Annotated in this window: 97 protein-coding genes and 1 riboswitch (2 of these 98 running past the window's edge); of the genes, 39 read left to right on the forward strand and 58 right to left on the reverse strand. The window is 37.0% G+C overall.

Features of this window, described 5'->3' with window-relative positions; all coding sequences use genetic code 11:
- The 3 genes from panB to RM541_RS06370 form a co-directional block, all read left to right on the forward strand.
- Positions 1 to 757, forward strand: the 3' portion of a protein-coding gene (gene panB, locus RM541_RS06360; RefSeq protein ID WP_311495474.1) for a 3-methyl-2-oxobutanoate hydroxymethyltransferase. Its footprint begins 62 nt before the window's first position; the window shows 757 of its 819 coding nt (coding positions 63-819); the start codon falls outside the window, past its left edge; its stop codon occupies positions 755 to 757.
- Between the two features lie 88 nt (positions 758 to 845).
- A complete protein-coding gene (locus tag RM541_RS06365) occupies positions 846 to 1,364 on the forward strand; it encodes a putative periplasmic lipoprotein (RefSeq protein ID WP_311499385.1) in 519 nt (172 codons plus the stop codon).
- A gap of 35 nt (positions 1,365 to 1,399) precedes the next feature.
- A complete protein-coding gene (locus tag RM541_RS06370; RefSeq protein WP_311499386.1) occupies positions 1,400 to 2,104 on the forward strand; it encodes an RluA family pseudouridine synthase in 705 nt (234 codons plus the stop codon).
- Here RM541_RS06370 and RM541_RS06375 read toward each other — a convergent pair.
- The gene (locus RM541_RS06375; protein WP_311499387.1) at positions 2,101 to 2,973 is read right to left on the reverse strand and encodes a DMT family transporter; all 873 of its coding nucleotides are present in this window, start codon (positions 2,971 to 2,973) and stop codon (positions 2,101 to 2,103) included. The two genes, RM541_RS06370 and RM541_RS06375, sit on opposite strands and share 4 nt — an antisense overlap.
- A 9-nt stretch (positions 2,974 to 2,982) precedes the next feature.
- Complete coding sequence (locus RM541_RS06380; protein ID WP_311499388.1) at positions 2,983 to 4,527, reverse strand: hypothetical protein; 1,545 nt, start codon at positions 4,525 to 4,527, stop codon at positions 2,983 to 2,985.
- 147 nt (positions 4,528 to 4,674) lie between these two features.
- Between RM541_RS06380 and RM541_RS06385 the strand changes: the two genes are divergently transcribed.
- From RM541_RS06385 to leuB, 4 genes are all read left to right on the forward strand, one after another.
- The gene (locus RM541_RS06385; protein ID WP_311499389.1) at positions 4,675 to 5,844 is read left to right on the forward strand and encodes a 2-isopropylmalate synthase; all 1,170 of its coding nucleotides are present in this window, start codon (positions 4,675 to 4,677) and stop codon (positions 5,842 to 5,844) included.
- Complete coding sequence (leuC, locus tag RM541_RS06390; protein WP_311499390.1) at positions 5,844 to 7,226, forward strand: 3-isopropylmalate dehydratase large subunit; 1,383 nt, start codon at positions 5,844 to 5,846, stop codon at positions 7,224 to 7,226. Before RM541_RS06385 ends, leuC begins: the two co-directional genes overlap by 1 nt.
- Positions 7,226 to 7,837, forward strand: a complete 612-nt coding sequence (gene leuD, locus RM541_RS06395) for a 3-isopropylmalate dehydratase small subunit (RefSeq protein ID WP_311499391.1) — start codon at positions 7,226 to 7,228, stop codon at positions 7,835 to 7,837. The genes leuC and leuD overlap by 1 nt, the downstream gene beginning before the upstream one ends.
- A gap of 118 nt (positions 7,838 to 7,955) precedes the next feature.
- On the forward strand, positions 7,956 to 9,071 hold the full coding sequence (gene leuB / locus RM541_RS06400) for a 3-isopropylmalate dehydrogenase (RefSeq protein ID WP_311499392.1): 1,116 nt from the start codon (positions 7,956 to 7,958) through the stop codon (positions 9,069 to 9,071).
- 268 nt (positions 9,072 to 9,339) lie between these two features.
- Here leuB and argH read toward each other — a convergent pair whose 3' ends face one another.
- The 9 genes from argH to RM541_RS06445 form a co-directional block, all read right to left on the reverse strand.
- Entirely contained in the window at positions 9,340 to 10,623 is a 1,284-nt protein-coding gene (argH, locus tag RM541_RS06405; protein WP_311499393.1) for an argininosuccinate lyase, read from the reverse strand.
- Between the two features lie 56 nt (positions 10,624 to 10,679).
- A complete protein-coding gene (locus RM541_RS06410) occupies positions 10,680 to 11,750 on the reverse strand; it encodes a M20 family metallo-hydrolase (protein WP_311499394.1) in 1,071 nt (356 codons plus the stop codon).
- Positions 11,750 to 12,529 carry an acetylglutamate kinase gene (gene argB / locus RM541_RS06415; RefSeq protein ID WP_311499395.1) on the reverse strand — a complete coding sequence of 260 codons (780 nt, stop codon included), beginning with the start codon at positions 12,527 to 12,529 and terminating at the stop codon, positions 11,750 to 11,752. The genes RM541_RS06410 and argB overlap by 1 nt, the downstream gene beginning before the upstream one ends.
- Before the next feature lie 58 nt (positions 12,530 to 12,587).
- The gene (locus RM541_RS06420; RefSeq protein WP_311499396.1) at positions 12,588 to 13,535 is read right to left on the reverse strand and encodes an N-acetylornithine carbamoyltransferase; all 948 of its coding nucleotides are present in this window, start codon (positions 13,533 to 13,535) and stop codon (positions 12,588 to 12,590) included.
- Between the two features lie 139 nt (positions 13,536 to 13,674).
- Positions 13,675 to 14,802: an aspartate aminotransferase family protein gene (locus RM541_RS06425; RefSeq protein ID WP_311499397.1), complete on the reverse strand. Its 1,128-nt coding sequence runs from the start codon at positions 14,800 to 14,802 to the stop codon at positions 13,675 to 13,677.
- Between the two features lie 2 nt (positions 14,803 to 14,804).
- On the reverse strand, positions 14,805 to 15,599 hold the full coding sequence (gene proC, locus RM541_RS06430; protein ID WP_311499398.1) for a pyrroline-5-carboxylate reductase: 795 nt from the start codon (positions 15,597 to 15,599) through the stop codon (positions 14,805 to 14,807).
- Positions 15,600 to 15,813: 214 nt separating this feature from the next.
- The gene (argC, locus tag RM541_RS06435) at positions 15,814 to 16,779 is read right to left on the reverse strand and encodes an N-acetyl-gamma-glutamyl-phosphate reductase (protein WP_311499399.1); all 966 of its coding nucleotides are present in this window, start codon (positions 16,777 to 16,779) and stop codon (positions 15,814 to 15,816) included.
- Positions 16,776 to 17,963, reverse strand: a complete 1,188-nt coding sequence (gene argG, locus RM541_RS06440; protein WP_311499400.1) for an argininosuccinate synthase — start codon at positions 17,961 to 17,963, stop codon at positions 16,776 to 16,778. Before argG ends, argC begins: the two co-directional genes overlap by 4 nt.
- Positions 17,964 to 18,049: 86 nt before the next feature.
- Entirely contained in the window at positions 18,050 to 18,679 is a 630-nt protein-coding gene (locus RM541_RS06445) for a GNAT family N-acetyltransferase (protein ID WP_311499401.1), read from the reverse strand.
- Positions 18,680 to 18,797: 118 nt separating this feature from the next.
- Here RM541_RS06445 and RM541_RS06450 point away from each other — a divergent pair, with 118 nt between their 5' ends.
- Entirely contained in the window at positions 18,798 to 18,968 is a 171-nt protein-coding gene (locus RM541_RS06450) for a hypothetical protein (protein ID WP_311499402.1), read from the forward strand.
- A 45-nt stretch (positions 18,969 to 19,013) separates the two neighbouring features.
- Here the strand turns inward: RM541_RS06450 and ilvA are convergent, their stop codons facing one another.
- The 10 genes from ilvA to RM541_RS06500 form a co-directional block, all read right to left on the reverse strand.
- Positions 19,014 to 20,288: a threonine ammonia-lyase IlvA gene (ilvA, locus tag RM541_RS06455; RefSeq protein WP_311499403.1), complete on the reverse strand. Its 1,275-nt coding sequence runs from the start codon at positions 20,286 to 20,288 to the stop codon at positions 19,014 to 19,016.
- On the reverse strand, positions 20,288 to 21,763 hold the full coding sequence (gene ilvC / locus RM541_RS06460) for a ketol-acid reductoisomerase (protein WP_311499404.1): 1,476 nt from the start codon (positions 21,761 to 21,763) through the stop codon (positions 20,288 to 20,290). Before ilvC ends, ilvA begins: the two co-directional genes overlap by 1 nt.
- Complete coding sequence (gene ilvN / locus RM541_RS06465) at positions 21,760 to 22,299, reverse strand: acetolactate synthase small subunit (protein WP_311499405.1); 540 nt, start codon at positions 22,297 to 22,299, stop codon at positions 21,760 to 21,762. Before ilvN ends, ilvC begins: the two co-directional genes overlap by 4 nt.
- Positions 22,299 to 24,032, reverse strand: coding sequence for a biosynthetic-type acetolactate synthase large subunit (gene ilvB / locus RM541_RS06470; protein WP_311499406.1), 1,734 nt, complete (start codon positions 24,030 to 24,032; stop codon positions 22,299 to 22,301). The genes ilvN and ilvB overlap by 1 nt, the downstream gene beginning before the upstream one ends.
- An 11-nt stretch (positions 24,033 to 24,043) precedes the next feature.
- On the reverse strand, positions 24,044 to 25,717 hold the full coding sequence (ilvD, locus tag RM541_RS06475) for a dihydroxy-acid dehydratase (protein ID WP_311499407.1): 1,674 nt from the start codon (positions 25,715 to 25,717) through the stop codon (positions 24,044 to 24,046).
- Between the two features lie 837 nt (positions 25,718 to 26,554).
- Positions 26,555 to 28,594 carry an alpha-L-rhamnosidase-related protein gene (locus tag RM541_RS06480; RefSeq protein ID WP_311499574.1) on the reverse strand — a complete coding sequence of 680 codons (2,040 nt, stop codon included), beginning with the start codon at positions 28,592 to 28,594 and terminating at the stop codon, positions 26,555 to 26,557.
- Positions 28,595 to 29,634: 1,040 nt separating this feature from the next.
- On the reverse strand, positions 29,635 to 30,465 hold the full coding sequence (locus RM541_RS06485; RefSeq protein ID WP_311499408.1) for an aldo/keto reductase: 831 nt from the start codon (positions 30,463 to 30,465) through the stop codon (positions 29,635 to 29,637).
- Positions 30,466 to 30,499: 34 nt separating this feature from the next.
- Positions 30,500 to 31,609 carry an MBL fold metallo-hydrolase gene (locus tag RM541_RS06490; RefSeq protein ID WP_311499409.1) on the reverse strand — a complete coding sequence of 370 codons (1,110 nt, stop codon included), beginning with the start codon at positions 31,607 to 31,609 and terminating at the stop codon, positions 30,500 to 30,502.
- A gap of 781 nt (positions 31,610 to 32,390) precedes the next feature.
- Complete coding sequence (locus tag RM541_RS06495; RefSeq protein WP_311499410.1) at positions 32,391 to 32,777, reverse strand: VOC family protein; 387 nt, start codon at positions 32,775 to 32,777, stop codon at positions 32,391 to 32,393.
- 296 nt (positions 32,778 to 33,073) lie between these two features.
- Positions 33,074 to 34,678, reverse strand: coding sequence for a pectate lyase (locus tag RM541_RS06500; protein ID WP_311499411.1), 1,605 nt, complete (start codon positions 34,676 to 34,678; stop codon positions 33,074 to 33,076).
- Between the two features lie 1,647 nt (positions 34,679 to 36,325).
- Between RM541_RS06500 and RM541_RS06505 the strand changes: the two genes are divergently transcribed.
- The 8 genes from RM541_RS06505 (at position 36,326) to RM541_RS06540 (ending at position 42,014) form a co-directional block, all read left to right on the forward strand.
- Positions 36,326 to 37,066 (forward strand): LytR/AlgR family response regulator transcription factor, encoded by a 741-nt coding sequence (locus RM541_RS06505; RefSeq protein ID WP_311499412.1) that lies wholly within the window; start codon positions 36,326 to 36,328, stop codon positions 37,064 to 37,066.
- Between the two features lie 117 nt (positions 37,067 to 37,183).
- Positions 37,184 to 37,945, forward strand: coding sequence for a hypothetical protein (locus RM541_RS06510; protein ID WP_311499413.1), 762 nt, complete (start codon positions 37,184 to 37,186; stop codon positions 37,943 to 37,945).
- Positions 37,946 to 37,955: 10 nt separating this feature from the next.
- Positions 37,956 to 38,366 carry a hypothetical protein gene (locus RM541_RS06515; RefSeq protein ID WP_311499414.1) on the forward strand — a complete coding sequence of 137 codons (411 nt, stop codon included), beginning with the start codon at positions 37,956 to 37,958 and terminating at the stop codon, positions 38,364 to 38,366.
- A 16-nt stretch (positions 38,367 to 38,382) separates the two neighbouring features.
- The gene (locus tag RM541_RS06520; protein ID WP_311499415.1) at positions 38,383 to 38,907 is read left to right on the forward strand and encodes a nuclear transport factor 2 family protein; all 525 of its coding nucleotides are present in this window, start codon (positions 38,383 to 38,385) and stop codon (positions 38,905 to 38,907) included.
- A gap of 34 nt (positions 38,908 to 38,941) precedes the next feature.
- Positions 38,942 to 39,883, forward strand: a complete 942-nt coding sequence (locus RM541_RS06525) for an NAD-dependent epimerase/dehydratase family protein (RefSeq protein WP_311499416.1) — start codon at positions 38,942 to 38,944, stop codon at positions 39,881 to 39,883.
- 29 nt (positions 39,884 to 39,912) lie between these two features.
- A complete protein-coding gene (locus tag RM541_RS06530; protein ID WP_311499417.1) occupies positions 39,913 to 40,590 on the forward strand; it encodes a hypothetical protein in 678 nt (225 codons plus the stop codon).
- A gap of 140 nt (positions 40,591 to 40,730) precedes the next feature.
- Positions 40,731 to 41,135, forward strand: a complete 405-nt coding sequence (locus RM541_RS06535; RefSeq protein WP_311499418.1) for a RidA family protein — start codon at positions 40,731 to 40,733, stop codon at positions 41,133 to 41,135.
- A 39-nt stretch (positions 41,136 to 41,174) separates the two neighbouring features.
- The gene (locus RM541_RS06540) at positions 41,175 to 42,014 is read left to right on the forward strand and encodes a nuclear transport factor 2 family protein (protein WP_311499419.1); all 840 of its coding nucleotides are present in this window, start codon (positions 41,175 to 41,177) and stop codon (positions 42,012 to 42,014) included.
- Between the two features lie 51 nt (positions 42,015 to 42,065).
- On the opposite strand, the gene RM541_RS06545 is transcribed toward RM541_RS06540, so the two are convergent.
- Entirely contained in the window at positions 42,066 to 44,027 is a 1,962-nt protein-coding gene (locus RM541_RS06545; protein WP_311499420.1) for a tetratricopeptide repeat-containing sensor histidine kinase, read from the reverse strand.
- 546 nt (positions 44,028 to 44,573) lie between these two features.
- Between RM541_RS06545 and RM541_RS06550 the strand changes: the two genes are divergently transcribed.
- From RM541_RS06550 to RM541_RS06560, 3 genes are all read left to right on the forward strand, one after another.
- The gene (locus tag RM541_RS06550; protein WP_311499421.1) at positions 44,574 to 45,695 is read left to right on the forward strand and encodes a nickel-binding protein; all 1,122 of its coding nucleotides are present in this window, start codon (positions 44,574 to 44,576) and stop codon (positions 45,693 to 45,695) included.
- 146 nt (positions 45,696 to 45,841) lie between these two features.
- A complete protein-coding gene (locus tag RM541_RS06555; protein WP_311499422.1) occupies positions 45,842 to 46,228 on the forward strand; it encodes a cupin domain-containing protein in 387 nt (128 codons plus the stop codon).
- An 88-nt stretch (positions 46,229 to 46,316) separates the two neighbouring features.
- Complete coding sequence (locus RM541_RS06560; RefSeq protein ID WP_311499423.1) at positions 46,317 to 47,717, forward strand: FAD-binding oxidoreductase; 1,401 nt, start codon at positions 46,317 to 46,319, stop codon at positions 47,715 to 47,717.
- A 54-nt stretch (positions 47,718 to 47,771) separates the two neighbouring features.
- Here the strand turns inward: RM541_RS06560 and RM541_RS06565 are convergent, their stop codons facing one another.
- Entirely contained in the window at positions 47,772 to 48,737 is a 966-nt protein-coding gene (locus RM541_RS06565) for an ion channel (protein ID WP_311499424.1), read from the reverse strand.
- Between the two features lie 107 nt (positions 48,738 to 48,844).
- Complete coding sequence (locus tag RM541_RS06570; RefSeq protein ID WP_311499425.1) at positions 48,845 to 49,411, reverse strand: DUF4256 domain-containing protein; 567 nt, start codon at positions 49,409 to 49,411, stop codon at positions 48,845 to 48,847.
- 811 nt (positions 49,412 to 50,222) lie between these two features.
- Here RM541_RS06570 and RM541_RS06575 point away from each other — a divergent pair.
- From RM541_RS06575 to RM541_RS06605, 7 genes are all read left to right on the forward strand, one after another.
- The gene (locus tag RM541_RS06575) at positions 50,223 to 51,320 is read left to right on the forward strand and encodes a sensor histidine kinase (RefSeq protein ID WP_311499426.1); all 1,098 of its coding nucleotides are present in this window, start codon (positions 50,223 to 50,225) and stop codon (positions 51,318 to 51,320) included.
- Between the two features lie 3 nt (positions 51,321 to 51,323).
- Complete coding sequence (locus RM541_RS06580) at positions 51,324 to 52,640, forward strand: sigma-54-dependent transcriptional regulator (protein ID WP_311499427.1); 1,317 nt, start codon at positions 51,324 to 51,326, stop codon at positions 52,638 to 52,640.
- A gap of 180 nt (positions 52,641 to 52,820) precedes the next feature.
- The gene (locus tag RM541_RS06585) at positions 52,821 to 52,985 is read left to right on the forward strand and encodes a hypothetical protein (protein WP_311499428.1); all 165 of its coding nucleotides are present in this window, start codon (positions 52,821 to 52,823) and stop codon (positions 52,983 to 52,985) included.
- Positions 52,986 to 52,991: 6 nt separating this feature from the next.
- Positions 52,992 to 54,272, forward strand: coding sequence for a Glu/Leu/Phe/Val family dehydrogenase (locus RM541_RS06590; protein WP_311499429.1), 1,281 nt, complete (start codon positions 52,992 to 52,994; stop codon positions 54,270 to 54,272).
- Positions 54,273 to 54,292: 20 nt separating this feature from the next.
- Entirely contained in the window at positions 54,293 to 54,736 is a 444-nt protein-coding gene (locus RM541_RS06595) for a GreA/GreB family elongation factor (protein ID WP_311499430.1), read from the forward strand.
- Positions 54,696 to 55,127: a hypothetical protein gene (locus tag RM541_RS06600; protein ID WP_311499431.1), complete on the forward strand. Its 432-nt coding sequence runs from the start codon at positions 54,696 to 54,698 to the stop codon at positions 55,125 to 55,127. The genes RM541_RS06595 and RM541_RS06600 overlap by 41 nt, the downstream gene beginning before the upstream one ends.
- 364 nt (positions 55,128 to 55,491) lie before the next feature.
- Entirely contained in the window at positions 55,492 to 55,725 is a 234-nt protein-coding gene (locus RM541_RS06605; RefSeq protein WP_311499432.1) for a hypothetical protein, read from the forward strand.
- Between the two features lie 49 nt (positions 55,726 to 55,774).
- Here the strand turns inward: RM541_RS06605 and RM541_RS06610 are convergent, their stop codons facing one another.
- From RM541_RS06610 to RM541_RS06630, 5 genes are all read right to left on the reverse strand, one after another.
- On the reverse strand, positions 55,775 to 58,420 hold the full coding sequence (locus RM541_RS06610; protein WP_311499433.1) for a PAS domain S-box protein: 2,646 nt from the start codon (positions 58,418 to 58,420) through the stop codon (positions 55,775 to 55,777).
- Positions 58,421 to 58,723: 303 nt separating this feature from the next.
- Positions 58,724 to 58,915, forward strand: a riboswitch (cobalamin riboswitch).
- A 198-nt stretch (positions 58,916 to 59,113) separates the two neighbouring features.
- Positions 59,114 to 60,712: a PepSY-associated TM helix domain-containing protein gene (locus RM541_RS06615; protein ID WP_311499575.1), complete on the reverse strand. Its 1,599-nt coding sequence runs from the start codon at positions 60,710 to 60,712 to the stop codon at positions 59,114 to 59,116.
- Positions 60,713 to 60,715: 3 nt separating this feature from the next.
- The gene (locus RM541_RS06620; protein ID WP_311499434.1) at positions 60,716 to 61,015 is read right to left on the reverse strand and encodes a hypothetical protein; all 300 of its coding nucleotides are present in this window, start codon (positions 61,013 to 61,015) and stop codon (positions 60,716 to 60,718) included.
- The gene (locus tag RM541_RS06625) at positions 61,015 to 61,347 is read right to left on the reverse strand and encodes a hypothetical protein (protein ID WP_311499435.1); all 333 of its coding nucleotides are present in this window, start codon (positions 61,345 to 61,347) and stop codon (positions 61,015 to 61,017) included. The genes RM541_RS06620 and RM541_RS06625 overlap by 1 nt, the downstream gene beginning before the upstream one ends.
- 50 nt (positions 61,348 to 61,397) lie before the next feature.
- Complete coding sequence (locus tag RM541_RS06630) at positions 61,398 to 62,114, reverse strand: hypothetical protein (RefSeq protein ID WP_311499436.1); 717 nt, start codon at positions 62,112 to 62,114, stop codon at positions 61,398 to 61,400.
- Positions 62,115 to 62,448: 334 nt separating this feature from the next.
- Here RM541_RS06630 and RM541_RS06635 point away from each other — a divergent pair, with 334 nt between their 5' ends.
- The 5 genes from RM541_RS06635 to RM541_RS06655 all read left to right on the forward strand — a co-directional run bounded on the left by RM541_RS06635 (position 62,449) and on the right by RM541_RS06655 (position 69,738).
- On the forward strand, positions 62,449 to 62,715 hold the full coding sequence (locus RM541_RS06635; protein ID WP_311499437.1) for a hypothetical protein: 267 nt from the start codon (positions 62,449 to 62,451) through the stop codon (positions 62,713 to 62,715).
- A 509-nt stretch (positions 62,716 to 63,224) separates the two neighbouring features.
- The gene (locus RM541_RS06640) at positions 63,225 to 63,374 is read left to right on the forward strand and encodes a hypothetical protein (RefSeq protein WP_311499438.1); all 150 of its coding nucleotides are present in this window, start codon (positions 63,225 to 63,227) and stop codon (positions 63,372 to 63,374) included.
- A gap of 509 nt (positions 63,375 to 63,883) precedes the next feature.
- Positions 63,884 to 65,374 carry an efflux transporter outer membrane subunit gene (locus RM541_RS06645; RefSeq protein WP_311499439.1) on the forward strand — a complete coding sequence of 497 codons (1,491 nt, stop codon included), beginning with the start codon at positions 63,884 to 63,886 and terminating at the stop codon, positions 65,372 to 65,374.
- A gap of 18 nt (positions 65,375 to 65,392) precedes the next feature.
- Complete coding sequence (locus tag RM541_RS06650; protein ID WP_311499440.1) at positions 65,393 to 66,604, forward strand: efflux RND transporter periplasmic adaptor subunit; 1,212 nt, start codon at positions 65,393 to 65,395, stop codon at positions 66,602 to 66,604.
- Positions 66,605 to 66,609: 5 nt separating this feature from the next.
- Positions 66,610 to 69,738 (forward strand): efflux RND transporter permease subunit, encoded by a 3,129-nt coding sequence (locus RM541_RS06655; RefSeq protein WP_311499441.1) that lies wholly within the window; start codon positions 66,610 to 66,612, stop codon positions 69,736 to 69,738.
- A gap of 350 nt (positions 69,739 to 70,088) precedes the next feature.
- Here RM541_RS06655 and RM541_RS06660 read toward each other — a convergent pair whose 3' ends face one another.
- The 3 genes from RM541_RS06660 to RM541_RS06670 all read right to left on the reverse strand — a co-directional run bounded on the left by RM541_RS06660 (position 70,089) and on the right by RM541_RS06670 (position 72,756).
- Positions 70,089 to 71,189 (reverse strand): sensor histidine kinase, encoded by a 1,101-nt coding sequence (locus RM541_RS06660; RefSeq protein ID WP_311499442.1) that lies wholly within the window; start codon positions 71,187 to 71,189, stop codon positions 70,089 to 70,091.
- A 1-nt stretch (position 71,190) separates the two neighbouring features.
- Positions 71,191 to 71,955 carry a LytR/AlgR family response regulator transcription factor gene (locus RM541_RS06665; RefSeq protein ID WP_311499443.1) on the reverse strand — a complete coding sequence of 255 codons (765 nt, stop codon included), beginning with the start codon at positions 71,953 to 71,955 and terminating at the stop codon, positions 71,191 to 71,193.
- Positions 71,956 to 72,201: 246 nt separating this feature from the next.
- Positions 72,202 to 72,756 (reverse strand): hypothetical protein, encoded by a 555-nt coding sequence (locus RM541_RS06670; RefSeq protein ID WP_311499444.1) that lies wholly within the window; start codon positions 72,754 to 72,756, stop codon positions 72,202 to 72,204.
- A gap of 468 nt (positions 72,757 to 73,224) precedes the next feature.
- Here RM541_RS06670 and RM541_RS06675 point away from each other — a divergent pair, with 468 nt between their 5' ends.
- Entirely contained in the window at positions 73,225 to 74,442 is a 1,218-nt protein-coding gene (locus RM541_RS06675) for a DUF4126 domain-containing protein (RefSeq protein WP_311499445.1), read from the forward strand.
- Between the two features lie 295 nt (positions 74,443 to 74,737).
- On the opposite strand, the gene RM541_RS06680 is transcribed toward RM541_RS06675, so the two are convergent.
- Entirely contained in the window at positions 74,738 to 75,910 is a 1,173-nt protein-coding gene (locus tag RM541_RS06680; RefSeq protein ID WP_311499446.1) for a PQQ-dependent sugar dehydrogenase, read from the reverse strand.
- A 298-nt stretch (positions 75,911 to 76,208) separates the two neighbouring features.
- Between RM541_RS06680 and RM541_RS06685 the strand changes: the two genes are divergently transcribed.
- From RM541_RS06685 to RM541_RS06700, 4 genes are all read left to right on the forward strand, one after another.
- Positions 76,209 to 76,745 (forward strand): hypothetical protein, encoded by a 537-nt coding sequence (locus tag RM541_RS06685; RefSeq protein WP_311499447.1) that lies wholly within the window; start codon positions 76,209 to 76,211, stop codon positions 76,743 to 76,745.
- A gap of 726 nt (positions 76,746 to 77,471) precedes the next feature.
- Entirely contained in the window at positions 77,472 to 78,020 is a 549-nt protein-coding gene (locus RM541_RS06690; protein ID WP_311499448.1) for a T9SS type A sorting domain-containing protein, read from the forward strand.
- Positions 78,021 to 78,025: 5 nt separating this feature from the next.
- Positions 78,026 to 81,184, forward strand: a complete 3,159-nt coding sequence (locus tag RM541_RS06695) for a DUF8740 domain-containing protein (protein WP_311499449.1) — start codon at positions 78,026 to 78,028, stop codon at positions 81,182 to 81,184.
- Between the two features lies 1 nt (position 81,185).
- Entirely contained in the window at positions 81,186 to 84,041 is a 2,856-nt protein-coding gene (locus RM541_RS06700; RefSeq protein ID WP_311499450.1) for a hypothetical protein, read from the forward strand.
- A gap of 307 nt (positions 84,042 to 84,348) precedes the next feature.
- Here the strand turns inward: RM541_RS06700 and RM541_RS06705 are convergent, their stop codons facing one another.
- The 25 genes from RM541_RS06705 to RM541_RS06825 all read right to left on the reverse strand — a co-directional run bounded on the left by RM541_RS06705 (position 84,349) and on the right by RM541_RS06825 (position 113,616).
- Complete coding sequence (locus RM541_RS06705) at positions 84,349 to 85,206, reverse strand: IS3 family transposase (RefSeq protein WP_311499576.1); 858 nt, start codon at positions 85,204 to 85,206, stop codon at positions 84,349 to 84,351.
- Complete coding sequence (locus RM541_RS06710; RefSeq protein WP_311499451.1) at positions 85,203 to 85,478, reverse strand: transposase; 276 nt, start codon at positions 85,476 to 85,478, stop codon at positions 85,203 to 85,205. Before RM541_RS06710 ends, RM541_RS06705 begins: the two co-directional genes overlap by 4 nt.
- 1,058 nt (positions 85,479 to 86,536) lie before the next feature.
- Entirely contained in the window at positions 86,537 to 87,118 is a 582-nt protein-coding gene (locus tag RM541_RS06715) for an HAD family hydrolase (RefSeq protein WP_311499452.1), read from the reverse strand.
- 21 nt (positions 87,119 to 87,139) lie between these two features.
- Positions 87,140 to 88,588 (reverse strand): capsule assembly Wzi family protein, encoded by a 1,449-nt coding sequence (locus RM541_RS06720; RefSeq protein WP_311499453.1) that lies wholly within the window; start codon positions 88,586 to 88,588, stop codon positions 87,140 to 87,142.
- Between the two features lie 29 nt (positions 88,589 to 88,617).
- On the reverse strand, positions 88,618 to 89,436 hold the full coding sequence (locus RM541_RS06725; protein ID WP_311499454.1) for a glycosyltransferase family 2 protein: 819 nt from the start codon (positions 89,434 to 89,436) through the stop codon (positions 88,618 to 88,620).
- Positions 89,433 to 89,990, reverse strand: coding sequence for an LbetaH domain-containing protein (locus RM541_RS06730; protein ID WP_311499455.1), 558 nt, complete (start codon positions 89,988 to 89,990; stop codon positions 89,433 to 89,435). Before RM541_RS06730 ends, RM541_RS06725 begins: the two co-directional genes overlap by 4 nt.
- A complete protein-coding gene (locus RM541_RS06735) occupies positions 89,990 to 90,925 on the reverse strand; it encodes a hypothetical protein (protein ID WP_311499456.1) in 936 nt (311 codons plus the stop codon). The genes RM541_RS06730 and RM541_RS06735 overlap by 1 nt, the downstream gene beginning before the upstream one ends.
- Positions 90,915 to 92,120: a glycosyltransferase gene (locus tag RM541_RS06740; RefSeq protein WP_311499457.1), complete on the reverse strand. Its 1,206-nt coding sequence runs from the start codon at positions 92,118 to 92,120 to the stop codon at positions 90,915 to 90,917. The genes RM541_RS06735 and RM541_RS06740 overlap by 11 nt, the downstream gene beginning before the upstream one ends.
- Positions 92,120 to 93,307: a glycosyltransferase family 4 protein gene (locus RM541_RS06745; RefSeq protein WP_311499458.1), complete on the reverse strand. Its 1,188-nt coding sequence runs from the start codon at positions 93,305 to 93,307 to the stop codon at positions 92,120 to 92,122. Before RM541_RS06745 ends, RM541_RS06740 begins: the two co-directional genes overlap by 1 nt.
- Entirely contained in the window at positions 93,300 to 94,670 is a 1,371-nt protein-coding gene (locus tag RM541_RS06750; protein ID WP_311499459.1) for a hypothetical protein, read from the reverse strand. The genes RM541_RS06745 and RM541_RS06750 overlap by 8 nt, the downstream gene beginning before the upstream one ends.
- A gap of 9 nt (positions 94,671 to 94,679) precedes the next feature.
- Complete coding sequence (locus tag RM541_RS06755) at positions 94,680 to 95,918, reverse strand: glycosyltransferase family 4 protein (protein WP_311499460.1); 1,239 nt, start codon at positions 95,916 to 95,918, stop codon at positions 94,680 to 94,682.
- A 20-nt stretch (positions 95,919 to 95,938) separates the two neighbouring features.
- Entirely contained in the window at positions 95,939 to 97,060 is a 1,122-nt protein-coding gene (locus RM541_RS06760) for a glycosyltransferase family protein (protein ID WP_311499461.1), read from the reverse strand.
- A gap of 31 nt (positions 97,061 to 97,091) precedes the next feature.
- The gene (locus tag RM541_RS06765; protein WP_311499462.1) at positions 97,092 to 98,753 is read right to left on the reverse strand and encodes a carbamoyltransferase family protein; all 1,662 of its coding nucleotides are present in this window, start codon (positions 98,751 to 98,753) and stop codon (positions 97,092 to 97,094) included.
- Positions 98,754 to 98,980: 227 nt separating this feature from the next.
- The gene (locus tag RM541_RS06770) at positions 98,981 to 100,264 is read right to left on the reverse strand and encodes a lipopolysaccharide biosynthesis protein (protein WP_311499463.1); all 1,284 of its coding nucleotides are present in this window, start codon (positions 100,262 to 100,264) and stop codon (positions 98,981 to 98,983) included.
- Between the two features lie 33 nt (positions 100,265 to 100,297).
- On the reverse strand, positions 100,298 to 102,589 hold the full coding sequence (locus RM541_RS06775) for a GumC family protein (RefSeq protein ID WP_311499464.1): 2,292 nt from the start codon (positions 102,587 to 102,589) through the stop codon (positions 100,298 to 100,300).
- A gap of 11 nt (positions 102,590 to 102,600) precedes the next feature.
- On the reverse strand, positions 102,601 to 103,374 hold the full coding sequence (locus tag RM541_RS06780; protein WP_311499465.1) for a polysaccharide biosynthesis/export family protein: 774 nt from the start codon (positions 103,372 to 103,374) through the stop codon (positions 102,601 to 102,603).
- Positions 103,375 to 103,488: 114 nt separating this feature from the next.
- The gene (locus RM541_RS06785; protein WP_311499466.1) at positions 103,489 to 104,835 is read right to left on the reverse strand and encodes an undecaprenyl-phosphate glucose phosphotransferase; all 1,347 of its coding nucleotides are present in this window, start codon (positions 104,833 to 104,835) and stop codon (positions 103,489 to 103,491) included.
- A gap of 49 nt (positions 104,836 to 104,884) precedes the next feature.
- Positions 104,885 to 106,015 carry a GDP-L-fucose synthase family protein gene (locus tag RM541_RS06790; RefSeq protein ID WP_311499467.1) on the reverse strand — a complete coding sequence of 377 codons (1,131 nt, stop codon included), beginning with the start codon at positions 106,013 to 106,015 and terminating at the stop codon, positions 104,885 to 104,887.
- Positions 106,016 to 106,054: 39 nt separating this feature from the next.
- Positions 106,055 to 107,167: a GDP-mannose 4,6-dehydratase gene (gmd, locus tag RM541_RS06795; RefSeq protein ID WP_311499468.1), complete on the reverse strand. Its 1,113-nt coding sequence runs from the start codon at positions 107,165 to 107,167 to the stop codon at positions 106,055 to 106,057.
- A 23-nt stretch (positions 107,168 to 107,190) separates the two neighbouring features.
- Complete coding sequence (locus RM541_RS06800; protein ID WP_311499469.1) at positions 107,191 to 108,174, reverse strand: exostosin domain-containing protein; 984 nt, start codon at positions 108,172 to 108,174, stop codon at positions 107,191 to 107,193.
- 120 nt (positions 108,175 to 108,294) lie between these two features.
- Positions 108,295 to 109,071, reverse strand: a complete 777-nt coding sequence (locus tag RM541_RS06805) for a glycosyltransferase family 2 protein (RefSeq protein ID WP_311499470.1) — start codon at positions 109,069 to 109,071, stop codon at positions 108,295 to 108,297.
- Positions 109,072 to 109,119: 48 nt separating this feature from the next.
- A complete protein-coding gene (locus tag RM541_RS06810) occupies positions 109,120 to 110,070 on the reverse strand; it encodes a UDP-glucuronic acid decarboxylase family protein (RefSeq protein WP_311499471.1) in 951 nt (316 codons plus the stop codon).
- Between the two features lie 59 nt (positions 110,071 to 110,129).
- Positions 110,130 to 111,128 carry a mannose-1-phosphate guanylyltransferase gene (locus RM541_RS06815; RefSeq protein ID WP_311499472.1) on the reverse strand — a complete coding sequence of 333 codons (999 nt, stop codon included), beginning with the start codon at positions 111,126 to 111,128 and terminating at the stop codon, positions 110,130 to 110,132.
- A gap of 1,252 nt (positions 111,129 to 112,380) precedes the next feature.
- Complete coding sequence (locus RM541_RS06820; RefSeq protein WP_311499473.1) at positions 112,381 to 113,091, reverse strand: outer membrane beta-barrel protein; 711 nt, start codon at positions 113,089 to 113,091, stop codon at positions 112,381 to 112,383.
- Positions 113,092 to 113,298: 207 nt separating this feature from the next.
- Positions 113,299 to 113,616 (reverse strand): rhodanese-like domain-containing protein, encoded by a 318-nt coding sequence (locus RM541_RS06825; RefSeq protein WP_311499474.1) that lies wholly within the window; start codon positions 113,614 to 113,616, stop codon positions 113,299 to 113,301.
- A 171-nt stretch (positions 113,617 to 113,787) separates the two neighbouring features.
- Between RM541_RS06825 and RM541_RS06830 the strand changes: the two genes are divergently transcribed.
- From RM541_RS06830 to RM541_RS06840, 3 genes are all read left to right on the forward strand, one after another.
- Complete coding sequence (locus RM541_RS06830; RefSeq protein WP_311499475.1) at positions 113,788 to 114,237, forward strand: MarR family winged helix-turn-helix transcriptional regulator; 450 nt, start codon at positions 113,788 to 113,790, stop codon at positions 114,235 to 114,237.
- A gap of 35 nt (positions 114,238 to 114,272) precedes the next feature.
- Positions 114,273 to 114,905, forward strand: coding sequence for an NAD(P)H-dependent oxidoreductase (locus RM541_RS06835; protein ID WP_311499476.1), 633 nt, complete (start codon positions 114,273 to 114,275; stop codon positions 114,903 to 114,905).
- Positions 114,906 to 114,975: 70 nt separating this feature from the next.
- Positions 114,976 to 115,343 carry the 5' portion of a YceI family protein gene (locus RM541_RS06840; RefSeq protein WP_311499477.1) on the forward strand. The gene runs 133 nt beyond the window's last position, so 368 of the gene's 501 nt are visible here — the first part of the coding sequence; it begins with the start codon at positions 114,976 to 114,978; its stop codon lies beyond the right edge, outside the window.

Here is a 115,343-nt window from a genome sequence, read left to right on the forward strand (position 1 = left end):
TAACGGTGAAAAGATAGCTATGTTAACCGCTTACGATTACAGTATGGCCAAAATTGTAGACGGTGCAGGTGTGGATGTAATCCTCGTGGGTGACTCTGCCAGTAATGTTATGGCTGGTCATGAAACTACTTTACCAATTACACTGGATCAAATGATTTATCATGCTTCTGGCGTGGTGAGAGCGATCAGCAGGTCTTTAGTAGTCGTTGATTTACCTTTCGGAAGTTATCAAAGTGACCCTAAGGAAGCCTTGCGTTCTGCAATTCGTATAATGAAGGAAAGCGGTGCACATGCTGTAAAGCTTGAAGGTGGCAAGGAAGTTAAAGATTCAATTAAACGAATTCTTCACGCCGGAATTCCTGTGATGGGCCATCTGGGACTTACTCCACAGTCCATTTATAAATTTGGAACTTATACTGTTAGAGCTAAAGAAGAACAGGAGGCCGAAAAACTGAAAGCTGACGCATTGTTACTTGAAAGAATAGGGTGTTTTGCTGTTGTTCTGGAAAAAGTACCGGCGAAATTAGCCAAAGAAGTTGCAGAAAGCCTTACCATCCCAGTGATAGGGATTGGTGCGGGAAATGGTGTTGACGGACAGGTTTTGGTGGTTCATGATATGCTTGGGATGACTCACGAATTTAATCCGCGATTTCTTAGGAGATATGCCGACCTTCACTCTGAAATGACCAGTGCTTTTGAAAATTATACAAAGGATGTGAAAAACAAGAGTTTTCCTTCAGATGAGGAGCAGTATTAGTTCGGAGTTTGGAATTTGGAGTAAATAGATTTTTGTGAAGTCAAAAATAGAATGGCTGAAATTAAAAAAAAACATACAAATATCAGAAATGAAAAAAACCTTAATCTTCCTGTTATCTTTTGCTTTGGTAACCGGATGTTCTTCAGATGACGAACAAGTGGATAATGAAGAAGAAAACCAAAACGGATTTACTTTCAATAATTCATTCTTTTCAGCAGGAAATGTTTATGTAAATGATGAAAATATAGAAAATGACGAGCAAAGCGATATTGCCATTATAATGAGCAATGTAGATTTATTTACAGTAAATCAAAGCTCCAATGTAAATTTTGTTTATTTTGATTTTAAAGGTGTTGACATTCAGGAAGGGACAATCACCAACGTTACCGACTATAGAATTTTATACGATGCCTCTGTTAACGATTCCCGGGTTGAGAACGGAATGACTATTATAAATGATACCGAAGATGGATTAACTGCAAGTTCTACTACTATTGTTATTAATTCTGTCTCTTCAACTGACATTGATTTTGAATTTACCTTTATTAAGGAAAATGGAGATGTGATTAACGGTAACTATTCAGGTGGTTATACCGAACTCAATTAATCTTAAAAATTATTCTATAATCCAAAAACTTTTTTTTGAATTCAGATAAAATAATCTCTACAAAAAGTAATCTTCAGGTTTTATATGAAGACAACCACATTATTGTGGTTAATAAGCGGCCGGGAGACATTGTGCAGGGTGATAAAACCGGTGACAAACCGCTTAGTGAAGTTGTAAAATCTTATTTGAAGGAAAAGTACAACAAACCGGGCAATGTGTATCTGGGGGTGGTCCACCGCCTGGATCGTCCTACCAGCGGAATTGTTCTTTTTTCAAAAACTTCAAAAGCATTACCAAGGTTAAACAAACTTTTTCAGCAAAAGGACGCCAGGAAAACGTATTGGGCAGTAGTAAAAAATCCGCCGCCAAAAAATGAGGATACGCTGGTTCATTTCATGAAGCGGAATCCGAAACAAAATAAATCTTACGCTCACATAAAAGAAGTTCCGGACAGTAAAAAGGCTATTCTGGATTACAGAATTATAAAAGAACTGGACAATTATTACCTGCTGGAAATCGACTTACACACAGGGCGACATCATCAAATTAGAAGTCAGTTATCTTCCATTGGCTGTCCGGTAAAAGGAGATTTAAAATATGGCTTTGATCGTAGTACTAAAGATGCAAGTATCCATCTTCACGCCCGGGAATTGAAATTTACTCATCCGGTAAAAAAGGAAGAGGTACATATAATCGCGTCGCCTCCTTCAGACGCAATATGGGACGCCTGTAAAGATTAAGCTTCTCTTTTCATACTTCGGCTGATTTCTGCAAAGACTGCAAAAATGATAAGGCTACCTCCAATAATCGTATTTACAGCCGGATATTCGCCCAAGAATAATAGTCCGAGTAAAATTCCGTAAACCGGCTGCGCACTGCTGATAATACTTGCCGTGGTTACCGAAAAATTCCTAAAACTCATAAGTAGCAACGTGTGGCCAAAACAGGTTGTCACAATTGCCAAAACCAGGATTGGGGCTAGTTGCGAAGGCACTGCAGAAAGATCGAATAAGAAAAGGACTGGAGATAACATTATTGTAATAATGATCATTTGATACATCATCAAGACCGAACCATTATATTTCTCTACTTCCTGTTTCATCAATAAATTTCTTAGGGAATAAAAGAATGCTGACGTGACCCCGAAGGCGACAGCTAAAGTCTGATCATTTTCAAAACTGAATTCCGGAACCAGAAAGTATATTCCGAAGAGCACCAAACCTGCCAGCCCCAGGTGCATCTTGCTGAATTTGGTCTTAAGAAGTAATGGTTCCAGGATAGTAGTGATAACAGGATACGTATAAATAGACAACATCCCTATAGCAACACTGGAAAGGCTAAGCGAATAGAAATAGGTCACCCAATGAATTCCCATTAAGCACCCCCCTATGATCACCTTTAAAAGGTCTTTTTTATTGGAAACCTTTATTTGGAACTTCCTGAACCGGCAAAAAAGATACAGCACTATTCCTGCCAATATGGCCCGAAATGTTATCGTTACAAAGGGGTCCAAAGTTATGTATCTTCCCAATGTCCCGGAGGTGCTTATTAGCATCACCGCAAAATTGAGCTCGAGGATATGCCTTAAATGGCTACTTTTAATCGTCAAATTTTAATTTTACCTAATTACTTCCTGCGCTTTTTCGTTAATGATGTCACCTACCGGTCTGTTTTCAATTTTGCTTTCCAGCCATGAAATGATGTCCAGATAAAGAAAGGCCCTGCGTTCATAAGGATGGTCCTCATATTTTTTTAAGGTTGCATGTAATTGCCTGAATTCATTTTTAATTTCCAGAGGGGAAACATCTGGCAAATGTCTTAAAAATTTAATCATTTCCAATTGCACTTCGTGCAAATCATTCATCCGTATCAAAAATTTGTAGGTAGATTTAATCAGTCTTTCAAGGTGATAATCCAATCCTGCTTCATAATGTGCAACAAGATTAAGAATACGTGCAAAACACATAAGGTCTTCACGCATTTCCAGATCTTTATTACTAATGATTTTCTTAAGGAATTCTATACACTTTTTATTCTCCCCATTCCCAAAATAGAGGCATGCAATTTTATAATAAAACACCATTATATGATGCTCGTCTATCCTGCTTCGGTATTTCTTTATTTTCTTCTGGATTTTTTCTACCAATTCATTACCGTTAGAAAATTCACCTTTCATAAATCTAAGGTTCAGCTTATTGGAATAAAGATATAGAAAGGATAGTGCTGCAATATTATCATCATCAGGCACCCTTGGATCTTTAAGACTTGTTTCAAGATCTTTTAGCACTTTTTCAAACAAAGTAGCATGATTTAGATAAAAAAGCGCTTCCAATAAATAATGATTTCCTTTTAAATAGGAAACAGGATGTACGGCAATTAAGTGTTTATTGTCATTAAAAAGTTCTATCCACTTTGAAGCGTATCTAAAGCATGCTAAGAAATCCTGGGTGATAAAACTGTACCATAAATAAGCTTTATAAAGCCACAATTTTTCTCTGAATCCCAAATCGCTGAATTTGTACTCCGGAAGTCCTCGCTGGAAATCCTCTTTTACCTGTATGGCTTCTGCCTCGGTACGGGCATATCCCATTTTCAGGAAAATCGCATAAAGATGTAGCGATAAATTTGAAAGTTTGCTGGCAACAACGCTTAGTTCAGTAAGTTCTTCAGTTTGATTTATAAGCGTTTCTGCACGATTATGGATACTGCGGGTAATATACTGTGATTCAATTATTTTCTCCCAGTCCAGAATCTCGTAAGCGATGTTCTTTTCCTCATAATATAAAGCGGTAGATTTTACTTTATCAAGCAGCTTCAGGCTTTGCTTGTAAAGGCCCTTTCGGTATAGGATAATAGCAAAATCCAGTTGTTCCCTTATTTGAACCGGCATGCTCTGATGCGACGGATTCAATCTTAAACTGATAAGAATCTGACGGTACAAATGTGCTTTTACATTCGATAATTGCCGTTTACTAATCTTCGTATTCTTCAGGATAACATCTTCATCATACTTTTTCAGTTTCGACATTACCTTAAATAAATTTAGAAATTTACTATCGGTGTTTACTCCAATCCTACCAACATAGAGCGAAAATTGTCGTTTTTCTGAAGGGGAAAGCGATTGAATGAGAGAAAAAAGATTATCTGATAATTCGTTGGTCATTGTAACAAAAAGCTTTTTAACTAGCTGTGTATCAGCATAATTACGTTCTTATCTACGGTTTAATTATCGTAACGATAACTTATTGAAGGCCTTAAATTGTAGATGTAAGTAATACTTTAGTTAAAGATAAAGTAAAAAATATCGCTTATGAGTACTGAAAAGGTAGAAATTTTTGACACAACGTTACGGGATGGGGAACAAGTACCAGGCTGCAAATTAAACACAGCCCAAAAATTAAAAATTGCTGCACGACTCGATGACCTGGGAGTAGATGTTATTGAAGCAGGTTTTCCTGTTTCAAGCCCCGGTGATTTCCAATCGGTTTCTGAAATATCAAAGCTGGTGAAGAATGCCGCTGTTTGCGGATTAACACGTGCAGTTAAAAAGGATATTGAAGTTGCTGCTGAAGCACTTAAACATGCAAAGAAACCGAGAATTCATACGGGAATAGGAACTTCCGATTCTCACATTAAATATAAATTTAATTCTACACCAGAAAAAATAATCGAAAGGGCTAAAGATGCAGTTGCTTACGCAAAAACTTTCGTAGAAGATGTGGAATTTTATGCTGAAGATGCAGGTCGTACAGATAATGTGTTTCTTGCTAAAGTTTGCGAAGCAGCAGTTAAAGCCGGTGCGACCGTTTTAAATATTCCCGACACTACCGGATACTGTCTTCCGGAGGAGTACGGTAAGAAAATCAAATATTTAAAGGAAAATGTAAAAGGAATCGAAAATGTTCGTATTTCCTGCCACTGTCATAATGATCTTGGCCTTGCGACCGCAAATGCCCTTGCAGGTATTACCAATGGCGCAAGACAAATAGAATGTACTATTAATGGGATTGGTGAACGTGCAGGAAACACTGCTTTAGAAGAAATCGTCATGATTCTAAGACAACATCCGACATTAAATTTCCACACGGATATTAATCCAAAATTCCTTTTTGACACCAGCGTAATGGTATCCAGGGAAATGGGAATGTTCGTACAACCAAATAAAGCAATTGTTGGTGCTAATGCCTTTGCGCATAGCTCAGGAATTCACCAGGATGGAGTAATTAAGAACAGGGAAACCTATGAAATTATGGATCCGGCAGATGTAGGAGTAACAGAATCTGCGATTGTGCTAACCGCAAGAAGCGGAAGAGCAGCTTTGGCCTACCGCGCCAAAAAAATGGGGTACGAATTAACCAAACTTCAGTTGGATTGCGTTTATAATGAATTTTTAAACTACGCCGATTGTAGAAAAGAAGTTATCGATAATGACATTCATGAAATTGTAGCATTGTCGAGAAAACATATGGCTATTGCATAATGAAGAAAACACTTTTTGATAAAATTTGGGATTCCCATGTAGTGGAATCCATACCTGACGGACCGGATATTTTATATATCGATAAACACCTTATTCACGAGGTAACGAGTCCGCAGGCTTTTAACGAATTAAAGGAAAGGGACGTCCCGCTTTTTCGTTCCGAACAAACAGTTGCTACGGCAGATCATAACACACCTACAGAAAATCAACACCTTCCGGTTAAAGATCTTCTCTCCAGAAAACAATTAAAGGAGCTGACCCAGAACTGCGAAGAAAATAATATAACATTATACGGACTGGGCCATCCTTATAACGGGATTGTTCACGTTATGGCTCCGGAACTGGGGATTACCCAGCCGGGAATGACCATTGTTTGTGGGGACAGCCATACCTCTACCCACGGTGCTTTTGGCACTATTGCCTTCGGAATAGGTACTAGCCAGGTTGCACAGGTTTTTGCGAGCCAGTGTCTTTTAGTAGAAAAACCGAAAAAGCTAAGGGTTAATGTAAACGGGAAATTGAAAAATGGCGTTCTTCCAAAGGATGTCATTTTATATATCATTAGTAAATTAGGAACAAATTCCGGTACCGGATATTTTTGCGAATATGCAGGAGATGTGTTTGAAAACATGTCTATGGAAGGTCGTATGACTGTGTGTAATATGAGTATCGAAATGGGTGCCCGTGGCGGGCTTATTGCTCCGGATGATACTACTTTTGATTATGTTGAAGGAAAAGAATTTGCGCCAAAAGGAGAAGAATTCGAAAACCTGAAGGCTTACTGGAGAACGCTAAAAACAGAAGAAGGAGCTGAATTTGATCAGGAATATTCTTTTGATGCTGAAGATATCGAACCGATGATCACTTATGGCACTAATCCTGGAATGGGAATAAAACTTAGCGGATCAATTCCTGTAGAAGGTACCAAGAGCGATGCCAAAGCATTATCTTATATGGGCTTCCAGCCAGGGGAAACGTTATTAGAAAAACCTATTAATTACATTTTTATAGGAAGTTGTACCAATTCCAGAATTGAGGATTTCAGAACAGCAGCAGCTTATATTAAAGGCAAAAGGAAAGCCGATAATGTTAATGCTCTAATTGTTCCGGGATCAAGACAAGTTGCCGCTCAAATTCAGGAAGAAGGCCTTCATACTATCTTTGAAGAAGCCGGTTTTACCTTGAGACAGCCTGGATGTTCCGCTTGTTTGGCAATGAACGACGATAAAATTCCTGCAGGAGAATATTGCGTTTCCACAAGTAACCGGAATTTTGAAGGTCGACAGGGCCAGGGATCAAGAACAATTCTTGCCAGCCCGCTAACCGCTGCTGCGACTGCAATCGCAGGAAAATTAACAGATTATACAAAAATACTCAACTAATGGAAAAATTCACCACACTTACAGATACCGCTGTTCCATTAGATATAGAAAATGTGGATACAGACCAGATCATCCCTGCAAGGTTCTTAAAAGCGACCGATAAAGCAGGCTTTGGGGAAAACCTTTTCCGTGACTGGAGATTTGATAAGAATGACAAACCAAATCCAGAGTTTCCGTTAAACAATCCCAATTATTCAGGTTCCATACTGGTAGCCGGAAATAATTTTGGCTGTGGATCAAGCCGGGAACACGCTGCATGGGCAATTAAAGCCTATGGCTTTAAGGTAGTCGTTTCCAGCTATTTTGCAGATATATTTAAAGGAAATTCATTGAATAACGGCTTATTACCTGTACAGGTAAGTCAGGAATTTCTCGATAACATATTTCTTGCCCTTCAAAGTAATACAAAGGAGAATGTAAAGGTAGATCTCAAGAACCAGGAGATCACAATTGAAAGTACAGGAGAATCACAGCATTTTGATATTGATCCTTACAAGAAGACCTGTATGATCAATGGTTTTGATGATATAGACTTTTTAGTAAGTAAACTGGAGGAAATTAAGAAATACGAAAATAACAAGAATATTAAATCTACCTCGGTAGGCGTTTAATAGGAAAGTCAGCACGACTTACATGAACCTGAACTTGTTTCAAATTAGTCTATGCAGTATTGGATATGTTTAAGAACGATGTAAGCGAAGCAACTTCTTTATACTTTAAAAAATCAGAATGAAATTAATAATAGCAGTATTACCCGGAGACGGAATAGGACCTGAAATTACACAGCAATCAGTAAAGGTTTTGAAAGCGGTAGCAGATCGATTTGATCACGAATTTCAATTTGATGACGCCTTGGTAGGTGCAGCAGCAATAGATTTGCTGGAAAATCCTTTACCTGAAGCTACCCTGGATTTATGCCAAAAATCTGATGCTGTGTTATTCGGGGCTATAGGTCACCCTAAATATGACAATAATCCCGATGCAAAGGTTCGGCCGGAGCAGGGACTTCTTAAACTTAGAAAAGAATTGGGGCTGTTTGCAAATATCAGGCCTGTAAGAACATATGAAAAACTTCTCGATCAGTCTCCGCTAAAAAGAGAGCGCATTGCAGGAGCCGATATGGTGATTTATCGCGAATTGACAGGCGGAATTTATTTTGGTGAAAAAAGCACTGCTGAAGACGGCAAAAGCGCATCAGATTTATGCTCATATTCCGAAGAAGAAATTACAAGAATCGCTCATCTTGCATTTAAAGCGGCACAGCAGAGGCGTAAAAAACTCACACTGGTAGATAAGGCTAACGTTCTGGAAACTTCAAGATTATGGCGTAAAACAGTTAAAACCATTGCCCAGGAATATGCCGATGTTGAGTTGGATTTCCTTTTCGTAGATAATGCGGCCATGCAGATGATATTAAATCCTAAACAATTTGATGTTATTCTAACAGAGAATATGTTCGGTGACATTCTTTCTGATGAAGCGAGTGTGATTGGAGGAAGTATAGGATTACTTGCTTCGGCTTCAGTAGGAACAAAAAATGCGATGTTCGAGCCTATTCACGGTTCTTACCCGCAGGCTACCGGCAAAGGAATTGCCAATCCCGTAGCCTCTGTACTTTCTGCTGCAATGCTTCTGGATCATTTCAATTTAATTGAAGAAGCCAATGCTGTACGAAAAGCTGTGGAACTGAGTATTAAGCTAAATGTTTGTACAGAAGATATTAATAAAGATAATCACTATTCCACTGAAAAAGTTGGAGATTTCCTCGAAGGTTTAATTGCTGAAATTGATAGCATCAATATCAACGATGAAAATATGAACCTCGGACAAATGACAATTATATAGATAAACTTTTTAAGATTTTTCGGCCTCTCGCTTTGTGTGGTTTTAGCGGGAGGCTTTGTTATTTATTTACTTTATTCTTTAATGGATTATTTGCAATTCCTATAAGTTATGAATAGAAAACTACAGCCATTAATGAACGGTAACATGAAAAAAGACCCGTCAGATTTAAAGCCTGACGGGTCTTTTTTGTTGTAGATCATTCTAAACTTATTTTATCTGTCAACCATAGGTGAGAATGTGTTCAAATATGGATATGAAATTTTAAATACTAAAGTTTCGCATCCTTTTTCTTTTTTGCGATTTCTTCCAGCGCCAGGTTGTCCTTACTTCCCAAATGAGAATGCTTTTTATTTGCTGCAGGACGATAATTGCCATTTTGGACCTGCCCCCCTATTTCCTTATACGCTTCCCTAAAAGACTGCCCCTTCATTACCAGGTCATTTATACTGTCTACCGTAAAGAGGTATTTGTATTTTTCATCATTTAAATCCACATCTTTTACCTTAATTAAAGCTATGGAATGGATAAAAACATCCAGAATTTCCTTAATATTCTCCACAGCGTAAATACTATTCTCTTTTATAAGCTGAAAATCCCTGTGATAGCCACTTGGAAGGTTATTCGTGATCAATATCATCTCATTTGCAATACTCTGAAGCTTATTACATTTCCCCCTGATCAACTCAAAGACATCCGGGTTCTTTTTATGCGGCATAATACTGGAACCTGTGGTAAGTTCATCGGGAAAAGTAATAAAATCAAAGTTCTGACTCATATAAAGGCAAATATCCATTGCAAACCGTGACAAGGTATTCGCTACAGAAGCAATATTTGATGTTACCGTACGTTCGCATTTTCCCCTGCTCATTTGCGCGGCGACAACGTTATATTTTAATGTCGAAAAACCCAATTCTTTAGTGGTGAATTTCCTGTCTATAGGAAAGGAAGAGCCGTAACCTGCTGCAGATCCCAGCGGATTCTGGTCCACAATTTTTAATCCGGCTTCCAGTAAGTAAAGGTCGTCAATCAGCAACTCTGCGTAGGCTGAAAACCACAATCCAAAGGAAGATGGCATCGCAACCTGAAGATGGGTATACCCCGGAAGTAATTTCCCTTCATATTTTTTAGCCAAATCTAACAAAACATCAATGAGTTCACCTGTTTTACCAGAAATCTGCTGAAGGTTTTCCTTAAAATAAAGCTGCATAGCTACCAAAACCTGATCGTTCCTGGAGCGCGCTGTATGTATCTTTTTTCCGGTGTCACCCAGAGCTTCTGTAAGATCAAATTCAATTTTGGAGTGAACATCTTCAAATTCTTCAGCTATATGAAAATTGCCATTTTCGAGCTGCCGCTGTAGTTTATCCAGTTCCTTCTCAATAGCTGTCACTTCCTCAGAATCTAAAATCCCGACCTTGCCAAGCATCTTGGCGTGTGCCTTAGAAGCCCGAATATCGTATTCGGCCAGAAATATATCCAGTTCCCGGTCGTTTCCCACGGTGAACTTCTCAATTTTTTTATCTATGGAGATTCCTTTGTCCCAGAGTTTCATATAACTTTATTTGGTTGGAGACCTCACAGGTTTTGAAAACCTGTGAAGTCTGCTGATTATTTTTTCAGCGCCTTGTCCAGGAGCTTTATATACTTTTCAATACCTTCTTCCACTTCTTTTACGTAAATAAACTCATCTGCGGAATGTGACCTTGTGGAATTTCCGGGTCCGAGCTTCAGGGACGGGCATTTCAGCATCGCCTGGTCAGAAAGTGTGGGTGATCCATAAGTTTCCATTCCCAGGCTTAAGCCGGCTTTTACCAGCTCATGTTCCTGCGGAATAGAAGACGAATTTAACCGAAGTGATCTCGGTGTAATTTCGTCTACCGGCGCTTGTTTCTGAAGAATTTCTGCAACTTCAGCATTGCTGTAGCAGTCGTTTACACGGACGTCAATCACCAAATCTACCTTTCCAGGCACCACGTTATGCTGACTTCCGGCCTTAATTTGAGTAACAGTAAGTTTAACTTCACCCAGAGCTTCCGAAACGTCTTTAAACCGGAAATTCTCAAACCACTGCAGCACTTTTGCTGTTTTGTATATCGCATTATTATTATTTGGATGAGCGGCATGAGATGGTGTTCCCTTTACCACTGCATCAAAAACGACAAGGCCTTTTTCTGCTACCGCCAGTTGCATTAAAGTTGGCTCACCCACAATAGCCACATCGATATCTGGCATTTTAGGCAGCAGGCATGAAATTCCGTTTTTTCCATTGGTTTCTTCTTCAGCAGAACCTGCAAAAACAATGTTGTACTCTAAATCTTCAGCTTCATAAAACCACGTAAAGGTTGCCAGCAAAGAAACCAGGCAGCCTCCCGCATCGTTACTACCAAGGCCGAATAACTTTCCGTCTTCAATTTCAGCCTTAAAGGGATCTCTTGTATATCCTGAATTGGGTTTTACAGTATCGTGGTGGGAATTGAGTAATAATGTTGGTTTGGACTTATCAAAATGCTTATTAACCGCCCAAACATTGTTCAGATGCCTGTTAAAAGTGATGTTATTTCTCTTACACCAGTCTTCCAGTAGCATGGCTGTACCATCTTCTTCTTCTGAAAAAGACTGCGTTTCAATTAGATTTTTCAGCAAATCAAGCGCCTGACTCTGAAGTTCTGATAAGCTCATTATTTTATAATTTTGGTATGTACTGAATTTTTCTTTAGCAAATTAGAGTCGCCTAACCTGATTTTAGTAACGCCATGACGAAGCGCCTGGAAGCAATTGTGAAGTTTTGGCAGCATCCCTTCACTAATTACGCCTCTGTTCATCAATTGCTTATAAAGTTGTTCATCAATCTCTTTAATGACAGATTCGTCATTGTCCACATCTGTAAGCACACCCTTTTTTTCAAAGCAAAAATCGAGTTCTGTATCAAAAACGGCCGACATTGCTTTGGCAACTTCGGCAGCCACAGAATCTCCGTTGGTATTGTAAAGTTGCCCGTCACCACTATAAGAAATTGCTGAAAATACAGGGATAATCCCCTGCTCCAAAAGGGAAGAAATAAAAGAGGTATTAATTTTCACAATATCGCCCACAAATCCAAAATCGATTTCCTTAATTTCCCTCTTTTTAGAAACTATACTTGCTCCATCTGCACCACATAAGCCTATAGCATTGGTGCCCCGTGCCTGCAGTTTTGCTACAATATTTTTATTAATGAGCCCGCCGTAAACCATGGTGATTACTTTTATGGAATTGGCATCGGTAATCCTTCTCCCATCCACCATTTTAGTTTCGTAACCAAGCTTTTGAGCAGTTTTGGTAGCCATGCTCCCGCCACCATGAATGAGGATTTTAGGAGTCTCTAACTCTGAAAAATCGTTGAGAAATTCCCTGAGCTTATTTTCATCCTCAATTAACTTCCCTCCTATTTTTACAACTTTAAGTACTTTTTTTTCCATATTCGTTTTGCCCTTAATTGTAACCCCAATTCAAATCTTCTGAAATCATGTTTCTGAATTATTTTTTCCTTTCCAGAAGCCTTCTCAATACCGCCTGTGCTGCAAACGTCCTGTTACTGGCCTGGTGAATCACTACCGAATTTTCACTGTCCAGCACCTCATCTGCAATGACCATATTTCTCCTTACCGGCAGGCAATGCATAACTTTGGCATTGTTGGTTTTTTTCAGTTTATCTCCCGTTAGTGTCCAGGAAGTATCCGTTTTTAAAGCTTTCCCATACTGTTCATAACTACTCCAGTTTTTCACATACACAAAATCAGCATCTTTTAAAGCCTCGTCCTGATCGTGAATAACTTCAACATCTTTAGTTATTACAGGATTAAGGTTATATCCCTCAGGATTTGCAATTACAAAATCAGCATCCAGTTTTTGCATGACTTCAGCAAAAGAATTCGGTACAGATTGCGGAAGTGCTTTTGGATGCGGCGCCCAGGTTAAAACAACTTTTGGCCTTTTCTCTGTCTTTAATTCTGAAATGGTAATTGCATCTGTAAGTGCCTGCAAAGGGTGTCCCGTGGCGCTTTCAAGATTTATTACGGGCACAGAAGCGTACTTCTGAAAACTTTTAAGCACCACTTCTGCTTCGTCTTTCTCTTTATCTTTTAAGTCAGGAAAGGCACGTACAGCAATAATATCACAATACTGTGAGAGCACTGCTGCAGCTTCTTTTATATGCTCCGCTTTATTAGAATCCATTACAGCACCATCTTCAAATTCAAGGGCCCAGCCATCCTTATCGGCATTCATCACCATCACTTCCATTCCCAGTAATTTTGCCGCCTTTTCAGTGCTTAAACGCGTACGCAGACTTGGATTGAAAAACAGCATTCCAAGCGTTTTTCCTTTTCCAACTTCTCCTGCGGTGTTTTTCTTTTTTAGCTGAAGCGCCTCATCAATTAATTCCTGTAAATTTTCAATGTCTGATAACGTGATGTAATTGTTCATTTAGTTCAATTTACTTTTAATCTTTCCTACAAGGTCTTGCAGACCTTGTAGGTTTATTTTTTCTCTATTTTTCCAAGACCTCACAGGTTGAAAACCTGTGGGGTTTGAGCTTCTGAAACTCCAGATTTCCGGTAAAATTTTACTTCAACGCCATCTTTAAAGCTTCAAAGAAAACATCAAACTGTTCCTTTTTAATATTTAAAGGAGGTAAAATCCGAAGCAGATTTTTATTTGAAGCCGCCCCTGTAAAGACCTGATGTTCGAATAATAATTTCTTTCTTAATGGTGCAATTTCGAAGTCAAATTCCAGACCTATCATTAGTCCTCTGCCTTTTACCTTTTTGATCTGCGGAATCTGAGCAGCGTGTTCTTTTACATATTCAAAAAGAGCTTTGGCATTCCCAATAAGTTCTTCTTTTTCAATAATTTCCAGCACAGCAATTCCTGCAGCACAAGCAAGGTGATTTCCTCCAAAGGTGGTTCCCAGCATTCCATATTTCGCCTGAATGTTCTTATCGACTAATATTCCGCCGATCGGAAAACCATTCCCCATTCCTTTGGCCATAGAAATAATATCGGGCCTTATCCCGTGCTTCTGAAAAGCAAAAAAGTCTCCCGTTCTGCCATAGCCGGCCTGTACTTCATCTGCAATTAAAATCGAACCATGGGCTTTGCATAATTCGGAAGCTTTTTTATAGAATTCGGTGCTGGCTTCATCCAGTCCTCCCACACCCTGGATAACTTCAAAAATTACTGCGGCAACATCTCCTTTTTTCAGCTCATTTTCCAGTGCTTCAGTGTCATCAAAAGCTAACTTTTTGGCATTATGTCCTTTATTAAAAGGTGCTTTTATGCCTTCATTATCTGTTACTGCCACTACTCCGGAAGTCCTTCCGTGGAAAGCTTTGTCGAAATAAATAACTTTATCTTTTCCAGTCTGAAAAGAAGCGAGCTTTAGAGCATTTTCATTAGCTTCGGCGCCAGAATTACATAAAAACAAGCTGTAATCTTTAACTCCGGAAATTTTTTCCAACTTTTCAGCAAGTTCGTTCTGCAATGGATTTTTTATAGAATTAGAATAAAAACCAAGCTTATTCAACTGATCGCTGATGGCTTTTACATAAACCGGATGAGAATGCCCCACTGAAATTACAGCATGACCGCCATATAAATCCAGATATTCTTTATTGTTTTCATCAAAAACATAAGCGCCTTCGCCTTTTACCGGCGTAATGTCGTAAAGCGGATATACATCAAATAAATCCATAGTTATTGATCTGAAATTGAATTAATTTTTTTGAAAGATGCCTGTATTCCTTGTATGAGCGAAGAACTGAGTCCGTTATGTTCCATTTCATTTAAACCTTCAATAGTACAGCCTCTCGGGGTCGTAACTTTATCAATTTCTTCCTCGGGATGTTTACCTGATTCTATTAAAAGACTGGCAGCACCCAGGCAGGTTTGCATAGACAGCTCCTGAGCTTCTTTTGCATCAAATCCTAATTGTACGGCTCCCTGAGTTGTGGCGCGGATTAAGCGCATCCAGAAGGCTACTCCGCTGGCGCAAATTACTGTTGCGGCCTGCATTTTATTTTCAGGAATAATAATACTGCTGCCAAGTCGGTTAAAAATAGCTTCAGCAATAGCAATACGTTTTTCCCCTTTTTTGTTACTGCAAAGACAGGTCATCGATTTTCCAACCGCAATTGCAGTATTTGGCATGGAACGGATTATGAATTGATCTTCTCCAACAATAGCTTCTATCCTCGGAATTTTAAACCCGGTAACTGTAGATATAAGAACGTGCTTATCTGTAAGTACATCTTTAATTTCTTCCAGAATACCTTCCAGCTGAGTGGGCTGAACTGCAAATATCAGGATATCAGAATTTTTTACCGCCTCCAGGTTGTCTGAAGTAATACTCACTTTAGAGTATTCTTCGTAATCTTTGATATCATCAATTTTCCTTTTACTCAGAAAAAGAGTGGTAAAAGCATTATTTACAATAAGACCTTTAGCTATGGATAATCCGAGGTTCCCGGCTCCTAAAATGGCAATTTTCATCCTTAATTATTTTAAATTTTAAATGCTGAATTTTGAATTTAATTAGTACAGCTCTGGAACATTAATGTCATGGTCTTTTCCTTTTCTCTTTATCTTTTTCCTGTTATTGCGAGCGAAGCGTTAACGGAGCGAAGCAATCTTATATATACGACTGTCTTCTTTAAGTATTTTTTCCCCTTCTCTCCTTAACTCTTTTCCTCATTCGCTTTTTTTATTAAAAATAGTTCGCCTTCAGCCTTAGACCTGCAGTCTCCTCAAACCCAAACATCAAATTCATATTTTGCACTGCCTGTCCTGAAGCCCCTTTCAGCAAATTATCGATAATACTCGTTATTAAGAGCTTATTCCCAAACTTCTGCAATCTCACTAATCCTTTATTTGTATTGACTACCTGCTTTAGATGAAGTGCTTCATCTGTTACAAAAGTGAAAGCTGCATCTTCATATGCCTTCTGAAAAATGTTTTTTGCGTCCTCGACACTTCCTGTGAATTTTGTGTAGGCAGTAGCATGTATTCCGCGGGAAAAATTTCCTCTATTCGGAATAAAATTAATTTCAGCATCATGTTGCGGTTGAAAATTCTTAACGCTCTGAGTAAGCTCATTCAAGTGCTGATGTTCAAAAGATTTGTAAGCCGAAAAATTATTGTCACGCCAGGTAAAGTGAGTGGTTTCAGATAAAGATGTCCCCGCACCGGTAGCTCCCGTTACAGCGTTTATATGAATATCTTCCTTTAACAAATTTTCTTTTGCCAAAGGTAAAATCGCAATACTGATTGCTGTGGCAAAACATCCAGGATTAGCGATGAAATTTGCCATTTTTATTGCCTCTTTATTAAACTCCGGCAAACCATAAACAAAGGAATGATCGTCCCTTGACATTCGATAATCCGTGCTTAAATCGACAATTTTTGTCTTTTCTGAGAATTTATTTTCAGAAAGGAATTTCACTGAATTCCCATGCCCCAGACAAAGAAAAACTACGTCAACTTCTTTATTAATTTCTCCGCTAAACTGCAAATCTGTTTCTCCTAATAAATCCTGATGCACATTTGCAACGGGTTTTCCCGGCTGTGATGTACTGTAGACAAAGTTGATGTTTACTTCCGGATGCCTGAGCAGTATTCTTATTAATTCTCCCGCCGTGTAACCGGCTCCACCAATTATTCCTGCCTCTATCATTGCTCCTGCTTTACGTGTTGATATATCTTCCCGGCATTTGAAAGGATTTTGATAAATCCTTTTGCATCGTCTGCTGTCCAGGCTTTGTTTTCTTCTCCGTATTTACCGAAACTGTTGCTCATTAAATCGTATTTAGATTTAATTCCATCCAGCGTAAACCTGTAGGGATGGAGCGTCACAAATACTTCACCGGTCACCTGCTCCTGTGAGCTTTGTAGGAACGCTTCCAGATTTCTCATCACAGGATCCAGATACAGACCTTCATGAAGATGTGTGCCATACCAGTTGGCTATATAATCCTTATGCTGAAGTTGCCATTTACTAAGCGTATGCTTTTCCAGCAAATGGTGTGCTTTTATGGTTATTAAGGCAGCGGAAGCTTCAAAACCAACTCGCCCTTTAATCCCGATAATAGTATCTCCTACATGGATATCCCTGCCAATTGCATATTTTGAAGCAATACTTTCCAGGATTTCAATATTTTTCTCAGGTGCATTTTCTTTTCCGTTTACAGCGGTGAGTTCTCCTTTTGTAAAGCTTAAACTAACTTGTTTTGGTTCTTTTTCTTTTAGTTGTGAAGGATAAGCTTCTTCAGGTAAAGGTTTTTCTGAAGTTAAAGTTTCAGCGCCGCCAACACTTGTTCCCCATAAACCTTTGTTAACTGAATACTTTGCTTTTTCCCAATTCATATCAACTCCATTGGCCTTAAGATATTCAATTTCTTCCTGTCGAGTGAGTTGTTTGTCTCTAATTGGGGTGATAATTTGAATATTTGGAGCGATGGTTTGAAAAATCATATCAAACCTTACCTGGTCGTTTCCTGCACCGGTACTACCGTGTGCTATATATTCGGCTCCAATTTCTTTTGCGTAATTAACTATTTCTATGGCCTGTACAATACGCTCTGCACTTACCGAAAGCGGATAGGTATCATTTTTAAGTACATTACCGAAAATGAGGAATTTCACTACCTTATCATAAAAGGAAGCAACCGCATCTATGTTTTTGTAGGTTTTCGCTCCAATCTTTTGAGCATTGGAACCTATTTTTTCTATTTCTTCTTCTGAAAAACCACCGGTATTTACACTTACCGCATGAACTTCAAAGTTTTCTTCTTTAGATAAATACTTAGCACAATAGGAAGTATCAAGACCGCCACTATATGCTATTACTACTTTCTTCATTTTTTAATTTTTCTTAGATGTTGGTTTGCCACGAATTCATAATACTCTACGTTTCCCTCCTTGGGGTGTACGCAGGCCGGGGGTGGTCAGTTTTCACTTTTCTCTTTTTTATAAAACAGCGTCTGCTTTATATTTTTCAATCTTTTAAAAGCCTTATCATTCAGACTTTCCTTTTTCTCTGTTTTCTCCTTCTTCTTTTCAGGATCATACATCATCCCTGTACAAAGGCACATCTTGCGCTCGGTCCTGGTAAGGATGTCGTAATTCTTGCAGGTCTGGCAGCCTTTCCAAAAGCTGTCATCATCGGTAAGTTCAGAAAAAGTTACAGGCTGATACCCCAGCTCGTAATTAATCTTCATAACAGCCAGTCCGGTTGTGATCCCAAAGATTTTGGCTGTCGGATATTTTTCTCGTGAATATTTGAAGATAACTTCCTTTATATCCTTTGCCAATCCCTGATTCCTGTAGTCAGGATGTACAATAAGCCCTGAATTTGCCACATATTTTTCATGGCTCCAGGTCTCGATATAACAAAAGCCAGCGAACTTGTGGCCATCCAAAGCTATTATCGCATTTCCCTTTTCCATCTTACTGATGATATATTCAGGAGTACGACGTGCAATGCCGGTACCACGGACTTTTGCCGATTCTTCTATTGTGTTACAAATGATCTCTGCATAGGAAGCATGAGATTTGTTAGCAATGATAATTTTCATCTGCTAAAAAGTTTTGTTGAAAAAATTAATTCGATTTTTTGTCTTCTGAAAGGGGAACCGGACTCACCTGAGTTCCATAAATTACACACGCACTTACGTGCGGGGCAAAAAGCGGCGCATGGGAGATATTTCAGGAAAATTCCTGAAATTTGTAGTTTTTAATATGTCGCTTAAGTTTTTCAATGTAGATGATTTCAAAATAATTATTGCCTTCTGGAATGAAATATATCGCTTACCTGCGAATGCGGGGGCAGCGGCGAAACTCGGGCAGTATTATTTCTTTTGTTGAAATCATAGTATAAATGTACACAAAATTTTTAAGCGGCAAACTCCCTCAGACTAAAAATTGAAATAAATTTGGTTTATCATTTAAATATTCTCCATAAAAGTTCTTTTTCTTCATTCTTTCCACCAACGGACCAAAATCGGCAGGATCTTTTAATTCAATACCAACAACGGCAGGACCATTTTCCCTATGGTGTTTTTTAGAATATTCAAAATGAGTAATATCGTCATATGGTCCAAGTACTTTAGCTACAAATTCCTTTAAAGCCCCGGCGCGCTGAGGAAAACTGATAATAAAATAATGTTTAAGACCAGAGTATAAAAGAGCTCTTTCTTTAATTTCTGCGGTACGGGTAATATCGTTATTACTTCCACTCACCATACACACCACATTCTTTCCCTTGATTTCTTCAGCAAAAGAATCCAGGGCACAAATTGCCATGGCTCCTGCAGGTTCTACTACAATAGCATCCTGATTATAAAGATCGAGAATAGTCTGGCAAATTTTTCCTTCAGGAACAGTTACCATTCTATCCAGATTTTCCTTACAAATCTCAAAATTTCTGGAACCTACTTTTTGCACAGCCGCTCCATCAACAAACCTTTCTATTTCTGCCAATTCCACTACTTTACCTTCTTTTAAAGAATAAGTCATGGAAGGTGCACCTTCCGGCTCTACACCAATTATTTTTGTGTTTGGGGAAAGCTGCTTAAAAACCGAAGAAATTCCGGCTAGTAGTCCGCCGCCTCCAAGAGGGGCAAAAACATAATCTATAGGCGCATCGGCCTGCTCTAATATCTCTAAAGCAATTGTCGCCTGGCCTTCGATTACCTTCTCATCATCAAAAGGATGAATAAAGACAAGTCCTGATTTATCTCCGTGTTTTATAGCGCTCTTATAGGAATCATCAAATGTGTCCCCTTTAAGAACAACATCTACCCATTCTCCTCCAAACATCTGCGTTTGTTCCACCTTTTGTCTTGGAGTTGTAATTGGCATATAGATAATGCCTTTTGCCTGCAATTTATTACAGGCAAAAGCCACTCCCTGTGCATGATTACCGGCACTGGCGCATATTACGCCCTTATCCAACTGCTCCTGTGCTAAACTTGAAATTTTGTTATATGCACCACGAATTTTATAAGAACGAACCTGCTGAAGATCTTCTCTTTTAAGCATCACCCTCGCCTCGTACCTGCTACTGTAGGTAAAAGAATCTGCCAAAGGAGTCTTTATTACAACCTTGGAAATACGTTCTGCAGCATCTTTTACTGCTTCCAATTTTGGTCTGTATGTTTTTTGATCTGTCAGCAAAGTATCCATTATGCGTGTATTTTTTCCATTGCAGTCATTGCTTTTCTCAGCACACTACCCACTTTCTCAACCGGATGATTCCTGATAGCATCGTTAACTGCGATTAATTCCTGATTATCCACTCCGGTATAATCAGTTCCGTATGATTTTCCTGCTACTTCAGGCTCAAGACTATTTATATAATCCTTAATAAGCGGCTTGGCAGAATGATCAAACAGGTAGCAACCATATTCTGCAGTATCAGAAATTATTCGGTTCATTTCGTATAATTTCTTCCTTGCAATGGTATTAGCGATTAGCGGAGTCTCATGTAGTGACTCGTAATAAGCTGACTCAGCAATTATTCCAGCTTCCACCATGGTTTCAAAAGCAAGTTCTACTCCCGATTTTACAAAAGCAAGGAGAAGGACTCCTTTATCAAAATATTCCTGTTCTTTAATTTCTTCTGAAGTTGCCTCAGTTTTCTCAAAGGCAGTATTTTCTGTAGCAGCACGCCATTCAAGTAACTCTTTATCGTCATTAGCCCAATCTTTCATCATTCGGCTGCTAAAAGCACCGGAAATAATATCATCCATATGCTTCTGAAAAAGAGGACGCATTTGTTGCTTCAGTTCTTCAGAAATTTCATTGGCTCTTAACTTTGCAGGATTTGATAATCTGTCCAACATATTTGTAATACCACCATGCTTTAGAGCTTCAGTAATGGTTTCCCAACCATACTGGATAAGTTTTGCTGCATAAGAAGGTTCAATTCCATCTGCAACCATTTTATCAAAAGTAAGAATAGAGCCGGTCTGAAGAACACCACAAAGAATAGTCTGTTCTCCCATTAAATCAGATTTTACTTCAGCTACAAACGATGAAGCCAATACTCCGGCTTTATGACCTCCTGTTGCCACAGCATAGGCTTTTGCCCAATCGAAGCCAATTCGCTGAGGATCATTTTCAGGATGTACAGCAATTAACGTAGGTACACCAAAACCTCTTTTATATTCTTCCCTAACTTCAGAGCCCGGAGATTTAGGAGCTACCATAATTACGGTGATATCATCCCGAACCTGCATTCCTTCTTCCACGATATTGAAACCGTGAGAATAAGAAAGCACAGCATCTCTTTTAATATGTGGCATAATAGCCTTTACTACAGAAGTATGCTGCTTATCTGGCGTAAGATTGATCACCAAATCTGCCTGCGGAATCATCTCTTCGTAAGTCCCGACATTAAAATTATTTTCTGTTGCGTTTTTCCAGGACTGGCGCTTTTCTTTAATAGCACCTTCTCTTAGAGTATAGGAAATATCCAGACCGCTGTCCCGCATATTTAAACCCTGATGAAGTCCCTGGGCTCCACAGCCCACGATAACTATTTTTTTATTTTTTAATGCAGCCACACCCTCGCTGAATTCATCTAGTGCCATAAAGCGGCAGGTTCCCAGCTGGGCTAATTGTTCACGTAAAGAAAGGCTGTTAAAATAGTTTGTCATGATGTAGTTTTTGTAGTATTAAATTTTTCTAATATTCCTGATATTGGCATTTCGTTTTTAGTAACTGCAATGGTGCCGGATCTAACAAATTGCATTAGTCCATAAGGTCTTAAAATCTCGTACAAATGATCTACCTCGTGGCGTTTTCCGGTTTTTTCGACTACAAAAAAGTCCCGCGTAACGGTTACAATTCTGGCATTTGTTTCTTTAATAAAATCCTGAATATTTAAATCGTTCAGAAAATCTTCAGATTTGATTTTATAGAGCGCTGTTTCCTGGTAAATAGTTTCCTTATCTGTGTGATAAAAAGCTTTAATAACTTCAATTTGCTTTTCTATCTGTCCGATAATTTTTCTGACCTGCTCTTCGGTTACGTTCACCACAATAATGAACCGCATTACTTCATTCACTTCACTTGGCGAAGCAGTAATACTCTCAATATTAATATGTCTCTTAAGGAAAATTGCAGCAATCCTGCTCAATAACCCCAGATTGTTTTCCGTATAAATTGATACGGTATAATTTTTCTTTTCCATTACTCAAGTAGTATTTCTGAAACTGCCGCTCCGGTTGGTATCATCGGGAATACGTTTTCTTCCTGTTCAACTTTAACTTCAAGGAAATAAGCATCTTTAGATTCCATCATTTCCTTAATAGCATCTTTTAACTGCGATCGTTCTGTAACCTGATTGGCTTTAATATGATATCCTTTGGCGATTGTCACAAAATCAGGATTTACCATTTCTGTAGACGCATAGCGTTTATCAAAAAATAATTGCTGCCATTGCCTTACCATCCCCAGGAATCCATTGTTTAAGACTACAATTTTCACCGGGACTTTGGTCTGGAATATAGTTCCCAGTTCCTGAATGGTCATTTGATAACCACCATCCCCAATTATGGCTACAACCTCCCGGTTCGGCGCTCCCATTTTAGCTCCTATCGCAGCCGGCAATGCAAATCCCATAGTTCCCAGTCCGCCGGAAGTGACATTACTCCTGGTAGCATTAAATTTGGCATATCTGCAGGCAGCCATTTGGTGTTGCCCAACATCTGAAACAATTACAGCATCTCCATTAGAGAAGTTATTTATTTCCTGGATCACCTCCCCCATTCCGAGGTTAGCTTTGGTAACATCCATATTACCTTTTATGACTTTCTCATATTCGGTTTTATACATGTCTTTAAATTGCTGATGCCAGCTTTCATGTTTTTTAGGCACTAAAAGCTCTATTAAAGTCTTAAGCGTTTCCTTGACATTTCCAAGCACAGGAATATCAGCATGAACGTTTTTATTTATTTCGGCAGGATCAATTTCAAAATGGATCACCTTAGCCTGTTTGGCGTAATGCTCCAGATTACCGGTAACCCTGTCGTCAAACCTCATCCCAATTGCAATAAGAACATCACATTCATTAGTAAGCATATTGGGACCGTAATTACCATGCATACCAACCATTCCCACATTTAGAGGATGCTCTGTTGGTAAAGCTGAAAGACCAAGAATAGTCCATGCAGCAGGAATACCTGCTTTTTCCACGGCTTGCTTTAGCAGATCTTCAGCCCCACCCAAAATTACACCCTGTCCCCAGACAATAAGTGGCTTCTTAGCATTATTTATTGCTTCTGCAGCCTTTTGTACCTGCGCAAGATTTACTTCAGGATAAGGATTATAACTCCTGATTCCTGAGCATTTTTTATAACTAAAATCAATAGATGCAAATTGCGCATCTTTGGTAATATCTACCAATACCGGACCTGGACGACCTGATCTGGCAATATAAAATGCTTTGGCAATTATCTCCGGGATTTCTTCTGCTTTGGTTACCTGATAATTCCACTTGGTGATGGGAGTCGAAATTCCCACAATATCGGTCTCCTGAAAAGCGTCACTCCCCAGCAAATGCGATCCCACCTGGCCTGTTATACAAACCATTGGTGTGGAATCTATCTGAGCATCTGCAATTCCTGTTACCAAGTTTGTCGCCCCAGGACCTGAAGTAGCCACAGCCACACCTACTTTTCCGGTAACCCGGGCATAACCCTGGGCAGCATGTGTAGCACCCTGCTCATGTCTTGTAAGCACATGGTGCAACTTATCCTGGTATTTATATAATTCATCATAAACGGGCATAATAGCGCCACCAGGATATCCGTAGATGGTGTCCACACCTTCCTCCAGCAAACATTTTATTACCGCTTCGGCCCCGGACACTTTTGTTGTAGTCTGGGTCTGCACTTTTTCGAAACTAGCTGTTTTTACTTCCATAATTCACCATATTAAAATTCATCGGTAACACAGCCTTGTGAAGCCGAAGAAACCGTTCTCGCATATTTATAAAGCACTCCTTTGCTAAACTTTAAGGCAGGAGCCACCCAATTTCTCTTTCTTTCTGCTATTTCTTCTTCTGAAAGAGCCACTTCAATCCTGTTGGTTTCAGCATTAATGGTAATTTCGTCACCGTCTTTTAGAAAAGCAATAAGTCCGCCTTCCTGAGCTTCTGGGGTAATGTGTCCAACCACGAAACCATGTGTTCCACCAGAAAATCTACCATCTGTTATAAGTGCGACATCTTTCCCAAGTTTGGCTCCCATAATTGCAGAGGTAGGCTTAAGCATTTCAGGCATCCCGGGACCACCTTTAGGACCTTCGTAGCGTATTACCACCACATCTCCTTTTTTTACCTTACCTTCAGAAATACCGTCGTTTGCTTCGTATTCGCTATTAAAGACACGGGCCTTTCCAGTAAACTCAAGGCCTTCTTTTCCGGTAATTTTTGCCACTGAACCTCCTTCAGCTAAATTTCCGTAAAGAATACGGATATGACCGGTTTTTTTGATTGGGTTGTCCAGTGTTTTCAATACTTCCTGACCTTCTTCAAGATCCGGAACTTCTCTAAGATTTTCAGCAAGTGTTTTTCCTGTAACCGTTAAACAATCACCGTGAAGCATATTATTCTCGAGCATATATTTAAGTACCGCCGGGATTCCTCCCACTCTGTGCACATCTTCCATTGCATATTTTCCGCTTGGTTTTAGATCTGCTAAAAACGGAGTACTGTCACATATTCTCTCAAAATCGGTAAGCGTAAAATCCACTTCAGCAGCTTTAGCTATAGCAAGAAAATGTAATACTGCATTGGTAGAACCACCCAATACTGTAAGAAGCCTAATCGCATTCTCAATCGCTTCCTTAGTTACAATATCCCTTGGCTTTATATCTTTTTCTATTAGCAGGTTCATTGCTTTTCCTGCTTCAATACTTTCTGCGCTTTTTTCTTCCCCAACTGCCGGATTGGAAGAATTATAAGGTAAAGCCATCCCGAGTGCTTCTATTGCTGAAGCCATCGTATTAGCCGTATACATCCCTCCACAGGCACCTGCACCCGGACAGGCTTTTTCTATTACTGCGTTATAATCTTCATCGCTTATATCTCCCGACACTTTTGAGCCCCAGGCTTCGAAAACCGAAACCACATCCAGTTTTTGATCTTTATGACAACCTGAAGCTATCGTCCCGCCGTAAACCAAAATTGCAGGCCGGTTGATACGCAGCATCGCCATTAAGGCTCCGGGCATGTTTTTATCGCAACCAACAACTGTGACCATCCCGTCATACGACATTGCATGCACTACGGTTTCCATAGAATCTGCAATAATATCCCGGGAAGGCAAAGAGTAACGCATACCCGGAGTTCCCATGGAAATCCCGTCGCTAACTCCAATGGTATGGAATATAAGGCCTACAAGTTCGCTCTCATTACAACCTTGTTTTACCAGCTTGGCAAGATCGTTAAGGTGCATATTACAAGGGTTACCCTCGTAACCTGTACTTGCAATTCCTACAAATGGTTTTTTAAAATCTTCTTTGGTTAATCCTATTGCGTGAAGCATCGCCTGGGAAGCTGGCTGTGATTCACTTTGAGTTAAAATTTTACTATATTTATTATTCATCCTAAAATTTATTCGCTTATAAAAGTTTAAAGTTAAGTTCTTAGAAATACTCCCGATGAAAATACGAAGAATTTAAACTACTTTCAAAAAAACTCAAACAACTATAAATAATTGATTATTAGATATTTAATCCTTTTGTCTTTACGATAGCTGGATGGTTTAGGTGAAAGGTCAAAAAAGCCCAATCGGACTGATTTTACTGCAATTTTCAGGCTTTTTAAGAGCTAAAATTTGATTATTTCAATTTTAAGCACATTTTCCCTTCTGAAAAAACAATTAACCGACGTAAAAATTCTTTTTTTATGAAAAATTAGGCATAAAAACAGCAACCCTAAAGAGGGATGTCCAAATTGGCAAATATCGACCTGTATAGGTATGAATTTACAAAGGATGATGTACGAAGCTCTTTATTTCCTCTTTCCCTTCAAAGAACAATGGTAAAACTGACAATTATCAACCTTAATGATATTTTTAAATCTGAATTGTTCTTTTTCTTTCAATAAATTTTATGGCCTCCAATCAACAAATTTTTTTCCGAAGAATCGCATTTATCGCTATTCAGTTTCACCACAAATTTACAAAGATCCTTTAATGTTGCAGTAATCCTTTTAGCAAAACGTTCTTTTAACTTTACTCTTCCCACTACTTAAATCTCCAAAATGGCAATTATCGATAGTTTAGGCATCAGGGTTCCACGTGATCCTGAAGAAAATGAAAGAAGATTGATACAGCCTCTGTAATTCATATCTACTCTGACATACGGTTCTTTTTTCATTTCTGGTTTTAAATTTAAAAATTTTTCTTAAGAATCATCTCTTAACTTTACAATAGCTCCTGCTATAAAGCTTTATAAGAAATTTTCTGCTCCTTTCCCGGAGTAATCTCCACTTCATATTCCTGATTGCCGATACTTTTAATGTTCCTGACACCTCCTGGTTTTGAGCGGCTCTTAAAGATTAATTTGCCTTTTCCCTCCACTCCTGTAATCTTTATCTCTTTCTGATCGATGTAAACCTCGATATCACCATTCGGTGTGGGAACTTTCCCCTCCATCCATTCCAAACCACCTAAACTGGGACGAACTTCATATCCAGTATACCCAGGTGCTGTTGGTTGTACGCCCAAATAATATTTTCCGAAGAGATAAACAGGGCTCGCACCCCAGGCATGGCAAAGGCTTTTTCCATAAGGTCGGCCATACATGGCTAGCTGATCTGCTCCTTCTTCTGAAGGATCATATTTTTCCCAGAATGAAGTTGCTCCTAAATCAAGCATTCCACCCCAATAATCCCGGATTTCTTGAAGTACATATTCCTGTTCGCCTATTGCACAAAGAGCTTCCAGTTCATAAAAGCGCATATAAGGTGTAGTTATTTGTAAAATATCATCATTCAGAAGCACTTTTTCCTTTACACTTTGCTTTTGCTTTTCATCAAAATAGTTAAAGAAGATACCGAACATATTTGCATAACGAGTTACCATTTCCTGTATCTCCCCATCAATTCGCTGGTGTTGCATCACCTGATCTTCCTCATCCCAAAAGACATCGAATAATTTCTTTTTCAATTCGGTTGCCAGCTCTTCATACTTTTTCTGGTCTTTGGTTTCACCGGCAATTTCCGCACTTACTGCCATTGCTTCCAGACTACGCGCGAGCAGCATTTGTTCAAAACTCACTTCCCCTGTCTTAGGCAGACCTTCAGCCCAGTCAATAAAAACCCAGTCTCCTTCCAGAGGTTCCAGAAAACCGGCTTCATTACGGCGACCAAGGACAAATTCCATTAGACTCTTGATACGAGGGTAAAACTTTCTAATGAAGCTGGTATCCCCTGTATACAGATAATAGTCGTAAATACCCACGAACCAGTACAGCGAATAATCCATAATAGTATTGATATGCGCCGTTACCGGTTCTTTTCCTCGAAGCGCCAGTAGGGTACGTTCTACCGAATTCTCATCGAAGAATAAATAATAGTTCATCAAATAACTCTGGTAGGCGTCGCCAGACCAGATCCACCGGTCCCTTTTGATACCGTCAATAAAAAATTCGCGGGTGGTTAAATGCATTGTGTAAGCTGAAACATCCCAGATTTCATTCAGCAGTTTATCTGAAGAGTTGAATTCGCCCCGGTAATCCAAAGGCAAATATTCATAAAGCATAGAAATAGAATCGTACTTTATCGAGGGATCGGCCTGCACCTGCACATAACGGTATGCTTTTGATTCGTCATGTGTATAAGTAGAAGACTGATTCCCATCAAACTGAATATAATCCAATGTTTCACAACGGACTGAATCCAGAGCCTCCTCTCTGGATTCCCCATAATAAAGTGAAAGCTGCCCTTCGCCTTCCAGGCCATGAACCCGAATGTAGCCAAAGGTCTCTTTACCAAAGTCCACTAACTCACCATTCCCTATGGGTTCAGTACTCTTTGCCGTCCATGGTTCAGTTTTTAAGCGAAATTCCGAAGGCTTTTCATCAGGAGAATAAAATTTCCAGGAACCGACAGATTTCCATGGGGTTCCAGATTGCTGAGCTTTCCCCTTTTCATCAATCCAAAGTTTATCTTCATTGGTTACTATCCACGATTCATCAGAGTTAATATAAGTACCATCGATGTAAATAGTCGGCAAGAATTCCTGATTGTAAACTTTAAGTGAAATTGTATGTTTTCCGGGTTCGATAGTGACCGCTTCAGGTTGTCCATAGATCTGAGCACCATCTATCAGCAACTGAAAAGGGCCTTCAGTGTGAATGAATACTTCATCCTGTTCCGGAATATCAACTTCAGTTTGAAAGGTAACTAAAGGATAAGGACTATAATAACGCCAAAGTGGGGGAAATACCGCCTCGCGTTCAGTACGTCTCACCTGCATTTTATTACTCAGCCAGACTTCAAAATCTCCCGGATACCAGATCCAGGTAGCATCTTGTGTTTTTTCCTGAGTTAAACAAGTGTGAGAACTAAAAAAAAGAGAACATATAAAAGCTGAAAGAAAAATTTTTGTGAATAAATTTTTATGGTAAAAAAACATTATAATTTTTATTAGGTTATAAATCCTTAATTAAAGATTTGGATGTTAATTGTGTGTTTCAATAACCCCCATTTTTACCAGCCGTTAAAAAAACATATAACCCGGGATTACTAAATAAGAGTAACCCATAAGATCTTAGCAAATTTTGCAGTCCTTGGTAATTCCCTATAATTTAATAAGCTTAAGATTGGTTTATAGATCGATTAGTTAAGGACAAAAGTGAAAAATATCAACAAGATTAAGCCCATTTATACTATTTATGACAAGAGTAATAAATAATGCTATTATTGCACTACAAAAAAACCGTCCTGATTTTGCTTGGGGACCTTCAATAGTTCCTTTAATTATGACTTTAACACCAGGTTATGGCATATTGGACTTATTAGTGACCGTACCGCTTACCCGCCTTTCCTGAGCGAAAAGATTTTGATATAGGCGCAAGTTAGCCGTCCTAATTTCTGGCCATCTGCTTTTTTACTGTCCGCTCAGTACAACGTAATTGACGTGGTGAGTTCCACCCATTAAGTGATTGCTACTGCTCTCGATGGTCTCCCTTACATTTAGCTCAAACAGTCCGCTGTTATTATGTAATCTTAAAACTCAGAAAAATAATTCACCGTGCGGCTTTTAGCGCTAGCTACTAACGCAAAAACAGAAATAAGTCTTACAGCCATCAAAATACACTTTGCCACAAGTGTATTTGAGGTAGCGCATTCCTGGTGTCAACAAATGTTGCAGCTTCGAGTTAAATCCTTTCTTATTTAAGATCTTTCAACTCAATTAATTATTGTAGAACCTCCTTATAACCAGGCCCAGCTTTAAATAGTCAGGAACTTTACAATATATCACGAGTTGTATATATAAGCAGCTTAAGAAAAGATCTAAAAATCGATCTTGTCGGGATCTAATCCTGAACCGCCACAATATTCCATTTGATTTATTCTTTCCATATCTTCTAAAGAAATAGCGAAATCATCAATTTCAAAGTTTTCCCGGATACGATGAGGGGTTACCGATTTTGGTAACGGAATAATATCGTTTTGCAGAGCCCATCGAATACATAATTGTGCAACAGATTTTCCGTAGTCAGAGGCAATTTTTTTAAGTATGGGATTATCCAATAGCTTTCCAGTTCCTAATGGACTCCAGCCTTCCACTATAATATTTTTACTCTGGCAAAATTCTACCGTTTCCTGCTGCCTAAATCCCGGATGATATTCTATTTGATTTACCATTGGCTTCACTTCTGCTTCCGCTATAAGTGGTTCTAAGTGATGTGGTAAAAAATTACTTACCCCAATTGCTTTTATTTTCCCTTTATTGTATAAATCCTCCATTGCTTTCCATGTTTCAAGATTAATCTCCTGCCAGTTTTCAAACTGATGCGAAGCGGCGGGCCAATGAATTAAATATAAATCTAAATAATCTAACTGAAGATCTTTTAAGCTCTTTTCAAAAGCTTCTTTCGTTTTTGTATAACCTCGTTCAGTGTTCCACACCTTGCTGGTTACAAATAACTTGGATCGTTCTATTTCATTTTGCTGGAGAGCCTTTCCGATACTGGATTCATTACCGTAAACAGCAGCGGTATCAATATGCCGGTAACCCACCTCCAGAGCATGCGTGACTCCTTGTATAGCCGTTTCATCATTAGGAGTTTGCCAGGTACCGTAACCTATGGCAGGAATTTCATAACTGTTGTGAAGTTTCATAATTGTAAAATATTTGTAAATTGCTAATTATTTATTATCGTATCCACCATTTGGTGGTGGGGGTTATGCCAGGTATAACTTTTTGTCCCATTATAGGTATTACAATTTTTATATTCTCTTCTGAGGCCAAATTTACTACTCGATCAATAGACTCATCCCAGGGATGCAATGCTAAATCAAAGGTTCCCAAATGAATGGGAAACAGGAGCTTTGTATTTAAATCCTGCGAGACCTGGATTACTTCATTCGGAAAAAGATGAGTGTTTGGCCATCCTCTATTCCAGGCATCGATTTCCACAAATGCCAGATCGAACGGCCCATAATGATCACCTATTTCTTTGAAGTGATCGCCATAACCTGTATCGCCACTCCAATATATATTTTTTTCCTCTCCCCTGATAACATATGAAACCCAGAGGGTTTTGTTTCTATCGTTATTACTTCTCCCTGAATAATGTACTGTTGGGCAGGCTACTATATTTAAAGATCCAAATGAAATGCTTTGGTTCCAACCTAATTCTGTGACCTTTCTTTCTGGAACCCCCCATCCTCTTAATCTTGTGCCAACTGATAAAGGAGCAATAAATTGTACATCTTTATCCGCAAGGAATTGCATAGTTGCCATCTCAAGATGATCGTAGTGGTCGTGAGTAATAAGTACAATGTCTATATCTGGAAGTTCTTCTCGACTTAATGGGGCCGCACCAAATCTTCGGGTAATTCCGGGAAAGGGACCAGCATTCTCAAATACCGGATCAATTAAAATTCGTTGTCCATCCAATTCAATGATTACTGTAGAATGTCCCAGCCAATAAGCGGCATAATCCGACGGTGTTTCTGAAAAGTCTTTTCTTGTTAAAGTATGTTTTGGAAGTTCAAATTCTGGCGCATTGGGAGAAGACATAAAGAACCTCAGAAATCCGGGATCTCCTCCGGTTGTTTGTTCCGGATAATAAACCAGCTCTTCCGGACTTACAAATTCATCAATATCAGATGAGTAATAGGAATATTTAGAGTACTTAATATTCCTTTCTTCAGATGAATCCATTTCGCCAATTTGTCTGGATATGTAATAGCCCGCCCCTCCTATTGATATTAAAATGAGGGCAACTAGTAACAAGATTACTTTATACTTTCTTTTCATATTCAATTTGGTGCACACTTTCTTTATTAACGAAATTAAAGCCATTCAAAAATTGGTGGAGCGACTTTTTCAATAGTAAATAATCGACTCATTATTCAGGAAAGCCTGTGCTTAAGCTTAATTCTTTCCTGTTATTAAAACAGCTTCTGCTTCACGAAGCTTCTTATTTTCGATTGCTACAGCAAACAATAAGTAGCGTAAAGGTGGATTTCTAACAATTTTAAAACGCCTGAACTGCTCATATGGGAACAGAGGGTTCTTTACTGTTACCTCTCATATCGAATTTGGTTTTTTTCTGATGTACCTTCATTAGGGCATTTCTTTAGTATTGTCTTTTGCTGAACCGCTTGGCCAATCTGTTCGAAAGGGATCCTGCTCAACAAAAGATACTGTTATTCATAGACTAATTTTCCCAATATAATGCTTCAGAAAAGGCTATTAGAGCGCAGTTGGTTGTATTGACTATGCCGAAACTCAATTATTAAGGGAGTTCTCCATTGAATAATCGAATTTTCTCAGATTTCAGATTTAGAACTAATCCTCCAGGTAGAATTTTCAACTTATTCATTTCCACATTACAAACAAAAACAATGCAATTAAAGTAAATACTTTTCTAAAACTAAATTTTGCATCTCAATTTATTCATTTTTAATTTTAAGGTCCAAAACTATTTGAGATTTTTTAAAAATACTCCCTTTGATATTTCATAATATGTCCATTTTCATTTAAAAAAAATTGAAAAATTTTAAATTGACAAGCAAGAAATAAAGAAACCTCAAGTTTACCTCAGCATAGGCTTCCCACGCTTACATAGCTGAATTGCCAGTCCCCAAGGATCCCTCATCATAATGAGATGAGTTCCATCGTCAAATTTATCATCAGAAATAAAGCTGGCACCTGATTTCTCAAGGCGTTTCCTGTCAGAATCAGGCGATTCTGAAACGAAAGCAAGGTGAACGATTAAGGGATTCATATTTCGATAATCAGGAACCTGATCTACCGGATTTTTGTATACTTCAATCATTATACTCCCACTATCGTCTGCAAGAAAGTGCATAAATGGAGGTTCAGAACTTTGTTTTACTACCTTCAGCCCCATATTGTCTACATACCAGGTGGACATTTTACTTGGTTCCTCTACATTAATTGCAAAATGTTCTATCTTCATATTATATTTTTAAAAATTAAAATTGTTTATTTTATTAAATTCAATCAAATCTCGTATTACTCACTCTTTTCCTGAGACGCTAAGATTCAGTTCTTCTTAAATCTACGGGTGATTACATATTAAAAAACGGAGATTCTGGCCCAAAATGAAAAAACTAAGTGCATAAAATAACATTCTGAGCTTCTTTTAACAAATTATTCCAGTTTTGTTGGTGTTAATTAGTTTAGCATTTTCATTTCATTTGAAGATAATCCTTCTATTAAGAATAAGTTTAAAGATATCTATCTAACTGTTTATTATTCAACATTAGCTGTCATTCCTCCTTTTTCATTACTAAATGAGTTAATATAACCTATTAGGATTGTCATATTTTTTATATATTCTGCTGAAGAAATGTACAATTTGTCAGATTCATCCCTATAGGGAGAAGTATCCCTGTTGTCACCTACAAAAGTAGAAGCAAACTTCTTGGTTAGTTCCTTATTCTCCCCGTCGCCAATAAAAGGGTTACTTATCATAGCATTTTTGACAAGCCAACGATTCTCTATATCCAAAGAATTAATTATTTCTTTAACCTTTTCTTTTTCTGGAATTGAGCTTTTGCTTCCCCAAATTTCAAAAAAATAACTTTGAGGAGTTGTAGAACCTTCATACTTCATAGGTTTCAGGGGAGAATTTCGGGTGACTTCCTCGGGTGTTAGACCACTAATGTGATTATACTCTTTTTTTAAATTTTCCAATCTTATTGTCATTTTACCTCTATAATGGCTTAGTAAATCTTCATCAGTATAATCTACATAGTATCGACCATAAATATTATTAGACCCTTCTCTATGCACGTATATAGGTTTATCGGTATCTAATTCAACAAAAGTTGAATGCGTGTACCTTCCGTTGTCAGTTTGGCTTTTCGGAAGTTTTACTTTTTCTAACCACTGAATTGCATCTGGTACACCATTAAGAAATTTTCTATTGCCGGTATACTCATAAAATTTTAATAATAACAAAGCATTAGAATAAGTAGTACCAGGAAGTAATGCTTTTGGCTCGTAAGTTCTTGCACCATCAGGTTCCATTTGCATATTATATTGTTGGCCCCATGCGCCATTGCGTTGCTGACTAATGATATAAAAGTTCATTCCCCTCATAATGTGATCTAAGAAATACTCCTCACCCAAAGTTATATAATATTGGATAAGAAAATTTACATTTTCCCAAATAACATCATCATTAAAAGTAGAATAAGATGAATAGTCTGGATTGCCATTCTTATTAAAGTCATATCTCAATGGAAATCGTTGGGGCCAGCTTCCAATTGAGTATTGACTTTTTATAACTAAATCTATGGCTTTGTCAAGCGCTGGTTTATATTTTGGATCTAATTTTGTTAAATACATCTTCAATAAAAAGCGGGCCGCAGATGATGTAACATCATCATCGTACGTGTCATTACCATAATAATGTTGAAACTCCTCTAGACGCCATGCATTTTTCCCTATAGTACTGTACCAATTTTTAAAAGAACGGTCACCACCAAAATCAATCATATAATTCCATCCACCCGCGCTACTTTGCCCCCAAATTAAAGCAGCTGCTGCTTTTTCAGCGGCTTTATAATAATATTCATTACCGGTAGTGATATAGGCATTTATAAAGGTTTGCCCCATACTAACCGTTCCCGGACCCTGTACCCAAATCATAGTATTATATGCCTCCATTTCACCCCATCTACGGGAAAGGTCAGGTGTATAATACCAGACGTAACCTCCATTTGTACTCACGTTTTCCACCATATATTTGGTAGCATGCAACATCGCTTTCCTTGCTTTTGCTTCACCTTGTGCAAAAATAAGCACTGGTAACAACGCAAAGAACAACCCGATAATTCTCCTTTTTTTCATAACAGTTATATTCGTTATCTCGTTAAAATACCGATTCTGGTAAAGACTAGGATAAGCATGTTCGTTGATAAAATAAGATACACCCCCTAACTTCAATAGTAGCACCTATAATATTAGCTATTTTTATGCTGCAGAAGTCATAAAGCACTTTCTGAGGCTCTTCAGGCAAACTCTCTGCGGTCATCCACATAATTTATCCGGTAACACCTCCATGTTCTTGATTTATTATTATCATAAAAATTTCATCTAAACTCTCAGCACATGATTCCATCAGCGTTAGAAATATTTTCATTTCTAACAATTACCTCAATCGTTTTCGTACTAACAAAAGAAAAATTGAAGCTAGCTCGAAGAATGGATTATTGGTCATCAATATTAAACTTGGTCTCTCTTCTACCTCCTTGTATAAAGAATATTCACTTCTGACAGTGGCATATAATTATCATCAGTAATAACTTCTATAACTTCTTCTTCCTAATATAATTGATCACGATTTAAATTAATGATGAAATAATTAAAAGTCATTCTTGATTTTCAAGTGATCCAATGTAATCGATTACTAAACTATTTAAAAAAAAATATTATCCTAACAAAAATCAAATGTCACTAAAAGTGCTGATGACCTCCTCCCGATTTACGAACTGGTTAAGTAGAAAATCTGAGCTATTTTCTTTCTTCTCGATGTACGCATTGGGAGACCTATTTTCCAATCGCTTCCGTTATCTACCTTTATTCCTTTCATATTTTGTTAGTACTCAAAAGGTAACACTTTCCATTACTTGTACCTCATCACTTCCTTTTAATGGTTTTCCAGCTTAGATCGCAAGATTTTCGTCTATAATTATCCACTATAGTTAAAGCCCTAAACCGGGTCCCATCATACAGCTGATCACAGAAGAGATTCCATGCTCCAGCATTCGTGGAAACTAAAGACATTTCCTTCAGTAGGTTTTTTATTGGCAGCGGAAAGATGCCTTTTTGGACGTTTGGATCTGAGGTTAAATCCTTCTTCACAATAGACCCTATACACCCTTTTATGGTTATCAAAGAAAGTCTTCACGGCGCAAGAGGATATAGATCCTCCAGAAACCGTAGCGAACTTGGGTAGCGGTGATCTCCCTCTTTCCCATACGGAGCAACTCATCACCGCGTCCGATATTTTTGTAATAGAAAACACTTTCTACCTGTTTGAAGGCAAAAACAATTTGCGACTTTGTAAATTTTGATTGTTTCATAAGCAAATAATCTAGTTAAAGGTAAATAATTATTTGCTCAGAATCCTTTACTTTTAAAAAGTCCAGTTTAGTGGGGGGAGGTCACAGCTATTCTGTAAATAAACATCAATATCTTTAGAATAAGAATCATAATTTAAAAAGACCTTAATGTATTATTAGAACATACCTCATTTTTGACAATTTCTCTTCGATTTTTTTTTAAATACCTTAGTGCCAGGAAATTTCACTAAATTAGAATATTAAAATCTAAAAATAAAAGCTATTTATTCAAGGACTGGATAAGCTCCCTCCTCTAAAAAATGGTTTTAACCTATAGCCTCAGATTTTCTTAAATATAAATCGGAAAAATTGTCCGATCATCTTATGGAGAAAAATTTCTTCATAATCCTGTTATGCCATTAGAAAAAACGCAATGATTCAACCAGTACAAATATTAATTGTTGAGGACGAAATGATCATTGCCGCAAATATTTCTCTTCAAATTACTGAAATGGGCTATGAAGTGTCAGGTGTTGTTCCAAGGGGGGAAGACGCCTTAAACCATCTTAGAGACAACCTTCCGGATATTGTTCTCATAGATATTCAGCTTAAAGGTAAGTTAGACGGAATAGAAACCGCACAAAGAATGAGGGAGTTCCATGATGAATTAGCAATTATTTATCTCACCGCTAATGCCGACGAGGTTCATTTTAACCGCGCTAAAACTACCAATCCTTTCGCCTTTATTTCAAAACCATTTAAGAAGCTGGATTTACAACGCAGTATTGAGCTTACCATAAACCAGCTAAAAGATACTACTACGCCTAAAAAATCTAAAATAGAAAATTCAACTTTTGTCTTAAAGGAATTTCTTTTTATACGCCACCAGGATACGATGGTAAAGGTAGATATTCAAGCCATTAGATATATAGAGGCCGATCGTAATTACTGCCGGATATTTTGTACCGAAAAAGAATATTTATTGGTTACAACTCTTAAGGATATGGATAAAAAACTGCCTCAAAGGCATTTCTTCAGGATCCATAGATCTTACATCATAAACCTCTCCAGAATAGACGAAATAGCAGGCACTCACGTGGTTATTGCTAAAAAAGCCATCCCAATGGCCAAAGGTATGCGACCAGAACTGTTAAAGAAATTGCAGACCATTTAGTCTTAGATAAAGATAATGTCGTTTAGGACATAATTTTAGGTCATTCATCCTAACACGCTTGTATCTAAGTTTTTACTGAAGTAAATTGATTTGTAAATAATTTTAAATCAGGAAATTATGAAAAATGTCAATCTCTTTGCAGTTCTTATTACAGTTACCATATTGCAGACTGCCAATCTCTTTTGTCAAAACACTAATCAGGCTTTTTGGATACATGAAGATCAGGTAAAACCTTCTATGTTAAAAGATTATGAAGCCCTCACCAAAGATTTTATTAAAGCCTGTAAGGAACACGATCTTAAAGATGCAGACTGGGCTACAGCGCGTATTGAGGGAGGAACCTATTTAACTATTGCTCCCATTAATAGTATGGCCGATTTTGACAAAAACCCTATGGCTCCTTTAGCTGAAAAAATGGGAGAAGAAAACTTTAAAGAGATATTTAGACGATTTGATAAATGCTATGATATCCATCGCGATTATATAGTGGATTTGATAGAGGATATGTCATATATGCCTGATGGTGTTACCACAAATACTGTGGGAGAAGATTACAGGAAATGGCATTTTTTTCACGTTGCACCACAAAATGTGTCTAGTCTTCGAACTAAAATGATGGAAGTTAAAGCCCTCTACGAAAAAAAAGGTGCTAAACAAAACTTCAGGATCTATCGCAATGGTTTTGGAAGTTCAGGAGATTATTTTCTCGTAGTAATTTCAGCAAAAGATGCACAATCATACGCAATAACATCTAAAGAAACAGACGAAATTTTGGGAGAAGAAGGTGAAAAATTATTTGATGAAATGATGCTATACGTTCATAAATATGAATCTAAAACTGGCCGTATGCGCCCAGATTTAGCTTATACCGCTAATTAAATCAGCACCTATGAAAAGCTTACTCCTTTATTGTATCCCTTTATTTACTATACTAGTTTCTTCAAACTACCTGCGTGGTCAGGACAAAAGTGATCAGGTTATTGTAAAACAGGTATATGAGGTTTTGCAGAATAAGAATGTGACTTCAAATGAGATTGCGGCCTTAACAAACCACAAAAATTGGGATGAAATCGAAGATACAAAATCAACTAACCACTCCATTTCTCTAAGAGCAATTATAAAAAATGAATGGCAGAGCATCCTATTCAAAAATCTCAGTTTCCAGCTATCAGATAACAATAAGATAATAGTTACCGGCATAGTAAATGGGCGCAAATCAACAGAATGTGAATATGTCTCCACGAGATTTAAACATTACTGGTCTTTAAAAGATGGAAAAGTAATAGGTTTTCTGGAATAACAAAAAACATACACTCATGAAGGAATTAGCATCATTGGGGCTCGCAGTAGTCATATTTATAGCCTGTAATCAACAAAGCAAACGCTACACTCAGCAATCACCAGAAATAGAAATTTACAAGGAGGTATTGGAAGCCTATGAAGAAAGGGATTGGAAAGCTATGGAAGCACATTATGCCGACTCCGCTAAAATAATTAACAACGTGATGGAAAAAGATGCTAAAAACTTAAAGCAATTTTTAGCACAAAAAAAAGAAGATGCGATCCAATTTTCAAACTGGGATTTTGCAGTTACTCAATCTGAGTATGAGATGGTGGTTAACGATGAGGGCGAAACCTGGGTAAATTTTTGGGGAATATGGAAAGGCACTTATAAAGCAAATAATAAAGTTTATACCATTCCTACTCATATTACCACACAATTTGTTAATGAGAAAATAGTGCGGGAATTTGGTTACTGGGATGTTTCGAAATTGACAAAAGATATTCAGGAGGCTAAGATTGATGAAATAAGCTCTTCAGAAGAAATACCCGAGAATTAAGCTGTTATTACACTATTACTAACTAAAAGCGGAGATGATGAAGACAGTAGGAATTATAGGCGGTTCGGGCTTTATTGGAAGCTACATAACCAGGAAATTTTTGGAAGAAGCTTACGAGGTAAAAGTCTCGGTAACCAATATCCATAAGAGCGAAAATTATCAGCATCTTTTTGATCTTCAAAATTCAGAAAACCTGAACATCAGGACCTTTAAGTTGGAGGATCTGGATACATTAAAAGATTTTATAAAAGATTGCGAGATCGTAATTCACAGTGGCACTCCCTTTCAACTGGATGTAAAAGATCCGCAAACTGAACTTTTTGATCCTACTATAAAAGGAACCCAAAATTTTCTTGAAGCAATAAGCGAAGTTTCGAATATTGAAAAAGTAGTTTTTATTGCATCTGTTGCAGCCTGGAATACCAATTTCCCTATGCCGGCAGGCGGCAAAAGCTTTGCCGATACTTTTGATGAAAAAGAGGACAGGTACACCAGTGAAGATAGTCATCCATATTCTCAAGCCAAATTTATTGCCAACCAGGTTGTTGAGAAATTCATCGCAGATAACCCAGAACTTCCATTTGAAATTTGTTCTGTTTCCCCCGTAATGGTAATGGGCAAATCTTTGTCTAATAGAGAAGACTCCACCTCTACTGGCTTGCAGTTTCTTATAAAAAACAAATTAGCGCCAGATGATTTTATTCAAAGGCTCTACGATAATAATGTTCCTTTTGCCGTGGTTGATGTTGAAGATGTGGCTAATGCCACATACCAGGCGGCCACGAAAAAGGGGTTACACTGCAAAGATTACCTTTTAACGAGTGAAACCTATAAAGTATGGGATATTCACCAAATGCTGAATCATAAAGAACCCAAAGAAAAAGCACAAATCGTCTATAAAAACGATCTCGCAAAAACGGATTTAGGAATTCAGTTCAGGCCAGTAAGAGAAACCCTGAGGAGTTATTCTAAATGAGAAATTACCGAAATTAAAACATACTAATCATGAAAAAGTTACTAATTATTATGGCATTAATGCTGGTTAGCAATACCGGTATAGCCCAGGATAAACTTTATTTAATTTTCGAATTTATGAAAGTAGATAATGAGCAGGAACAAGCCTATATGGAAACCGAAGCATTCTGGGAAGAAATTCACGTACAACGCGTTAAAAATGGAGATATTTTGGGCTGGGATCTTTGGAGTTTACAGCCTGGTGGAGAAGATCAGGGCTATCAATACCTAACCGTAAATATTTATAATGATCCCTTAAAAATGATGAGCAATGCCGGGAATTTTGAAGCCGCCCTTAATGCAGCTTATCCAGACATGCCAGAAGATGATCTAAATGAAAAATTCTACAACACCGCAAAATCAAGAGACCTGGCAAAACGTATATATCTCGAACAAATAGCGGTTACCAAAGGGGATTTTGGTATGCCCCTGGGAACAGTTGCAGCAATTAATTTAATGAAAGTTCCCCAGGAAAATTATAGCATTTTTGAGCAAAATGAATCAGAACTTTTCCAGCCCATGCATCAAAAAGAAGTGGATGATGGCTTCAGGGCAAATTGGGATTTACTGCGTTATATGTTGCCTGCGGGAAGTGATGTTTATGCCACCCATATCACCGTAGATATGTATGAAAATTACGAACAACTTTTTAGCTCCTGGGATAACTAGGGACCAGCTTTATCTGAAGAACAGCTTGGAAAAATTGAAGAAGCATTGACAATGCGTGATTTAAAATATAGATACATGGCTACGCTTCAAAGAAAGGTGCGGTAAAAATAAACAGATCTATTATTTAAGGAATTTCAATTATGGAAAAGTCAAACCAAAAGCCTGAGTATTTTTTACTCAGGCCAGAAGTAGAAAAATCTTATGGCTATTCACATGCTGTAAAAATTGGAAACAGCATAAAAATTTCCGGTGCCGTGAGTATGGACATTGAAGGCAATCCTACCGCTGTGGGAGATTTTGAACAACAAATGAAAAACTGCTATTCCGATTTGGAGAAAGTGCTGAAACACTATAACTCCAGCTTTGACGATGTGATTGTAGAAAACATTTTCACCACCAACATGCCCAATTTTCTGGAATTTGCAGGTTATAGAACTAAAATTTACAAAACGCATTTTCCTACCGGATCCTGGCTGGGCGTAAAAGAACTGGCACTACCAGAATTTTTAATTGAAATAGAACTGGAAGTGCATAAAACGCATTAGTCAAAATAATAAACTGCAGATCCAAAAAAATAAGAAATCATGAACAGTCTAAAAACTAATTATAATATCGTTATCGTGCTATTTGTTTCAATATTTTCCTTTCAAACAAATGCTCAAAGTGCAGCAGTTGACCAATTGCATCAACTTTATATCAAAACTATAAATACAGGCGATCCTGATAATTTAAACACCTTATATACTGATAATGTTTCCATTCGGAATTCGGATGGGAGTTTATTAACAGGACTTAATAATGTTAAAAAACAATACCAAGCCACATTCGATAACGGGAAGTACAATATCACTCTAAAAACTATAGAAGAACAAGACTTGAATGAAGATTATATGTTTGTAAGTGGCTCTTTTGTCTTTACCAAAATTGATGAACCTGAGGCAATTCAAAGAGGCACATTCGTAAACATTTTGAAAAATATAGATGGCGAATGGAAAATTTATAAAAGCTATCGATATCCTGAAATTACCAACAATAAAAGTATTGTTGATGGCCTTTACAAATCCTTTGCACAGGGTGATATTCCTTCTGTTCTGGAAGCAATGGACGAAGAAATTATCTGGAACGAAGCAGAAGGTAACGCCTACGCCGATGGTAACCCATACATAGGTCCAGAGGCCGTTTTAAAAGGTGTTCTCGAGAGGGTTGGAGCAGAACATGAATACTTCAAACTTGAAGACATTGAACTACATGAAGTGAGCAACAATCAAGTATTGGCCACTTTACGCTATGATGCTAAAGTTAAAGAAACGGGAAAAACTTATAACGCACAAGTTGCTCACCTTTGGACTTTAAAAGATGGAAAAGTTAGTGCCTTTCAGCAATATGTAGATACTAAAAAATTAAATGATGCCATGAGCAAATAGGAAAATTCTGCAGGCTCCTCAACGTTTAAATCACAATTATCGGGTATAAAATCAGGAAGATCCATCTACTTTAAAATTAAAGAAATATTGAGTGCCAGGAGTATAAATCACCTTCATAGTTCCATCTAATTGTCGCGTAAGTAGGTTAATAAGATTTTTTCCGAAACCCGTTCCTTTTGCAGGTTCTCCTTCGGTTTGTCCTATACCATTGTCCATTACTAATAATTGAATTTCGTGATCCGATATTATATCTAAATCGATTGTTATTTCTCCCGCTTTATTATTCGGAAATGCATATTTAAGACTATTCGTTAATAATTCATTCACTATTAATCCCAAAGGGACAGCGGTATCAACATCAAGGTGTAATTCTGGCATTTCGTAGTGGATCTTAATACGCTCTTCTTCTCCAAAAGAATCAAGAATATGACTTCCCAGATTTATAAAATAATCTTTCATTTCAATAGAAGACAGATATTCGTTCTGGTATAATCGCTGATGAATAATACTCATAGAATATACCCTGTTTTGACTCTCCTTCATCGCACTTATAATATTAGGATCTTTTATTTGAGCCGTCTGCAATGCTAAAAGGCTTGAGACTACTTCAAGGTTATTTTTTACCCTGTGATGTATCTCTTTTAATAAAAACTCCTTTTCTTTATTTTTTATTTTCAATAGCTTATTCTTCTTACGATTATTGCTGAAACTTATGAAAAGTACCAATAGCATGAGGAATAACAAACCCGCGATTAGACTTATTAAATTTTGATTTGTTTGCTGCTGCTGCAGCTCAGTTTTCTGCAATTGAATAGTATTCTCCTTTTGGGTAACATTAAATTCTGTTTGGAGTTGAGAAATACGTTGATCTGCTTCCGCAGTAAAAACGATGCTATTCAGTGAATCATACTTATTAATTGAATGAAAAGCATCTTCAAATTGTTCATTCTCTGCATAAGCTTGTCCCAAGCTCCTATAAGCTTTACTCAAGAAAAAGCCATCTCCAAAATTTGGGGTGGCAACCTCAATAGACTTTTGAATATTTTCTATTGCAGCAGGATAATTTTCATTCTGGTTTTGCAACTCTCCAACAGCAAGATAGGAACGCATAAGCATAAAAGCATTATCTAAAAGATATGCATATTTTATCGCATTTTTTCCGGCTGCTTCAGCTTCACTAAATTGATTTAGAAAGACATTAAGATCTACAAGTGAAATATAGACATCACTCAAATTATTATAAAAGCCATAACGTTCCCCAATTTCTATGGAATGGTCATAATATTCCATAGCCTTATCGTACTGCTGAAGGCTTAGGTAATTATTTCCAACTACGTAAAGAGTAAAATCGTAATCAAGATCAATTGTATTTCCTTCTTCAAAATAAGAAAGTGACTTTAATCCATAATCAAGACCTTCCTCAAATTTACCTTGTTTCCAAAGCAAATTACTGAGATCACTATATGCAAGGCCGATTGCTTTTTTGTCATTCAACTTTTCTCCTAAACTCAAGGACTCCAGGGCGTAATCTGCAGCTTTGCCTAACTGTCCCCTTCGTTCATATACATAGCCCAATTGAGTGTTCAAGAAAGCCAGATCGCTTTCCTTTACTTTTGTTTTGGCCACTTTAAGAACTGCTTCTGCTAAATCTAATTTTTCCTGTCTTAATAATATGGAACCTTCAGTAATTTGGAATCTTCCATGCCAAAGGCTGTTGTTTTTTTTTGAAGTAAGTTCTAATCCTTTTTTTGTAAATTCCAGTGCAGTACCCAAATTTCTGGTATGCCAGTAATAGGCAAGATCATTTAAGACTTCAAATTTTAGACTATCCCTGTCTATTTTAGTCAGAGCATTTTCCAGCTCTTGTAAATAGGAAATTCCAAAATTATTAGATTCTACAAATACTTTTTTATATGGATCAGGTTTATTAAAATTAAAGATTTGTCCATAGGTTAAAGGACTGGCTAGCGATAATGAGAAAAATGCTAAAATGATTTGCTTCTTTAAAATCAAGGATCATAGTATTGAAGGTCCTAATAAATATAACATTAAATTACTGTTTTTAAGCCTCTTATTAGCTTATTGCTTTAAAGTACCCTAAAGTAAATACAGCACAAGTCTATTCTAAAAGCTTTTACACGGTCAATTGCTACCAGATAGTCAGCATTTCTAACCCCGTTCCTGTACCTCAATATTCTTCAATTTACGGGGATGATGCCACGTTTCAAATCATGTTGAATAATTACATTCGCCTCTTAAGAGTGAAAATATTTTAGTTTTTGAATATAAATTTAAAAGAACTCATTATGTAAACCGATTATTATTTAATTGACAACGACGAACTTAAAGCTCTGAAAATTAAATTGTTTCAAAAAATTAGGTATATTTAATAAGAAGCGCACGCTGGGTTTCCGATAAGGTATTTCTGAAAAAGGCTATACCGGGCACGGGTTAAAGTAGGGGTTGAAATTTTTATTTCAAATTCAGAATGGTTTACGGTCCGATAAATGACTACTCCGTTTACTTTCAAGCTGAATAATTAAGCTAAAATATTAAATCATGCCTATTTACATGGACCGTCACGATGTTTCAGCAAAAGTAACTGCAGAAATTGTAGCAGATCTGCATCAAAAAGATTTGAAAATACAACACAGGTTTAATTGCAAAGGATTGACCTACTGGTTTGATGATAAAAGGAAAACTGCTTTTTGTTTAATAGAGGCTCCTAATAAAGCTGCTCTTAAAAAAATGCATGATCATGCTCACGGGGAAGTTCCTAACAGGATTATTGAGGTAGATAATGCTGTTGTAGAATCTTTTTTAGGCCGTATTGAGGATCCTGAGAAATCTCAAAAAGCAGAGGTAAATATTATTAACGATCCTGCCTTTAGAACCGTTATGGTAGTGGGAATAACACCCGGTTCTCCAGAGTTGATTTTGGATAAAAACGTAAATTCGAACATTGCCGAACAGCATAATATTATTAGTAGTACAATCAGCTCATTTAATGGGAGACTCGTAAAAAGAAATCAGGATTATCTTCTCATTTCCTTTATTTCCGTTACAAAAGCTTTTGAATGTGCTCTTAAACTACAATCCTTATTCCAAAAGAGATTCGGTAGAAAGCCTGGTTCTCCCTTTAAATTAAAAGTTGGATTGGATGCTGGTTTACCCGTAGAAGATAAAAATGGTTTTTTTGAGGATACCATAGAAACAGCGTTTTCCTATTTTAAAGTGGTAAAAGGAACAGTAGTCTTATCCGCTGAAGTAAAAGAACTTTATGAAAGCGAAAATTTGAATGTATCTATCCGCTCCGGATCTGTTGTGGCACTCAACCGGTCTGATGATAAATTTCTTAAAGAACTCATGAACTTCACCGGCAAAAACTTCAGCAATCCCTCTTTAAATACCAACGATTTTTGCCAGTACCTCGGGTCTAGTAAATCCAAATGCTATAGAAAAATTGTTGCGTTAACCGGGAAATCTCCCAATAGTTTTATTAAAAATTACAGACTCAATAAGTCATTGGAGCTTTTAAAAACAAGAGACTGGAATATTTCTGAAGTTGCCTTTGAAACAGGTTTTAACAGCCTTGCGTACTTCTCAAAATGTTTTCAGGATACTTTCAGAATCCTTCCTTCCCAGTATATCAAATTCACAAATCAATCATATTCCGGTTAACATAAAGTTCGTTCAATTTTTAATTCTTCCGCTTTTTCCCAGGTACTGACCTAATTTTAGCATTCTTTGACCCAAAAGTAGACGTCCTGGTTATACTTGCTACCTACCTTTATTAAAAGGAACAATAACTTAAAGAAAGAAAAATCATGAGAGTAGCAAAAGAAAATATTGAGGTAAAAATGAATATTCCTGGTGCAATCGTTCGTCAAAGAACAGAATTTGGTGACGCGACAGGATTAGGGAAAATTAGCGGAGAATATTTCAGTTTGTCTGCGGGAGTAGATACCACACCTTTATTTATGGGACTAGAGGCTAACATGTGTCAGTGTCCACACTGGGGGTATGTTTTAAGTGGCCAAATTACAACCACTGACTCCGAAGGCCTTCAGGAAACTGTAAATAAAAACGATTTGTTCTTCTGGCCGGCGGGACATAACGTGAAGGTCACTGAAGATGCCGAGATCGTGATGTTCAGCCCTCAGCATGAACATACAACAGTTATTAATCACATGATCGAGAAAACCAAAGCCTAAATTCCGATTAGTAATATCAGGACGTTTACCAGTCGACCATTTCCTAAGCTTTGTAAAGACCATCCTTTTACACTTAAATATTAAAATCATGACACCAATAACAGCTTCTAAGAAAAAAACTGATTCATCTAAAATTAAAGAATTTTCTTCTCAATTAAGAGGCAAAATAATAACTCCGTCAGATGAAGATTATGATAGAACCAGGAAAGTCTATAATGCAATGATAGACAAGCGTCCGGAATTGTTTGTAATGTGTACCGACGTTGCCGATGTTATTGCCTCAGTTAACTTTGGCCGGGAGAATAAAATAGCGGTAGCCATTAGGGGAGGCGGCCATAATGGAGGAGGTTTGGGCTTATGTGAAGGCGGCCTTGTTATTGACCTATCAGGAATTAAATTCGTTAGGGTGGACACTTCAGACAATACCGTTAGAGTTGGTGGCGGAAATCTTTGGGGGGAAGTAGATCACGCCACACACGCCTTTGGGCTTGCCATTCCTGCAGGAATTATTTCTACGACAGGTGTGGGTGGCTTAACACTTGGTGGAGGTGTTGGTTACCTTTCAAGAAAATACGGACTCACCATCGACAATCTTCTGGAAGCAGACATGGTACTCGCAGATGGTTCTTTTGTCACTGTAAACAAAAATAATCACAAGGATTTATTCTGGGCTATTCGTGGTGGCGGTGGAAATTTCGGGATAGTTACTTCTTTTAAATTTCAGGCTCATGAGCTAAAAACTGTGTTTGGCGGACCTACGTTATGGCCTATTGAAAGAACGGAAGAAATAATGGAATGGTTTGATAGCTTTATACATACAGCGCCTGAAGATGTAAATGGTTTTATAGCTACTCTTGTTATTCCCGGACCTCCCTTTCCTGAAGAACTCCATAGCAAACAATTCTGCGGAATTGTTTGGTGCTACACAGGTGATAGTGAAAAAGCCACGGAAGTTTTTAAACCTATTATGGAAAAGAACCCGATCTTTCAACATTTAGAAAAAATACCTTATCCTGCTATTCAAACTCTATTTGATGGTTTGTTTCCTCCAGGTTTACAGTGGTATTGGCGTGCAGATTTCTTTAATGAGCTATGTCCTCCAACACGAGCTCAACATCTAAAATTCGGCTCACAAATACCAACTCCACTCTCTCAAATGCATCTCTATCCCATAAGTGGGGCAGCAAGTAGAGTTGGAAAAGAAGAAACTCCATGGGCGTATCGGGATGCCAAATATGCAGGTGTTATTGTGGGTGTAGATAAAGACCCGGCGAATAACAACAAAATAAAACAATGGTGTAAAGAATACTGGGAAGGGCTTCACCCATTTTCTGCAGGAGGAGCTTATGCAAACTTTATGATGAATGAGGGAGAGGAACGTGTTAAAGCTAGTTACAGGCATAATTATGATCGTTTAACTCAGATAAAAAAGAGGTATGATCCAGAAAACTTTTTCCGGGTGAACCAAAACATAAAGCCAGCTGGTTAGTAAACCTCTAAAATGTCCAGGATATAGGAATAGACTTCAACAGACTGGTGTTGACTAATCCTCATCCACATCCTTCCAATTAAAACTTTCGCTATTTAATAATCTGGTCAGGATAAGCCTACGTTCCCTGGTTCCTTCTGAATTATGTACATTTTCCGAATATGATAAATTCTGGAAATCTAAAGGCTTTTTCACCCGGGGAAGACTCTGTGAAAAGTTCTGATCCATATTCTCAAGAAAGCTAGATAAAGTAGAACGTAAAGGCTCCAGTTCTTCCTGCAAATTTTCTCCTTTCTCAGTATTCAGTAGAATAGTGACTGCTTCATCTAACCGCGCTAGATTAAGAGAAAAGCTATCTTTTTTGTCAACCTCGGTATAAAAATGAATAACGGGATATGCGTGGTGATTAATAGAATGCTTACTTATCATGTCCTGTAAGGTCATGAATTGCTGATAGCTAAAAGAAGAATCGAACGAGCACAATTTCTCTGCTATACGCTGAGGGTTCTTACCCAAACTATAAACACCTTTGGTAAAGCTTCTTTTATTTACCAAAGCAGAGGAAACAGAGAGAAAATAAGTCATGGAACTGGTAAAGAAAATAAATCCGAAAAACGAAAAACAACTGGTGATCATCTCAAATAAAGGGGTGGTTGGTTTAAAATTTCCCATTCCCAAAGTAGAAAGTGTATAGCCGGTAAAATAAAGCCGCTCCCAATTATTGGCCACTCTCCCACTGCTATTGGTTAATCCTTCCGGATCTGATGAATACACCAAAAACAACCCGCCCCAAATTAGTAGCAGCCACGAAGTAAGGATCATTAGGTTTACAAACAATCCCTGGTAACTATAGGCCTTTCTTCCGATAACCTGCACCACAAGTTGGATTATTTGGTTAGAAAAAATAGAGACATTTCTGGAAATAAAACCTGCTCCATTATCTGAAAGTGTGGTGAAAAAGAAATCATGAATTACCACTAATAAAATAACGGCTCCACAGACTAATGCTATTGCTGACATTTATTTGTGCTTTTATATACAAAACTTAAGAAGACTTAGCAGGAGAGACAAATTTTTAAGGTTATTATAACCATTCCAGAATCCCGTACTGGCGATATTTTCCTTAATTACACCCTTAGCGAACCGCGGAAGCCTCTGGCTGCATAATAAGATTCCGCTCCATTATGATAAAGAAAAACATGATTATACCTGCGATCACAGAAGAGCGCACCTCCCAGATCTCTTATTTTGGCGGGGGTTTTTACCCAGCTGGATGTTTTGGTATCAAAAACCCCCAGATTTTGCAGTTTCTTATATTCTTCCTCAGTTAAAATTTCTATACCCATTTCAGCTGCCATATCCAGAGCGCTGTTTTCAGGTTTATATTTTTTCCGTGATTCCAACGCAGCACGGTCATAACAAACACTTCTCCGGCCTTTCGGACTTTCAGCCGAGCAGTCGAAAAATATATATTCCCCCGATTTTTTATCCCTACCAACAACATCAGGTTCCCCACCAGACTGTTCCATGTGATAAAGTGCATTCAGCTTATTATGGTTAATTTCCAGTCTTTCCTCTATTTTGGACCATTCCAGATCTTCATGACGGAGCATGTTTTTCTCAAAACGAGATTTTAAGTTGTTAATGATTTCTCGTTTTGCTTCTGCTGATAGCGGACTACTATTTTCAATCATAACAGGTAATTTGAATAGTTACTTTTAAATGAAAATAAGAAAAATTAGCAATCTTAAGTTTACAGATTTTCAATTTTATTTTCTTCATTTCTTCTGAAGTTGACTTAAAGCTGATAATTGCCATTTTTTGAGATTCATTATTTCTAAAAGAAAAAAACCAGACAATTATCACATATAGCGGACTTGCGATGCTTCCAAATCAAAAGAATTACAAACTACCAAACCACGAGCTCGAATACCACTAAGCTAATAATTGCCATTTTGAAGCTTTCAATTGTAAACCGTTCGGCTTATCTTTTAAAAAAAGCTTTTTTAAGCGCTTTTCTTGAATTTGAAATATTAGGATGCTGAAAGGATAAATGCAACTATTAAAAACAGTTATATAAAAGGATATAATCCTAACGATTATAAAAAAAGAAGTACTAATTTTAAAACGAATAGGATTAATAACAACTTTAAAGAATAATAAACTCTATTCATTACTCCACACTCCACAAACCCGGAACTAATACCCACGAACTACAGACCAGAAGGTCGATAATTGCCATTTTTGAGGCACGATCATAAAATCGGTTTTCAGTTTCGAGTTGTGTGTCCCCGGTTTATAGAACTTACAAAAGCCAAATGATGATTGGTAATAGGCATAAACGTATCGTTAATGCAAACTCCTCCGGAAGTGGTTTTAGTCAGGACCTCATTGGTATTTTTTTCTATTCCGAAGTAATATAAGGCTGACCAATACGCATAAGTTAAAGAATAAAAGTTTCCTATTCCCTGAAGATACTTATATTGCAGCTAAATTTTCAGCAAAATGAAAGCGGGAATTTCTGTAGAACAAAGACTTGAAGAACGGGTTAAAGAACTTACCTGTCTCTATAACGTTTCTTCCGCCATTAGGAAACACTCTGGTTCTGTAACCTCAACACTTACCGAAATTTGCCAAATTACAAAGCAGGCCTGGCTCTATTCTGAAGATGCTGTTGTGGAACTTCAGCTAAAAGATTACAATATTAGCACCGGCGATATCCCTGTCCGCACTGTAACCCAACAGAACAATATCATTATTTTTGGAGAGGAATCTGGTGTTCTGATAGTGCATTACAATGCTGAAAAATATACGAAAGCACATTTTCTTGATGAAGAGCAAAAACTGCTTCACAAGCTTGCCATAGAAATTAGTGAATTTTTTGAAAGACAGGAAACCCAAAAGAAAGAAGAACATCTAAAGAGAATTGCCGAAAGAAATGACAGGCTATCTATTTTAGGCGAAATTACTGCAGGAATTGCACACGAACTTAATACGCCTTTAGGAAACATCCTGGGCTTTGCAGAACTTATTGCTTCGAATTCCCAGAATCCTCAGATTGAAAAAGATGCTACAAAAATTATAAAATCGGCAATCTTTTCCAGGGAAGTGGTGAAGAAACTTATGTTTTTTGCTTGTGAAATGCCACAGGACAAAAAAGCAATCCAGATAAGACCTGTAATCCTTCAGGCACTCGCATTACTGGGTCCAAATTTTGAAAAAGCTAATGTTAATCATAGATTTCATATAGATAATCCGGAACTTGAAGCACAGCTGGATTCGATTCAGTTTACGCAGGTTTTATTTAATCTTCTAATCAATGCCATCTACATCTCCCCTCCAAAAAGCACAATATCAATAACTATTACCAGCAGCGAGAAATTATTCATCTTAGAAATTACTGATGAAGGACCCGGAATTTCTCCAGACCTAAAAGCTAAAATCTTTGAACCGTTCTTTACCACAAAACCTATAGGCGAAGGTGCCGGCCTCGGTTTAAGTGTGGTCCACGGAATAATAAAAGGCCACAAGGGGGAAATTGCAGTTTACGACAATGACGAAGCCGGGGCTATCTTTCAGGTTCAACTACCCTTAAAGTACTAGAAAATGTCACTTAAGAGAGAAAACATCCTTATTGTTGATGATGATTATGATATGCTGGAACTGCTGCAACGCCAGCTTCATGAGCAACGGTATTACTCTTATAAAGCCACCTCTGTAGTTGAAGCAATAACTATTTTAAAATCCAATTCCATCGATCTGCTGATCACAGATTTGCAAATGCCGGGCATAAACGGAATGGAGCTGGTAAAATATGTTACCGAACATTTTCCCCGGGTGCCTAAACTTGTAATTACCGGCTATCCTTCTATAGATGGTGCCCTTGGCGCAATAAAATCTGGTGCGCTGGATTACCTGGTCAAGCCTTTTACTGCAGGTGAACTTAAACAGGCTGTAGAAAAATCACTTCCTCCCAAAGTTGATAAAGTCAAAACTGAAGCTCCGGATAAGCCAAAAGTCTACGCCGGGATTGTTGGACAGTCCAAACAAACTGAAGTTCTTATCGATACCATTGAACGGGTAAAAAATAACAGGGCCACTATTTTAATTGAAGGGGAAAGCGGGACAGGGAAAGAACTGGTTGCCCGTGCTATCCACTATAAAGGTTCGTTTGCTGCAAATCCTTTTATAGCTGTAAATTGTGGCGCAATACCTGAAGATCTTCTGGAAGCAGAACTTTTCGGTTATAAAAAAGGTGCTTTTACGGGAGCTATTGAAAACCGGATCGGCTTTTTTCAGGCTGCAGAAGGCGGTACTATTTTTCTGGATGAGATAGGAACGGCTTCCGCCACAGTGCAAACCCGTTTGCTTCGTGTACTCCAGGAGAAAGAAGTACGAATGATAGGGGAGCAAAAATCTCGAAAAATTGAAATCCGCATTATCGCCGCAACCAATAGTGATCTTTTAAAGATGGTCGAAAATGGCAATTTTCGGCAGGACCTGTACTACAGGCTAAACGTGGTGAACATTGCCACTCCCCCACTACGGGAAAGACCGGAAGATATTCTGCTTATCGCAGAAACTTTCCTGAAGAAGTACGGAATGGAATACAACAAACCCGGAATTGCACTAACTAAAAAAGCTTCCGAAGTTCTGCAGAGACATCAATGGCCCGGGAATGTACGGGAACTGGAAAACATCATCCAGCGATCAATAATTATGAGTGAAAAAGAAATTGACCTGGAAGATCTTCCGGATTATTTAAAATATCCCCAACCCGTTTTAGAAAATGTTTTAAAGCCACTTCAACAGGTGGAAAAAGAGCATATTTTAAACGTTTTACAGGCAGTAGACAACAACAAAACCCGGGCTGCAGAAATTCTCCAAATCGACAGGAAAACTCTCCGGAACAAACTAAAATAGATGAATTTCTCATCGGGGCATTCTTCCCCGACCGGTACTTTTCTCCCCTGCACTTATCTCCTTTTCAAATTTATACACAAAGATAAACAACTAATATTCAGTTTCTTAAACTCCTTGTTCTTCATTGAATATTCCACGGCATATCATTTGACTTTTAGAGTTTAAAATAAATGACGTCCTATGGAATTAGTAAAAGAGAAAAAATCTTTCACACAAAAACAACAACCCATCATGGATCTTCATGTAACCCAGGAGATGCTAAAAGGCCTGTGTTTTAATTGTGACAACAGACGATCCTGCGTCTGGAAGGAAAACAGGAAATTATACTGTGAACATTTTGAATAGAAAACTATGCTAAAGACAAAAGTTGCAATTAAGCAAAACATGTATGATACTGTTATGAAACAGTTTAACAAAACTGCAGATATCATTGAGCTTAATCCAAACATCCGAAAAATCCTTGGAATTACCAACAACGAAATTATTGTTCATTTCCCTGTGAAAATGGACAATGGCAAGGTAGAAGTTTTTACCGGCTATCGTGTACAACACAACAATGCACTTGGTCCTTATAAAGGTGGTTTACGTTACCATACTACGGTAGACATCGATGCTGCAAAGGCATTGGCGATGTGGATGACATGGAAAACTTCCCTTGCAGGACTTCCTTACGGAGGCGCAAAAGGTGGAATCCAGATAGATCCCCGCGATTATTCCCTGCCTGAGCTGGAACGTATAACCAGAAGGTTTACCTATGCCCTGGGTGAAAATATAGGTCCGGAACATGATATACCGGCACCAGATGTTAATACTAATGCCCAGACCATGGCTTGGATCGCAGATACATATATGTCTACCAAATCCACTTCAGAACGTTCCCACAACCAGCATGTAGTAACGGGTAAGCCCGTTGGTTCCGGCGGTTTGGAAGGTCGCGACCGGGCAACAGGTTACGGGGTATACCTCAGCATTAAACTCTTGCTTAAAACAAAGGGAGAAGATTTAAAGGGAAAAACTTTTATCGTCCAGGGATATGGTAATGTTGGCTATTGGGCTTCACATTTTTTAATTGAAGACGGTGCATTGCTGATTGCTGTTCAGGACGCACATGCCACCATTTATAATGAAGATGGAATAGATTCTGAAAAACTGGCGCAACATACCGAACCGCGGAAAGGTTCTATACAAGGTTTTTCTGAAGCTGCTGAAATAGATGCCGAAGATTTCTTTGGGATTGACTGCGATATTATAATTCCTGCAGCTTTGGGCAATCAGATTACAGCAGAAAACGCATATAAGATCAAAGCAGGTATTGTTGCTGAAGGAGCAAATGGTCCCACAGATAATGAAGGCGAGCAAATTTTATTAGAAAACGGAAAAATTATTTTGCCAGACATTTTTTGTAATTCCGGCGGAGTTATAGGCAGTTATTTCGAATGGTTGCAAAACAGGAACGGAGAACTGTGGCAGTTAGATGAAGTACTGCAAAAGCTAGAGAAAAAAATTACAGAGAATTTTCACAAAATACATAGTGAGGTACAGAAACGAGAAGTGGACTGGCGTACCGCGGCATATATTCTCGCAATCACCAGAATTGAAACGGCTTACACACAAAGGGGAATTTTTCCATAGTTATTCTTAAGAAATCGAACATGAAATACGGAAATTTAATTGTAGAGAAGAAAGAAAAAGAGTTTCTAAAAGAATTAATGGCTCTCGCTAAATATTATAGGGATAATACCTATAAAGCTTCTATTGAAAAACTAAATGAGGAGCTAAAACATGCTAAGATTATAACTATAGGCGAAATGCCGGTAGATGTAATACGCCTCGATTCGGTGGTTACCATAGAAACACCTTACGCAGTGCAAAAAACTTATCAAATTGTTACCCCTGATAAGAGTGACATGCGAAAAAACAAAATTTCCATTCTTGCCCCAATGGGGCTCGCCTTATTTGGTTATGCCGAAGGAGATGAAATTAGTTGGCAATTTCCAATGGGAGTAAGCTCGATAAAAATTTTACAGGTTTTACAGGAAGAAAAAAAAGCAGTCAATGGAAAATATAATGAACAACATTCAGGAATATCACAATGAGGAAGAGATCAGGGAGATAGGGATGACCAGGGAAGTTTCCAACTGGAGGGATGAACTTGAGTTTACAGATGCAGAAATTCAGTTTTACACCACTTTGCTGTCATCTAATCTTATTGAAAGGACAAGGTCTAATTCTGAAGATGCAAAATATTTGTTTCAGCAACTTCAGGATTTAAAAGATTCTAATGAGTCACACCTTGAAACCTGTATCCGGTTTCAGAACTCGTTGGAGAATATGAAAGAATGTGATGATGTACAATGTGATAATCAATATCTGAAAGAACACCTCTACCTCAAAGGTTTCTTTGAGAAACATTTCATGGAATTCCGAAGAATTAAAGAGTCGGCGTTCCGATATGTACAAGCCGGCATTGACAATTATTTTTTATAGAGGTCATTAGATAACTAAATATGTTAATTTGACTCAAACTACTGTTTTCCAGTATTTTAAAATGAGCTCATTGTCTGTTCGAGCGCAGTCGAGAACTTTTCAACTAAAAAGCATAGGTTTCGACTCCGCTCAACCTGACAAACGCCTTATAAACTGTATTTACCATATGAATATAATTACTGACCTCTAATTTTTTAAATAGCTGAATTTAATTATTAACCAAATTTTAGTCCGGATGATCCCGAAAACGTTTGTTCGGACTATAATTTAAAAAACTAATTTTATGACCCCTTTCCTTCTCATACTAAATATTCTTCTTTTTTTTTCAGTAATGCTATTTCTCTATAAAACCTTACTTGAAGTTTTGAGAAAAATCGTAAGTACCGATAGTGTTCTTGATACGGTCTTTGCGTTAAAGATGATTAGAAGCTTATCCTATGTCCTGGGGGTCTACAGCATTAGGCTTATTTATCTTTATCAAGATAACATCATGCGCTTTATTAATGAATGGATCTTTATGGTAGTCTTTGCTGATGTAGGAATTATAGGGTCTGTTTTAATAATTTCTTATTTTTATTTAAAGAAAATTTTTATATAAAAAGGAACGGTCACTTATTTTTACCGCGCTACCAGTACCTCTTTCTGCTCTAAACTTCCAGGGCTTCATACAATGTAAAGGTGAATACGGAGCCCTCGTCCATTTCACTTTTCACTTTAAGTGATCCGCTATGACGCTGGATAATCTCATTTGCTAAATATAAGCCTATACCAAAACCGGAATATGTCTCTTCATTATTTCCATCTACACGATAAAAGCGCTTAAAAATTTTCTTTTGATTTTCCTTTCTAATACCAATCCCAAAGTCCGTTACACTTACTGAAACCTTATTATCCCTTACCTTATTTATTTTTACTTCAATTTCAGGATTAAAAGGAGAATATTTAACTGCATTTGTAACCAGGTTTATAAGAACCTGACCTATACGATCCTTATCACCATAAACATTACAATTATAGTCTTCAGTAATGTGAATATTATGTCCGGTATTGGTATAATTAATATCCTGCACCGTCTCAATAATAAGGTTATTCAAATTGAAGGTTTCCTTCTGGAGATCCAGTTTATTTTTTTCTATTCGAGACAGATCCAGCATTTCTGAAATAAGTCTGGTCAACCTGTTAATCTGATGATCGACACGCTCCAGGTACATCTCGTATGGCTTTCCTGAAATCTCTTCTTCCTTTTCCTTTTTTAAAAGGCTCAATAATAACTGAACATACCCTTTTATTGATGTAATAGGAGTTTTAAGTTCATGACTTACCATCTTAAGAAAATCTTCTTTGCGTTTTTCTTCAAGTTTTATTTTTTGAATCTCTGTAGCGGTACATATCCACATTTGAATATTTCCACTTTCATCTTTAATCGCTTCTGCCCTGCTGAGGTGCCATTTATACCTATTCTTTTTATTTAAGTAACGGAATTCCATTTCAAAATCCTTTCCGGAATCAAGAGAATTTCGCCAGCTCTTTAAATATTCTTCCTTTTCATTAGGATGAATAAAATTTGTCCAGCCCTTACCAATAAGCTCCTCACCGGTAAAACCGGTATAGTCTAACCAGCCTTGATTGAAATAGATAAAATTACCATGAGCATCTGTATTGGCTACTTTTTCAGGCATTAAATCAGCCAGTTGTTTAAAACGGGATTCGCTTTCCTTTAAAAGCTCTCTGGATTTTACCGTTTCGGTAACGTCCATAGCCATGTTTAAAATTCCATAAATCTCGCCTCTTTCGTCACGCAGTGCCTTATAAGTAAAATTAAAAAAGCCCGTTTGAAGTTTATTGTCAATTAATAAGTCTGCAGGATCCTCTTTCCCCCAATAAGTCTCACCTGTTTCATAAACTCCCTGTAGTAAACCATGAAAAGGCTGCCCTTCCAGTTCGGGTAATGCTTCTCTTAGAGTCTTTCCCACTACCGAATGATCTTTCCCCCAAAGCTCTATCATAGCATCATTAGCTATTTCAATCTTCATTTCACGACCAGTGTATAGAGCTGTAGCAACATCAGCTTCTTCTATAACAGATCGAATACGATGTTCCTTTTCCTTTATCAACTGCTCCTTTACTTTTTCTTCATGGACATCTACTACAGTGCCTACCATTCCTTCATATTCACCATCGGCACTGTAGTTTGGACTCCCGCTGTCCAAAACCCAGCGATAAGTTCCCTCCCAATTCCTCAGTCTAAAACTTATAGTGAAGTCTTCCTTATTAATATTTGCTTTCATAAAAGTTTCCCTTACTCTTTTTTCATCATCGGGGTGTACAGCCTTTAACCAACCAAAATCTGCACTTTCGCTCTCAGTTTGGCCTGAATATTCGAACCAGTTTTTATTCAAATAGTGATTCTGACCGTCGGGACGTGTAATCCAAATAATTGCTGGTACTGTATCGATTAACTTCCTTAATTCATTCTCACTATCTTCAAGTTTTTTTCTTGCCGTTACTTTCTCGGTAACATCTACAGCATGCACAAATATTCCGCTTACCTCATTTAAATCATTTAAAATTGGTTGATAAACAAAATCCACAAAAGAATTCTTCAATTCCTGTTTACCTACGTAAAGCTTAATTGCCACTTCACTCCCGGTATAAGTTTCTCCGGAATTATAAACGTTGTCAAGTATTTCAAAGAATCCCTGGTTTTCTACTTCTGGCAAAGCTTCTCTTACAGGCTTTCCAATAATACTTCTATTTCCTATGAGCTGAAGGTAATTTTCATTTGCCAATTCAAAAACATGGTTTGGCCCACGTAATACACTTATTATGGCAGGGGCTTGAGAAAAAATTTCATAAATCTCTTGCAGATCATTTTTCTCATTTCGTTTTCCAATAGGTTTGACATTAACTTCATTAAATGAAATTAGAATAGAATCTGAAGAATTTCCCTGTGGATCCAAAAGACCTGCATTAACAAGGAAGTTCTTCTTTACTTCGTTAGGAAGCTCCAGTGAAATTTTAAGATCTATAATACCTTGCTTACGAAGCTGTTTATTTTCCAAAACTTCGTTTAACTCCTGAAAAAAAGGAATATCTCTTAAACCAACTTCAAAACCTTCCTTCCTCTGTAATTGAAATGTGCTATAAAACTCGCTGTTGGCCTGTATTATACTTCCATCTTCATCAACTACTACCACAGGTTCTTTTAGGATATTAACAATGGATTTGGCACGACTGATTTCTTCAGCGCTTTTTTTCTTGGGGAGATTAACATCGTTAATACTATTCTTCATGGAAATACTTCTTGTTATGATCTTAAAAAGAAATTCTTATCAAAATTATTATTTAATTTCAATTATGGTTTGTTACTTTAAATGTAAAAAGCTTACAATTTTAAGCAGGGAAAATCAAAGTTTGTAATTACGGCAACTCTTATTTCACTTGTTGCTAAAAATAAGCTGAAACTTACATCTTTTGAAGCAGTAGTCCAAAAAAGCTTTTTTTAAAAACTGATTACCAAAAATTACAATATTAAAAAATATTCCTCTTCTACTAATTTGTTTACATTCCTTTTTTATACAAGCTCTTTTGTTATTTCTTCATCAACAGGAAAAGGTTTTGATTAGCTGCAAACAATAAAGGGAATCGTGTGAAAATCAAGAACTGTCGCGCGACTGTAAATAATATTTAGAATTTTGCAATTAAAGAGCCACTGTTCTAGTAGTAGATATGGAAGACTAAGTAAAAACGTTAATAGTCAGGAGACCCGCCTCGTTCCGATTTAAGAATAATCTTGCGGTTTGAAGGTTTTATGAGCGAGATGTGCTATAAAATAGTCCATGTGTTAAAATGGCAATTTTCGATTTGTGAACCTTGTGCTTCTCCTTATTTGATTCTCTTCAAGATTCTCTTCAGGCATAATACGATACATAAAGGTAATCTGAATGGCAAATTCGCTTCCGGAAATTAAAATTTTTAACCTAAAGTCATTCAGAAACTGACTTTAGAGAAGTCCTGGAATCTTCGTTAATTCTCTTCAACCTAATCCCTACGATAAATGTGATTATGGCGAGAGTCATCCAAAAAATATCTACAAAGAAGATATCGTAGTATTCTTTTGTAAAGGTTTTCCAAAACCAGTTACCAGAAATGAGTCCATTTGCTATAGGAATCATTAATCCCAATATTGCACCTAAGATCAGCGTATATTTATTCGTAAAGAAATTGTCTTTTTTCAATGTAAAGAGAAGGATAAGTATCAGCCAGGAGTAAAAGAAGATCTGGTAAATGCTGGTCATTCTTTCGGGATCAAAATCGTATATAAACAACTTCACAGCGACAAATGTGAAAGCCGTAGCAGGATACATCGTTAAGCAGATAGCAATAAAACTCCAGCCCATCCAGGCATTAAACTTTCTTTTTTTCTCGGCAATATGCTTTTTATCTCTCGCAACCAGCCATATCAGAATTCCGGAAATAATCACGAAGCAGGAGATAATCCCAAGAATAAAATAGACGATTTTTAACCCTAGGCCTCCATAATCACCAAAATGTAGACGTTCCATAATTCCTGTGACGCCATCAACATAGGAGGTATTTTCAAAAGGATTTTTTTCTGATACAATTTCCCCTGTTCCCGCATTAAAGATTAACTCGCCTCGTCCAATAAACTGTTTTCCATATTGAGGAGATCCTTCTACTCCAACATGCATGTTCTCGTCACCGAAGTTGTAAAAAGTTACTTTTTCGATATTAAAATCGGGCCAATAAGATTCTGTCTTCTGAACAAAACTATTAAGATTTGGAGTGGTTTCAGGCTTTTCCATTGCGAGGGGAAAATCTTTCGTAGCCACTCCTAAATCTTCAAACATCTTTTCTGAATTACCCTCATAAACAATGGATATTACAGGCGGTGCCACAATTGCAGTAGCGATAATAAAGAAAACACCTGTAACCGCATAGATAAATTGAAATGGAAGTCCAATGACTCCCAGTGCAGTATGGGCATCGGTCCAGATATTTTTAAGACGGGCTTTCGGCCTGAAGATGAAAAAGTTCGAAACTATCTTTTTCCAGTGAACCAATGTCCCTGTAATAATTGCAAAAAGAAAGAAGAAGGCAATGGTTCCTGCCAGAAGATATCCACTACTTCCATAGAAATTGAGCTGCGCCAGGAAATGTAAGCGGTAGAGAAATTCTCCAATTGAATAATTACTGGCATAGTCATAGGTGTTTTGAGAATCCATATCCATGTAAAAAAACTCTCTTCCAGAAGCGTCTTGCTGTACTGTTGAATCCTTAGAGGGTGTTAAATTGAGGCTTAGCCTTCGCTCTTCAAAGTACTTGGTAAAAGATATGTCACGACCGTATGTGGAATGCGTCTCGTCTAGCGAATCCATCATCGTATTAAAATTCGCATTACCAAAACCTTTTTCTATTACAGGTTCATTTCTCTCCCAGCTAATAATCTCATCCCGAAAAAAAGAAAAAGAACCGGCAAAAAATATGATATAAAGGCCAACACTGATAATAATTCCGCTTACGGTGTGCGTATGGAATAGTATATTATAGGTTCTATTAGTCATCACTTAAATAATGGGGTTATAGCTTTTTCCGAAGTAAATAAGGATACTAAATAGCAACGTAAGCAACAGATAGATCGCCCAGATTTTCCATCCGTTTTCTGCAAGAAAAGCAAGAATTAAAAGTGCGGACCATAAAATAAATCCTCCAAATCGAAGCGTCATAAGCACATGTACATGATTTACCCAAAAAGCGAGTGCAATGTGAAGGGATTCCATCACCAAATAACCACCAATTAGGCCGGCCGATATTTTCGCAAAGCGTTGGCTTTTTGATTTTGTCAGGTATTTTTTGTTTGCCGGCATCAGATGAAAATGACTTCGGTAAGAATGGAAATCATAAAGATAATCGTGAGAGTGCTAAATGTCAGATAACCCAACGGTGCCAGAAGTATAGTAGTACTTGCCACAGTCATAAGGATTACTATACCTGCGAAACTACCAGATCCAACACCATAAAAAATAATGCTGAGAATAAGCGCTATAGCTATGAGTCCATACCCTAAATATTTTGAAGGTAGGCGATGATCCTGAATCCACTTCTCAAGAAACACTGACCGATTTAACTGTACCTTTTCAGAGGTGTGGTAAAGGACAAAAAAACCTAAAAAAGTTATTGAAATGATGAGGGTTAGCATAATCAAAAATTTCTTTTTAGCTCGTACTGTAAAATTTAAACTTGGGTAGTTTATAGTTCTACTTTTTGAGTGGCACATCTCCATGTCGCCGTATATGGAGCTTTTTCAGTTTGTCCAGCTTCATTTTCATCATAAGTTGTCGCCTCAATAAAATGAGCGCCTTTTTCCTCCAGATTAAATGTAATTACTCCTTCAGAATTGCTTTTCACTTCTATCTTTTTACCCGATGGCATAAAAACTGTCGCCGTGATTCCTTCTTTTGGCTCTCCTTTAAAATAAGTTTTAAAAGTACGTACTCCGGAATCTTTGGACTGGTGTTCTTCCACTAAACTTAATTCAGGATTTTCTTTTGTTACCGGTAGTGGACCTGAAGAATTTCCTGCCCAAATATTCGCAAAGGCATTGAACTGATAAGCCGTTCCGTCTCCGGGATCTTCAGCAGTATGTGCTATTTCCAGTCGGTATGCTCCCTCTTTTTCAGGTGTAAAGGCCGCAGTAAAATGATCTTCGTGGGCGGTGGTTTTTAGTTTTACCCTCTCCCCATTTGGCTGTACCAGGTAAAGTTGAAATTCTGCGACATTGGAGTACCAATCTACTACTTTTTCAATACTGCCGTCAGCAAATTCACTGTAGTAGATTTTCACTTCCTGCTCCTTTCCTGGAACAGCCCGATCTTCAGTATCGATAACAAGGGCATGTGCGTGAGCAATAAGTGCATTTAGGAAGAGGAAACTGAATAATAATAAGGTAGATCTCGTAGTTTTCATTTTAAATATTTATTTGTTGCTGATTGGTTTTTTTCATTTCAGACCTCCCGACTTGCTCAACATGTATGATTAACAGAAGCCGCAGAAGAACTATTTTCGTATTCGCATCTATTTATTAAGACTAAGTCTAAATTATAACAAATGTAAATATTTTCCTCAAGGAAAAAAGGAAGCTTATAACTTTTTTCATTTTTATTAAAGTCCAACTCAGATGTTTTTACCCAGAAAAGATCTCTTAACGCATTGGTAACTAAAAATGCTGAACCTTAATTTACTGATAACCTGTATCAGTGAAAACGCGATTATTTTTGAACTGAATATTAAAATCAACGTTATGATCTTAGAAAAAGAAAAAAAGTTAATCCGTGAGACAATTGAATTTCCAGTACAATATGACCGGGTACAACAAACCATCAGAGATGCCAAAAAAATGATGGTATGTGATATTAGAGGATGGGGAAAAATCCAGTTCATGAATAAACCTGAACAGCGGCAGGATGCAATAGGTGAAGTAATCGCTAAGCTTCTGAACGAATATCATTTCAAAGAAAACCTGCGTTGCGATGATGAACAATTAAAAGAGGATATGGTTTTTATTTAATCATCTCCTCTTTTGGATGTAGCAGCACGTCACTGCATTATTTAACGTTTAAAAATGGCAATTTTCGTGCTCCGGTATCCTTTGTAAACAGCTAAAATATAAAGGTCTGCACCGTTCTTTCTTCATTTTTACTGAAAAATTAGCTTTTCTTCTAAAAAGTGCTGAAAGAAATCGAAATTCTCCTAAATAAATCCTCCTTTCAGCATATCAGAAACCTCTTATCTTCATTTTCCTGAGCTATATGCTTACTTTTTTCTAAAAAAAGCCTTTCGGAAACCGAGAGCAGCTTTTTATCTACCTGGTTATCATCTGAACTTTTCAGTTTAGATGCAGGCTTAAAAACGACAATTTGAAGAAAAAAGTAAGAAAAACTACAACTTAAATGTAGAAATAACTCCAAAAGAACCCTTAGGCTAATATTCCTGCCCTTCAGCGAAAATTATTCCTTTTACTGATTTTTATCTTTAAATTTAAGATAAACAGAGTATTAACTTCTAAAAATTATCGCCATGGAAATCTTTTCTGCTTTTGCTGATAATTATAAAGTTACCATGAAGGGCGTGAATATTTATGTGAAAGTTTTTTTCACTCTTGTCCTTGCCTTTATTCTTCTTGCAGTGATTGGCGCTGTTGTGAATGTAATTGTAAATGGAGCTTAGAACTTTATAATTTTCTCTACTGAATTAAATACTGAAGCCTGCATCCACAGGTCTACAGCAGATTTTTGTTGGCTTTTTATAACCTTATTTTTTTAAAGTTTAAAAAATTTACTGCTTTTTTCAGATGCTCCATTCAGATGCTCCCAGTGTGTGTTTACTTCTGGTGTTCTAATAGGAATAATAAAAAAGGTAAAAGGTAAAGAGAAATCTGCCTGTGATTCTTAAAAGAGGTAGTCCAAAAAGCGCAATTATCGATCTAAAGTTTCAGCTATATTAATGATTTTGTCATTTAGGGGTTCTTACTTCAGAAGGTTTCACTTCTCTTCCAATTTTTTCTCCTCAAAAATTAAAAGTTGTCAATCTGCCTATTTGTGATATTTAATTGACTTCATTAAAGAAATTGAACAGATCATAAATTTTTTTCTGCCACATAAAGCATTGTTGTGAACTTCTAAAAAAATAGTAACTTTAAGAAATAGCAATGTGCAAAGAATTAAGAACCTGGAACAGTGCGTAGTAAATGCGGCATTTTACACGCTGCAGCAATACCCGTTTCTATTGAACCTGAAATTATTTTACCTCTAAGAATATTACCGAAAAAATCCGGACTATCGGCTGGAAGTTCACCCTTCTTGATATGGATGCCCCTACTCTGCTTTTGCATTCTCAGTAGCTGTGCGCCAAAACTTCAGAATGTAGAGCCCCCCATTGAGGAAGCTGCTGCGTTTTCCTATACCGGGAATGAAGCCATTCCGGAAGAATGGTGGAAATCATTTAATGATCCCGATCTTGATTCCCTTATTGACATTGCGTTAACAAAAAATCTCAACCTTGCCGCTACCTGGGAGCAATTTAAGGCTGCTCAGGCTATTTTAAGACGTGAGAAATCCTTTTTATGGCCGGAAATAGATCTTGCCGCCCGGAGTGCGATAAGCCGCCCGGAACCCGACTTTGCGGGAGGTGAAAACTTTCAGGCAGGTCTTGCTGCCGGTTACGAGCTGGACCTCTGGGGAAGAATACGATCTGGCATACAGGCCGAGAAGTTTAGGGCAGAGGCATCCTTTTATGATTATCAGGCAGCAGCCATGACACTTTCAGCAGAGATAAGCAACACCTGGTTCCAGCTGCTCACTGTGGAAAAGCAACTGGAATTAACGAATCGGCAAATTGAAACTAATGAAGAAATTTTAAGGCTCATCCGCGAGAGATTTACCAGCGGACAAATTAGAGCCGTAGATATACTGCGCCAGCAGCAGTTATTGGAAAGTACACGGGATCAGAGGATTTTCTACGAAACACAATTGATGCTACTTCAAAACCAATTGGCGGTGCTTCTGGGACGTCCTCCTCAAAATCTATTGATAACGCCAGAAACTGCCCTTCCGGAATTACCACCTCTTCCCGAAACAGGACTTCCACTGGAACTTATCAGGCGCCGTCCTGACGTTCAGCAGGCTTACAATCTGGTTTTGGCTGCAGACAGGGAAATGGCACAGGCAATAAGAAGCAAATATCCCCGCCTCACGTTCGACCTAAGCGCCCAATCCAGATCTAATAACTATGGTAACCTCTTTCAGGACTGGGCATATACGCTTGCCGGAAACCTTGTAGCCCCTTTATTGTACGGCGGACGCATACGTGCAGAAGTTGATCGCACCGAAGCTTTAAAAAACCAACAGCTCTACTTATACGGGCAAACGGTACTTATCGCTTTTAGGGAAGTAGAAGATGCACTCATCCGGGAACAAAAACAAAAAGAAAGAATTAAGGTTCTGGAACGCCGATTGGAGCTCGCACAAAAAACAAACAAGCAATTAAGAATAGAATTCCTAAACGGCCTTAGTGAATATCTGGACGTGCTGCTTTCACTGGACCAGGAACAGCAGTTACAAAGAGATATTCTTGAAGCCCGGCAAACACTCTTAGAACACAGAATCACTTTATACCGAACATTGGCTGGCGGATTTGAAACAGAACGAACAGATTCCGTAGAATTTTAAATAAAGAGAAAGGCGCTTATGAATACAAAAAAAATATTGATCATCTGCCTCGGCATCCTTCTTCTTGCGGTGGTCGTCACTTATTTAATTTTTTCCACCGAACCAACGGCAAGTTCTGAAGGTGCCACAAAACAAACAGCGATGCTGGTAAATGTTGTGGAGGCAGAAGGGGGTGACTTTCGTCCGGTCATTGAGGCCACCGGGATGGTGCAACCGGTAGAGGATGTGATGCTGAGCCCTCAGGTGAGTGGTCAGGTAATACGCAGGTCTCCGGAATTTATTCCCGGAGGATTTGTTCAAAAGGGAGCGGTTCTCTTACAAATCGATCCTTCAGATTTTAGAAATACCCTGGAGTTAAGGAAAAGTGATCTTTTACAGGCTAAAACAGACCTTAATATGGAAATGGGCCGACAGGAAGTGGCAGAACAGGATCTGGAACTCGCTGGTCTCGATTCCCTTTCAGAAAACCAGCGTTCTTTAGTATTACGCAGGCCACAGCTTGATGCCATAAAAGCCAGGGTAAAAGCTGCCGAAGCAGCTGTGGCACAGGCGGAACTTCTATTATCGCGCACCACAATAAGAGCGCCTTTTGACGCCCATATTTTAAGTCAAAATGTAACTGTGGGTTCACAAGTTGCACCCGGGGACGAGCTGGGCCGTTTGGTGGGCAGCGAGCAATACTGGATTACCCTCACGGTTCCTGTAGATAAACTCCAATGGTTGTCTTTTCCCAAATCTGATGATGAGACCGGATCTACCGTAGAGATAAGAAATTCGGGTTGGCCAAGCGGTGTTTCCCGGACAGGTTATCTGGATAAACAGGTAGGCGCACTCGATGACCAGACAAGACTTGCACGCGTGCTCGTAAGAATTATTGATCCCCTGGCACGTGAAGACACTACAGATACCGAACGGGAGCTCATAATAGGAGGTTTTGTAGAGGCAGAAGTACAGGCGCGGGAGATAGAAAATGTGGTACGCTTAAACCGGGATTATCTCCGCACTAACCAGACGGTATGGGTAAATGAAGATGGAGAACTGTCCATCAGGAAAGTAGATATTATTCTTACCGACGCGCAATATGTATACATCAGCGACGGTCTTCAACAGGGAGAAAAAGTGGTCACAACCAATCTAAGTGTAGTTTCCGAAGGAGTGAAACTAAGAACGGAAGGATCTGGAAACACTTCTGAAAATACTAATGAGGAAGAACCAAATAGAGAGGAATAACAGCCATGGAGAAGCCGGAGGATAAAAATGTGCGGAAAGAAGGAGCTATAGCGTTTATGGCCAGGAATTCCATTGCTGCAAACCTGTTAATGATCATTTTAATAGGTGGCGGGATCTGGACGATGTTCAATATTCAGAAGGAGGTATTTCCGCAGTTTCAGCTGGACTACGTAGAGGTAAATGTTGCATATCCAGGTGCTGCACCTGCCGAAGTAGAACAGGGTATTTTGCTTCCCGTAGAGGAAGCCATACGCGGTATCCAGGGAATTAAGGAAATTACTTCTACCGCTAATGAAGGCTCAGGAAACATCCTTGTCGAACTGGTTGCCGGTACAGACCGGATGCAGGCTTTTCAGGATATAGACCAGGGAGTACGGCGTATCCAGACTTTTCCCGATGATATTGAGCGGCCACAAGTAAACCTCCAGTCGCGCCAGCGGGATGTCATGGAAATAGCCATTTACGGGGAAAGCGACATCTGGACGCTGCGAATTTTGGCAGAACGGTTACGTAACCGACTATTAGGTGATCCGCAAATTACACAGGTAGAGATAGGAAATGTACCAGACTATGTGACCCATATTGAAATTCCGCGACACAAGCTTAGAGAATACAACTTAACGCTGGGACAGGTGGCAGATATTGTTGCCCAGTCTAGTGAAGATGTGCCGGCAGGTGCAGTAGAAACACATTCAGGAGAAATTTTACTGCGAATGCAGGAACGCAAACAATGGGCAGAAGAATTCGGAAATATTACCATTATTTCCTCTGCTTCCGGCGCAAGGGTTACTCTTCAGGATATAGCTACCATTACCGATGGGTTTGAAGAAACCGGCTTCCACGGACAATTCAACCAGAGTCCTTCCGTAGATCTGAGCATCTATCGAATTGGGGATCAGTCTCCGCTAGAAATTGAGGAAACTGTGCTCGAAATTATCGAGGACTTTCAGTTACCTCCGGGAGTGCAATTCCGTATAGACAGCAATAGTGCAGAAGATTATCGTGAAAGGCTTTCCTTACTTACCGAAAACGGAATCATGGCCATCGCTATCGTACTGGTGATCCTGGCGCTGTTCCTGGAATACCGCCTGGCCTTTTGGGTAATGATGGGAATGGCAATTTCTTTTATTGGCGGCATTATTTTCCTCCCCCTTTTCGGACTTAGTATTAACATGATTTCTATGTTTGGTTTCCTGGTAGTTCTGGGGATTGTTGTGGATGATGCTATTGTGGTAGGAGAAAACGTTCATGAATACAGGCAAAAAGAAATGAATCCCATAGATGCTGCCATTGCCGGCACCAGAGATGTTTCCAAGCCGGTGATCTTCAGTATACTTACCACGATTATTGCTTTTGTACCACTGCTTTTTATGCCAGGAGAAACAGGAAAATTCTGGTGGCCACTACCTGCAGTAGTAATCGTTATTCTAGCCGTTTCTCTTTTAGAAGCTCTTTTTATCCTGCCTTCCCACCTTGGCCATCTTAAAGCAAAAAAAAGAACAGGTTGGGCAGCGAAACTGGAAAAACTACAGGAATCTTTTGCTAAAGGCTATGATAGGATTATAGACAAATATTACCGACCCTTACTGGACCTTTGTCTCAAATATCGTTATATCACCTTAAGTGCGGCTGTAGCCCTCCTCCTTATCGTTGGCGGATATGGTTACAGTGATCACATGGGAATGATAATGATGCCTGAAGTAGCGGCAGATGAAATTGAAGCGGGCGTGAGACTGCCGGTGAGTACCACTCCCGAACAAGCTGCTCGTGTCGCCGAAGAAATTACTGAGTCTACCCGTAAAATGTTCGAAGAACACGACCTGTACAAAGTGGCAGAAGGCGTAAAAACTAATGTCCGGGGGCAAAATTTTATTGATGTGGAGATCGTAATGCTCCCACCAGACGAAAGGGACATGTCCGCAAGGGAGCTTATCGCGCTGTGGCGCGACAATATTGGCGACATTGCCGGAGTGGATCAAATCACTTTTGAAGCAGAACGTGGCCCGGGCGGTTATCAACAGGATATTAGTGTCGACCTAAGTCATTCCGATATTGATGTGCTGGAAAAGGCAAGCACAAAGTTTCTTGAAGAGATGGAAGCTTTTGAAAACACCCGCGATCTTAATGATAATTATAACAAAGGAAAGGTACAGTACGATTTTAAGCTTTTACAGGAAGGCAGGAATTTGGGGCTTACCTCAAATGAAGTGGGCCGACAGGTACGGGACGCTTTTTTTGGCGCTCTTGCCATGCGGCAGTTAAGGAGCACCAATGAAATTGAGGTACGCGTAAAGCTTCCACTGGAAGAACGACGTGATATCGATAACCTTGAAAACTTTTTAGTTCGTACTCCCGCAGGTGTTGAAGTACCTCTTCTTGATGTAGTCGAGGTGGAACAGCGGGAAGCATTTACCAGCATTAATCGAAGAGATGGCCGCAGAGTTGTGAATGTGGGTATGGACGTAGAACCATCCAACGCGGTGAGCCAGGTACTGGCTTCTGTTCAAAACGAAGTTTTACCTCAGCTAAGGGCAGACTACCCTGGGCTTACCTGGAGCTTTGAAGGAAGCCAGGCAGATATGCGTGAATCTACCGATTCCCTGTGGAGCGGTTTTGCTATGGCGATGTTAATTATCTACGCTCTTTTAGCTATTGCTTTTGGCAGCTACAAACAGCCACTTATTGTATTGTCTGCAATTCCATTTGGGATCGTTGGTGCCGTAATAGGTCACATTTTATTGGGCTATGATCTTTCTGTGGTAAGTTTAATGGGTGTTATCGCCCTCTCGGGTGTGGTTGTAAACGACGCTTTGATTATGATCGATTTTGCCAATAAACGAAGGGAGACCTCATCTATATACGATGCCATTCACGAAGCCGGACTACGCCGTTTCCGACCGATTATGCTTACCACCCTCACCACTTTTGGGGGCCTCACTCCTATTATTCTCGAAACATCCAGCCAGGCCGAATACCTTATCCCTATGGCAATTTCTTTAGGCTTCGGGATCGTTTTTGCCACTTCTATTATCCTCGTGATTGTGCCATGCCTGTACCTCGTGCTGGAAGATGTAACCTTACTTATTAAAGAAGGACGAACTGTAAAACGTAAAGCGGAACCCTCAGGAGTTTAGAGAATTTTCGATGAAAAAATGCCAGTTTTTATATCCTCAGGTTGACCCTACTCAAACTGAAGGTCGAAAACTGGCATTTTAAGCTATTGACTAAGATCAACAAAAATTGGTTGGTAGTTGGTCTTTTCTGCGTAATAAATTTCGGAAGAAAAATGCTGATTATCAATACCCAAAATGTGGTAGTTTATGCTGAAGATATTCTACGGAAGCTTTTAATGCTTCTGTTCCAATTTTTTATTATGAAAGAGCTATTTAAGGAGGATTTTTATCCGTTTTTAGCTGAAAAAGACCAAAAACATCGAGAAAAGAGACTAATTGCACTGAAAATGAATCTAATTCAGGAAAAAAAGCTATTTCAGCGGAATACGAATTATTGTTTCCACTCCGGCACGACCTTCTTTATTGCGCATTTTAAAGTAGAAATCATTTCCGTAGAGATTCTCCAGGCGATCTTTAATATTTGCCATTCCGACTCCTTTTTTTTGCAATTGAGTTTCTGACAAACTAATTGGTTCGCCGTTATTTTCAACTTTTATCTGCAAATAATCCCCTTCTGCATGTATAGAAATATCCACATCCAAATCTGTATGTTCGTAGGAGTAACCATGCTTTATCGAATTTTCTATAATTGGCTGAAGGATTAGTGCCGGCACCTTTCTATTGAGCAGCCTTTCGCCTATATCTTTCCGAATTTTTAAATGATCTGAAAACCTGATATTCAAAATATTAAGATAATATTCTAAAGTCCTTAGCTCTTTTTCAAGGGTGATTTCATTTTCATCATTACTATAGAGAATCTCACGTAGAAAATCACTGAGATCTGCAATGGTATCCTTCGCTTTGCCCGCATCTAAATCTGCCAGAACTGAAATGCTGTTGAGTGTATTAAAAAGAAAATGCGGCTGCAATTGTGAAGAAAGCATCTTCATCCTGGTGTTTACCAGCTGACTTTCCAGCTGACTGTGGCGCTTCTCTGCTTCTTTTACCTGTTTTAAATAATAGTAAGTGTAAATGATAAAGATCATTGCAAAATAGATCAAAAAATTGAGTTCTATTACTGCCATAAACCTGTGGAAACTTTCCTGTAATTGATATTCTGAAGGGTCTATTTGGCCGACCAGTATGCCAAAAACATCAAATATCAACCTGATAATTAATCCAATAAGTATGGAGAAAAGGGTATGAATAGAGATAATCTTTACCCATGAGTAATTTTTGTTCAGCAGCTTTTTGGTGCTGATAGCGATGAGCGTCATATAAGTCACCACTACCACCCAATCCAGTAAGATATTGTATAGAAGGAACTCACGCCACGGAAATTCCGGCATCCCTGGGGAATAATGATGCATATAAACAGCTTTACCCACATACACGATATTAAACAGCGCATAAAACCCAGATAAAAGAAGGACCAGGTTTATGTCCAGGTATTTTTTAAGGAAGCTTTTCATTCTAAATTCCAATTTTTTCCAGAAACTGTTTTTTGTTAGACTTGCTTATGTGCAACAGTTTATCATCGGTCATCCGGGCATCTATTTCGGAATATTCTGAATGTACAATTTCTTTTACATGATTAAGGTTAACAATCGTGGATCTATGAATTCTAAAAAAAATATTTTCATCCAGCATCTCTTCGAGATTATTTAATGACTCCCTTAGCACATGCTTTTTATTATCGGTAAATATTTCAGCATAACAACCAGAAGCTATAATGTAGCTTATTTCTGCAGGATCCAGCAGCATCGTTTTATTACCTTGTTTTATAGGAATTTTCCCCGGAGACGATACTTCCTTCGCCTCCCTGGAGTAAATTTTAAATAATTCCTTTATTTTCTTCTCAAAATTACTGTCTGCTTCGCTGCGGGAAATGTTCAGAATCTTACTAATTGTTTTAAAAAACCGCTGATCTTTAAAAGGCTTCAAAAGAAAATCAAAAGCATCCACATCAAAAGCTTTGGTGGCATAATTATCATATGCGGTGACGAAAATTACTAAAGGTTTTGGAGAGATATTTATCTCCTGCAAAACTTCAAAACCATTCATATCCTTCATGTTAATATCCAGGAAAATAAGATCAGGTTTTAAGTCATTGATCTGTATTATGGCTGTTTTCCCATTGGAACACTCTCCTGAAACCATAATTTCCGGCACCTCTTCTAAAAGATTTAAAATCCGCTTTCTTGCAAGCTCTTCGTCGTCTATTATTAATGCTCTCATAATCAATAAATTATTACTACAATTTTATGCTTTTTCTGAATAACCTGTTATTAAAAGCTAAAACTAATTTTCCTCTTAATTTTTCGTAGAAGATTGTTATGTGAAAAATATAAATATAATTGCTGTAAAATATAGATTTATGCAGTGAGACTGAGAAGACAAAATTTATTCAGATTAATATAAGAGACTGCGTAAAAATCAAATTATTGATTTTTACGCAGTCTCTTATTCTGAACCTGGCTCGACTTAATTAATGGCTAATTCAACTGATGTCGCTTTAGTTCTGTCAATTCTTACAATTTTAGTTTTGTTTCCGTTTTCCAATTTAAGGCGGTAAAATTCTTTATCTATACGGCCGTCTCTACCCCTGGCTATGTGAAGACTTTTTACAATGTTCCAGCCTTTATAGTCTCTGTATATCTCATGAGAAAGATCATTGGGTAGCTTTATATTTCGAAACCTCTGATACATTTTAACCATTTTGCCTTCTTTGTCAAAATCTACTTTCAGCATTCCTTTTCGGGATACAAAGCTCACCTGGCATGCATCCAAATCTTTATCTTTTAACTCCAGTATAAAATGATTAACATCAAAGTTTTTTTTCATAAACGTTAATGGATTCAATTCAAATTCTCCATTATAAATTTCATTTATACTAAATGAATATACATCCCCGCTATTCGTAAGATTTGAAGAATAGGGAGCATACGAAACAGTATTTTCGCTTAACCCTACCGTTTCCTGGCTACTTGCGGGGACTAGGCACATAAGTAATACAAGACTGAAAATTAAAGTTTTCATAATTTTAAATTTTTAAAGGTTGGTTTATATTTTGGTTGTATTTGATTGCTATTAAAGGCTTACAGTATTAAAATTATGTTATACCTAAACTTCCTTTAAATGAAAAGATCTGAAATGTCGATTTCTCGTTCCGGAATATACTTTTGGTGTAGTAAAGCTTTTTAGAAATCTTTTTCTGAAGAACGCAGCGTTTTAAAGCAAATTTGAAGTTGTTCAGGACAGAGAAACGGTATTCTGCTTCAAAAGAAGTCGCTACAACTCTTTAGATTGTCTATAAGGGAATTTTCTTGTTTGTGAAGTAGTAAAAAAATCCTTCTCATTTCGAGGCATTTCTGCTAATAAATTCAGAAACCGAATTGTACAACTCTTCTGCTCGATAATTGCCAAAAAAACGAGTGAGCTTTTTTCAGGTCATGTATTGTCCTTAAAATTAATTTAATTTTACCTTAGACCGTGTAAAATTAGAAAATGTCAATAGTTCAAATCATTACCATCATTGGTTCAATTCCGTTGTTCTCCTTAAGAACATTTCTTCCGGCATTTTTAACCGCTCTTTTATTATCTTATCCTGAATATTTTCCCGGCTTAGAAGATGTCCCTCCAGTTCCGGAGGATGCTTTTATTAGTAGAAACTGGGTTCTGTTTGTTCTTGGTAGTTTAAGCCTGCTGGAAATTATCGGTGATAAAAGTACTGAAGTACGTAATCTCTTAAAGAATTTAGAAACTTACCTGAAGCCAATTTCTTTCCTCGCAATTAACCTGAGCCTTTTGGATGAATCTTCTGTAGATGTTCTTCAGGAAGTACAGTGGGCGGCATTTGATCCTCTTTGGATATTACTGGCTTTTGGGGCGTTATTTGTGCACTGGCTCGCCACTTTAAGGAAAGATTTTTTAGATTTTCTGGAGAACATAGACGAAGACGATAATCTTTTTATCGGAAAAATTACCAGCTGGATAGAAGACAGCCTGGTGCTCTTTGGTTTCCTATTGCTCATTTGGACTGGAATTTTAATGGTGATCCTCTACGCTACAGCCATTACATTTTTTGTATTTATGAGGAAACGCTACAATAAAAAGCTTGAAAAGCAAAAACTAAAATGTCCTGCTTGCGGAGAAAGTAACCTGCCATTTGCCGTAAAATGTATAAACTGCAAAGAACTTCAACCTAAAATTTATGCTGTAGGTATATTTGGTCAAAAGAAGAAAAACCTTATTTATAATGTTCAGAAGCATCAGTTAAACCTCATCTCCCATAGAAAATGCACCGACTGCGGAAACAAACTGGAAAGTACCAGGCTGTTCCAAAATTGCCATTTTTGTGGCAACGCCCACTTCCAGTCGCCTACAGTAAAGGAATTTATAAAGAGCCAGGACAAAAGATTCTATAAAATAGCCGGATTATCATTTCTGCTCGGCTTTGTGCCGGTAATAGGCTTTCTTACAAGCGCTGTAATGGCTAATATTTACCTGTTTTCGCCCTACCGCAGGTATATCCCTAAAGGAACTTCCTTTTTTACCAAGGTATTTATCAAATTTATCACTTTCCTGTTCTTTATAATTGGAATAGCTTTAGGATTTATAGCTGCACCGGTATATATTGTGATTAGGTATTATATCTGGAAGAAGAAATTTACTTCAAGAGCAAGTAAGTCTAATATTTTTCCTTCTTCTGTTAAAAAAGTTTGATTTTTTAGAGAAGTTGAAAAAATGCTAAATACTACATTCTGAAAATTTAGAGAAATTTTGTTCCAGGTTTTAGATATAAAAAGTGCTTACAATTACCTATGTAATAAAGGGCGATATTTGCCATTTTTGAAGGATGCCATTGTTTGCTGAAATTTAAAACTTTCAATAAAAAACCCGCAGCTTAGAAACTGCAGGTTTTTGATGTTTTTAAATTACTGAAGTGCGAAAATTGCCAATATAACAAGTTGGTTTAGATTTAAATTTATTGACTCTTTTGGTGTCTTATAATAATTTCTTACTCCATAGCCTTTAGTCGTAGTATTTTTCCATTATCCTCATCTGTAAGAACATAAATTGACCCATCCGGAGCCTGTTCAACATCCCGTACTCTTACATTTAAGGGAATCCGCTCCACTTCTTCGGCTTGTTCACCATTTACCTCCATTCTTACCAGTCCGCTGCTTGTTAATCCGCCAATAAGGGCGCTATTTTGCCATTCCGGATACATGCTTCCCGTATAAAAAATCAAACCTGAAGGAGAAATTGTAGGTGTCCAGTGAAACACAGCATCAGCAAATTCTGAATCAGGCTCAGGATCTGGAATTTTACTTCCATCATAGTTGTCGCCCCAACTTACCTTAGGCCATCCATAATTTCTTCCCGCTTCCGGTTGGTTGAACTCATCACCACCCAATGGACCCATTTCTGCAATCCAAAGCAGACCACTTTCAGGATCTATGGCCGCACTTTCTATGTTGCGGTGACCATAAGACCAGATTTCATCTCTGGCATTCTCATCACCTAAAAACGGATTGTCTTGTGGCACGGATCCATCTTTATTGATTCTCACAATCGTACCAAGATGACTGGAAAGATCTTGAGCAGGCTCAAATTTAAATCTTTCGCCCAAGGTGAGAAATAACATTTCATCGCGTGCAAAGACTATTCTTCCACCAAAATGATTAGGGCCTTCTACTTTTGGCTCCATTCTAAAAATAACTTCAAAATCGTTAATCTGGTTATCTTCAAAGCGGCCCCTACCTAAAGCAGTGGATGCAGTACTATCCTTCCCCGGCTCAGCAAAAGAAAGATAAACATACTTGTTTTGTTCGAATTCAGGATCAAGTGCAACATCCAGTAAACCTCCCTGTCCCTGACTAAAAACTTCAGGAGTACCTTTAATAGGTTGAGATATACTATCCCCTTCATCATAAATCCTTAAGGTCCCTGCCCGTTCTGTAACCAACAACCGTTTATCGGGTAAAAACGCCATTCCCCAAGGATGATCGAGATTCTCTGCTAAAACTTCTACTTTTATGTCACCAGCATCTGTTCTTACTGTGCTTTTTTGAGCAACAGCGTAAAATGGCAACAATGTGAGCAATAAAACTACGTTAAATGATAAGTGCTTTTTAGATATTAAAAGTTGCTCTTTTAAAGGAAATACGATTTGTTTGATTTTGATCATGGCTTCACACATTTTGTTATATATACCTAATATAGCCAGAGTTATAAATTTGACCAATAACTTAGCATTGCCTTAACAGACGTTTTTTTTTATATGGGCTACAATTTCACATCTTCACTTGTAAGAATTTCTTACAAAAAAAATCAGTAATTAATAATATTATCCTCTCAAAAGGCACATACATCTGTAAACCACTCATGTCCAAACACTTATTTTCTTACAAATTGCTAATTTTTTCATATAGATAGTTGCACTTAATCTATATTTTACTATATTTAGACCTGAAATACTGATAGCCATGACAGAAAATACTGAAGCTTTATGCACATATCCTAATCCTTACCTGGTAAGAAATGAAGATCCTAATCTTACGGTTAGCCGATCAGTGAGCTTAAAAATCGGTTTAAAGAACTCCAAAAAAGAAGATCAAAAATCTTCAGGAATATCTCTGGGTAAAGTCAGTAGTAGCTTGGTTAATTCTTTTTTGAATACCTGGCAGAAATTAATTGACGCTCCTCAAAGCTTTCCAGAACAGGAGCTAACGCCGGTATCTACGTATGTAATTCGAGAGGATAGCCAACAAGCAGAAGAAAGTATGCTACGTGAAATTCTTTGCAATACATTAAATCTGGAATCTGGTTCTTACGAATTAACACAAGCTCTGGAAGTAACAAATAAAATCTACCACGAGGATTTCCCAGGAAGTTATATTTTAGAATATAAAGGTGACCGACTTGGAATGTTTTTTCTTGATATCAGAAAACGTGTAAATGGAATTTCTGAAGTTAATTATGAATTTCTTCCTCAAGTTAAAACGTTCAAATACCTTTTTTAGAACCCAATTTTTGTAAGTAAAAAACTACATTTATAATACTGTCTTCCAGGCATGTAAGTTTTAGATTACAATAAATTTTTAACTTTAATCTCTTTTTTGAAAATTTTTATTTTTATGTAATTGGTTAAAATAAAGTCTACCTCTCTTCATTTCAAAGTAATTTACCATATCCATTTCTCGCTGCTTGAGTAAATTTCTAATCAATCAAATTCCTGATCGGTGCCCTTTGCACAGCAGCAAAAATCTACTTCCTGTATTCCGTTAAATCATATTATACGATATTAGGATTGAAGAGCATCACGCTTAATTCTTTTCCTATCACTAAGATTAAAATCTTTATATATGTTTGGTTATCAAATACATATAAACACTATTAAATATAGTTTCATTTCTAACCACATAAGAAGCTCCTAAACGTTTTATATATTTTTGCCTCAAAATCTGATGGTAATTAAAGGTGCGGATTAATCTTATTTCACCCCAAATTTTCTAAGATCAACCCTCTACTGAGGAACCATTTTTCTTCAAAAATGTGATTCTGAATTTTCTCTAATTTTTGTTGCTTCTTCATCTGAAGTCGTTTTTTTTCCGCAACGAAATTTTGATTTAGGGTATTTTGTCGATTATTATGTTTGTTTTATCGGATATTATTCTTGATGTTTGGCAAATAATTAACAATAAGAATAGCAGGAAAAATTTTAAGAGTATCTGCCCCCAACCCTACTTATGAGATATTTGCCCCTATTGCTCACTTTATTCTTATCATTTTTAGCACAGGCTCAAGAAGAGGAACCTGAAGCACACGCAGGTGAAATCTTTCACAGTGTCTTAGTTCCTGCGGGAGGAGATGCTTATGGTAATACCGGTTCTGCTGCTTATTCTATAGGTCAGGTCTTTTACCTTTCTTATGATAATGCCGACAACTCGGTTAACGAAGGGATTCAACAACCTAGCTTGATATCATCTGAAGAAGTTCCTCCTGTTACGGAAAAAACTCCTCCTGGACAAGAAAACAGTAGAAATCTTCCTCCGGTTATTGATGTAATTGCCTACCCGAATCCTATGACGGAGTTTTTCATTATTGAAATTGAAAATTTTAAAGCTGATCGTTATTCCTATCAACTCTTTGACTTGAACGGAAGATTGATCACGACAGGCTCCCTGGAAAATCATAGAACAAAAATTAGTCCGAATAACCTTCAATCTGCCATGTATATCCTAAAGATTTTTAGGCAAGCCAGAAATATTAAATCGTTTAAAATTATTAAAAGATAATTGTAATGAAATGGACCCCCATTTTCCCCCTACTGCTCCTGACTATCAATAGCCTCTTTGCTCAAACCCCTGAGAAAATAAGTTACCAGGCAGTAATAAGAGATAACTCCCAAGCACTTGTAACCAGCTCTGATGTTGATTTAAAAATAAGAGTAAGACAGGGTTCTACTAAAGGCACGGCTGTCTATGAAGAAACCCACTATACTACAACCAATAGTAATGGATTAGTCTCTCTGCAAATTGGTACTGGAAAAGTAAACAGCGGAAGCTTTGCAAATATAAATTGGGCAAAGGGACCGTATTATATAGAATCCCAGGTGGATCCTACTGGCAGCAGTAATTACACAATAACCGGTGTGAGCCAAGTACTAAGTGTGCCATATTCCTTGCATTCTAAAACAACTGAAAATTTTGCAGGTACCATTTCAGAGGATCAGATCTCCGATCTTTATCATTATTCTGATGCCGATATTAATGGATTTGAGGTTGCTTTTGAAGGTTGGGACAAGGATACTTCCGATGATTTCGACGGAAAATATTCCAGTCTCACCGGATTACCCGATATTTATACAAAGAGCGAGATCATGCAACTTTTTTCAGGAAATGAAAATCCCGGACGGTTTACCCAGTCCTTAACTCTTACAGAAACTGAGCTTTCCATCTCGAGTGGAAACAGCATTTCGTTTGAAAACTGGGATAGAGATGTTTCTGATGATTTTTCCGGCGATTATTCTGATCTTAAAAACAAACCTCAATTGTTTAGTGGTGATTTTAATGATTTAATTAACACCCCCAGTTCTTTCAGCGGAAATTTTGAAGACTTGCTCGGTCTTCCACAACTATATACAAAATCAGAAATTGACAGTTTGATGGTAACCAGAAGTGGATCTGGAGGAACCATTCAATCATTAAATTTAGAAGGAGATAAGCTTTCTATTTCAGGAGGTAACACAATCTCTTTAGGTGAATTTACGGGTGATTTTACAGGAAGCTATTTTGATCTCGAAGACAGACCTGAGTTGTTTAGTGGTAATTTCTATGATCTAATAAACACGCCGGAGATTTATACCCGTACACAGGTAGATAGCTTAATCGTTACAAGAAGTGGATCTGAAGGTAGCATTCAATCACTAAATTTAGAAGGAGATCAGCTTTCTATATCAGGAGGTAACACAATCTCTTTAGGTGAATTTACGGGTGATTTTTCAGGAAGCTATCTTGACCTCGAAGACAGACCTGAGTTGTTTAGTGGTGATTTCTATGATCTAATAAACACGCCGGAGATTTATACCCGTACACAGGTAGATAGCTTGATCGTTACAAGAAGTGGATCCGAAGGTATCATTCAATCACTAAATTTAGAAGGAGATCAACTTTCAATTTCAGGAGGTAATACGATTTCTCTTGGTGAGCTAACAGGTAATTTCTCAGGAAGCTATCTTGATCTCGAAGACAAACCTGAGTTGTTTAGTGGAGAATTTGCAGATTTGGCTAATACTCCCAAAATCTTTAGTGGTGATTTTGCTGACTTAAATGGTATCCCCCAACTTTATACAAAATCACAGGTAGATAGTCTAATTGTAACCAGAAGTGGGTCTGAAGGTATTATTCAATCACTAAATTTGGAAGGAGATCAACTTTCGATTTCAGGAGGTAACACAATCTCTTTAGGTGAATTGACGGGTGATTTTTCAGGAAGTTACCTTGATCTCGAAGACAGACCTGAGTTGTTTAGTGGAGAATTTGCAGATTTAACAGGTCTCCCCCAACTTTATACACAATCACAGGTAGACAGTCTGATTGTAACCAGGAGTGGGTCTGAAGGCATTATTCAATCACTAAATTTGGAAGGAGATCAACTTTCGATTTCGGGAGGTAATACGATTTCTCTTGGTGAATTGACAGGTAATTTCTCAGGAAGTTACCTTGATCTCGAAGACAGACCTGAGTTGTTTAGTGGAGAATTTGCAGATTTAACCGGTCTCCCCCAACTCTATACAAAATCAGAGGTTGACAGTCTAATTGTAACCAGAGAAAGCTCTGAAGGAGTTGTCCAGTCACTAAGTCTGGAAGGATCTGAATTAAAGATATCTGGTGGTAACGGTATTTCCTTTGAAGGATGGGATATGAATAGTTCTGATGATTTTTCAGGAGATTATCTTGATTTAAGAAATCTTCCGCAAATTTATACAACGTCACAAGTTGATAGTTTGGTTACGGCTAATGCAAGTGTAGGTGGTACTGTACAAGCTTTAACTCTGGAAGAAAGCCGACTTTCAATTTCGGGAGGAAACACTATTTCTTTTGAAAATTGGGATATTAATGCTGCCGATGATTTTTCAGGTTTCTATGATGATCTGCAGAATAAACCGGAGCTTTTTAATGGAGAATTTAATGCTCTGAAAAATTTACCGAACTTATATACTGCTGAAGAAGTAGATAATCTTATTAATGGAATTGAAACAAATGGAGGAGTTTCGCAAAACCTAAGTTTGGATCAATCTACTTTATCCATTTCAGGAGGAAATTCCATTTCTTTTGAAAATTGGGATACCAATACTAGCGATGATTTTTCAGGAATTTACAATGACCTAAAAAATATTCCCGAGCAATACACAAAAGGTGAGGTTGATGTTTTGATCAGCAATGTTCAAACAACAGGGAGCCAACCTCAGATATTAACTTTGGTGGATCGGGAATTATTAATTTCAAATGGGAATAGCATAATTTTTGATAATTGGGATACAAATGCCGCTGATGATTTCAACGGTGAATATTCTAATTTAAAAAACACACCAAAAATTTATACACAATTGCAAGTTGATAGCATACAAAACGTACTCGTAGCCAACATAGCGAAGGAATATGTAAAAAGACCTGAAATAAGGGAATTTATAACTTCGAGAAATATTATGTCCGAAGACATCGGCAATACGTTGGCCTGCTCAACATCGGCTACATTAACCATCACTTCCAACTTCAACACGATGAAGGTGGGAGAAACTGTTAATATTGAAATTCATGGTACTAAGTTGACCGTCAAAGGTTCTTCTGGTGTTGTTATTAATGGCTCATCTGCCGGTTCTGCCGAGGTTGGAAATAATACTACCTATACGGGAGGTATAATTAGGAAAATTGATAGCAATGCCTATATTGTTCTTTAAAATGAGATTTACTTTAATAACTATACTCTTTCTGGTTTTTACGAGCGGCAATGCTCAAAACTATTACTACACTTTGGATACCAATCCTGAAGCGCCACGATCTATTAGCCCTTTAAAGAAAGGTGATTTCTACCTGGAAGCTGAAGAAGCAGATAATTCAAATGCCAAATGGGAATTTTACATGGATCCTGATGCCAGTGGTGGCGCATACGCAAAGGTGCCAAAATATGCTTTCGAAGATTTTGACAATTGGAATACTAAACCTGACAACACTTCTGAACGTTTAAAGTTCACAATTGAAAATGTTGAAGCTGGAGAATATACGGTTTGGATAAGAGGTAAAAGAAATGGAAGAAATAGAGAATTTTGGGTGACAGAGAATAACAATGAAAAGGGTTATGAAGTTTTTGACCTTTCCTCGGATGGCACCTACGACTGGATTTCAAACCACGGTAGCAATGGACTATCAAGTTCCGATAAAAAAATAAGATTCAATTTAAAGGAGGGAAAAAATATCATTACGATTTTCAGAAAGCATAGTGCCTATCAGATAGACAGAATATTTTTAACTAAAAATGGATCAGTTCCCACTGAAGAATACGAGAACAGCAAAGCTGTAGTTACAAGTGCAGGCGTTTATAAAGAAGATGGCACTTTGGTGAGGACACTATGGAACAACGAACTTAAAAGCTCTAAAATTCTTGAAACCAAGCCTGATTGGGATTTTAAAGATGATTTTGGTAATATGGTGAACCCTGGTAATTACCAAATCAAAATCACAACAAGTGATGTTAAATATGAATGGGAGGGCGTCGTGGGCAATACTTCAGATGACTTTCAGGGGAACGGCCATGTTATAGGCTCGTATGCTCGTATGCTCGACATGGTGACAGAAGGCAAATATGGTTATATAGCAATGGGTTATAGTGAACCAGAAAACAATCCTTCTTCTTTAAAAATCGACTTGGAAAATCCTTATAAGAGAATAGAGTTTGAGACATTAAATCCATTTAACCGTGGGCAAGAATCTTACGCAGTAACCAGTGATGGTAAAACTGTTTATTGGGGAGGTCTGGATCCCTATTCTCACAATTCATCAAAATGGTTTGTTTTTGGGACTAAAGTGATTGACGATACTTTCCAAAATTTCGAAAATGGCAATTCGTACAGGCCACCTTCTGGTAAAGAAAGTTTTCCCAGCATTTTTGGTGAACTGGACAATGAGAATGGGCATATTACTGGAATGGCCGTTCAAAGAACCGGAAAATATTTATATGTAGTTCACAAAAACCTGAATCTGATTAAAGTATATGATAAAAATACTGGTGAAGCGGTAATGGATATCGCTAATCTTAATCAACCTTTTAAAATATTCATAGATGCTAAAGGATCAGGCAATTTGTGGATTAGCCATCAAGAAGGGGTTGAAAAATTTAAAATAAGTGACGATGGAAGCCTTGAAAAAGCTGGAGTTCTAATCACAAATAATCAGGTGCTTTCCATTAGCGGGGAACACTCGGGAAATACGATTACTTTAATTGATGGCAAGGATCAGCAATTGAAAACTTATAGTACAGGAGATGGAAAATTAATAAAAACTTTTGGACAAAAAGGTGGGTATGAAAATTCTCCAGATGTTTACGACGATAAATTCTATTTTGGGGACGACCAAAACAATTTCCAGCCTCATGCCGGCATCACTTTTGCCGCTTATGAAGCTGATGGTAGTGTTTGGATCAATGACACTTGGAATCATCGCGTACAACATTTTAATGGAACAACTTTAGAACATAGTTTATATACGCAGGATCCTTTAAAACAGGTTGCTATTAACCCAAATATGCCAAAACGATTATTTTATTATTATCACGAATTTGAAATTGACTACTCTAAACCCTTTAAGAATTTTAATAATTCCTGGAAGCTCAAAAGAAACTGGCGAGGTAAAATGAAGAGTTTCGGAAGGGATGGAATGGCTGCAGGTTTTCAAAATGTTGTTACCTTATCGAACGGCAAAACTTATGCCCAAACACTTTCTCCAAATGACAACAATTCAAGGTTTTATGAGATAGTGGAATTAGACCCCATTAATGGTTTAAGATATACGGGAATTACTCAGGACCGTTTTGGTGAAATGTTGCACTATGACGGTACCTTGAGGCCACGTGGCAGCTATAATAGTTCGACGAATTCCGCTACCTGGTATAAAAGGGAGGTTACTGGTTTTAATAACAACAATCCTATCTGGGGAGGAAAGGTTAACCTCGCAAAAGTTGAAAATCTTGATAAAAATGATGTATATAATTTTGGTGCATCTTCTATACCATCCCCCATGCCAGAAGTGACTTCTGGCGGAATTATTATTGCTTATAACAGTGACAAACCTGATAACGGGGGAACAAATTTTCATCTTGGAGGAATTAAAACTGGCAGTGATACATATCTTTGGAAAACTTCACCAAATACCCCAGAAGGTTATTCAGGGAACTACCCTACAGATGGCCGCTTTGATATATCCAATGGAGTCGGCTACAATGCAGGAGGGATATGCGTAACCATAGATAATCATGTTTTCTGGAGTTATAGGGGAGAATTTTGGAAACAGAGACAAACCAACTATTGGCAGCATTATAATGCTAATACCGGTGCAATGTTAGGAAGATTTGGCACTCACGTATATAAAACACCTGCAAAAGGACAAGCAGGGAACATGTTTTCTGGAGGTATTGTTGAAGTGAACGGGAACTATTATTTATACCATAATGGAGAAGCCCATCACTACGGGGTTCACCGTTGGAAAATTTCTAATTTGGATAGCGTAAAAGAATACAAATTCCCTGTTGAGGTAAGCAATTAATCTTAAATTGCTAACCGTTCAAACCAAACCTAAACCTTATATCTTTATACAAAAACCTGCAAGTTATTAGATAACTTGCAGGTTTAAAATATCTGCGGGTCTTTATAGTTCCACCGGACTGACACTCATTCTTCTCTTGATGATACCAATGCCAAAATTCCCTATATTGTTGTTGAACTTTTTAATATCGGTAGTAGGGAAAAGTGATAACCTCAATACATTTATGACAATTTTTCAGCTAGCCAATTGAAGTACCCCCATTTGTTAGGACAGCTTAGCTGCTAAATTAAGTTCTACTTTTCATTTATTATGCAGCTTTTCTTTCTTGTTTTAAATATCGGTTGATGGGTATTTCATTTTCTATTCCCTGATGTCTTCTTCGATGATTGTAAAAATCAAGATAATTTTCGAGTTGCCGGTAAAGATCTACACCAGATTCTGGAGGATTTAAATAGATATTTTCATATTTCACACTTCTCCAGAGCCGTTCTATAAAAACATTATCTATAGCCCTTCCTTTACCGTCCATACTGAGTTTGATATTCTTAGAGAGTATGCTATGAGTAAAGATTTCTGAGGTAAATTGACTCCCCTGATCTGTATTGAGGATCTCCGGTTTACCATGAAGAGCGATGGCTTCTTCGACAGTTTCCTTGCACCAATGGGCATCCATTGAATTGGACACTGACCAGTTTAGCACAAAGCGGCTATGAAGGTCAATAATGGCTACCAGATACATAAAACCTTTCCGCATAGGAATGTAGGTGATGTCGATTGCCCAAACCTGATTGGGACGATCTACAGTGAGATTCCTCAATAGATAAGGATAAACCTTATGTTCTTTGTGACGTCTGGAAGTATGTTTCCCCGGCATAATCGCTTGGAGCCCCATCACCTTAGAGTAGAGCCGCTCAATACGTTTTTTATTCACCTGATATCCTTTGTCTAGAGTAAGCCATGTATGCATTCGCCTGGCACCCTTAAATGGGTGATGGGTATTATGTTCATCCATCAAACGCATAAGTTCCAGATTGAGTTTACTTTCTCCCCGAGGTTTATAATAAAGCCCGCTACGGTGGATTTGCAATAGTTTACATTGCCGCTGGAGGCTAAGTTTTGAATGACCCTTGCTTATCATTGTTCTACGCTCCTCTAAAGGTTTTATCGCAAAGCGTTTTTTAAAAAATCATTCTCCACTTTAAGCTCCCCAATTACTTTAAGAAGCTGATCTTTCTTTTCCTCTTCCTCTGATTTTTTTGATTTTTCACCTTTTGAAAAAACCGTATCGGCTTCCTTTAGGAAATCGCGTTTCCAGGTATTGATCTGCTGTGGGGTGATTTCGAATTTTTGCGCTAGTTCCTTGACGGTTTGTCGCACTTTCAAGGCTTTAAGGACTACTTTTGTTTTAAAATTTGAGGTGAATTTTCTTCGTGTCATAATACAGTAAAATTAAGGTTATTTTTGAACTTAACTTACTGTCCTAATTTTGGGGGGATGATCAAATTAATCTTTTCACATGTATATTTCCCTATACCTATAGGTTCAGGTTTTTAATTATAACCCATAAATAGTAATCTTTTTTTCAAAAAAACAAATTCTGATCAAATTAATTTCTAATTAGTGTTTCTAAACTCTCACCACTTAAAAGTCTTCTAACTATTGAGGTAATAATCATCAGCACATTGGCTCCAACGTAAATGGTAAAAAGCAGACTGAATTCGCGAAGCGGGATCTTATTAAATATAATATATGGGAAGACTAAAATAAAAATAAGCAGATAGCGAATCCATGTGTATTTAAACTGCTGAATGTTTATATAAGAAATTTGCAGTTTTCTGCTCATATATTCTATACTAAAGAATACAGTAGTCGCTAACAATAGAAGAACTACCAGAATTAACTGGACTTTGTAAAGCGTGATTAGTAGGAAAGCATATGGTATAAAACCTTTGAGAAATCTTAATAAGACGAAAAGAGGAACCCGCCATTTTTCTTTCATATTTCCATAAACAAAATAGATGACGAGTACTAATATATATAACCCCAATATCCATTTATTTAGCCATATTTGTATTAAAAATAGCATTATAACTACAATAAAGAACCTTATTGCAAGAGATGTATAAATATGAGAAAGAGGTTGGCTATCCTTATATATGACCTTTCTTATGTGTATATTCTCATTTAATATAGAAATGTTATCTGTGTAGATATAACCCATTTCATATATAATGGAAAATATAAACAAATGAAAAAGAATTCCAAAAACCTGATATAAGCTTGGACCGTTAAGTAAAAAAACAGCATACACAGGAATCCAGATATAATCTCTTAATAAGGAGGACAAAAATGCTGTAATACTATTTTTAAGGGATGTTTGATGCCTTATCATATAGCGCTTTAAACTATAATAGATTGGCAAATAAAATTCAAATTTCATAATTTGGTTAGTTAGATTTTCTAACCTATACTAAAGTAGGGCAATAGTGATTAGATTATACTTCAATGATTTCATCCATAAATTTTATGAGATCCTGTTCGGACTTTAGGTCATCTGTATAGTAAACTTTTCTGGAGGTTGATTCATTTACAAAATTTATCTTTAAATTCCCATAGGTATCCTGTTTTATTCCTTTTATACGGTCGCCGTTATAATTAAATGTGGTTGATATAATTTGCTTAAAGCCGAAAATTTCACCAATTAATAAAGCGGGTATTTCTGTACAACCGGTAATCAAAATATTGTTTTCATTATTTATAAAAATTATTTTTTTACCTAAAGGGGTCAAAGACTGAAGGAAAATATCCTTATAATGTTCTTCAAAAAAAGCCTCCAGATCAGTTCTTTTTAATCCTCTAAAAAGCATTGAAATCATCAGGTATCTTGATTTATATGGATGGTAATTTTTGGTTAACATTAAATTAACCATAATAGTTTTGGTTATATAGAGTCTAAAAAACTTCTTTCGTTTTTTTAAATACATAGTGATAAAATCAAAAGTACTGTTCATAGTGCTCAAGGTTCCATCCAAATCGTAATAATGTATTTCCCTTGTACTATTATTTTCAGGGTTCATCGCTTTTTTCTCGTCAAAAAATTATCGAAGATTCCATTGCAATTCCAACATGCCTCCAAAATTGCTGTATATATCACCAAGATCATACGCCAGACTGGTCACTAATTTTAAATTGGATCTTAAACTATAGGAAATCTCCTGCAGACTATAAAACTGATTTTTTTCCGGATTAAAAAATTCTACACTATCCCCATTTCCGTAATTCCTAGAATAGGTTAAAAGAGTTTTACAATTTATTTTCTTAAAAGGTCTAAAGAGAGCACCAAAATGTCCGGCAATTAACCTGTTCCCCGGCATATTATAATTTAAAGGATAGGTTTGACCACCATCCCAGACAGGTGGCTCCAAACCTTCAAAATATTTACTCCCCCGCGTTCTATTTATAATTAACGGTGTGCCAATAACACGTCCCATATAATCCCAGCCTGTTTGATAGACCCCATTTTCATAGTAATAATAAGCTTCAGGGTTTCCTTCATAATCACTCATTTGCTTAGTATATAAAAACTCAAATAACAAACTTTGCCAAAATTTATCTTGGTCTACCCAATCTAAAGATATGCCAACTAACCTATCCTTATTTTGGAAGGTGATGCTGGTATGATTTTCAATAGGGGTTTGATGGTAGATATTCAAAGTTACTTTTTCCGCATTGTAGGTCAAACCCAAATCTGCTGAACCTCTCTGATATCCTGCCCGGTTCGGTTTAAAATCCTGACCTACACTTCCATCGTTTGCTTCTTTAAAGAACACTACGTCCAAAAATCCGTCGAAGGATCTGTCAAGTTGATATTTGGAATTTTGTCCTCCCCAAATTCCATAATGTTGGATTCCTCCATACAGTTTAAACTTCCTTTTACCAATACGTCCATAAAGCGCCTTTTCATGAAGATAAGCCTCTTCCAGAAGCCTATTATCCCCTAACCATCCATGACTAAACAAACCTTTAAATTGCAGCCATCCGTCTGTAAAAGGGATGGAAATATAGTCTGAATTGAAGGCGCTGATTTTTGGAATAGGCAATGCATTCCTACTTATACCTCCTAGCGATCCACTGGAAAGTTCAGGGTGAACCTCCCCGATCACGTTTTCAAATCTACCGCCGGAAATGTGCCATTGTGCATAAGATAACTCTGCAAAACCTTCCTGAATAAATGTATAATTAAATTGGTCATTATTATATATGTCAATTCCATAATTTAAGGTAAGCTGAGGCTTTTTAATTTCCGAATTGTTGTTTGAGAAATTTGTAAAAATATGAGAATTTGAAATCCGAATTCTTGAGGAAAGGTCAGCTTTTTTATCCTCAATAGTTCCCCATTTATTCGCCACAAGCCATAAAGGTTGAAATTCTTCAGAAGCGACACTTCCGGTAGTTCCTATTATAACATTTAGAGAATCTGAAAATTGACTATACCCAGATAGATTCATCCATATTAAAACCACCCATAAATAATTGTGAAATTTCATATAATTAAAGCTACAGGATTAACAAAAAACTATTCTTTAGGAGAACTTAATTTTAATTCACGCATTTTTAATTGGATTAGAAATTCGTAATAAGACATATTTGCGCAATACATAAATCCTGGTTTACCTTCTAAAAACCCCAGATTAAAAAAATAGGCATGAATAAATCTTAGAAGTGGCCAGCCTGGCATTCTACTCAACCAGCTCTTAAGAGCCGGATTTCGCTTACTTGTATTGGATTCAAAAATATCTCTTAAAGGTGGTTTACTTAAAAATCTGGCATGTGCTTCCTGTGTTGAATATTTATTATGTCTTTCCATCCATTGGTACCAACCTTTAGAAAAGCCATAATGCAAATAGGGTTCCTCGATATATCGTATCTCACCATCAACATCCCCTTCTTTTTGTCCATGGCCAAAATCTGTAAAAGCAGCTCTTCCCTTTTTAAGAATTCTAAATTGCCATTTTGGAAAATTATCACAATGTTTTAACCAGGTATTTTCTAACATCATTTTCCAGCAACAGTAAAACCCGGCTACACTTTCCGGAGCCTGTTTGATATTGTTCTGAACATCCTGAATAAATGCTTCAGTACAAATTTCATCAGCATCAAGAAAAAGAACCCAATTATGTTTTATACGTAAATTCTCCAGAGCAAAATTTCGTTGTTTACCGAAACTTTTAAAAGGGTTCGTTGCGATATGTACATGGTATTTTTCAGCAATTGATAAGGTAGCATCTGTACTACCGGAGTCCAGCAAATGAATGTCGTCACACCAACCAAGCGCATCAAGACACGCCGGCAGATCTTTTTGCTCATTTTTGGTTAAGATAATTGTGGAAATCATAGATTCGAAATATTGTCTAATTTGCGGTCTTTAATCACCTTACAGGGAAATCCTACACAAACTTTCCATTCAGGTAAATCCAGGGATACAACAGATCTGGCTCCTACCACTGTACCTTCACCAATAGTGACCCCAGGATGCACAAATGCTTCCGCAGCAATCCAAACATGATCACCAATTAAGATGGGTTTTGTAATCAGAGGAAAGCCATTTTTTGTATAATCGTGAGTACCGGCCACCAAATGGGCGCCTTGAGAAATTACTGTTCGTGCACCTATACTAATTTTTCCCTGGGAATATAAAATAGCATCATTGGCAATTCCGCATTCATCACCCAGATTAAGATTCCATGGAGCCCAAATTTTTACACCGGGATAAACATGAACTCCTTTACCCAGTTTAGCGCCAAATATCTTTAAAACCAAAGCTCTCCACGAATGAAGGGGATTGGGGGTATATCTAAAGAGAAAAAAATAACTAATATTCCATACAATCCGGGCCAGCCTGTTTTTAAGGCTAAACGAAGGCCCTGAAAAAGTATCCCGATTATGCATCAAAACTGTTCTTTTAAAAATAATCGTGATGATACTATAACCTTATCTAAAAATCTCATAGTATTTTCCTGATAAGCTTTAATTTGAACATTACCCTTTTCACTGGATTTCAGGTAGGGTAAGCTTTGTTGGAATAAGTACTTGCCAGGTCCGGCGAAATGGAAAATCGAACCTCCCTTTAAATAGGGTTCAAATTCTAAATATTCAGTAATCATTTTATTACCCCCAAAATATTTATACTCATTATCAAACATTTCTTCAGGTTTCCTGATCTTCATAGCTGAAGTGACCCTTACCTGATCGCCTGAAAATACACCTCTTTTTATAGTCTTTCCTGCGATAACTGACCATGCAGACTGTTCAGACCACCATAAATTTTTACAATCTTTAATATACTTACCAATAATCTCTTCAAGAATATTGAAATCAATTATTTTTGGATCAAATAAAACCATTCCGGCATTTAATGCTGGAACCATTTTATGCTTCCATACCATTTTCCAATTTGCACGATAGGCTGGAATGTCTTCCCGCATATAAATTATATCAAAATTTCCAAATGGTAATTTTACTTTGTTTCTAATAAAAACATCTGTATCTATAACCGTAATTATTTGTGCATCAGGAAAAAGTATAGTGGTGTCAATGATCTTTCTCCAGGTTACGTCTTTTTCTCTTATACTTTTAATTTCTGGAAAGTTTCTAAGGTAGTCATTAATTACTTCCTCTTGGTCCATTACCTTGAAATCAAGATTGGAAAAGCACTTATCTTCAACCTCATTCAGTTTTTCCTGAGGCAAAATAAAGGTATGTTCTGAAGGAATATCCAATATATTACTCCAACTTTTCATACACTCTAGTGTCCACCCATTATTAAGGTAATTGGTTCCATAGAGACTAACAATAGGAAATGAAATATCTTTTTTAGTTTGCAAAGGAATATATATCTGTTTTATTAATTAGTTCTTTCCAATTTTCAGAAAATGCAGCCATATTAAAATTTTCCGAATAGCATTTCAAGGCATTTTGACTGTAGCTCTCTTTTTCCTTTGTACTTTTGGAAATCCATTTTTTTAGTAAATTATAACAACCTTCTTCAGAATCATCTTCTACAATTCCAGCATTTGCATCCTCAATTTCACGCCATATGTTCACCTTATCTGATATTAATACTGGTTTAGAACAGGCCAAAGCTTCTACAATCGCAATTCCGAAATTCTCCTGATGGCTTGGGAGAATGAATGCCTGGGAATGATAAAAGGCACCCCACTTTTGTCGATCTTTAATCATCCCGACAAATTTAACTTTTTTAGATATTTTCGGATGTTCATTGATTAAATGCTTTAAGCCGATACCATAGTTGGAATCCATTCCGGGCCCGGCAATTACAAGCTTGGGTAGTTTATTCGAGGAATTAGATTCCTCATGGATTTTGATATAGGCTTTTAAAAGATTTATCAAGCCTTTCTTTTCATTAATCCTGCTCAAAAAAAGTATATACGGATGATCTATGACATCGGGACAAATTTTATAAAAAGCATGAGCCATGCTTATTTCATAATCAGGAGGACTTTCCACACCTAAGCCAATAACTATTTCCTTTTTTGGGGTATACGGCTCAAAAGATTTTGAAGCAAGTTCCTTTTCTTCTTCGCAGGTAAAGAGCAAGCCGGTGGCATTACTAACTGTTTTATTTTCTATCATTTTCCAGTAAAGCCAATTCCTGTATGCCTTTAATTTTCTGCCTTCAGCTTTCTGAAAATATGGATCCAGCATTCCATGTGGCATCACATAATATGCAGGCATTGTCTTTTTATTATTTTTAAAAATCTTCTGTATTACATAGGAAGGATATAACCAAAGACCATGAACAATTACGAGTTTATATTGGAAAATATTTTTATTTAACCACAAATTTAAGTCATTATTATAGTTCCATATATTTTCTGCCGGTCCCAAAGAGTAAATCTTGAAAGGATCAGTTTTAATAAAATCTGAATCAGGATCATCAAGACTTACAACTTCATGAATAATATTATTCTCAGCACCCACCCTGGTAATAGTCCTTATAGCTTTACAAACTCCACCCAATTCAGGATCCATTTTTGCAATGACGTGTAAAATTCTCATTAATTTGTTTTGTTTTCCAGAACTTTTTGATAAATCTTTTCGATTTTATCCAGAGCCTTATCTCGTTGAAACCTCTTTACATTTTCTATTTCACCAGTTATTAATTTTTTCATTTCATTCTTGTCCATGAGAAGTAAATCCTGCAATGTTTTTGCAGCAGTGCCAGACCAGGCTAAAATAGCCTCAGATGAAGGTGGCATTTTCTCAATTAATTTACCTTCTCCATTTGCCACTTCTGTCATTGGTGCTTCATTTGTTGTAATTACAGGGCAACCACACGCCATAGCTTCTGCAATGGGCCATCCAAAACCTTCTGCAAGAGATGGAAATAAAAAAACACTTGCACCAACATACGCATCGATTAGCAAATCATCTGGAACTTTTTCAAGAAAAAAAATGGAATCTTGAAAACGGGATATCTTGGATTCATTTATTAGATCTAGATCAGGAGTTTCACCTATAAGAATAAGAGGTAATTTTTTTTGAAACTTTTCACGCCAGGAATTATATATTTTAATGACTCCTTTTCTGTTCTTATACCACTGATTTCCTCCCACGTGTAAAATGTAGCCATTATTTAAATCTAAATTTGCAAAACTCCCTAATTGCTTTCGTGCCACATTTTTGTCTCCTATTTGAAAATCTCCATTTAGTCCATTATAGACTACTTCTGAAATATTTGGCTCTTGCCTTAAAAATTGGTGTAAGTCTTCTCTTGTTTTCTTTGAAACTGAAATAAAATTCCTGCCATGCTTGAATCCATTTCTAATATATTTTTGGTATTGCCTTCCGGGCCAGCCAGTTTTATTTTCTTTAATTTTACCTAAGGCAGAAAACTGGGCAAGAAAATCATGGCAATGGATTATATTAGGTTTATTTGATACTAAAGGAACCCAGGGACCCAGGGCATGATCAGTAAAAACAAATAAGGAATTCTCCGGTAAATCTTTTATTTTATTCTTTACCTCTATCGGAAAATATATGTACTGATCAATATATCCTAACCATTTTCTAATAAAGGAAGATTTGCCAAACTTTCTCATTTTTTCCTTTGGAGCCCATACCTCAACACAATGGCCCCGCTCCTTAAAGCCCTCGGTAAGCATTTTTGCAAATCTGGGCATGCTTTGGTGGCCTAGAAAATTAGGGTGAGCAAAAATAATAACATTCATTTTTACACTATTCATTCCTCAGGAAAAGATTTTCTTTGGTGCTTACAATAGCTAAAATTAATCCTCCAACGAGCGTACTGAAACCAAGTGCAGTAGGCTGTGCCCATTGACCCTGCGGAATAATTAATAATGCAAAACTTAGTAAGATCCATGGTAGTAAGTCACCATTTTCTATTTTTTTATAACTTTTTAAAGTTAAACTAAAACTGAAAGCAAGTCTGATTAAAATGGTCAATATTCCCAGCGCGATTCCCATTTCTCCAATTAACCTACCCCATTCTTCTTCAGCGATCAAAAACGCTCTATCCCCTGTTAACATAGCACTTCCTGCATTAGTTCCCATACCAATTCCAAAACCAAAAAAAGGGAGATTGTCGGTATTGGTAATGGCATCAATCAATCCTCCCAAATATCTGTTTAAAATGGAGCCGGCAACACCACCTTCAATTTTCCCGGCGGTTTCAAATCTATGGGTAAAAGCATTTATAGCGGTGCCTATAGATTCCGTATGGCTCAAAAGAGTTATCATAAGCACAAGAAAAATTGTAGCTAAAAGCATTCTAACCAAATATTTGGGATCTCTGGATACTGCGATAAGGGTAAAAAATAAACTTACCACAATGGAAAAAAACAGGGTTCTACTTATAGAAAATGGGATGGAGGCCAATAACGCGGTAGTTGCAGCAATCAAAATAATTTTATTTACCTTTTCGTTGCTCACCCAAAAAAATAATACGAAGCAAGCCAGAAAACTAAAAAAAAGAGTATTCCCTGTGGTAAAAGAAAAAGTTCCAGAAGGCCTGAAAAAGCCCAATGCTCCGCTAAAACCAGAACCTTCCATATCACCACCTACACCCCTATTCACCCAAGAACTTTGCGGGCTGTAAAATTGCATTGCAGTAAGAATAACAACAGGAATTGAAATCCATAACATTACTTTTCCAATTTTCACAACGTCTCCTCTGGAGAAAATTTCCCCAATGGCAAATATTAAGGGAAAATGAATAAGCAGTATCCTAGCTCCATAAGCCGCCACCGATATACTGCCGTGACCAATTGTTAATGCAGTAATGGTCGCAATTACACAAACCACGATCATGGAAGACATGTACTTATTAGGAGGAAGTAAATTTTTATTCCATGCGCTGGCTATAATAAGAATTGCTAATGGATCTCTCACCACCAGTAGTGGTGCTGAAAGTCCTGGTAAAATCCATTTCCTTAAAGCTCCTTCAAAAATAAGTAATAAAAAATACAGCCATACTCCCCTCTTTAACCAAACCGAACTAGATTCTACTGTTATGCTTTTATTCAAATTATTATTCTTCAGAAACGACTCTGGTACTTTTTCAACAGAATAGATATTTTTCTGTGGCATAAGATATGACTAATTCAAATAACTTTTGATCGCACTTGTTAATTCGTTACCATAAACCTCCCAGGGACGCTTTCTGGCTGTTTCCAGAGCTTTTTTTCCCACTCTTTCACAAAGGGTCGGATCCAATAATATTTCCTCTAATTTACAAACTAAAGAACTTGTTGAACTACTCTTAATGATCCAGCCATTTTCTCCATCCTTGATGAGATCTGGACCTGCAGTTCTATCAGTTGTAATAACAGGTGTACCCTGAGACATGGCTTCAGTGATCACCATTCCAAAACCTTCAAAAAGAGAAGGAAAAACAAGAATATCATGATTCCTCATTGCTTCCAGAACCTTTTGATGTGACAAGGTGGGAATCCAAGTATGTTTTTTAAGTTCTTCATCCAACTTTTTACAAGAATTTGAAGCCTTCATTCCTATTACAGTTAAGGCAATATCATTTTTAAGTTTTTCAACTGCTTCGAAAACATAGGCGATCCCTTTGCGCTGCGAAAGACCTCCAACGAAAAGAACTCGCAATTTATTAGAACTGGGAGTACTATATTTCCTATTTATAGCTACTGGCGGGAATCCGTAAGGTATCACGTTAATTTGTGCCAATTTTCCAGGATATTTATCGAGAGTATTTTTTGTGAATGTGCTGGCAACGAAAATATGTTGCGCAAGTTCAAGCTCTTCATCTTTCTTATTCAATTTTAAATCAGAGTCCTTTAAGCCTGTGAGGGTCATAGCATATTCTGGCCATTTTTCCTTTTCAATATTAAGTAAATCTCGTGATGCTCGCCAATATCCAATAGGTAGATCATAAAATCTTTTGATCCCTATATTTTTGGCTAGTCGAAAAGAATGCAAAGCACCATCTTCATAGGCATACACAGCTTTTATTTCATTGTTAAGATATTCTTTTAGCCTTTTTTTTACAATTTTATCTTGTTTCTCATAAACAGAGTCAACGCTAAAAAAACCACTTTCATGTGCTGTTAATTGATGAATATTAAATTTTGTTGAAGCCATTCTGCCCATTTCGAGTAGCGGATTGCTTTTAGTAAATTCTTCAAGTTTAGGATCAAAATTTCTTCGCTCAATTTCAGACAGAAAGGGCAGTTTGCTTAAACGATCCAAAAGGTTTCCCGGAAAGGACGCCAATGTAGTATGAAATTCAGTTAGTAAACCTTGATCAGCGATAGAATTAACCAAGGCCCGATTAAATTGGTTACTTGTTGGATGTGAAATAATAAGCATATGGTCTCAAGGTTTAAAAATTATTGTTCTGTAGTAATTAGTTTCTGAAACTTAGTGATAATGTCGTCTATTCCTGAAAAGACCTTAGTTTTATCAATTCCATTTTTCAAAATTTCCTCAAGAGTAATATTCAAGAATTCATAAATGTTTTCCACCTTAGAATCAATATCCGCTGCTTGTGCGACTCTATTATCCGCACTTAAGCATATAACTTTTAAGCCGTGCTCACGCATCGCAGCAACCGAACCGCTTTTTTCTATTTTAGGAAGTGGTGTTGTGGACAATCCTAAATGAGCTGAATGCATAAGTTTCGAGATTTCCTCAGTATTTCGACTTCCTAATAACTTTACTTTGAGGTTATTCATCTTCCATAATTTAAACCATTTTTTCTGTTCCTCATGTTCCTGACCAACTATGATTAATTCAAATTGCTTTTTATGTTTTTTTTGGTATTCTACAATTTGTGAAGTGAATTGTTTGATAAGAGATTCCCTCTGGATCATTCCAAAAACAATGAATTTAATATTCTCAATATTTCCCGATTCCCGTTCTGAGCATTCAATCTGCATGTCAAGTTTTATTGGAACGTTACTAAACAAAGGAAGCTTGAAAACTTTGTAGCCTAAGTTTTTTAAAGATATACTATACAATTCAGTTTGTGTGGTGATGATGAACGGTTGCAGATTCTTCAAAAAATTATTTATCATTCTTTTTTGAAAATATCCGATTAGTTTCTCCTTTTTAGATTTCCTGCTTTCCATCCCAATCCATAATTCATGCAGCATGACATGCCATTTCCCGTTTCTGGAAATTTTTAGGAGCTTATTACTTAAACCTAGATGTATTCCACGATCTGCAAAGGAATACGGCACATACTGTAAGCTATAAATCTCAGCACCAAAATTTAATATCCATTGCCTTGCATCTGCTATAGTATAATTATATGGTATTCTAAAAACTTCAATGCTCGATTTATCGGAACATTGCTTCTGTAAAACAGGCTGATTTATATAACGATCATCTATAGCCAAAATCGCAGTAGTATAATTCTTTTTTTTTAATTGAATAGCCAACCTCCTTGTATAGTCTCCTACCCCATCCTTACCCGGTTCCATAGAGCCACAAACAAAAAGTATTTTCATTTATATCTTGATCAATTAAAATTTGTGATTCCTACTTTTGTACCTTATAGTTACCTAAATATAGAACTTCCAACCCCGAAGTAAAGAAAGTTCTTACCGCATCTGTGGGATGACAAACATTGGGTTCACCCTTTAAATTAAAAGAAGTATTCATTACCACAGGGATTCCCGATATTTTATAAAATTCGTTAATCAAATTCCAATACCGCGTATTCATTTCCTTCTCAACCGTCTGTGGCCGCATGGTACCGTCAACATGAACTACTGCAGGAATTTTAGCAGCGTTTTCTTCTTTTGCATAATCTGTTAGGATCATATAAGGTGAAGATTTGATGTTTTGTAAAAATTTATTTGCTTCTTCCTGGAGCATGGATGGAGCGAAAGGTCTCCAGCCCTCTCTATATTTGACTACTTCGTTTACTTTATCTTTCATTTCCGAAGTTCCGGGGTTTGAAATAATACTTCTATTTCCTAATGCTCTTGGTCCAAACTCGTCCCTACCCTGAAACCAACCAATAATCTTATTATTTGCAAGCTCCTGTGCTGCATCTGCTTCTACTTCTTTGATCTTGGTATAGTTTAATCGATATTTTTTTAAAGTTGCTTCTATGACTTCATCTGAATATTCTTTTCCTAAGTAAGGATAAAAGACAGATTTTTTAAGAGTGCCATTTTCCATAAAAGGATAAAGTGCTGCACCAATAGCAGTTCCATCATCTGTAGCAGCCGGTTGAATAAAAAATTCTTCCAGTGACAGCTCACGCATTAAAAATCCATTTGCCTTACAATTAAGTCCCACACCTCCAGCCATACCAATAGATTTTATACCGAATTTGTCCGTATAAAATTTGACTAATTTGCAAAGAGCTTTTTCGTACTGATCCTGAGCTGAATGTGCAAGATCCCGGAGATCTTCATCATTAATAGCTACTTCGTCGTTTTCAGGTCTCGTAATCGTTTTGCCGTCTAATTCTAATTTTTCTACATTTAGAAGAGTTTTATGATTAACATGGTGAATTCCATTATCTGTATGAAGCAAATGCGATAGATCAAATGAATTTTTACCGAAGGGAGCCAGACCCATTACTTTCCATTCATCTGAGTATTTTCTGAAGCCACACATAGAGGTCATTTCAGCATAATATACTCCTAAGGAATTTGGAAAATTAATCCTTTCAATCATTTCCAGTTTCATTCCTTTTTTTAAATAAACCGTCGTGCTCTCTTTAATTCCTCTTCCATCAATAATAAAAATAAGAGAATCTTCTGCCGCTAAAAAAGGAGCGACGCTCCATGCATGAGCTAAGTGGTGATCTATATGAGTAATCTTTTTTGGTTTTATACCATAGGAATCCAGCAAATTCTTTACATTTCTAGTTGTTAAACTCCTAAAATAATTTAGGGCCTGCATAGGGATATTTTCATGGAGTTTACCCATCATATTAAGCTTTAAGCTGTTAGCATAATGTTCTTTAAGCTCCGGCCATCCGAACACTAATTCATCAACTTCTTCAATCATTATTTTTTTATAGTCAAGGCAAGCTTGAATGGCCTGGATGGGAAAGGAAGCATCCTGTTTATTTCTGGTTAAGCGTTCCTCAGCAATTGCAAATTCCAATTTACCATCCACAGCAATAGCTGCCGCAGAATCGTGCCCAGGACCTCCAATATAGTTTACACCGATTGTGATCATATAACTTAAAGATTTGTTTTTTATTCTTTTTCTATTCTACTTGTTATTTGCCATTTATTTTAAAAGACTTCGAAGGCTCAGGTTTTTCACTAAACTACTTTAGAAAAGGTCTTATAGATGTCTTGTTTTAATTAAAATTGATGTGCACCAATGTTTATCATTTATTAACTTTCTCTAGAACTCTATCCTCTTTCTCAATGGCTTCCGAAACGTTATAGTTGCTCTCCTTATGATACCTTATTATTGAATTTAATTCCATAAAAAGCATTCGATAAATGTAAAATCAAGTTAATACTTGCCGTGAAAATGCCCAGGTATAAAACTCCTTTTAAGGATGAAATATCAAATAAAAATAATCCTAAGATGATCGCAATAATATCTGATGGAATTTCTAACAATGGTGTGAAACGAATCCAGGCTTTATATAGGTTTAGAGAATAAACGATATTAAGAATAAATCCTAATGAAGCACTTACGAAAGTCAAAAATAATTCATGAGAGAGATTGTGGTAATTGTCCCCTAAAATCCATAAAAATGGTTCCGGAAAAAAATAAACAAATAGAGTGGTTGCGGACGAAATGAGAAGCGCTCCACCTAGCGATAACAAAAACATTCTTTTCAATTTAGAAGTATCCTTAGTCTTACCAAAATCAGGAGCAAAAATATTATTGAAAATAGCTGTTGCAATCATGAATATTAAAGAAAACCTCGTCAGAGCACCAATGTCAGCCAATGATGTAGTGGTACCAAAAATTCCAATCAGAAAGATTGAAATTTGTCCCTTAAATGCAAAAAAAGCGGAATTGTGCCAGTTAAGTTTTATATAATTTATTAGTGTCTTCCTATAGCTATCATTTATTTCAGCTATTTTAGAAATTCCTTCTTGTTTAGCTTTTTTTTCCACATAAAACAAGGTTAGCCAACCGCTGAGAGCAGTAATAATAAAAATAGCTATAATAATATAACTTCTATCCAGCAGAAATAGCAATGCCAGGATTCCAATTGCCCTCGTAAAATGACCAACTAATTCTGAAACCTGTACAGGAGCCACTTTATTCCTTAATAAAAGTGCAGATCTGAGGAATGCAGTTTTTACCTCAGGAAGGATTACTATTAGAATAATAAATAAAAATCCAAGGATCCTTATCCAGGAAATTTCCTGTTCATAAAGAATATATCCCGCATAAGTACTAACCAAAAAATATGCTAATCCAGTTATATATGGGGCGATACTATTGGTGGTTTTAATAAGATTTGACATTTTTGCAGAGTCTTGCCACACTGTACCACCTATTTTTTTAAAACCTATAAATATAGCTGAGTTACAAAGAGGAATAAGCATTCCCTGAATTGTAATGAGTACAGTATATATCGCATAATCCTCTTTTGAAAGTTCTCTAATCAGAAGTATACTGACAATAAAACCCACCGCTTTTCCCAACATCTGAGATCCAAAAACCTGTGCTATGGGTGTTACAAGTTCCTTTGTTAAGAGTTTTTTTATTTCCAATAGGAATATTTTCTGAGGTAACCTCCTTTCAATTTATCTACGTTTCCTTTCGCCATAATAGCCATAACTATCTTTTATATTTACACCGTTTAATACGATCATTGGGTTCTTTAATTTATCACCTCTGTAAATTTGATCAATTTCTTTTAAACTATCCTTTTTTGAACGGTTGCTCCTAACAATATATAAGGTAGCATCAGCGAAGGGTCCCAAAGCAAAAATATCGGCTACTTTTCCAACCGGGGCAGTATCAATGATCACATAATCAAATAGCGTCCTCAACTCCCTAATCATAACTCCAATTTTATCATGTAACATAATTTCCCCTGCGTTGGGAGGAATACGCCCCGATCCGATGAAGGTGATATTTTCAAGATCTGCGTGCGAAAGAAATAAATCCTGAACCTCGATATTATCATTTACAAGATAATCTGTAATTCCAAATTCGTCTGACATTCCTATGTAGGACATTAATTTTGGTGCCCGCAAGTCAAAACTGAGAACCACCACCTTACTACCCGAAGATGCCAGGCTTACCCCAAGATTGGTAGAAAAGAATGTTTTCCCTTCACCTTTGTCTCCTGAAGTAACTAATATTACCTTATTTTCATTTCCAGTGGTAATAAATTTCAGGTTAAACCGAATCAAACGGAACAATTCTGCAATTGGTGTACTGCTCTTCTCTTTAGCAACGATATTTTCATTGGTCTCATCCAAAGCAATTTGACCCAGGATTGGGGTATTCGTGAGTTCTTCAATATCTTTGGTGGTTTGCACTTTATCGTCGAGTAAATCTTTAACGTAGACAAAAGAGAATGGCAGGAACAATCCAAGTAAGACTGATCCTAAGTATATAGATGTTTTATTAGGGCTTACCGGAAACGCACCCGCTTTTGGCTCATCTACAATCCTTGTATTGGAGACAGGTGCGGCTATAGACAAGGCTTCTTCTTCCCGTTTCTGAAGCAGAAAAAGATACAAACCTTGTTTGGTGCTTTGTTGGCGATTAATTTCAGTCAATCCCCGCTCCACTGTAGGTACTTTTGAAATCCTTGACTGGAAACGGTACGAGTTGGACTGTAAATTATCTTTCGTAATATTCAGACCTTGTTTAATATTACTCAAGTTTTCAAGAATGTTACTCCTTAGGGTAGTAAGCTGCCTTTGAATATCCACTACCAGTGGATTCCCGGCAGGAGTAGTTTCCAGCATACGGCGCTTTTGTAACTGGAGATCATTAAATCGTGAGATAAGCCCTACTAATGTAGGATCCTGAATGTTCAAGGAACTTGGCACCATAGTATTTTCTGCATTAGATCCTCTTAAATAATTTTCAATGGAATTGAGTACAGCAATTTGGGTCTCAAAATCGGCTAACTGGCTATTGTATTCAGTTGCCTGCTGTATGTACATTTCAGCATCTGAACTTACATTGGTAAGATCATTTTCCTGCTTAAATTGCTCAACGTTCTTTTCCACATCGGTAAGTTCGCCTGTGATCAACTGTAGCCTTTCATCTATCATAGATATAGTTTTAAGAGCCAGCTGATTACGGTAGTTAATTCCCTCCTGCTCATATACGCTAATCAATTCATTTAAAATAGCTTTTCCTCTTTGTGGGATTGGATCTAACAGGCTTAACTCCAACAAGCCGCCACGTTCATTTACAGGATCGACAGCAAGCTTTTCAGCTAAATCTGAAGCCAATAAATTAACATCAGTAAACTGAAAAACAATATCGCCTTCCATAAACTCTGTAGGTTTTTGAACCTTTTTTACTATCCGGAAACTACCGTAAGGCTTATTTATAGTATCATTAAAATTATAGAAACTAAAATCAGATTCACTTTCCGATATCTTAATTCCAACTTCTTCATCGTTTTTTAAAGTAATTACCACTGGATAATAATTTTTAATCGTGGTCGAGTCCAATATTTCTACAGAAATAGGAATGTTTTCGGAATAAAGGTTCACATCGTCAATACTCCCCTGAGCATAATAGGTGACACCCATAGAGAGGTTTCTTAAGACTTTTTCCATGATAGATGAAGACTTTAAAATCCCAATTTCGTCTTCCACATTTCTTGTAGACTTAATCAAACCTAGGTCGCTGAAAGATTCCAAATCCGAGGTTGCAGAACCTTTATCCTTATCCTGTACTAAAATGACGGTAGATACACGGTATTCAGGTATTGTTTCATACCTAATAAAAAGGTAAGCTAGTACTACAAATAAAGCGACAGAAGCAAGAAATATATACCAATATTTCAAATAACCAGAGATGGTCTTTTTTAAGTCTTTATTGTTGCTGTTTTGATACGCCATATTAAATAAAATTAACTTCTCAATAAAAGAATGGAAACCAGCGATACTACCGACAGTACTAGAGAAATGTTATTCCTGACCATGCTGGCCTGTTCTTTTTTAGTTGTAACTGGTTCTACGTAAATAACATCATTGGGCTGAAGGTAAAAATAAGGGGAATTAAGCAATTCTTTATCGTTCAAGTTTACCCTTACCAAGTGCCGTGTATCATCAGTTTCCTGGATGATCAAAACATTTTCCCTTTTGCCAAAAACAGTCATGTCCCCCGCCATCCCCAAAGCCTGAATAATATTGATTCTTTCTCCGGGAACATTAAAAGTAGAAGGATTTGTAACTTCGCCTATTACAGTTACTTTAAAATTCAAATATCTTATGTTTACAATAGGCTCTGTTAAATATTGGGTAAGCATTTCACTCAACTTCTCCTTTGCCTGTCTCTTAGTAAGCCCTGCCAATTGCACATTCCCTAAGGAAGGAAATTCGATGTTTCCGTCCCTGTCCACAAGATATCCTTCATCTGTGGTAGTAGCTTTGCCCCCCGCATCTAAGGCTTCCAAAGAATTGGTCAACGCTCCCTTATTGTAAAAAACGTCAGCTTTGGGGTTTTGGCTTGTTACAGTTATACTTAATAAATCTCCAGTTTGAAAAACAGGTTCTTTAGCTCTATTTGTGATCTTTTCTGAATAAACTGTTTTGGAATCAAAATCATTAAAGTAGGATAGGTCCCGTGATCCACAGGAAAAAAACATAGGGGTTAATAGTAGAAGGAATATTTTAAATTTCATAATGTAATGGTTATTTAGCTTATATGCTTTCTTTATATTAAATACAATATTAAAGTAAACTTCTCGTTTATTAAGGAATTGTTTCGAGATCTTCCTGAATCACCTCGCTATGAATTAATAGGCTTTTTCCTCTCCTTTCAGAGCATTAATAACTGTTTGAAAAATAATATTTAAATCCAGTAGGAGAGACCATTTTTCAAGATAAAATATATCCAGGCGAACACGGTTGATAATATCTGCTTTTCTGATTATTTCTCCTCTATACCCTTTGATTTGAGCAAGACCAGTTATTCCTGGCTTTACCAAATGTCTAACCAAATATTTATCTACGGTTGTACCGTATTGGGAGGTATGTTGCTGCATATGAGGGCGGGGACCCACAACACTCATATGCCCTAAAAATACATCAATGAATTGAGGCAATTCATCCAGACTGGTTTTCCGTAATATTCTGCCAATTCTCGTAACCCTAACATCATTCCTTGTAGCCATAGCTGAATTAGCGTCACTACTGACTGTCATAGAACGAAATTTATGACACCAAAAAATTTTGCAATTTACACCATTACGCTTTTGCTTAAAATATAAAGGGCCTGGAGATTCTAATTTAATGAGGACATATAAAATTGGTGTTATCCAGGACAGCAAAAGAATTATTACGAGAGATGAAAAAACTATATCAAAAGTTCTTTTAACGATACGTGCATATTCCCCATCCATAGGTGAACCCCTCATATTTAGAACAGGAATACTATCATAAAGCTCTATAGACATGGCCCTAGAAAAAATTTCTTTATTGTCCGGGACTATTTTTAGTTTTTTTAAATTGTTATCCGCAAAAGTAATCAGAGTTTTTAATTCCTCCTGGGTTAATTTAGAAACCATACAATAAATTTCGTTAACATGATTATCTACTACGTACTGGAAAGAATCTTGAATAGCACCCAGGTATGTCTCACTATTAGAAGCTTGGTTATCAAAATATCCCATATAACGGTAACCGAGATCGGGTTCATCAAAAACCTTTCTAATTTTCTTCAAATTCTTATCTCTACCAATTACTACGACATTTACAAAATTCCCACCCTCTAGCCTATACCTGGTTCTCATCCAGAAAAACAACCACCTGTATAGAAATAATAACAAACAAATGATCAAATAAACGTACACCCGATATGGATCCGAATAAACCTGATAGTCCTTAAAACTAAATAACGCAAAATAAGCAAGACCAAATATTATGTACAACTGCAGGATCTTCATGAAATTAGTCATAAATCGCTCTTTTCTACCCGTAGGATAAAAATCGAGGCTGTAAGTGATCAATAACCAGGAAAAATTACAGTAAAGAATACTACTAAAGTCCTTATATATTTCCGGTGTGAAAAAATATAGACAGCTATTTATTATTACCAAATGAATAAAAATAGACAAAGGAATAATGAATATTGACTTTTGCATTTTTAAAAATATTACTACAGATTTACAGAATATTGTAAATCACTATTTCTTAAAGGACATCTGGCATCAAATACCATTTGTATAGTTTCTTAACTCCTTCTTCCAGTTCAATTTTATGCTTCCATCCTAATTGATGAAGTTTTGCTGGATCAGTCAGCTTTTTCATTGTACCGTCAGGCTTCTTGACATCAAATAAAAGATCTATTTCAGCAGCTAAGGTGTTTTTTACCAAATAGGCCAGTTCTTTAATAGATATATCTTTACCGGTTCCTATATTTAAATGAGTGTTTCTAAGTGGTTCATCAAAAGTGGAAGAACCGCTTTTTCTAGCAATAGAAATGACATCCTGAAAATTGACATTTTTCATAATAAAAACACAGGCTTCTGCCATATCTTCACTCCAAAGGAATTCTCGCATTGCATTTCCTGTACCCCAAATTTTTACTCTCACATTTTGAGAGCCCGCAGATGGTTCTCTATAAACTCCATATTTTCTCAAAACTGTATAAATCTCTTCCTGGGTACTCTGCCCTGAAATTGTTTCCAACGGACGCTGATCAAGATCTTCTCTAATCACCTCCCAATTCTCCTCTTGTAAGGCTTTGCCAAGGTGTATTTTCCTAATCAGAGCCGGAAGGACATGAGATGTTTCAAGATTAAAGTTATCGTTAGGTCCGTAAAGATTTGTAGGCATAACAGAGATGAAATTGGTGCCGTACTGAATATTATAACTTTCACACATTTTCAAACCTGCAATTTTAGCTATAGCATAGGGCTCATTGGTAAATTCCAGAGGACCGGTTAATAAATTTTCCTCTATCATAGGTTGTGGACAATCTTTTGGATAGATACAGGTACTTCCTAAAAACAACAGTTTTTTAACATTGTGTATATAGCTTTGATGAATTACCTGATTCTGAATCATTAGATTCTCGTAAATAAAATCTGCTCTGTATTTATTATTCGCCACGATTCCTCCCACTTTTGCCGCTGCCAAAAAAACGTATGTGGGTTTTTCATTGGAAAAAAAGGCATTCACTGCATCTGCTTCCGTTAAGTCCAATTCCTCACGAGTGCGTGTAATAATATTGGTGTGTCCCCTTTTCTCCAGATTCCGTTTAATCGCGCTGCCTACAAGACCCTGATGTCCAGCTATAAAAATTTTAGATTCTTTTTGCATTTATTTCTTACTTCTAGAGCTTAGATAGAAGATTTTTACCTATTCATAATAATTGAAGATCTTATAACCCCCTTTCTGTATATGTTGATCTTTTTGCATAAGCTGAAGATCACTTTCCATCATCTCCTTCACCAGGTCCTGTAAATCATATTCTGGAATCCAACCTAATTTCGTATTAGCTTTGGTGGCATCGCCTATTAAAAGTTCCACTTCAGTAGGCCGAAAGTATTTAGGATCTACTGCCAAAACTTCCTTCCCTTTTTTAACCTTAATTTCGGGATTCGCGCAGGATTTTACAACTGCTCTTTCATTAACACCTTCTCCTAAAAATTCTAAATCTATTCCCACCTCATTAAAGGCCATTTTTACAAAATCTCTTACAGTAGTAGTTTTCCCCGTAGCTATTACCCAATCTTCAGGCTCATCTGCCTGAAGAATCATCCACATCATTCGTACGTAATCCTTGGCATGTCCCCAATCACGTTGAGCGTCCAGATTTCCAAGGTAAATTTTATCCTGAAGCCCTAAAGCAATGCGGGCAGCGGCCCGTGTTATTTTCCGGGTTACGAAAGTTTCTCCTCGTATAGGAGACTCATGATTAAATAAGATACCATTACAAGCGAACATTCCATACGCCTCTCTATAATTAACAGTAATCCAGTAGGCATACATTTTAGCTACTGCATAAGGGCTCCTTGGGTAAAAAGGTGTTCTTTCTGTTTGAGGTGTTTCCTGTACTTGTCCGTATAGTTCGGAAGTTGATGCCTGGTAAACTTTTGTTTTTTTTTCAAGTCCCAATAATCGAACAGCATCAAGAATCCGGAGCGTGCCAAGTCCATCAGCATTACCCGTATATTCTGGTATTTCAAAAGAAACCTGCACATGACTCATTGCGGCAAGATTGTATATTTCATCGGGCTGTATTTTTTGAATGAGTCTGATGAGATTTGTACTATCGGTCATATCCCCATAATGAAGGACAAAATTTCTATCTTCTACATGCGGATCCTGATATAAATGATCAACCCTGTCAGTATTAAAGAGAGAAGCCCTTCTTTTAAGACCATGGACAATATATCCTTTCTTCAAGAGGAATTCGCTTAAATATGCTCCGTCCTGTCCTGTTATACCTGTAATAAAAGCTATTTTCATAAATGTGTATGACTAAATTTTTTCTAATTTTTTCTGGTGAAGTCAACCTGTTTCCGATATCTCAACAAGTTTCTGAAATGAAAAGGGTGAAGAAACTGCAAATAAATAATCCAATTTTTAAAGCTCATTCTTTTCACTTCATTTTGTTGTAACCTGTTTAAAGTCTCCGCAAAACGATGGAAACTCACCTCTTTAGAAAACCAATTTTCCCAAGCTAACCTTGCTTTACAGCCCATTTCTCGTGCTTCTCCTTTCTTTTTTTCAAGTATCTTCGGGAGTTGATCTATCTTTTCTTCCGGCAAGTGTATTGAGAACTCTTGCCAGGCAGGTCCATCAATAGGTACCCAATCGTCAGATATAATTACTGGAGCTCTGCCCATCTCCATGCTTTCAAACAATCTATATGTGGAAGGCCCAAAACCACGAGGACATATTATAAAAAGACTTTTTTTCATAATGTCCGCATAGCTCTTTTCAAACATTAATTTTTCTTTAGGATTAAGCATCCATGAATTTTTTCCAGATGTATCCTTCAGATAACAACTGATATGATCAATATTTAAAATTTCTTTTCTTACGTGGTGCGTAGCACTAGATCCTACAAAAGAGAAAAGATATTCATGCGGAATTTCTTCAGGCTCATATCGGATCGCTTCGTTTCTACAAATTCGGGCAATATAATGTCCAGATGCAGTCCTGTTTCTCGCGAAAAGATTTCTTCCTATAGAGGGAAAAATCCCTCGTAATAGAGGTATAACCCAGTCCCTGTCGTGATATAGAAAACATTTTTCTCTATACTTTTTATATAGTGGTGAATTAAAGACCTTAAAAAAATAAGGATCATTATCTGGGTGATGCTCAACAAACAAGATAATGTCTGCACTTTTGGGATTATCACATAGCGAATGGATCTTATAAGGGTCGAGTCTTGCAGATTCTTTTAGCCATTGAACAGCAAAATTCGTTTCTGCGTTATATGGGTATGCTGATGTTAAAAACAATTTCATATAAATCCTACCATTTAAAAATTACCGAAAAACACGATAAAGAAATATTTTTTCAATAAATTTTGAATCGCAAATGGTAAAAAGATTATCAAAATTATCGTCTGTCTTAACCTTTAAATTCTATTTTTTGCTAGCAGGTCTAATAGTTATAAATTGCGGAATTAAATAATGAGGTATTTTTCTACCAATTTTAAAAGCTAGTGTAAAGTATCCCAATAAATTATGTTTTTTTATAATTTCAAGATCCTCTGTCGACTTCTTCTTTTGTAAACTTGCTGTAGTACTCTTACCTCCAAGTCGCATTTTTACTATCCACTCATCTACAAAAACCTTTTTAATATTATCATTTTTAAACCACCGAAGAGAAATATCATAATCACTTGCAATAGTATAATTTTGATCATAAAGACCATTTTTCTCATAAACTTCTCTGCGCACATAAATTGTTGGATGAAGTGGTATCCATCCGAAAATTAAATAACTTTTCTTAAATGGATTAGAGGGATATATTCTTTTAACTTGAGTTACATCCTTTTGGCTAACGTACATCCCTTTGCCATACACGAGATCTGCTTCGAATTCTTGGAAGTTTCTCACCAATTTTTTTACCGTATCCTGCTCAAACAAAAAATCATCAGAATTTACAATACCTATAATATCTCCAGTTGCTTGCTGAATACCCTTATTAAAAGCATTATATATACCGGAATCTTTTTCAGAGACATAATACGCTAATTTCTTTCTATAAGGTTCAATTTTTTGTTGAGTTCCATCTGTTGATCCACCGTCAATAACTATATACTCAATATTGGAGTAGGATTGGTTCAATATTGATTCAATACATCCCGAAATAACGTCTGCATTGTTATAAACAACAGTTAAAATTGAAACTTTCATAATATTATTAATGATCTATTTCCAGATAATATTTTATAAAAAATAGTTTTACACCGCAATTTTTTGCCTTAGCAAAGCTTCAAAGTATTCAACCGTTTTGAGTAACCCCTCTCTTAATTCAATCGATGGCTCCCAACTATTCAGGTGTTTTTTAGCTAAAGAAATATCGGGTTGCCTCTGTTTAGGATCGTCACGAGGTAAATCTTTATAAACTAATAAGGAAGATGATCCTGTGATTTCCAATATATTTTCCGCTAACTCCAACATGGTAAATTCATTTTGATTGCCAATGTTTACGGGTCCAGTGAAATTTTTAGTAGCCATCATTCTTGTCATACCTTCAACCAGGTCATCTACATATTGAAAAGATCTGGTCTGTTTGCCGTCACCAAATATTGTAATGTCTTCTCCTTTTAATGCCTGAACAATAAAATTCGACACTACACGACCATCGTCAGGATTCATGTTGGGGCCGTAGGTATTAAAAATGCGGACAATCTTCACATCAACATTATTTTGATGGTGATAATCCATAAAAAGGGTCTCAGCACATCTTTTCCCTTCGTCATAACAGGAACGAGGACCAATTGGATTTACATTGCCCCAATAACTTTCAGGCTGAGGATGAACTTCAGGATCGCCGTAAACTTCACTAGTACTAGCCTGCAAAACTTTTGCCTTTACTCTCTTCGCCAAACCCAACATATTTATTGCTCCCATTACAGATGTCTTTATAGTTTTAATGGAATTATACTGATAATGTACAGGGGAGGCCGGACATGCTAAGTTATAAATTTCGTCTACTTCAATCATAAAAGGAATAGTCACATCATGTCGAATAGCTTCAAAATAGGGATTATCTAATAAAGGAACTATATTTTCTTTACTTCCGGTAAAGTAATTGTCCAGACAAATGACTTCGTTACCTTCATCCAGTAATCTCTTACAAAGATGAGAACCTATAAATCCGGCACCTCCCGTTACTAAAATTCTTTTCATATTATTATTTTTTAAATGAAGAATACATAAGAGTTTTCAAATCTCAACATTTTTCCTTATTATATTAACTCTGGATAATTTTGCTCCAAATAAGAATAAATCATTTTTACATCCTGAGAGGCTTCTTTTGATACTACTAAATTCGCATCTTTGGTAGAAATTAGAATACAGTTATTTAATCCCACAAAAAAAGTCGGTTTAATTTCTCCAAGCTGCATATTGGCATTCGAATCGGTAGTATATCCTTGAGACTTAAAATATTCATAAACGGCCTCAAAGGATCCCATATCGCTCCATTTAAAATTGGCAGGAACTACTTTTATCCTGTCGCTTTTTTCCATTACTGCGTAATCAACGCTTATCGAAGGAATATTTCTAGAAACATCAAAATCAAGATAACCTTCTTCGGCCGCCTGCCAGGCTTGGAAAGATAAGTGATATACTTCGGGAGCAAATTTTTGTAGTTCATTAAGGTAAACACCAGCTTTAAAGCAAAACATTCCACTATTCCATAAAAAATTTCCTGCCTTTAGAAAGGATTCTGCACTCTGCTTATCTGGTTTTTCTCGAAAAGAAAGTACTTTATCATCATTAAATTCTATATAACCATATCCTGTTTCGGGGACAGCCGGCTGTACTCCAAATGTTACTAAAAAGTCTTTTTCAGCAAGCTCTATAGCTTTCTGAACAGCTGTAGTATAGTTTTCACCTTCCTCTATAATATGATCTGCCGGGGTTACCAGTAGGATGTCCTCAGGATCTGCGGAAAGAGCAGCAAAAGCGATTGCCGGTGCAGTATTGCGTGGAGTCGACTCAACAATGTTTAAAAAATTATTTAAATCTAATTTTCTTAGTATTTTTTTTGAAAGCTCTTGATTACTCCTATTTCCAACTATAATTAATTGTTTTGAAAAAAGTCTATTTCTTTCGATCGCCATTTCAAATAAAGATTTCTCTGAAAAAATTTCAAGATATTGTTTAGGCTTGGATTGGCGGGATAGAGGCCACAATCTACTCCCGATTCCTCCGGTTAAAATTACATGCGAAACTTCTTTCATAATGTTTTAAGATTTGACCTAATAGATTTTAATAATGGATAACATTTTTTCAGGTGTCAAAGGTTTACAAGTACCAAGATTTATTAACTGACAGGAGCAACAGTTTTCGATATTGAGATTAGAAGCCCATAACTTAATCGCCATGAGAGAAAAAACATAATTAACAAATTTTTATGGCTTCGCCGTTGTAAGTCCCAATTTGGTCTTACATATAAAATTGCTGTGTGGGGATTATCTTAAAAATAGGGAATAAAGAAAACCATTTTTGGGGTTTAAAATGTTTGCATTTTCTTCCCTACTAAGATTAGAAATTTTTCCTTAGGCAGGCATTTTAACACTGTTAAATTTTATAAGACCCAAAATTAAGAACAGGATAAAAACAACATCAAGAGGAGAATGTATGAATTAAATTTAATATATAAAGGTTTTTATTATAGATAATTCAATTATATTCTCTCTTATACTGTTAATAAAAATAGAATAGCAAAATGTTAAAACCCGAAAGATTACGTTCTACAGATGGATTTTTGCTTCTAAGACTTCATCCGTAAATATACCCTTCGACAAAAGGTGCTTTTTTATCCATGAGTTACCTGTAAAAAATTAACATTTATTCTTAAAAACGCAAATTCCTTCAAACCCAACACAGAAAGAGAATCGTTTTTCTTTATTTGTTCTTGATAATTTTAAATTTGGCAGAGGCCCTTTTAAGGTAGAAAATCTTCCGAAAATCGATTTATTTTGTAATTCCCCATAGGAAATCTAAAATATTTCTTACTTATATCATGACATCCACCTTATCTTAAATCAAGCACAGGAAAGAATTTGATCTAAGTGAAATTTTAGAACTTACCATACAACATATAGTAGCCCATAAATAATTATGTGCAAATTTAAAAGTGAAGGTATGCAACAAACATTGAAACTTCTCTCAAGATATTTTTCCTGGTTGCTATCTTATTTATGGATGTCCATATTAATTTATAGGCACAAGCGTAGGAGTAAAAGAGAGTTATTGAGTTAGGAAGATGATACCTATGTTCATTAAAGATCATAGGTTCTGATTAATGTCCTCATATTTTCAAATTTTTAGAGAAGAAACTGACTCAGATAATGAGGAACATGATAAAGACTTAATATATAGAATAAAATATTGTTCCACTATAGTTTAATAAGATAAATGATGACAACATACTTTACCTTACCAGAATATTTTAAAAATTAAACGGGAACCTTCAGGGAATAACTAGAATTAAAAATAACAGCCTCCACTTCTTCTACGGGGGCTGGCTGAACTATCAAATAATTTGAAGCTAAGACTTAAAAGCACATGATGTAATGTACCGTCAAAAGTTGCAAGATTTACACCATCCATTTGATTCACACCATTTGTAACCGTATTATCATTATCAATATCAATTGGTTGAGCCTCCGCCGAAGAAAGACTTCGGGAGTACCTTAAATCAAGTTCAAAACGTCCTATACCCGCTTTTATACCCAACTGAGCGGCCAAAGGAGAATTTTGCACTACTATAGCATCTTTGGTTTTTTCAAGGGTAGCGTCTATGATGTTGTTGTATGCGGGTCCTGCATAGACATCTATAGGTCCGTAGATGTTGTATCCCACTAATAAAGGTATGGTAAGTTGCTCAACCGAATAAATAGACGTACTATTTACAAGAGAGAATTCTGTTTCTATTGAGCTATAAATAGCCTCGGGCCTAACCAGAAATTTACCAAACCTCATTTCAATAAAAGCACCGCCATGAAAACCAATATTAGAATCAGGAGTAAAAGTGCCAGTACTATACTCGGCGTTTCCATTAACAGTAGAAGACTTTCCCTGTATTTCTCCACCCATAGCATAGTTAAGCCCTCCTTTAATTCCAAAGCTGAATTCCTGAGCCTGAGAAAAAGAAAAAAAGAAAAGACAAAAGAGAAGTGGTAAAAAAAACTTGTTCATAAATATAGGTTTATAAGATCCTGACTTGGGCTGTAAATATATCAATTATTCAAAATAATAGACGGTCTAAGTTTCTTTTTAACGACAAAAGAAAAACAATAGTATATGTTGATGCGTACTTTCTAATCTGCCGTCAAAATCTCTCCCTAAAAGGAATAAATTAAAGGAAAAAGAGATTTTCATAGTGGGTTTGGGAAATTATCATCTTTACGCATCTCCCTCAACATCCCCTTCCCATTCCATAAAACCACCTTCCAGATTATATGTGTTTTGAAAACTTTTCTGATCCAGTATAGAACATGCCTGTGCACTACGCTTTCCGGAACGGCAATAGATATAGTAGTTTTTAGATTTGTCGAGTTTTTCTACTTCATCTATAAATCCCTGTCCTTTATATATATCAATTTTCTTGGCGCCTGGAATAAAACCCTCTTCTATTTCTTCCTCTGTTCTTACATCAAGAATAACTGCATCTTTGTCCTTTTGTAATTGTTCTCTCCATTCTTCCTGTGAAAGCTCTTTCATTATTTCTATGTCTTTAAAATTTCAGGTTTAAAAATACTAAAAGCTGTAAAGATACCGAACGTTTCGGTGACGATTTTTAGGCTTAAGAAACTTCTTTAAAATTTAACCTTTTTTTAGATGCTAATATCAAGTACTCAGCATATATTTGTACATACAAATGTTGTTTAGACAATGGATACTGAAAAAATTTTAAAAACTAATAAACCTTTACCGGAAAATAAAAAACTGGTAATAAATATGATGTTGGCTACCACCAAGGCTATTACCTTAATGGCTGATGCTTTAAAACCTTTTGGAATCTCCAATCAACAGTTTAACGTATTACGAATTTTAAGAGGACAAAATGGAAAGCCCGCAAATCTGAATACCATACAGGAAAGAATGGTAAATAAAATGAGTAACACTACACGTTTGGTAGATAAGCTCCTCGAAAAGAACCTGGTTGACCGCTGTGTTTGTGAAGAAAATAGAAGAAAAGTTGAAATAGTGATTACAGGAAACGGCTTAGAATTATTAAAAGAGTTAGATCCTATTGTCGAAGAAGTCGAGAACAAATTTGTAAAAAATTTAAGTTTCGAGGATATAGAACAACTTAATATCCTTCTGGAGAAAATCAGATAAAAAAATTTAGTTTTACAATTGTATATACAACAGTTATGAGTACTTACATAGAAGATTTAAAATGGCGCTACGCCACAAAAAAGTTTGACAGTAAAAAGAAAATCAATTCCACAGATCTGGATAAAATCCTTAAGAGCATTCAGCTTTCAGCTTCTTCCTACGGGATGCAACCTTATAAAATATTAATAATTGAAGATCAGGAAATAAAAGAAAAACTGAAGCCGGCAGCCTGGGGGCAACCTCAAATCACCAATTCCTCACATCTGGTTGTTTTTGCCAATTATCGTACTATAGACGAGGATTATGTGGATTCCTATATCGAAAATATCAGTACATTACGGGACATTGCTGTAGATAAACTCACTGGCTTAAGAGATAAACTTATAAATAGTATTGTCACGCTTCCGTCTGAAGATCAACACGTATGGGCTCAAAAGCAGGCTTATCTCGCTATGGGCAACCTCCTTTCAGCAGCAGCCAGTTTCCGAATTGACACCTGTCCTATGGAAGGATTTGATGCTGCTAAATTTGATGAAATTCTCGGGCTTCAGGAAAAAGGATTGACCACTGCAGTTATAGCGACTTTAGGTTACCGTAGCGAAGAAGATCCAGCTCAGGATGCCAGGAAAGTCAGGAAAAGTAAGGATCAACTATTCGAACTGATTTAAAAAATTAATCTGAAAAAGAGTTAGGAAAAAATATTTCGAATTAATTCATATTAATCATTATAAACAAACTATGAAAAAAGAAGTAAACGTAGAACAAAGTAATATTAACTGGAAAGGAAAAAAATTAGCTGGGTCACATTCAGGTACTATTAACTTGAAAGAAGGATATATTAATTTTGAAGATAACGAGCCGGTTGGAGGAGAATTCCTGATGGATATGCCTACCATTAAAGTCACCGACCTCTCTGGTAAAAACAAACAACAACTTGAAGACCACCTTAAAAATGAAGATTTCTTTGCCGTGGATAATTATCCTACTGCAAAATTAGTGATCAAAAACGTAGTTAAAAAAGAAGAAGGTACCTACGGAGTTTTAGGGGACCTGACTATAAAGGAGAAGACCAATCCGGTAACATTTGATCAAAACATATCTGGAGA

The sequence above is a fragment of the Autumnicola psychrophila genome, from assembly GCF_031846645.1.
Lineage (GTDB): Bacteria > Bacteroidota > Bacteroidia > Flavobacteriales > Flavobacteriaceae > Autumnicola > Autumnicola psychrophila.

Bases quoted from the DNA above. Each gene is read 5' to 3' on its own strand.
- RM541_RS06365 (WP_311499385.1), top strand. From the start codon at position 846: ATGAAAAAAACCTTAATCTTCCTGTTATCTTTTGCTTTGGTAACCGGA.
- RM541_RS06380 (WP_311499388.1), bottom strand. From the start codon at position 4,527: ATGACCAACGAATTATCAGATAATCTTTTTTCTCTCATTCAATCGCTT.
- RM541_RS06385 (WP_311499389.1), top strand. From the start codon at position 4,675: ATGAGTACTGAAAAGGTAGAAATTTTTGACACAACGTTACGGGATGGG.
- leuC (WP_311499390.1), top strand. From the start codon at position 5,844: ATGAAGAAAACACTTTTTGATAAAATTTGGGATTCCCATGTAGTGGAA.
- leuD (WP_311499391.1), top strand. From the start codon at position 7,226: ATGGAAAAATTCACCACACTTACAGATACCGCTGTTCCATTAGATATA.
- leuB (WP_311499392.1), top strand. From the start codon at position 7,956: ATGAAATTAATAATAGCAGTATTACCCGGAGACGGAATAGGACCTGAA.
- argH (WP_311499393.1), bottom strand. From the start codon at position 10,623: ATGAAACTCTGGGACAAAGGAATCTCCATAGATAAAAAAATTGAGAAG.
- RM541_RS06410 (WP_311499394.1), bottom strand. From the start codon at position 11,750: ATGAGCTTATCAGAACTTCAGAGTCAGGCGCTTGATTTGCTGAAAAAT.
- argB (WP_311499395.1), bottom strand. From the start codon at position 12,529: ATGGAAAAAAAAGTACTTAAAGTTGTAAAAATAGGAGGGAAGTTAATT.
- RM541_RS06420 (WP_311499396.1), bottom strand. From the start codon at position 13,535: ATGAACAATTACATCACGTTATCAGACATTGAAAATTTACAGGAATTA.
- RM541_RS06425 (WP_311499397.1), bottom strand. From the start codon at position 14,802: ATGGATTTATTTGATGTATATCCGCTTTACGACATTACGCCGGTAAAA.
- proC (WP_311499398.1), bottom strand. From the start codon at position 15,599: ATGAAAATTGCCATTTTAGGAGCCGGGAACCTCGGATTATCCATAGCT.
- argC (WP_311499399.1), bottom strand. From the start codon at position 16,779: ATGATAGAGGCAGGAATAATTGGTGGAGCCGGTTACACGGCGGGAGAA.
- argG (WP_311499400.1), bottom strand. From the start codon at position 17,963: ATGAAGAAAGTAGTAATAGCATATAGTGGCGGTCTTGATACTTCCTAT.
- RM541_RS06445 (WP_311499401.1), bottom strand. From the start codon at position 18,679: ATGAAAATTATCATTGCTAACAAATCTCATGCTTCCTATGCAGAGATC.
- RM541_RS06450 (WP_311499402.1), top strand. From the start codon at position 18,798: ATGGGAGATATTTCAGGAAAATTCCTGAAATTTGTAGTTTTTAATATG.
- ilvA (WP_311499403.1), bottom strand. From the start codon at position 20,288: ATGGATACTTTGCTGACAGATCAAAAAACATACAGACCAAAATTGGAA.
- ilvC (WP_311499404.1), bottom strand. From the start codon at position 21,763: ATGACAAACTATTTTAACAGCCTTTCTTTACGTGAACAATTAGCCCAG.
- ilvN (WP_311499405.1), bottom strand. From the start codon at position 22,299: ATGGAAAAGAAAAATTATACCGTATCAATTTATACGGAAAACAATCTG.
- ilvB (WP_311499406.1), bottom strand. From the start codon at position 24,032: ATGGAAGTAAAAACAGCTAGTTTCGAAAAAGTGCAGACCCAGACTACA.
- ilvD (WP_311499407.1), bottom strand. From the start codon at position 25,717: ATGAATAATAAATATAGTAAAATTTTAACTCAAAGTGAATCACAGCCA.
- RM541_RS06480 (WP_311499574.1), bottom strand. From the start codon at position 28,594: ATGCAGGTGAGACGTACTGAACGCGAGGCGGTATTTCCCCCACTTTGG.
- RM541_RS06485 (WP_311499408.1), bottom strand. From the start codon at position 30,465: ATGAAACTTCACAACAGTTATGAAATTCCTGCCATAGGTTACGGTACC.
- RM541_RS06490 (WP_311499409.1), bottom strand. From the start codon at position 31,609: ATGAAAAGAAAGTATAAAGTAATCTTGTTACTAGTTGCCCTCATTTTA.
- RM541_RS06495 (WP_311499410.1), bottom strand. From the start codon at position 32,777: ATGAAGATAGAACATTTTGCAATTAATGTAGAGGAACCAAGTAAAATG.
- RM541_RS06500 (WP_311499411.1), bottom strand. From the start codon at position 34,678: ATGAAAAAAAGGAGAATTATCGGGTTGTTCTTTGCGTTGTTACCAGTG.
- RM541_RS06505 (WP_311499412.1), top strand. From the start codon at position 36,326: ATGATTCAACCAGTACAAATATTAATTGTTGAGGACGAAATGATCATT.
- RM541_RS06510 (WP_311499413.1), top strand. From the start codon at position 37,184: ATGAAAAATGTCAATCTCTTTGCAGTTCTTATTACAGTTACCATATTG.
- RM541_RS06515 (WP_311499414.1), top strand. From the start codon at position 37,956: ATGAAAAGCTTACTCCTTTATTGTATCCCTTTATTTACTATACTAGTT.
- RM541_RS06520 (WP_311499415.1), top strand. From the start codon at position 38,383: ATGAAGGAATTAGCATCATTGGGGCTCGCAGTAGTCATATTTATAGCC.
- RM541_RS06525 (WP_311499416.1), top strand. From the start codon at position 38,942: ATGATGAAGACAGTAGGAATTATAGGCGGTTCGGGCTTTATTGGAAGC.
- RM541_RS06530 (WP_311499417.1), top strand. From the start codon at position 39,913: ATGAAAAAGTTACTAATTATTATGGCATTAATGCTGGTTAGCAATACC.
- RM541_RS06535 (WP_311499418.1), top strand. From the start codon at position 40,731: ATGGAAAAGTCAAACCAAAAGCCTGAGTATTTTTTACTCAGGCCAGAA.
- RM541_RS06540 (WP_311499419.1), top strand. From the start codon at position 41,175: ATGAACAGTCTAAAAACTAATTATAATATCGTTATCGTGCTATTTGTT.
- RM541_RS06550 (WP_311499421.1), top strand. From the start codon at position 44,574: ATGCCTATTTACATGGACCGTCACGATGTTTCAGCAAAAGTAACTGCA.
- RM541_RS06555 (WP_311499422.1), top strand. From the start codon at position 45,842: ATGAGAGTAGCAAAAGAAAATATTGAGGTAAAAATGAATATTCCTGGT.
- RM541_RS06560 (WP_311499423.1), top strand. From the start codon at position 46,317: ATGACACCAATAACAGCTTCTAAGAAAAAAACTGATTCATCTAAAATT.
- RM541_RS06565 (WP_311499424.1), bottom strand. From the start codon at position 48,737: ATGTCAGCAATAGCATTAGTCTGTGGAGCCGTTATTTTATTAGTGGTA.
- RM541_RS06570 (WP_311499425.1), bottom strand. From the start codon at position 49,411: ATGATTGAAAATAGTAGTCCGCTATCAGCAGAAGCAAAACGAGAAATC.
- RM541_RS06575 (WP_311499426.1), top strand. From the start codon at position 50,223: ATGAAAGCGGGAATTTCTGTAGAACAAAGACTTGAAGAACGGGTTAAA.
- RM541_RS06580 (WP_311499427.1), top strand. From the start codon at position 51,324: ATGTCACTTAAGAGAGAAAACATCCTTATTGTTGATGATGATTATGAT.
- RM541_RS06585 (WP_311499428.1), top strand. From the start codon at position 52,821: ATGGAATTAGTAAAAGAGAAAAAATCTTTCACACAAAAACAACAACCC.
- RM541_RS06590 (WP_311499429.1), top strand. From the start codon at position 52,992: ATGCTAAAGACAAAAGTTGCAATTAAGCAAAACATGTATGATACTGTT.
- RM541_RS06595 (WP_311499430.1), top strand. From the start codon at position 54,293: ATGAAATACGGAAATTTAATTGTAGAGAAGAAAGAAAAAGAGTTTCTA.
- RM541_RS06600 (WP_311499431.1), top strand. From the start codon at position 54,696: ATGGAAAATATAATGAACAACATTCAGGAATATCACAATGAGGAAGAG.
- RM541_RS06610 (WP_311499433.1), bottom strand. From the start codon at position 58,420: ATGAAGAATAGTATTAACGATGTTAATCTCCCCAAGAAAAAAAGCGCT.
- RM541_RS06615 (WP_311499575.1), bottom strand. From the start codon at position 60,712: ATGACTAATAGAACCTATAATATACTATTCCATACGCACACCGTAAGC.
- RM541_RS06620 (WP_311499434.1), bottom strand. From the start codon at position 61,015: ATGCCGGCAAACAAAAAATACCTGACAAAATCAAAAAGCCAACGCTTT.
- RM541_RS06625 (WP_311499435.1), bottom strand. From the start codon at position 61,347: ATGCTAACCCTCATCATTTCAATAACTTTTTTAGGTTTTTTTGTCCTT.
- RM541_RS06630 (WP_311499436.1), bottom strand. From the start codon at position 62,114: ATGAAAACTACGAGATCTACCTTATTATTATTCAGTTTCCTCTTCCTA.
- RM541_RS06635 (WP_311499437.1), top strand. From the start codon at position 62,449: ATGATCTTAGAAAAAGAAAAAAAGTTAATCCGTGAGACAATTGAATTT.
- RM541_RS06640 (WP_311499438.1), top strand. From the start codon at position 63,225: ATGGAAATCTTTTCTGCTTTTGCTGATAATTATAAAGTTACCATGAAG.
- RM541_RS06650 (WP_311499440.1), top strand. From the start codon at position 65,393: ATGAATACAAAAAAAATATTGATCATCTGCCTCGGCATCCTTCTTCTT.
- RM541_RS06655 (WP_311499441.1), top strand. From the start codon at position 66,610: ATGGAGAAGCCGGAGGATAAAAATGTGCGGAAAGAAGGAGCTATAGCG.
- RM541_RS06660 (WP_311499442.1), bottom strand. From the start codon at position 71,189: ATGAAAAGCTTCCTTAAAAAATACCTGGACATAAACCTGGTCCTTCTT.
- RM541_RS06665 (WP_311499443.1), bottom strand. From the start codon at position 71,955: ATGAGAGCATTAATAATAGACGACGAAGAGCTTGCAAGAAAGCGGATT.
- RM541_RS06670 (WP_311499444.1), bottom strand. From the start codon at position 72,756: ATGAAAACTTTAATTTTCAGTCTTGTATTACTTATGTGCCTAGTCCCC.
- RM541_RS06675 (WP_311499445.1), top strand. From the start codon at position 73,225: ATGTCAATAGTTCAAATCATTACCATCATTGGTTCAATTCCGTTGTTC.
- RM541_RS06680 (WP_311499446.1), bottom strand. From the start codon at position 75,910: ATGATCAAAATCAAACAAATCGTATTTCCTTTAAAAGAGCAACTTTTA.
- RM541_RS06685 (WP_311499447.1), top strand. From the start codon at position 76,209: ATGACAGAAAATACTGAAGCTTTATGCACATATCCTAATCCTTACCTG.
- RM541_RS06690 (WP_311499448.1), top strand. From the start codon at position 77,472: ATGAGATATTTGCCCCTATTGCTCACTTTATTCTTATCATTTTTAGCA.
- RM541_RS06695 (WP_311499449.1), top strand. From the start codon at position 78,026: ATGAAATGGACCCCCATTTTCCCCCTACTGCTCCTGACTATCAATAGC.
- RM541_RS06700 (WP_311499450.1), top strand. From the start codon at position 81,186: ATGAGATTTACTTTAATAACTATACTCTTTCTGGTTTTTACGAGCGGC.
- RM541_RS06710 (WP_311499451.1), bottom strand. From the start codon at position 85,478: ATGACACGAAGAAAATTCACCTCAAATTTTAAAACAAAAGTAGTCCTT.
- RM541_RS06715 (WP_311499452.1), bottom strand. From the start codon at position 87,118: ATGAACCCTGAAAATAATAGTACAAGGGAAATACATTATTACGATTTG.
- RM541_RS06720 (WP_311499453.1), bottom strand. From the start codon at position 88,588: ATGAAATTTCACAATTATTTATGGGTGGTTTTAATATGGATGAATCTA.
- RM541_RS06725 (WP_311499454.1), bottom strand. From the start codon at position 89,436: ATGATTTCCACAATTATCTTAACCAAAAATGAGCAAAAAGATCTGCCG.
- RM541_RS06730 (WP_311499455.1), bottom strand. From the start codon at position 89,990: ATGCATAATCGGGATACTTTTTCAGGGCCTTCGTTTAGCCTTAAAAAC.
- RM541_RS06740 (WP_311499457.1), bottom strand. From the start codon at position 92,120: ATGAGAATTTTACACGTCATTGCAAAAATGGATCCTGAATTGGGTGGA.
- RM541_RS06745 (WP_311499458.1), bottom strand. From the start codon at position 93,307: ATGAATAGTGTAAAAATGAATGTTATTATTTTTGCTCACCCTAATTTT.
- RM541_RS06750 (WP_311499459.1), bottom strand. From the start codon at position 94,670: ATGCCACAGAAAAATATCTATTCTGTTGAAAAAGTACCAGAGTCGTTT.
- RM541_RS06755 (WP_311499460.1), bottom strand. From the start codon at position 95,918: ATGCTTATTATTTCACATCCAACAAGTAACCAATTTAATCGGGCCTTG.
- RM541_RS06760 (WP_311499461.1), bottom strand. From the start codon at position 97,060: ATGAAAATACTTTTTGTTTGTGGCTCTATGGAACCGGGTAAGGATGGG.
- RM541_RS06765 (WP_311499462.1), bottom strand. From the start codon at position 98,753: ATGATCACAATCGGTGTAAACTATATTGGAGGTCCTGGGCACGATTCT.
- RM541_RS06775 (WP_311499464.1), bottom strand. From the start codon at position 102,589: ATGGCGTATCAAAACAGCAACAATAAAGACTTAAAAAAGACCATCTCT.
- RM541_RS06780 (WP_311499465.1), bottom strand. From the start codon at position 103,374: ATGAAATTTAAAATATTCCTTCTACTATTAACCCCTATGTTTTTTTCC.
- RM541_RS06785 (WP_311499466.1), bottom strand. From the start codon at position 104,835: ATGCAAAAGTCAATATTCATTATTCCTTTGTCTATTTTTATTCATTTG.
- RM541_RS06790 (WP_311499467.1), bottom strand. From the start codon at position 106,015: ATGCAAAAAGAATCTAAAATTTTTATAGCTGGACATCAGGGTCTTGTA.
- gmd (WP_311499468.1), bottom strand. From the start codon at position 107,167: ATGAAAATAGCTTTTATTACAGGTATAACAGGACAGGACGGAGCATAT.
- RM541_RS06800 (WP_311499469.1), bottom strand. From the start codon at position 108,174: ATGAAATTGTTTTTAACATCAGCATACCCATATAACGCAGAAACGAAT.
- RM541_RS06805 (WP_311499470.1), bottom strand. From the start codon at position 109,071: ATGAAAGTTTCAATTTTAACTGTTGTTTATAACAATGCAGACGTTATT.
- RM541_RS06810 (WP_311499471.1), bottom strand. From the start codon at position 110,070: ATGAAAAGAATTTTAGTAACGGGAGGTGCCGGATTTATAGGTTCTCAT.
- RM541_RS06815 (WP_311499472.1), bottom strand. From the start codon at position 111,128: ATGAAAGAAGTTTCGCATGTAATTTTAACCGGAGGAATCGGGAGTAGA.
- RM541_RS06820 (WP_311499473.1), bottom strand. From the start codon at position 113,091: ATGAACAAGTTTTTTTTACCACTTCTCTTTTGTCTTTTCTTTTTTTCT.
- RM541_RS06825 (WP_311499474.1), bottom strand. From the start codon at position 113,616: ATGAAAGAGCTTTCACAGGAAGAATGGAGAGAACAATTACAAAAGGAC.
- RM541_RS06830 (WP_311499475.1), top strand. From the start codon at position 113,788: ATGGATACTGAAAAAATTTTAAAAACTAATAAACCTTTACCGGAAAAT.
- RM541_RS06835 (WP_311499476.1), top strand. From the start codon at position 114,273: ATGAGTACTTACATAGAAGATTTAAAATGGCGCTACGCCACAAAAAAG.